Source organism: Microbacterium sp. CIAB417 (genome assembly GCF_022788845.1).
This window is the reverse complement of the sequence record NZ_JAHZUT010000007.1, coordinates 1-113,249: the sequence shown is the minus strand read 5'-3', so window position 1 is coordinate 113,249 and position 113,249 is coordinate 1. Positions and strand designations below refer to the sequence as shown.

Sequence of the window (113,249 nt, the reverse complement as noted above, 5' to 3'; positions counted from 1 at the left end):
GAGGGCGCGGGGTGCAGGCCGTGCGCGGGCAGCCCGTCGACGATCTGCTGGGCAAACGCGCGGGAGGTCGTGTACTTCCCGCCGAGCGCCGAGAGAAGACCCGCGGCACCGTGCCGCGCATGATCGACGAGATCGGATGCGCGGGATGCCCGGTATGTGTCGGTGCCCGCCGACTCGGCGAGCGGACGCAGACCGCCGTACGCGGCCGTGACGTCGTCGAGCGTCAGCGGCTCGGGCAGCTTCGCGCCGGCGTTGATCTCGGCGATGAACCGCTCGATCGCGCCCAGCGTGAGTCGCCACTGATCGACAGGGCCCGTGTACGGCGTCTCCGTGGGCCCGATGAGGCTCCGATCCCGCCAGGGCGCGACGCTGAAGTGCCCGCCGGAGGAGACCGTGAGCACCATCGTCTCGCCGAGCCGTCGGGTGACGAGGTAGATGCCCTCCGAACGCACGGCCGGTGCCGGACCGATGGCTTCGCGCAGCAGCGGGGTCTGAGCGAGGAAGTCGTGCGAGAACGAGCCGGTCGCATCGATCGTCACCGTGGCGGCGATCTCCGCCGTCTCGTCCGCGACGAGATCGTGCACCTCGGCGCCGACCACGCGCCCGGAGCGCACCAGCAGCCGGGTCGCACGGGTGTAGGTCGAGATGGTCGCGCGGTGGGATGCGGCCGCCTCCGCGAACGCGAGCGTCAGGCGTTCCGGCGAGAGCATCATCGCGTCGTAGTAGAGGATGCCGTGCCGCATCCATCCCAGGCCGCGGTCGACGAGTTCGGCTGCCGACAGCGACCGGTGCCGGGGGATGTGCGAGGCCGCATCCGAGAGCCGATTGCGATCGAACGACAGCACGTCGTACGCGGTCAGGCCGAGGTGCTCGATGAGTCCCGGCTCGGGCAGCACCATGCCGACCGGGCGGACGAGGTGCGGCGCGATGGCGAGGAGGGTGCGGCGCTCGGCGAGCGACTCGCGCACGAGACGCACCTCGAGGTTCTTGAGGTAGCGCAGGCCGCCGTGGATGAGCTTGCCGGTGGCCGCGCTCGTTGCGCCGCCGAGATCGTCCGCCTCCACGAGCGCCACCGAGAGCCCCCGACTCGCCGCCTCGTAGGCTGTCGCGACGCCGGTGATGCCGCCGCCGACGACCAGCACGTCGACCGCTCCGGTCGGGAGGGCGCGCCGCAGACTCATGCCGCCGCCAGGTCGGCGCGGATGCCGGCGATCATGCGCTCGCGCTCGGACGCGATGTCGAGCAGGCCCAGACGCAGCACGCGCGCGGCGATCTCCCATCGATCGAGGTCGGCGACGCTGACGGTGCCGGCCCGCAGGTACGACCGCAGATAGAAGCGGAGGAGGATCCGGCGCACCGCCCCGTAGACGACACGCATCGGCGCCGAGGTACCCGGGAAGAGCTCCGCCTCGCGGAACAGCAGACGCGTGAGGGCGACGTCGGCGGCGGGTTGACCGGCGACCGCGGTCTGCCAGTCGATGACGACGTTGCGCTCGGCGAGCACGAACACGTTCTGCGGGTGGAAGTCGAGGTGCAGCACCGTATCTCCCGCCGGGAGGGCGCGGATGCGGCGGGCGACGGCATCCCGTTCGGTCGGCGTGAGGGCCGCGAGCGCGGGGGTGTCGAGCTGAGCGACGGCGAGCTCGCGCACGTCGGGCAGCCGGTCGGTGCGGGCGCGGTGGACGAACAGATGCTCGGCCGCGAGCGTGCTGCCCACCTGAGGCAGGCGCAGGATATTGCGCTCTGCCACGGCCGTGAGCGGGATGCCGTCGATGCGGTCGAACACGATGCCGTGGCGTCCGTCGATCTCGACGCCGCCGTGACAGCGCACCGGGGTGATGCCGAGCTCGTACGCGAGGCGCGAGGCGGCGATCTCCTGCGCGACCTCGCCCGCGTCGATGCCGCCGAATGCGAGCTTGACGACGCGGTCGTCGCCGTCGGCGAACACCTCGGCGGACCGACCGCGGGCGATCGGCCGGGAGCCCACGGCGCTCATCGCTCGGCTCGCTGCGGCCGGCCGTATCCGCGACGAGTGGCGGCCTCGACGACCGCCCGCTGCGCGGCGGCGTCCAGCGCGCGGGGCTCGCCGATGGCGCGCGCGTGCCAGTACAGGTCGCAGATCCACTCCGTGAGCAGCGCGTTCTCGACGGCGTGGACGAGGTCGCGCCCGAGGGCGACGGCGCCGTGGTTGGCCATGAGCGCGGCGAGCCGCCCGTCGAGCGCGGCCCCGACGGCGTGCGCGAGTTCGACGCTGCCGAAGGGATGGAAGGGCGCGACCCGCAGCGCTCCGCCGAGAAGCAGCTGCTGGTAGTGCACGACCGGCACCTCGTCGAGCACGAGCGACAGGCTCGTCGCCATCGGTGCGTGGGTGTGCACCACCGCGCCGACCTGATCAGCGGGCGCATGCCGAAGCACGCCCAGATGCAGAGCCGTCTCGGATGTGGGCGCCCAGTCGCCCTCGACGACCTCGCCGTCGAGCGTGACGATCGTCACCTGTTCCGGGGTGAGCTCGCCGAGCACAGCACCGGTCGCCGTCACGGCGGCGAACTCGCCGACGCGCATGCTGACGTTGCCGGCCGTGCCGACGAGAAGGCCCGCTTCGGCCAGGGATCGGGAGGCGTCTGCCACCGCGACGCGCGCGGCGGAGATATCTGACGTCGTTGTCATGGCGCTAGCATGACCGCGAGGACAAACCAAAGTCAAGTTTGGTTTCTGAGGGAAGGATGCGGCGACCGTGGCACCTCTCGCCCCGACAGAACCGGACTGGGACCGCATCCCGCTGCAGCGCGCTCCGCGTCAGCAGCGCTCGCGCGAGAAGGTGGCGCGTGCGCTGGCGGCCGCATCCGAGCTCGTGACTCGAGAGGGCGTCGCCGCTCTCACGCTCCCGCGCGTCGCCGAGACCGCGGGGGTCAGCGTGGGCGCGCTGTACCAGTACCTTCCCGATCGCGACGCGATCGTGCGCGCACTCGTGGCGGAGTACCACGCACGACTCGAGGCGCTGTTGGAGAACGCGGTCGTCCTGACGCGTGCGAGCACGCCGCCCGCCGATCCCGTCGGCCACGTGATCGACGCCGTCGCCGAGGTCTATCGCGACCGCGACGTCGTGCGCACCCTCGGCACCGCGTCGGCCGGCGGACTCATCGACGCCGACCGCGCGGCCCACAAGCAGCGGATGGCCGAGGCCGCCGCGCGTCTGCTGAACGCCAGCGGCCTCACCCGCGACGGGACGGATGCCACGGCCCGCGCCCGCGTCGCGTTCCTCGCCGCCGACGCGGTGCTGCACGACGCCTTCGCCGCCCCGCCTGCCGCGCAGGAGCAGACCCTGCAGGAGTTGCGCCTGCTCCTGCGCCGCTACCTCCAGCCCTGACCCCCGCGGCCACCCGCAATGACTCCCCTGTCAGAGATCGAGCCACCCCCGTCGATCTGCGACAGGGGAACACAGAAGACCCCAGCTCACCTGTCGTAGAACGACGGCTGCGAGTCGATCTGTGACAGGGGAACCGGGCTCGCACGCGAGTCGGAGACGGTGCGAAGCGGAGCGGCGACGGATGCGGCGGGGTCAGCCGATGGGGCCGCGCATGTCGTCGAACCCGGCGGCGCGCGCCGAGGTGCGCACCCAGTCGAACACGATCTGGGTCTCGGTCGAGGCGACCGCGGGATCCATGCTCAGGCGCGTGGCGACGAAGTCGCGCAGCTGCTCGGGCGAGGTCGTCACGACGTGGATGAGGAAGTCGGTCTGACCGCCGAGGAAGAACAGATTGAGGACGTTTGGCAGGCGCGAGACCTTCTCGGCGTAGGTCTTGATCGCCGGACGTGCCTGCGCGCGGAGCTTGACCGCCACGATGGCCTGGAGCGGGAGCCCCAGGGCAGCGAAGTCCACGTCGGCGTGGGCCGAACCGAGGGCCCCGGACTCCCGCAGGGCGCGCACGCGGGCGTGCGTCGCCGAGGGCGACAGCCCGACCCGCGCGGCGAGCGCCGCATTGGTCTGCGACGCGTCGCGACGCAGCTCCCAGAGGATGCTCTCATCGACCGGATCCGTCCGTCGGTTCTGCGCCTGCGCCACGTTCCACCTCGTATCCAGCCGGAGATTCTCCGCAATTCCGCGCCAGCAGAGAATTCTCTTCGGCACCTAGTGATTCTGACACGGTTTTCTTCTAGATTCGGCCCGCTCCAGACGAACATCCTGATACATCGACACGAAGGACGGCGCCCATGCGCATCGGAATCCCCGCCGAGGTCAAGAACCACGAGTACCGCGTCGCCGCCACCCCCGCCGGTGTGCGCGAGCTGGTGCGACACGGCCACGAGGTCATCGTGCAGAACGGTGCCGGCGTCGGCAGCTCGATCACCGACGAGGAGTTCGCCGCCGCGGGCGCGCGGCTCGTCGACGTCGCCGAGGCGTGGTCGGCGGAGCTCGTGCTCAAGGTCAAGGAACCGGTGGCCTCCGAGTACGGCTACCTGCGCGACGACCTGACGCTGTTCACCTACCTGCACCTGGCTGCCGACGAGCACCTGGTCGACGCGCTGCTGGCCGCCGGCACCACGGCGATCGCCTACGAGACCGTGCAGCTGCCCGACCGCTCCCTGCCGCTGCTGGCCCCCATGAGCGAGGTCGCCGGACGCCTGTCCGTGCTGACCGGCGGCTACCACCTCCTCGGGTCGCAGGGCGGTCGTGGCGTCCTGCTGGCCGGGGTGCCCGGCGTACGCCCCGCCAAGGTCGCGGTCATCGGCGGCGGCATCGCGGGCAGCAATGCGGTCGCGCAGGCCGTCGGGCTCGGAGCGGATGTCACCGTGCTCGACATCTCGATCCCGCGGCTGCGCCAGCTCGACGATCTGTACCGCGGTGCGGTGCGCACGGTCGCATCCAGCGCGTACGAGATCGAGCGCACGGTGCTGGATGCGGACCTCGTCATCGGCGCCGTCCTCATCCCCGGCGCGAAGGCGCCGCACCTCGTCTCGCACGACATCGTCGAACGGATGAAGACGGGCAGCGTGCTCGTGGACATCGCCATCGACCAGGGCGGCTGCTTCGAAGACTCCCACCCGACGACCCACGACGACCCGACGTTCCGCGTCGGCCCCACGATCTTCTCGTGCGTGGCCAACATGCCCGGCGCGGCGGCCGGCACCTCGACGCCCGCCCTGACCAATGCGACGCTGCCCTACGCCCTCGCCCTCGCCGACAAGGGCTGGGAGCGGGCGCTCGCCGACGACCCGGCCCTCGCGCTCGGGCTCAACACGCTCCGCGGTTCGATCGCGAACGCGGGCGTCGCCGCCGCGTTCCCCGACAAGCCCCGCACCTGACGCCGGCCGGATGCGGGGACTGCCCGCATCCGCAACGCCGCACGACTCCGCCCTGCAGGACGATCTCTCCCGTTCGTTCTGCGGGGCGGTTGGCGTATCGCCCACGCGCCGCACGTTACGGCGGCGTTTCCCGCACCTGCGAATCGCGGCCAATGCTTGCCCCGGGCACGGTGCGTGCGCTTTCATGAACCAACTTGGTCAAACGTCCAACTGCGAAGGCGCAGTGGCGGAGGAGGCTCACATGCAGGAAGCGCGACGACCCGTGGCGGTCGTGACGGGGGCGAGCTCGGGGCTCGGGCGCGGGTACGCCGAGCGCTTCGCCGCCCGCGGCCACGACCTCGTGCTCATCGCCCGCCGAGCGGATCGGCTCGAGGAGCTCGCCGCCGCGCTGCACGCGCAGCACGGCCGTGAGGTCGATGTGATCCCCGCCGACCTCACCGATCCCGCCGCCCCCGGACGGATCGCGGCCGAGCTCGCGGAGCGCTCCCTCACGACCGAGGTACTGGTGAACTGCGCCGGGTTCGGGACCGCGGGCGCCTTCGCCGGCGAGGACCCCGCGCGCATCGCTCAGGAGATCGCGGTCGATGTGACCGCACCCACACTGCTCACGCGGCTGCTGCTGCCGGACCTCCTCGCCGCCGACGGCGGCATCCTGCTCATGGTCTCCAGCACCGCCGGCCACCAGCCCACCCCGAACCTCGCCGTGTACGGCGCGTGCAAGGCGTTCCTCACCTCGCTCACCGCCTCCATCTGGGAGGAGAACCGTGGCTCCCGGATGCGGGTGCTCGCCGTCTGCCCCGGCCCGACGGCGACCGAGTTCTTCGAGGCATCCGGATCCGAGCAGTTCAAGGTGGGGCGCGTCGGCACGATCGACGAGGTGCTCGACGCGACGTTCGCCGCCCTCGACGCCCGCCGCGGCCCCGTCGTCACCGTCGGCTGGGGAAACCGCATCCAGTCGATCGGCGCCAAGCTCGCGCCGCGCCGGCTCACGCTCAGGGTGGGACGCACCGCGACCGAGCGCGCGGGAAGGAACGCCTGATGCGCCGGCTCTCGTTCGAGGAACGTCGCAGCGAACTGCTCGACGCGGCCGTCCGGGTGATCGGTCGCGAGGGACTGGCTGCGGCCACCACGCGCGCGATCGTCGCCGAGGCCGACATGCCGCTGGGGGCGTTCCACTACGTGTTCGCCTCGCGCGATGAACTGATCGCCGCGATCGTCGAGCACATCACCGAGCAGGAGCGCCTCGCAGCGTGGATGGATGCCGACACCGACGCGACGTGCGCCGAGGTGCTGGCACGAGGGCTGGACGCGTACCTGCGGCTGCTCGAGTCGGAGCCCCAGCGTGAGATGACCCTGCTCGACGTCGCCACGCACGCCATGCGGCACGATCCCGAGGCCGTTCACCGCCAGTGGGCCACCTACCGCGCCGCGGCGCGCGCCAGCCTCTCCTACGCCGCCGAACTCGCCGGCATCGCCTGGACACGTCCGCTCGACGAGCTGGCCTGGTCGCTGGCCAGCTGCCTGGACGGGCTCACCCTCTCATGGCTCAGCACGCGCGACTCGGATGCGGCCCGCCGCCACATCCGTCTGCTCGCCGATGCCTTCGCCGCCTACGCCACCCCCGTGAAGGAGACCACCGATGCTGACTGAGACCGATGCCCGCGTGCTCGCGCTCACCAACGCGCGAGCTGTGCTCGGGGCCCTGCCCCGCCTGGTCGAGCTCGTGCCCGAGGCCGGACGGATCCTCGGGACCCTGCCTGCACCGACGACGCTCTCGCTCGTCGCGCCCGGCATCCCTGTGACGCGATACCGCTTCTCGTCAGAGGGCATCGCCCCGGTCTCCGAGGGCCGGGGACCGACCCTGATGTTCCGTTCCGTCGAGCACCTCAATGCCGTCATCGCGGGCACCGCGCAGCCCATCCCACTCGCCGGCCCCGCCGGCATCCGGTTCCTGACGCGCGTGTTCACACCGCTCACGGACCTGCTCGGCGTCTACCTGAAGCCGCAGGACGAGCGCCTCGCGGATGCGGAGTTCCGCCGCCGCAGCACCCTGCTCACCCTCGAAGTGGCGGCACGCGCGATCGCGGTCGTCGGCAACGAGGACACCAGCGGGCGCTTCTCCGCCGCGCACATGCCCGACGGCGATCTCGACCTCGAGATCGGCGACGAGCTGCGCTACCGCCTCGAGGTGAAGAATCACCGCATCCGCCTCGACGACGACCAGTCCGACCCGCCGCGCGCCGCCCTCCGCTTCGCCGACCTCGACGTCGCCGGGGGCGTGATCAGCGGCCGCGACAGCGCGCTGGCCTGCGTCTGCGACGGCCGACTCGCCATGCGCGGTTTCATCCCCCTCGTCGACAACACCAGCCGCATCCTCGACCGCGTCGGCGCCTACCTCGGAGCGTGATCATGAGCACCCCCACCCTGACCCCCGTCTACAGCTACACGAAGAGCAACGAGGCGTTCGCCCGGGCCGTGAAGGTCATCCCCGGCGGTGTCCCCGGCCACCTCGGCCCGTCCGAGGGCTGCTTCATTCCCCGATCGGCATATCCACTGTTCTCCGAGCGCGCCGAGGGCACCCGGTTCTGGGACGTCGACGGCAACGAGTACATCGACTACATGTGCGGCTACGGTCCCAACGTGCTCGGCTACGGCGACGCGGATGTGGCCGCCGCCGCCCAGGCGCAGGCGCGCAAGGAGGACGTCGTCTCGCTGCCGTCGACCACCATGATCGATCTGGCGGAGCTGCTGGTGGACACCGTCGCGAGCGCCGACTGGGCGTTCTTCGCGAAGAACGGCGGCGACACCACGACGCTGGCCATCATGACCGCCCGCGCCGCAACGGGCCGCCGGCGCATCGTCTTCATCGAGGGCTACTACCACGGCGTTGCGCCCTGGACGCAGAAGCTCGACTACCCCGGGGTCCTCGACACCGACGTGCAGGGCAACATCGAGGTGCCGTGGAACGACATCGAGGCCATGCGACTGGTGTTCACCGAGCACCGCGGCGAGATCGCCGCGCTCATCGCCCAGCCGTACAAGCACGGCAACTTCTTCGACAACGCCCTGCCCGCCCAGGGGTACTGGCAGGCGGTGCGGCGACTCTGCGACGAGCACGGCGTCGTGCTGATCGTCGACGACGTGCGGGCGGGCTGGCGACTGGATCTCGCCGGCAGCGACCACTTCTACGGCTTCGAGGCGGACCTCATCTGCTTCTGCAAGGCGATCGCGAACGGCTACAACATGTCGGCGCTGTGCGGCAAGGACAGCCTGCGCGACGCCGTGTCGAGCATCACCTACACGGGCAGCTATTGGATGAGCGCGGTGCCCTTCGCCGCCGGCATCGCCACGATCGAGAAGCTCAAGGCGATCGATGGCCCCGCCCTGTTCCGCGAGCTCGGAACGACGCTGACGACCGGGCTCACCGAGGTGGCGGCCTCGCACGGCCGGACGCTCGTCGCCTCCGGCGAGCCGGCTCTGTTCTACCTGCGTCTCGCCGACGACGAGTCGCTCATGCTCCATCAGCGGTGGATCGCCGAGTGCGTGCAGCGCGGCGCTTTCTTCAGCTCCCACCACAACCACTTCATCAACGCGGCCCTCACGAGCGCCGACATCACACGGACGCTCGAGATCGCCGACGAGGCGTTCCGCGCGATCGAGGCATGACCGCGCTGCCGGCACTGCGCAGGCGTGGTGCGGCCGTCGGCGCCGCCTACGCGGCGCAGGGCCTCGGCTACGCCACGATCGTCACCGCTCTGCCGACGATCAAGGACCGCGTCGACATCGGCGACGACGCGGTCTCGATCCTCCTGCTCGCCACCTGCCTGGCCGCCGCTGTCGGATCCGTCCTCGCCGACGTGATCGCCGTGCGGGCCGGCAGCAGGCTCGCCCTCGCGTCAGGGCTCGCGGCTCAGGCGGTCGGGCTGCTCTTCGTCAGCTTCACCGCATCCCTGCCGGTGCTGATCGTCGCGATCGTGCTCTACGGGGTGGGCCTCGGCGCGGTCGATGCGTCGTCGAACATGCAGGGCTCGCTCCTGCAGCGCCACCACGAGCGCCCGGTGTTCGGTCGGCTCTACGCCGGGTACACGGGCGCTGCGATCGTGGCGACCGGGGTCACCGCGGCGGTGCTGGCCACCGGCGCCCCTGCCGGTCTGACGCTCGTCATCGCGGCCGTGGCGCAGGTGGTGATCGCCGGGTGGGGCCTCGGAGCCTTCGATCCCACGCGTGCGGCCCACGAGGTCGATGACTCCGCCGCATCCCGCCCTGCCCTGCCGCGCCGAGCGATCTGGGCGGTCGGCGCGATCGTCTTCGCGGCGTTCGTGGTGGACTCCGCCGTCGCGAGCTGGAGCACGATCTACCTCACCGACGGTCTGCGTGCCGACCCGGGCGTCACGCCCCTCGGGTACGGGGCGTACCTCGTCGCGATGCTGGCGGCGCGACTGGGCACCGACCCGCTCGTGCGACGGATCGGACGGATGCGGCTGGGCATCGCCGCGGTCGTCGTGGCCGTGGCGGGCGCCGTGCTGGTGGCGGCAGCTCCGTTTGTTCCGGCGGCGATCGTCGGCTTCGCGGCGATGGGCGTGGCGTCGGGGGCGCTCGTGCCGATCGCGTTCAGCCGTGCCGGCGAGCTGCTTCCCGAACGCAGCGACGAGGTGATCGCGCGCGTGAACCTCTTCAACTACGCGGGCGCCGTCGCCGGAGCCGTCGCGCTCGGACTCATCGCGGCCGGGCCGTCGCTCGGCCCCGCCTTCCTCGTGCCCGCCGTCATCCTCGCCGCACTCTCGCCCCTGCTGCGCACGCTCCGCCGCCACTGACCCCCGCCAGTTCGGTCTCCCACCCCTGCTCGCCTGTCACAGATCGACGCGCCGCGCTCCTTCTGTGGCAGGTGAGCGTGGAGGTTCGGTGCTTGCCTGTCACAGATCGACGCCGACGGCTCGATCTGTGACAGGCGAGCGTGGCGGGCCAACGCGGTCGGTGTCGGCGGGCGAACGCGGTCGGTGTCAGCGGGCGAGGGCGGCGCGGATGCGGGCCATCGTCTCCAGGGTGAGGCGAGTGCGCTCCTGATCCTCGGCCGCGGCGGTCCCGCCCGCCTCGACGAGCGCCACGAACCGCTCCACCTCGCCGCGCAGCGAGTGCCGCTCGTCGGGGATCTCGATGACCTCCCGGTCGCCGTCGACGGCGTGGCGCACCACGCGGCGAGGGCTGACGAGGTCGTCGATCGAGAGGGTCGCCTGCTCCCCCTCGATCTCGCTCGGACGCCCGGCATTCGTGATCTTGGAATATGAGACGTCCACGACGAGACCCGGGTAGCCGAACAGAGCGACACCCGCGCCGTCCGCACCGCTCGCGATCGGCACGTCGAGCGCCTGCACCCTCTCCGGACGACCGAACAACAGCACGGCCGCGTGCACGGGGTAGACGCCGAGATCGGCGAGGGCACCGCCGCCCATCGCGGGATCGAAGATGTTGACCCGGCGTCCGGCCAGCACGTCGTCGTAACGGGAGGAGCGCTTGCCGTAGTGCAGGGATGCGCGCCGCAGCACGCCGAGCGTCGGGAGCAGGTCGTGCACGACACCGATGCCCGGGTCGTAGGCGAGCCGCATCCCCTCCATGAGGATGAGACCGCGCGCCATCGCCTCTCGGGTGAGGGCGACCCACTCCTGTTCGGAGGAGACGGCCGGCTTCTCGACGAAGACGTGCGTGCCGGCGGCGAGCGCGGCGCGGATCTGGTGCGCGTGAACCGAGTTGGGCGAGCCGACGTACACCGCGTCGATCGCGGGGTCGGCGAGCACCGCATCCAGATCGGATGCGGCGTGCGGCGCGCCGATGCGCCGGGCGATCTCGGCAGCGCGCTCCACGTCGCGCGAGGTCGCCGTGTGCAGTGTGATGCCGTCGACCTGGGCGACGGCACGCGCGAAGGCCTCGGTGATGATGCTGGAGCCGATCGTGGCGACGTTGATCATCGCACCAGCGTAGGCGGGAGCACGAGGGCGATGACGCTCAGGCGAGCGCAAGCGCGCGGTGCACGGACGCGACGGCGCTGGATCCCTCGCCGACCGCTGCAGCCACCCGCTTCATGGATCCGCGTCGCACGTCGCCGGCGGCGAAGAGCCGGGGCAGCGAGGTCTCGAACGGCAGCGGTTCGCGTCCCAGCTGCTGCCAGCGGGAGATCGACTGCACGGTGACGTCGGTGCCGGTGCGCAGGAAACCGTGGTCGTCGCGGTCGAGCGATCCGAGCCAGGATGTGGCGGGCTCGGCACCGATGAAGCAGAACAGCCCCCGCGCGTCGACGTCGCCGACGGTGTCGATCCGCACGCTCTCGAGCACGTCGTCGCCGTCCAGCGCCGTCACGTTCGCGGCCGTGTGGATGCGGACCCCGGGACTCTCCAGCAGCCGGTCGACGAGGTAGCTCGACATCCGCTGACGCAGATCCGTCCCGCGCACCACGAGGTGCACCGGGCAGCCGTTGCCGGAGAGGTAGAGGGCGGCTTGACCTGCGGAGTTCGCGCCGCCGACCACGACGGAGGGCGCACCTGAGATCTGGTGCAATTCGAGCGGGGTCGCGGCGTAGTAGATGCTGGATCCTTCGAACCGCGACCAGCCCTCGATGTTCAGGCGGCGGTAGGCGGCCCCCGAGGTGACGATGGCGGTGCGGGTGCGGATGAGGCGGCCGTCGGCGAGGGTGACCTCGAGCCCTTCGGGCACCTCGGCGATCGCGACGGCTTCGCACGGGGCGTAGACGCGCACCCCGAACTTGAGCGCCTGCAGCGTGGCCTGCCCGATGAGCTGTCCGCCGCTCACCCCGAACGGGAAGCCCAGGAAGTTCTCGATGCGAGAGGTCGCGGCGGCCTGACCGCCCGGCGCGACAGCGTCGAGCAGGACCGTGTTCAGCCCCTCCGACGCGCCATAGATCGCGGCGGCGAGACCGGCAGGACCGCCGCCGATCACGACAAGGTCCACCGCCGCATCCGTCTCGGCCTGGTAGCTGAGCCCCAGCCGGTCCGCGACGACGCCCGGCGTCGCCCGGGCGATCGGCTCCCCCTGCAGGTAGGCGATCGGCAGATCCTCGACCCGCACGCCGTGCTGCGTGGCGTGCACGCCCAGGTCGTCCGCATCCACCTCGACGGCCGTGTGCACGAGGTCGAGCCGCTCGGCGAAGCGGTCGAGGGCGAGGAACTCGCGCGATCCGCGCAGACCGACGAACTTGAGCGTGAGGGCGGCGGGGCCGGTCCGTAAGGACTCCCGTCTGTCCCAGAGGGCGTGCAGGATCAGATCGCAGAGCTCGTCGTCCTCCGCCATCAGCCGGCGCAGCTGCGCGCGCGGCACGCGCAGGATGCGACCGGGCTCGGCCACACGCGCGGAGAGGAAGGCCCCCTGCCCGTTGAGCAGGCTCAGCTCCCCCGCGAACGTGCGCGCACCCATGCGGGTGAGCACCACCTCGTCGACCCAGCCCAGCCCATCGCGGATGATCTCAATCTCGGCGGTGTCGACGAGGATCATGTCGTAGTCGTGATCGCCGGAGCGGAACACGTAGTCTCCGGCGGCGACCTCCTCGGGCGTGCCGTACGAGCACAGCCGCTCCCACTGGGCGTCGGTCAGGTCGGAAGGACGAGTCGGCGCGGCGACGGTCTCGTGGCTCATACGCGGGATTTTCCTCGCCGGCCGCCTCCGCCACAACTCGGCCGGCGCGTCACCCGCGCTCGGGGCCCATGAGCGGGCGCAGCGCCCGCGTGAGGGCGGCGATGTCGGCACGATCCGACCCCGCCAGCACCTCGGCCTCCCGCCTCACGAGCTCCGTCATGGCTGCGTCGACGACCCTGATGCCCTCCTCGGTCAGCAGGATGTAGACGCTCCGTCCGTCGGACGGGTTCCGCTTTCGCAGCACGAGCCCCCGCGTCGACAGATTCGCCAGCCGATGCGACATCGTCGCGCTCGTGATCATGGTCCGCTCGATCAGCTGCGCGGGGCTCAGCCGGTGCGGCGGATCGGCCCGGCGCAACGCGGCAAGCACGTCGAACTCCCATGAGGCGAGGCCCGCCGTCGCGAATGCGGCCGCCCGCAGGCGATCCAGGCGGATGGCCGCACGCCGCAGTCTCGACATCACATCGAGCGGGGTGAGGTCGATGTCGGGCAGGCGCCTGCCCCACGCGTCGATCAGCAGATCGACCTCGTCGTCTCGACGGTCATCGCTCACACGACGACGGTAGCGTGCGCGAGCACCGCTCAGGCGGATACCGCATGCCGCACGGCGGGTGCGAGGATCGAAGCGGCGACCCACCGGCGGACGGAGCACCCCATGACCTCGTACAACGACCACGTGATCGCCGAGTTCCGGCGGCACGGGGGTCGGGTGGAGAACTTCGGCGACGCCCTCATCCTGCTGCACCACATCGGCGCCCGGAGCGGCCTCGAGCGCATCTCCCCCCTCATGGCGCTGCCGGACGGAAACGATGCCTGGCTGATCGCCGCGTCGAAGGCGGGAGCACCGGACAACCCGGCCTGGTTCCACAATCTCCGCGCACATCCCGACGTGACGATCGAGACGCCGTCGGGCGAAGTGCCGGTCACAGCGCGGGTGCTGGAGCCGCCGGAGAGGGATGCGGCGTGGCAGCGCTTCCTCGAGGCGAGCCCCGGCTTCGGCGACTACGAGCGTCGCACGACGCGCACCATCCCGGTCGTCCGTCTGGAACGCCGATGACTCATCAGAGGGGAGTCGACGTCCCCGACGCGCGCGGACGCACGGGTCTCGACCGCGCAGGGCTCGATCTGGACGGCAATCCCCGGGTGCGGGTGCGCGAGGTGCGCGTGCTCACCTCGAACTGGTTCGTGACGCGCACGACGACCTTCGACTTCCAACATTCGGACGGCACGTGGACCACCGAGCACCGGGAGACGTACGACCGCGGCGACGGAGCCTGCATCCTGCTCTACGACGCCGAGGCGCGCACCGTGCTGCTGACGCGTCAGTTCCGCTACCCGGTCTACGTCAACCGGCATCCCGACGGCATGCTCATCGAGGCCGCCGCAGGCCTGCTCGACGACGACGCTCCCGAGGCCGCCATCCGACGGGAGGCCGAGGAGGAGACCGGGCGTCCGGTCGGCGACGTGGAGCATGTCTTCGACGTCTACATGAGCCCCGGCTCGGTCACCGAACGGCTGCATTTCTTCGCCGCGCCCTACCGCCGCGGTGATGTGGTGTCGGGCGCACGGGCGGGACTCGCGGACGAGGGCGAGGACATCGAAGTGCTCGAGCTCGGCTTCGACGACGCTCTCGAACGCATCGGCGTCGACATCGTCGACGCGAAGACGATCATGCTCCTGCAATGGGCGGCGCTGCGCGGCCCGTTCTCACCGGCCCGGAGCGCCCGACCGTGACGACGCGGCTGCTGCTGCTCTCCGACACGCACATCCCGGCGCGTGGGCGCGCCCTCCCGGATGCGGTGCGTCGGCTCGCGGACGAGGCCGATCTGATTGTGCACGCCGGCGACTGGGTGGTCGCGTCCGTCCTGGACGACCTCGCGCAGCACGGCGAGGTCGTCGGCGTCTACGGCAACAACGACGGAGCCGACCTCCGAGCGCGACTGCCGCTTGTGGCGCACCGTCGGATCGAGGGTGCGCGCGTGAGCGTGGTGCACGAGACGGGGGACGCACGTTCCCGGGAGCGTCGGATGGATGCGGCGTACCCCGGGACCGATCTGCTCGTGTTCGGGCACAGCCACATCCCGTGGGACACTCTCACGCCCGGAGGGATGCGCCTGCTGAATCCGGGCTCACCGACCGACCGGCGCCGTCAGCCGCACCACACCTGCATGACCGTCACGATCGACGACACGGACATCCAGGCGACGCTCGTCGAGCTCTGATCTGCGCACTCACCGCTCGTCTTCCGGCGGAGCAGCGACCAGATCGAGGGCGGCTCGCCCGCGGTGCGCTCGGGAATGACGGGCTCGGTCTCCGGATGCTCGGCGATGTACCGCCGCGCATCTTCGAGCGACATCACCCGGTCGGTGACCTGGTCGCCATTGCGCCCCGACCTGTAGCAGGCCGGAGAGAACGTCACGGACGCCTCCAAGTAAGCCGGAACGCACGTGCCCCGCGGCCCTCGGTCGCGGGGCACCTGCGCGCGGAGATACCACTGCCGCTCTTCGACTGCGACGATCGATGGGTGCCCGCCCCCGCTTCCCCCGCGCGCTCGCGGATCGTCTTCGCTCCGGACAGCTTCAAAGGCTCGATCGATGCGACGAGCGCCGCCAGTGCCCTGGCCGAAGGATGGCGGAGCGTCCGCGCCCACGATGAGCTGCTGCTGCGTCCGATGGCGGACGGCGGCGAAGGCACGCTGGATGCGTTCGCCGCCGCCATCCCGGACGCGCGGCGCATGCCCGTCGCCGTCACCGGGCCGACCGGGCGACCGATCTGCTCCTCCTGGCTGATGCTGCCGGGCGATCCGCCCCGCACCGCCGTGGTCGAGCTGGCGTGCACCTCGGGCATCGAGCTCGTCGGCGCCGACGAGACGGTCGACCCGCTGGCCACGCACACGCTCGGGTTCGGCGAAGCCATTCGCGCTGCGCTCGCGGCGGGAGCCACCCGCCTACTGCTCGGCATCGGTGGCAGCGTCTCCAGTGACGGCGGGGCCGGGGTGCTGACCGCGCTGGGTGCGGTCGTCCGCGATGCTCAGGGCCGCCCCGTCCCCTCCGGCGCAGCCGGACTCGCGCGCGCCGCATCCTTCGATGCGACACAGCTCATCCCTCCGCCGGCGGACGGCGTCCTCGTGCTCTCCGACGTGCGCGCGCCGCTGCTCGGACGCGATGGTGCCGCTCACGTGTTCGGCCCCCAGAAGGGAGCCGATCCTGGACAGGTCGAAGAGATCGAGGCCGCGCTGACGCGGTGGGCACGGATCGTCGGCGTGGCCCCGGAGGTCCCGGGAGCGGGCGCGGCCGGTGGATGCGGCTTCGGCCTGCTGGTCTGGGGTGCACAGCTCGCTTCGGGCGCGGACACGGTCGCCGAGAGGATCGGACTCGACACCGCTCTCGTGGATGCGGGGCGGGTGATCACGGGCGAGGGGTCCTACGACTCTCAGTCGCTGCTGGGCAAGGCGCCCGGTGTGGTCCGCACCTATGCCGAGGCCCGGGGCGTGCCGGTGAGCGTCGTCGCGGGCCGCTTCGGCGTGCCCGCCGGGGTAGATGACCTCTCGCTGGTCGAAATGGCCGGCTCACCCGCGGCGGCGCTGGCGGATCCGCGACGATGGCTCCGCGAGGCGGGCGCCCGGCTCGCGCGCACGCACTCGGGCCGCGATAGCGTGTAGGGACGGTACAGCGAGGCGAGGAGTGCATGATGAGCCTTCGCGCGCGACTGCGTCGGCGGGTCGAGCAGGACCTTCGCAGCGCCAGGGTGCTCATCGACGGCGACGCAGAGGCTCTCATCACCGGCATCCGGCGCGTCATCGGACCAGACCAGCTCGTGCTGCCCGGCGTCGGCGACCGCCTCGCTGACCTCGGCGTCGTCATCATCGACCGCAAGGCGCACGGTTCGACCCTGCACCGTGCGCAGGAGTTCTTCTCCCGTATCGACGCACAGCTCGTCGAGGACGCGCCGCGGATCTGCCTCATCGTCGGCGGCGCGAACTCGGTGGCGCCGCGCACCCTGGCACGTCTGCTGAGCGCCGAGGTCGTCCATCAGATCGTGGTCAGCACCGCACCCTCCCTGGCGACCACGCGTGACCGGGCCGACCGCCGACGCCTGCGCGCGCTGGGGTGGCTCGGAATCGACATCCTGCGGCTCGGTCGCGTCTAGGCGGCGCCGCGCCAACCGCAAGGAATGCGCAAGATTTGCGCAAGATCCGCAATTCCCGCTGAAGATTAGGGCCGTTCCAGCCGAATTCCCCACGACGCCGTCCACAGCTGAGACCGCTCTCGTAGCGTAGCTCCGGCAGCATTCCGCTGCTCTCGGTGAGCGCCCCGTCACCCGAAGGCGTGGGCGCTCACCGCTCCCTCGGCAGGAGACAAGATGGGGAAGACTCCTGCGCTTCCGAGCGCACGCAAGCGGCAGTGGGGATCTGAACGACGCCGCGCGCCGCTGCCTACCCTCCACCCGCGTCCCTCGGCCGCGAAGATCGTCTGGGCGCGCGTCGCCATCGCGATCACGGTCGCCGGCTGGGCCGCATACATGCTCACCACCGCGCTGCGACAGATCTTCGCCTACGACGGCGAGAACATCTGGCCCACCGTCGAGGCCTGCATCTACGCCCTCGTCATCACGGCGCTGAGCTTCTCGGCGCTCATGTTCCTCGTGCAGCGGGAGGCCGCGCTCAGACGGTTCCGCGATCACGAGCGAGTTCCGCGCGCGGAGCTCGACCGCCACTTCGACGACGAGCACGGCGAGGGGATGACGGTCCTCATCCCCTCGTATGCCGAGGAGCCCTCGGTCATCCGCAAGACCATGTGGTCGGCGGCGTTGCAGGAGTATCCCTCGCTGCGAGTCGTGCTGCTGCTCGATGACCCCCCGTTCCCCACGGATCCGCACACGCTCGCCCGCCTGGAGGCGACGCGCCAGATCGCCCTGGGAATCGCGGAGGACCTGGCCGAACCCTCGTACCGCTTCATAGAAGCGCTGTTCGACTTCGAGCAACGCGCCGCGACGAGCGGCGTCGGCGAGGCGGAGATCCTCTCCCTGCGTGACGAGTATCGCTACGCGGTCGCCTGGCTGAACGACATGGCGGACTCCGAACCGCACGAGGACCACGTCGACACCTTCTTCATCGACCAGGTGGTCCGCGGGCTCGCCGACGACCTGGATCTCACCGCATCCGCGCTCGAGTCCGCGGCCGAATCCGGCACCGAGCTCTCGCACCAGCGACTGCACGAGCTGCACCGACGCCTGGTGTGGATCTTCTCGGTGGATGTGGGCACGTTCGAGCGCAAGCGCTACGCCTCGCTGTCCAGCGAGGCGAACAAGGCGATGAACCTCAACGCCTACATCGGCCTGATGGGCGGTCGCTACCGGTTCGTGGAAGGCCCGGGCCGAAAGACCGCGCTGCGCCTGGTCGCCGGTGCCGGGCAGGAGGCGGATCTGGTCATCCCCAATTCGGACTACCTGCTCACCCTCGACGCGGACTCGCTCCTGCTGCGCGACTACTGCCTACGTCTGGTCTACTTCCTCGAGCAGCCCGGCAACGAGCGCGTCGCCGTCACGCAGACGCCGTACTCCTCCTTCCGCGGCGCCCCGACGCGCATCGAACGTCTGGCGGGCGCGACGACCGACATCCAGCACATCCTCCACCAGGGCATGTCGGGCTACGACGCCACCTTCTGGGTCGGCGCCAACGCCGTGATCCGCATGGAGGCGATGGACGACATCATGCAGATCGACAAGGTCGACGGTTTCGAGGTGCGTCGCTACGTGCAGGACCGCACGGTGATCGAGGACACGGAGTCCTCGGTAGACCTCGCCGATCACAACTGGACGCTCGTGAACTACCCCGAGCGACTCAGCTACTCGGCCACACCGCCCGACTTCGGCTCCCTCGTGGTGCAGCGCCGACGCTGGGCGAACGGCGGCCTGCTCATCCTGCCGACGTTCCTGCGTCAGGTGCGCGCCCGCCGACGCAGTTCGCGGCCGGTGCGCCTGGGCGAGTGGATGATCCGCGTGAACTACATGGCCTCGCTCGCGTGGGCCAGCTTCGCACTGCTTTTCCTGCTGACCTTCCCGTTCGACAGCGACCTGCTGAGCCCGCTCGTCCTGGTCGCGGCAGCACCGTACTTCCTCTGCCAAGCGAGCGATCTGAAGTACTCCGGCTACCGGTACCTCGACATCCTTCGCATCTACGGCTTCAATCTGATTCTGCTTCCGGTCAACCTCGCCGGCGTGCTGAAGTCGATCGAGCAAGGCCTGACCGGACGCAAGATCCCGTTCGCCCGCACCCCGAAGGTGCGCGAGCGGACCGCGACGACCCTGCTCTATGTCCTGGCACCCTGGGCGATCGTCGCGTTCTCGATCTTCACCGCCTGGTGGAGCTTCAACGCACAGAACTGGGGCACGTTCTTCTTCGGCACCCTCAACGCGGTCTGCGCCCTCTGGGCGTGCATCGAGAACATCGGCGTGCGCAACTCGCTCGTGGATGTCTGGATGGGGCTGACCAACTGGATGTGGGTTCCCGTGTCCGCTGAGCCTGCGGGTCGTGCCGCCCCGGGTGAGCCCGGCTTCGATTGGGAGGACGCCCTGTTCCACGGCTACCCCGCAGCCGGCGTTCCGGTCCGTCGCGCGGCTCGCCCCGCCGCATCCGTCCCGGCCCAGGCGGCACCGTCGCGCGCGCTCGAAGCGAGAAGTGCGTCGGGCCCCGGCGCATGAACGCGCGCGTCGCCTACACCGCACCGCCCGCTCCCGGCCCGTATGACGGCAAACGCCTGTCACCCTGGCGGATAGCGCTCGGGGTGCTCATCCTCGTCGCCATCGTCGCCGGTTCGCTCTTCGGCTACCGCCTGCTGGTCGTGGACCAGGTGCGTGCGGTCACGGGGGCTGCCTGGTTCGCGCCGTACGTCGACGTCACCACCACGCCGTTCTTCGCGTTCGAGAAGCCCGAGAACGATGCCGACCGGGACGTCGTCCTCTCGTTCGTGGTGGCCGCCGCGGCGGATTCGTGCACGCCGTCCTGGGGCGGTTACTACGACCTCGATGAAGCGGCTCGCGATGTGGATCTCGATCGCCGCATCGCACGGCTGCGCGAGAGCGGCGGCGATGTCGTCCTCTCCTTCGGCGGAGCGTCCGGCACCGAGCTCGCAGGTGCGTGCACCGACGAAGAGGCTCTCGGACAGGCGTATCGAAGCGTCATCGACCGCTACGACGTCTCGACGATCGATCTCGATATCGAAGGGGCGAACCTCGAGGACCCGGTGTCGGGTCTGCGACGGGCTGTCGCGATCGCCGACCTGCAGCGCGAGCGACGGGCGGCGGGCGACGAGCTCGCCGTGTGGCTCACGCTGCCGGTCGCACCCGACGGGCTGACCGCTCCCGCGCGCAGGGCCATCGCGCAGATGCTGGAGTCCGGCGTGGATCTGACCGGGGTGAACGTCATGACGATGGACTACGGCGTGGATCGCGGCACGCAGACCATGGCCGAGACCGCCATCGATGCGCTCCGCGCCACGCACACGCAGCTCGGCGCGCTCTACGAGGACGCCGGGACGCCGCTGACCGCCCCGACGCTCTGGGGCAAGCTGGCCGCGACGCCCATGATCGGCCAGAACGACGTGGCCGGTGAGGTCTTCACCCTCGACGACGCGGCGGCGCTGAACGCCTTCGCGCAGCAGCAGCGGATGTCACGGCTGTCGATGTGGTCGCTGAACCGTGACCGCACCTGCGGCACGAACTACGCCGACACCTCGGTCGTCTCCAACGACTGCAGCGGCATCGATCAGCAGGACGCGACGTTCGCCGAGACCCTCCAGCCGGGGTTCGAGGCGGCGCCCGACGAGTCGGCGGGGCGCCGCACGACGCCGGAGCCGGTTCCCTCCACGACGGACGATCCGGCGACGAGTCCGTATCCGATCTGGACCGAGACCAACACGTACCTGTCGGGTGCGAAGGTGGTCTGGCGGCAGAACGTCTACGAGGCGAAGTGGTGGACGCGCGGCGACGATCCGGACAATCCGCTGGCGGATGCGGATTCCTGGCCGTGGCGTCTGATCGGTCCCGTGCTACCCGGAGAGACCCCCTACCCGCAGCCCACGCTGCCGGCGGGCACCTACCCGGACTGGGACCCTGCGGCGACGTACACCGAAGGTCAGCGCGTGATGTTCCAGCAGGTCCCTTACGAGGCCAAGTACTGGACGCGCGGCGACAGTCCCGCAGCCCAGGCCACGGATGCGGACGGCTCACCGTGGCAGCCGCTGACGATCGCACAGCTCGAGCAGATCATCCAGGGCGGCCCCTGACGCGCTGTCGCGTCAACCCCCGCCGGCGAGGACGCAAGAGGACGTAGCGTGCCGGCATCCGCTGGATCCGATCGAGAGGAGACCACGATGTCGAACAACACCTTCCCGCCCCCGGTGCCGCTCCCCGGGGACGGCGAGTCGGACCAAGAGCCGACGCGCGAGGTGGACGGCGAAGAGGTGCTGGACGAGGACCTCGACGACGACCAGGTCGACAGCGCCGACGCCGACCGCATCGCCTCCCAGGAGGGCGACGCGAGCTGAGCCGGAGCCCGGGGTGCCCGCCGCGGACGGCGCGGGGAGCCTGGGCTCCGCCGCCGCCATCAGTCCGCGTGCTCCGGCGGCCAGACGACGGAGAACCGCTCGAACACGATCTCGTCGTCCTCCGACCAGACGGCGCCGCGCGCGGCACTGACCCGCTCCCAGTACCGGCGGTGCTCGCGCTGCCAGCTCTCGAGCGAGCCGTCATCCTCGCCCTCGTCTCTGGCGAAGGATGCGTCGGCGCTGGTGAAGGGACCGAGGCGCAGCTCGGTGCTGCGGATCACGATGCGCGGAGCGCCCGTGCTGTCGCAGGCGATCCAGTGCGAGCCGATGCGAGGAACCGCGTCACCGCGCGCCAGGAAGTCCGCGACGAGCTCGGCGGTGGCGCGCTTGCGTCCCGACAGGACGATGTCGAGGAGCTCGTCGGCCAGACGCGCCGAGTCGCCGAAGTGCTCGACGGTGTACTCGGGTGAGGCGCTGACGGCCTCGGGGTGGGCGGCGCGGTACTCCTCCCACATCCGTTCGGCGGCGGCGACATCTCGGGTGAGGGCGATCGAGGAACGGGAGGATTCGGACATCCGTCGATTCTCCCAGCTCGGTGAAACGGGCAGTGCCCCGGGGCGACGAACGTCACCCCGGGGCACTGCCTGCTCATCCGTTACAGCTCGGAGCGGCGCGCCCGCGCGCGCAGCCGGAGCATCGCCAGGATGCCGAGGCCGAGCATCGCGGCGCCGAACAGCGACGCGGACATCATCGGCGTCGTGTCCTGACCCGTCGCGGCCAGCGCACCCGCGGCAGCACGTACGGTGACGGGCAGCTCAGCGAGGATGCGGTCGCCATCGCGCAGTTGGATGTGGTGCTCCCCCGGCGTGATGTCCGCGGGGATCGTCACGGTCGCACGGAGCGCGCCGTCGGTCACATCGACCGTGGCGAGCGCGCGATACGTGCTCGCGATGCCGATCTCCACATTCGCGACATCGAGTCCCTGCGCCGTCACCGTCACCGACTCACCCGCACGCACATCCGTACGCGACAGAACCGCGGTCACGTCGGAGTCGCCGGGCTCACCGGGCTCACCCGGGTTGCCGGGCTCACCGGGCTCACCCGGCTCACCGGGCTCACCAGGCTCACCCGGGTTACCGGGCTCGGTTCCCTGTTCAGCCATGAAGGTCCAGTTGTCGACCTCCATGAGCTTCGAGTCCGTGCCGCCCTCGGGCTCCGCGAAGACGAAGAACACATCGTGCTCCCCGGTCGCGCCGGTGACGTCAGCCTTCACGGTGGTCCACTCGCCCACGGTTCCCTCGACGGCGATCTCGCCGACGACGGGGCCGTCGACCTCGTCGAGCCGGACCTGGATCGACGCGCCCTCCACGAGCGGCTTGACGCGGGCCGAGACCGAGGCGGCCCCGTCACCGAAGTCGACCCCCGAGATTCCGGCGAAGTCGCCGTCGTCGATGGAGCTCAGCGCCATGTTGCCGCTGCCGTTGTGCTCGGGGAACTCGACCGACGCCGCATCCGTCGCGACCGTTTTCAGCCCGAGCTGCCATGCCAGCGTCTCTGCCTCGAAGGTGCGGTACGGGTCGAACGCCTCGACCTGCTCGACGCCTGCGCGGGTTCCCTGGACGGGCTTGATGGTGCCGTCCGCGTTGAACTCGAGCTTGTCGATGTGCACCGAGCGGTAGCCCTGGGTCGATCCCGGGGTTCCGAGCGCCGCAGCCCACGCCGCGCCTCGCGTCTGAGCGTGGTACGTGAAGTACGTCTCGCCCTTGAACGTGAACATGTCGGAGTGGTTGTTGCCGCCGTTACCCGCGCCGAAGAAGTTCGACTGGTTCTGGAAGGCGACACCCGCGTACTTGGACGCCGGCAGGTTCATCGGGTCGTCGGTCATCATGTAGGCGATCGCTCCGGTGGGTGGGTAGACCCCCTCCTGCGGACGCACCTGGAAGTTCGACGAGTACGAGTAGTAGTACGTGTCGCCGCGCTTGAACATGCTCGAGGCCTCGAACATGCCGGGGCCGTCGATCTCCACAGGGTCGCCGTCGAGCGTCACCATGTCGTCCTTCAGCTTCACGACGCGCGTCGACTTCGGGTTCTGCGGACCCTGGACGTTGCTGCCCGAGCCGATCTGCGAGTTGCCGCCGAAGTACAGGTACGCCTGTCCGTCGTCGTCGATGAAGACCTCGGGGTCGAACAGCCACATCCCCGCGGGGAATCCACCACCGGCGATGTACTCGGGCGAGACGGTGTCGGGGATGATCTTCTTGCCGACCGGGTCGGTCCAGGGCCCGAGGGGCGATCCACCCACGACGACGGCCGTGCCGGTACCGCTGTCGCAGAAGTAGAGGTAGACCTTGCCGTCCTTCTCGATCGCCGCCGGAGCCCACGAGTTGCGCGCCCAGGGAGCTGCGCCGCCCTCACGAGCGATCGGAACCGCGCCGTGGTCGACCCAGTTGACCATGTCGGAGGTCGACATGACGTTCAGACGCGTGATCGCACCGTAGCCATTGGACTGCGTCGGCAGACCGTTGGCGTCCTTGGTGTTCGCCTCGTACTGCTGGGTGTCATCCGTCGAATAGATGTAAAGGCGGCCGTTGTAGATCAGGTGGTGCGGGTCGGCGCCGAACTTGTGGCCGACGAGCGGGTTGTGGTCGCCGACGGGCTTGGTCTGCACCTCTTCCAGGCTTCCGTAGGTCGGGGTCGCCGGGGCGTCCGCAACCTTGATGAGCGACACGTCGTCGATCTGGAAGTCCTGCAGCGCACTCGATCCCCACGGCGTCTCCACGAACAGCCAGTCCGCGGAAGCGTGGTTGGCCCCTGCCGTGAACTCCTTGGAGAGGGTGCCCCACTCGCCGCGCGTGTAGGTCTGACCGTTGTCGACGCAGCCGTTGAAGTTGCTCGGGCAGAACGTGAAGTTGAACTGCTGGGTCGGCTCACCCTCGGTGTACTTCAGCTTGCCGCCGAGGCGGTAGGTGGCGCCGGCTTCGAGCTTGCCCGTCACCGAGGCGAAGGGACCCGACTGGGTGTTGGTGCGGCCCGTGACCTTGAGGGAGTGCGCGCCGCTGGCCGCGTCATCGCTCAGGGCGAGCGTGCCGGAGCGAACCGCTGTCCATCCCGTGAACCCGTCCACGAACCGGCCATCGGGAAGCAGGTTACCGGCGACGGCCGGCGGCTCGGTCACCACGGGGGCGCCGGGGTCGGTGCCGCCTGCCGCGGTCAGGGAGACATCGTCGATGACGAAGCTCTGCACGTTCGTGTTCCACGGCGTCTCGACGAACATGATGTCGTAGGTGGAGATCGCCGGGGTGAAGGTCTTCTCCAGGACCTTCCACTGACCCGCCGTGACCGTGGCGCTGGTCACGACATCGCACTGACTGCGCGAGCTCGTGCACAGCACGACGTTGAAGTTCTGGGTGGCCGCGCCCGCGTCGAACTTCACCGCGAGCGACAGATCGTAGCTCTTCGCAGAGTCCAGGAGGCCGGTGACGGTGGCGGTCGGGCCGGACTGGAACGTGGTGCGACCGCTGATGGCGAGCGACTTGCTCCCCGACTTCGCGTCGCTGCTCTCGGCGAGCGTCCCGCCGAGGGGCGCGGTCCAGCCGCTGATCCCGGCTTCGAACGTGCCGTTCGCGATCAGCGGGGTGGATGCCGCGTGGGCCGCGGGAATCGCGACCGCTGAGGACAGCGCGAGCGCGCCGATTCCCAGCAGCGCGCCGAGTGTCCGTGGCCCGCGTGCGAGTGCACGGTGAGGGGTGCGTAGGGGTGGTCTCACGTCTTGTCTCCTTTGAGTTCGAGTGCCACCAGCGCCTCATCTGCGAAAGCGCCGCTCCCGTCGATCAGTCGCCGGCCTCACCGGCCACGAACCCGGTTCCAACGCAGGGAGCCACCTCGCTCACTGCACCCTGTCCGCGCACGGGAGGCCGCGGGACGCCGTCACCTTCGCACGCAGGCTTGTCGCCGCTGCGAGGGGCCGACTCACCCTGCGTCGTCGGCGTCTGGTCGGCGGCGAGAACGCGAGGATGGGGAACCGTTCGTGATGTTACCGGTACCATTAGCGCTAACACAATGGCCTCGCATAACAAACTTTCAGTTTCGAACGATTTTCGACGGCCTGCCCCTCCGGCACGGCAGCCTCAAAACGCCTGCGCTCGCAAGCCGCGGCGCACCGCCGGGGCGCTGCAACCGCCGCTGGGCTGATCCTCGTCAGCGACGGGGCGCGGTCGTCGGGTCGGCGAGGATCGGCGCGAAGGCGAGCTCGGCGGGCCCGATGAGCATGAGTCGCGAGCGCAGCCGGGAACGCTCGAGGCGGACGACGCGCCCCTCCGCGCCCAACGGATGCAGGCGCACCGCCGCCGACAGCCGCTCCCTGCTGACGGAGAGCAGCGAGCCCAGGTAGCCCGAGAGCACCACGAGCTCGGGGCTGAAGGCGTTGACGAAGTTGGTCAGAGCGATCGAGAGCACGTCGACCTGCCGGGCGACCTCCGCCATGACCTTCGGGTCGCGTGCGACCCCCAGTTCGACATCCAACTCGTCCTCGTCGAGTCGTCGGCGTCCCAGCAGCGGTTCGATGAGGCTGAGATCCACCTCCGCCTCCAGGCATCCCCGCCGACCGCAGACACACTTGATGCCGCCGGGGTTGACGACCGTGTGACCAAGCTCGCCGGCATACCCGGACGTGCCCCGCAGCAGCGTGCCGTCCATGATCACGCCGCCACCGATCCCGCGCAGCGAGCCGCCGAGGTAGAGCAGATTGCGCACCCCGCGCGCGACGCCGAACCGCGTCTCCACCAGCGCACCGATGCTGGCGTCGTTGCCCGCCGTGACGTGCATACCGAGCTTGTCGGACATCCGGGCCGCGATGGGTTCGTGCCGCCACTGCAGGGTCGGTGCCACGAGCACCGATCCGCGGGCATCCACCAGGCCCGGCACCGCGAGCCCCACACCGACCACGCGGTAGTGCCGATCGATGTCGGCTCGCATCACGTTGATGAGATCGACGGCGAGCTGCACGAAACGGCGCGGGCTGACGGGGCGGGCGGTGTCGTGATGGAGGCGGGCGTGCACCGTGCCGCCGAGTCCGATGAGTGCGACCGTGACGCCGTCCGCATCCACACCGACGCTGATCGCCGAGACCGCGTCGTCGACCTGCAACTCAGAGATGGGCCGGCCCGCCTTGCCGGTCGAGGGGACCGCCGGCAGCTCCCGCACGAGAGCCGCATCCATCAGCTCCGAGACCAGGCCCGTGATCGTGGAGCGGTTGAGCCCCGTCTGGGCACTGAGCTGCGCGCGCGAGAGGGTGCCGTTCAGCCGAAGCTCCGAGAGCACAGCCACGAGGTTCTGCCGGCGGACCGCGTCATTCGTGGTTCCACCCCCCGCGGAGCCCGCGGGGGGTGGAAGATCAGGCCCCGTCGCGACGGTCACCGCAGTCACCCGGCAATTCTGGCACGGCGTCCGGCGGCTGCCCGGCGCGGGGCGCGGCGCTCACGCGCCGCCGCTGCGTCGCTTGTTGAAGATGTCGAACGCGACCGCCAGCAGCAGCACGATGCCCTTGATCGCCATCTGCCATGCCGCATCCACGCTGAGGATCGACAGACCCATGTTGAGCACGCCCATCACGAGACCACCGATCACGGCGCCGACGACCGTGCCGATACCGCCCTGGACCGCCGCCCCGCCGATGAAGACGGCGGCGATCGCATCCAGCTCGTAGTTCTGACCGGCAGAGGCGACCGCGCTGCCGGCACGGGCCGTACTCACCACGGCCGCGAGGCCCGCGAGCACACCCATGTTGACGAAGATGAAGAAGTTGACCCACCTCGTCTTCACACCGCTCATGACGGCGGCGAACAGGTTGCCGCCCATCGCGTAGATGTGCCGGCCGAACACCGTGCGGTTGAGCACGAACGTGTAGGCGAGCACGAGCACCGCGAGGATGATGAGGACGATCGGCGTTCCGTTGTAGGTGGCGAGCGTCCATGCCGTCGCCATGATCGCCACGACCGCGACGGCGTTCTTCAGCCAGAACGACCACGCGACCTCCCGCGGCAGCTCCATCCGGCGCAGCGTGGCGCGCGTGCGCAGCTGCTGGGCCACGAGTGCGACCGACGCCAGCAGGCCGAGCACGAGGGTGAGCGCGTCGCGGTCGGCGACGTAGCCGAACACGGGCGGCAGCCACCCGGCGCCGATCGAGGTGAACCCGTCGGGGAGTCCGCTGATCGTGCCGCCGGTGAGCAGCACCAGCGTGAGTCCGCGGAACAGGAGCATGCCGGCCAGGGTCACGATGAACGCCGGTATCCCGACGAAGGCCACCCAGAACCCCTGCCATGCACCGACGACCGCCCCGACGACGAGGGAGAGGATGACAGCCGCCCACCACGGCAGTCCCCAGTTGTTCATGGAGATCGCCGCGATGGCACCCACCATCGCCACGACCGAGCCCACGGACAGATCGATGTGACCGGCGATGATCACCATCACCATGCCGATCGCGAGGATCAGGACGTAGGCGTTCTGCTGGATGAGGTTATTGACGTTGCCGGGCATCAGGAGGCGGCCACCTGTCATCACCTGGAACAGCACGATGATGATGACGAGGGCGGCCAGGATGCCGTACTGACGGAAGTTGATCCGGGCGAGCAGACCCCGCCTCTTCTTCGGCGGGGTGTCCACCGTCTGCGTCGACGCAGTAGCCATGTCAGTTCCTTCCGGCGGTCATGTGCCGCATGAGCGTTTCCTGGGTCGCATCGGCACGGTCGACCTCTGCCGTGATGCGCCCTTCGGAGATGGTGTAGATGCGGTCGGAGAGCCCGATCACCTCGGGAAGCTCCGAGGAGATGACGATGACCGCCTTCCCCTGCGCCGCGAGTTCGTTGATGATGCCGTAGATCTCGTACTTGGCCCCCACGTCGATGCCGCGGGTGGGTTCGTCGAGGATGAGCACGTCGGGTCCCGTGAACATCCACTTCGAGAGCACGACCTTCTGCTGATTGCCACCGGACAGCCGGCCCGTGATCGCGGCGACGCTGGGCGCCTTGATGTTCATCTTGTAGCGGTACGAGTCGGCGACCTTGTACTCGCGGTAGCGGTCCACGACGCCGAGCCGCGCCAGCCGCGCGAGCGCGGATGCGGAGACGTTCACCTGGATGTCGCCGATGAGGTTCAGGCCGTACTTCTTGCGGTCCTCCGTCGCATAGGCGATGCCGTGGCGGATCGCCGCATCCACTGTCCGCACGTCGATCCGCTCGCCGTTCTTGTAGACCTCACCGGAGATCCCGGTGCCGTACATGCGACCGAAGACGCTCATCGCGAGCTCGGTACGCCCGGCTCCCATGAGACCGGCGAAGCCGACGATCTCCCCCGCGCGCACCATGAAGGATGCGTCGTCGATCACCACACGCTCGGTGTCGACGGGGTGGTGCACGGTCCAGTGCTCGACGCGGAACAGCTCCTCGCCGATGTCGGGCTCGCGCGGCGGGAACAGGCTGTTGAGGTCGCGGCCGACCATGGCGCGGATGATGCGTCCCTCGTCCGTCTCCGGATCGTCACGGCGCATGGTCTCGATCGTGCGGCCGTCGCGGATGATGGTGATGCGGTCGGCGATGCGCAGCACCTCCTTCAGCTTGTGGCTGATGATGATGCAGGTGATCCCCTGCGCCCGCAGCTGGTCGATGAGATCCAGCAGATGGGCGGAGTCGTCGTCGTTGAGCGCCGCGGTGGGCTCATCCAGGATGAGCAGCTTCACCTCTTTGGCCAGCGCCTTCGCGATCTCCACCAGCTGCTGCTTGCCCACGCCGAGCTCGAAGATCTTGGTCGCCGGGTTCTCCTTGAGTCCCACCCGCGCGAGCAGGGCTGCTGCTTCCCGGTTCGTGGCGTTCCAGTCGATGACGCCCCGCCGCGACTTCTCGTTGCCGAGAAAGATGTTCTCGGCGATCGAGAGGTACGGACTCAGCGCGAGCTCCTGGTGGATGATGACGATGCCGGCGGCTTCACTGTCATTGATCGAGCGGAACGCGACCTGCTGCCCGGAGAGGGTGATCGTGCCCTCGAAGCTGCCCGCCGGGTAGACGCCGCTGAGCACCTTCATGAGCGTCGACTTGCCCGCGCCGTTCTCGCCGCAGATCGCGTGCACCTCGCCGGGGTAGACGTCGATCGAGACGTCGGAGAGCGCCGGCACGCCGTTGAAGGACTTGGAGATCCCCGCCATGCGCAGGATCGGTTCGGTCATGGTGTGTCCCTTCGCCGCCCGCGGGCGACGCTCGAGCGGCGGGGCGGGTGAGACCCGCCCCGCCGCGTGGATGGATCAGAGACCGACGTCGGAGGCCTTGAGGAAGCCGGAGTCGATGAGCTTCGACTGCACGTCGTCCTTCGTGACCACCTCGGGCGTCAGCAGGAACGACGGCACGACCTTCTTGCCGTTGTCGTAGGTCTTGGTGTCGTTGACCTCGACCTCCTTGCCCTGCGTGATCTCCTGGATCATCGTGAACACGCGGTCACCGAGTGCGCGCGTGTCCTTCCAGACCGTCATGGCCTGCAGGCCGTCGAGGATGGCCTTGACGTTCGCCTTGTCCGCATCCTGCCCGGTGATGATCGGGTAGTCCGCACCCGCGGTGTAGCCCGCGGACTTCAGCGACGCCTCGATGCCGATCGCGAGGCTGTCGTTGGGCGAGAGCACGACGTTGACCTTCTTGCCGTCGCCGTAGAACGACGAGAGGCGGTTGTCCATCTCGGCCTGCGCCTTGTCGGACGCCCAGCCCTGGATACCGATCGACGCCCAGGCGTCGTCGTTCGCGGGAGCCTTGCCGCTGGGAACGACCAGCTGCCCCTTGTCGACGTAGGGCTTCAGGACGTCCCAGGCGCCGGCGAAGAAGAACTTCGCGTTGTTGTCGTCGGGGCTGCCGGCGAAGGGCTCGAGGTTGAACGGCCCCTTGCCGTCCGCAAGGCCGAGCTGGCTCTCGATGTACTGGCCTTGGAGGGTGCCGACCTTGTAGTTGTCGAACGTGGCGTAGTAGTCGACGTTCTCGCTGCCGTTGATGAGGCGGTCGTAGGCGATGACGGTGGCGTCCTGCGCCTTCGCCTCCTCGAGCACCGGGCCGAGCGTGGAGCCGTCGATGGCGGCGATCACGAGGATCTTCGCGCCGCCGGCGAGCTGGTTCTGGATCTGGCTGATCTGCTGGTCGGTCTTGTTGTCGGCGTACTGCAGGTCGACGGTGCAGCCAGCGTCCTTCAGCTTGGCCTGCAGCTGCTCACCGTCGTTGATCCAGCGCTCGAGGCTGCGGGTGGGCATCGCGATGCCGACATTGCAGTCGGTCGAGGCAGCGGCGCCGGACGGGTCGTCGCCGCCGCGCGTCGACGAACACGCGGCGAGGCTGATGGCGAGGGCGCCGACCGCCACGGCCGCAAGGAGCTTGTTCTTCATGTGCTGTGCGTTTCCTCTCTGAATCGCAAGGCCGATAGCGGCGCGCCCGCACTGTCGCTGCGGCGGGCTCGGGGCTTCGTCGTCCCGGCTGATGACCGTCGGAATTATGACGGCTCCGTAAAATTAACCACCCCAGCCGATTTTGTCTAGAGGCACAACATAATCCGCTGGAAGCGATCCCCACGGAGCGGAAGACACGACCGGGCGCGAGCGAGCATCCCTTCGTCGAGCGAGCACCCGATGATGTACTCACTCGACGAACGGGTGCTCTCCCGGCGCAGGCGGGCGCCGGGCGCCTAGGCCCTGCGCACCGCGCGCGTCCAGCCCTTCCTTCGAGACCGGCCAGCAGCCAGGGTGGACAACGTGGACATCACGGATGACGTCGGCGCCTGGGTTGCGCAACAGCGGTGGTACGCCGGAAAGAGCCACGATCCGCGCTTCCGCGTGCTGGATGCCCAGCCCGCGCCGGCCGCCACCCGCTACCTACTGATGGACGACGCCGGCACGCTGCCCGCGCTGTACCACGTACCCGTCGGGGTCGTCTCGCACGCGGACGAGGCCGACGACGTCATCGGGCGAACGGTCGACGGACTCCTCGTGGATGCGGCGCGCCAGAGCGCTTTCGCGATCGGCACCCTCGAGGCGATGGGCGTCGATGTGAGCCGCGTGACGGGGTCACGAGTCCTGGCGATCGAGCAGTCCAACACCTCGATCATCTTCGACGAGGACGGACAGCCGTCGATCATCATGAAGCTCTTCCGCACGCTCCACCACGGGGAGAACCCCGACGTCACCGTGCAGCGCGTCCTGAGCGCCGCGGGGTCGCCGTACGTCCCCCGGTTCTTCGGGAGCCTCGACGCCGAGTGGCCGGATGTGGGGCGCGAATCCGGCGTCGCGCGCGGCACGCTCGCGTTCGCGCAGGAGTTCCTGCGCGGGGTCCGCGACGGCTGGTCGGTGGCGCTGGAGGCGGCGCGGGAGCGGCGCGACTTCACCGAGGCCGCGCACGATCTGGGGACCGCCGTCGCCGGGGTCCACGGCGCCCTCGGCGCGACTCTCGGCGCATCCGCCCCCGACCCCGACGCGGTCGCCGCCGTCGGCGTCGCCTGGCGGCGGCGACTTCGGATCGCGGCGGCAGAGGTTCCCGCGGTCGCCGACCGCCTTCCGGCGATCGAGGCCGTCTACCGCTCCGCACTCGAGCGGACATGGCCCCACCTGCAACGTATCCACGGGGATCTGCACCTCGGTCAGGTGCTCGCCGTCCCGCACGGCGGCTGGCGCCTCGTCGACTTCGAGGGGGAGCCGCTGCGCCCGATGACCGAGCGGGCGATCCCCGATCTCCCGCCGCGTGACGTGGCGGGGATGCTGCGCTCGTTCGACTACGCAGGAGCGGTCGGCAAGGCCCCGGATGCGGCGGCGTGGTCCGCCGCCTGCCGCAGCGCCTTCCTCCAGGCGTATGCGAGCGCACCGGGTGCGGTCGCGCTCGATCCCGTGCTTCTTCGAGCCCTCGTGCTCGACAAGGCCGTCTACGAGTCGGTCTACGAGGCGCGCAACCGGCCGGACTGGCTTCCGGTTCCGCTCGCCGGCATCGATCAGGCGCTGACCGACTGAGTCAGTCGGACTCCGGCTCCGGCTCGGGTGCACGGAGCATCAGGAACCGCGCACCGTACGCGGGCAGCGACACCGGGAAGCTCTGCAGATCGTCGACGCGGCCCACGTCCTCGCCCGTGGCGGCGTCGGTCACGTCGCTCTGCGGCAGGAGGTGCTCGGAGCGCACCGTCCCGACGATCGGCTCGGCGGAGAAGTTCAGCACGGTCACCTGCATCGGCGCGTCGGCCGCCGCATCGCCGTTGTCGAGCCGGTGCACGAGAACGAGCATCGCCGCGTGGGCCACCTCCGGCACATCCACCTGGGTCGCCGTCGCGATGCCGGACTCCCGACGCAGGTCCAGGATGCCGGCGAGTCGGCTCGCGAAGGAGGCGGGGTCGTCGAGCTGGGCGGGTAACGGCCCGTACAGCGCGCGACCACGCGGCATCCCCGCCGCCGACCGTGTGGCGGCGGGGTCGGCATCGAGCAGGTCATGCGCGCCGCGCTCGATCCAGCGTGTGTCGCCGGCAGAGATGAGGTCGGCGACCTCGGCAGCCGGGACGGTCAGCATCCCCACCAGGTCCCACCCGGAGAGCGCGAAGACGCCGGGCTGCCACGCGTTGTACGCGCACAGGAGCAGGTGCGCGTCGCGGATGACGGGCACGTGCTCGTCGCGCACCCCGTCGAGGCTCTCGATGTCCTGCGTCGCCGCGATCAGTGACGCCGTGGTGCAGGCGATCCCGTTCTGCGTGAAGACGCGGTTGTAGTCCGCGGTCGCCGTCAGGCGCTCGGTCAGCTCGGCGCGCACGAGCTCCGCCAGCTCACCGCCCGAGACCTCGTGGCCGCGGAATCGGTAGAGATCGTCGGCGTGACGGGTCGCCCAGTGGACGAGCTCGTAGGTGAGCTCGTCGTGGTTCTGTAGCCCGTGGACGAGCTGCACCGGCGCCACTCCGAGCTCGAGCGAAGACGTGAGGGCGAGGCGCAGGAACTCGGTCTGCCCGGTGGCCAGGGCGTGGTGGTAGCCCGGGCGCCCGATGAAGTCGTACGAGAGGTCCGCGCCGACCGCCCCCGTGTCGCGGATGTCCTCGATCGTCAGGTTCAGCTCCTGGAAGGTGAAGCCGCCGACCTTTCGCACCATGCCCGCGATGATGTGGTTCGCCGCGTGCGAGAGGGGGTGGCCTTCCGACCACGCCGGCAGCCCTTCGGCGCTCTTCTCTACGCCGAGGAACCCGTTGGCATCCAGACGCAGCGCGCTCGTGCCGAGCTCTCCCAGGGAGTGGAGGGCGTCGCCGATCACCAGCCGCATCCCGGCGAAGGTCGGATCCAGCCAGTTGATCGAGGGCTGTCCCTGCTTGAAGTAGTGCAGATACACCCAGCGTCGGGTGGCGCCGTCGGGGCCGATCACGGGCGCGGTGGCGCTCCAGTTGGTCTCCTTCACCCCCGGCGTGTAGAAGATCACCCGCTGCAGCGCCCCGATGATGTACCCGCGCTCGGCGAGTTCGTGCTCGGTGGCCGGGTCCAGGTTCACGCTGTCGACGCCGTCGGGCACCTCCGGGAGCAGCGACCAGTCCTCCCGCGGGATCTCGACCATGTGGTAGATGCCCGGGTAGTCCTTGAAGCCCATCTCCGCCAGGCGGAAGTCGGCCCCTTTGCCGGTGTGTCCGGGAACGATGTCGTCGATCACGCTTCCGCCGTACGCGTCGGCGACGTCGCAGAGGGTGCGGAACTCGTCCTCGGTTCCGAAAGCGGGGTCGATCGCCGTGCTGATGCGGTCGAAGTGCCCGTCGACGCTGGGGGTCTCCCCCCATCCCGCGATGCCGCCGGCGCGCTTGACGGGGCCGGTGTGGATCGCCGTGACCCCGATGCGTTCGAAGACCGCCCACAGCTCCTCGTCGCCGAGAGCCGCGAGGAAGGACTGCCCTGGTCGGGTGATGAGCGAGATCGGATACGCCGTGAACCACACGTCGCTCGTGGCGATCGCCCGGCGCGCGTCGGGGCGGGCGTAAGGATTGCGCCACATCGCGGGCTGGCCGGACAGCTGCCGCGCCAGGACGTCCGCGTCCTTGAGCATCGACTGCCGCACGAGCCACTCGACGTAGGACGGGTTCGTGCCGTTGGCGGTGCGCGGGTCGGTGCGGATGCGGCGCACACTGCCGCCGCGGAACTGGTCCCGCGGGCGGAGTCGCCGCGGACGCGCCGGGTACCGCTGTTCGTCGTAGCTGATCTCGGGTGCCTCGAGCTCGCCCTCCCCGGCCTCCGCGGCCATCCTGGGCAGGTCGATGGGGCCGGTGTAGAGGTCTTCGGGCCGGTGGTCGTCGCGCGCCATTCCTCCACGGTAGAGATTCCGCCCGCTCGCCACGAGCACTGGCGCGTATCGCGCAGAACATCTATGGATGCGCGCCCGCGGTCCGGTTCGGCGAGTTGCGTCGCACCTGCACATTCGCGCCACTTCTCCGCATCCGCCACAGTCATTCACTGATGCACCTGCGCAAGAGTGTGGCCGACTGACCCCGGACCGGCCGACCGATCTCCAGATCACGGTGAGGTCGATCGCGGGCGCGGCGATCCTGTCCGAAACCTGTCCAGCGTCCCGTCGCGGAGCCGGCGCGAAGATCTCTAGCCTGTCATCATGTCTCGCTTCGACCTTCCTCTCGATGAACTCCGCGATTACCGGCCGGAGGTGCGCGTCCCCGCGGATTTCGACGACTTCTGGCGGACCACCATCGCCGACGCACGCCGCGCGGGCGGTGAGGTCGTCTGCGAGGAGCACGAGACACCGCTGACCGCGTTCCGCGTCTACGACGTGCGCTTTCCCGGCTTCGCTGGAGAACCCATCGCCGGCTGGTTCCTGCTTCCGCGCGAGGCCTCGGCCCCCCTGCCGGTCGTCGTCGAGTACAACGGCTACGGCGGTGGACGCGGCCTCCCGTTCGAACGTCTCGGCTGGGCAGCGGCCGGATACGCCTACTTCTTCATGGACACGCGGGGACAGGGCGGGATGTGGGGCAGCGGCGGAATCACCCCCGACCCGCACGGGTCGGGGCCGGCGTCGACCGGCGTGATGACGCGAGGCATCGAGAGCCCTGAAGATCACTACTATCGACGCGTCTTCACGGATGCGGTGCGTGCCGTCGATGCCGTGCGCACGCTCCCCGGCGTCGATCCGACCCGCGTCGCCGTCGCGGGCGGGAGCCAGGGCGGCGGAATCGCATTGGCCGCCGCCGGGCTGAGCGACGGGCTGATCGCCGCGCTGCCGGACGTCCCCTTCCTCTGCCACTTCGAACGATCCGTGGGCATGACCGATCGCGACCCCTATCAGGAGGTCGTGCGCTACCTGTCGGTGTATCGCGGCGCCGAAGACCGCGTCTTCGAGACGCTCTCGTACTTCGACGGCGTCAACATGGCCGCCCGCGCCACCGCCCCCGCCCTGTTCTCCGTCGGGCTGCTCGATCCGATCTGTCCGCCGTCGACCGTGTTCGCGGCGTTCAACCACTACGGCGGCGAGAAGGAGATCGAGGTCTACGCGCACAACGAGCACGAGGGCGGTCAGGCCTATCAGTGGCTCGCGCAGACGCGGTTCCTCGCGGCGCGTGTCTGACACGAGTCCCCGCGACGCCGGTCACCCCGCGGACGCGGAAGCGGTTCTCGCCGCCGGAGTGCGCCGCACGCAGCCGCTGCGCTCGCTGCTGCGCCTGCTGCATCCGCATCGCACACGCCTCGGCTTCGCGATGGCGGCGTTCGTGATCAAGGACAGCCCCACCTGGGTGCTCCCGCCCGTGACCGCCGCGATCATCGACATCGTCGTGATCGGAGGCCCGCTGTGGCGCATCGGAGTGTGGGCGGGGGCGGCGCTGCTGCTGCTCGCTCTCAACTATCCCTTCGCGATGGTCATGGTGCGCATCACGAGCGCCGCGACGCGGTCGCTCGCCTACACCGTGCGCACGGGGCTGGCCGCCCGGCTTCAGCGGTTCTCGCTGGGCGTGCACAACCGCCACAGCGCCGCCGTCGTGCAGACCAAGATCATCCGTGATGTCGAGAACATCGAGCTCATGCTCGCGCAGGTCTTCCCGACCGTTCTGTCCGCGGTCGCGACCGTGCTCGGCGCGATCATCGTCACCGCCGTCCAGGTGCCGCAGTTCGTGGCGGTCTTCGTCGTCGCCATCCCCGTCGCCGCGGGGCTGATCGTCTACATCCGCCGCCGGGCCGCTCACCGCAACGAGGACTTCCGTCGCGAGGTGGAGCGCCTCTCCGCGCAGGTCAACGAGATGGCCGTCCTGCTCCCGATCACCCGTGGTCACGGCCTGGAGGATGTCGCCACCACACGCGTGGCCGACCGTGCCGAGTCGGTGCGCCGAGCGGGTGCGCAGCTCGATGTCCTCAACGGCCGATTCGGCGCGATCTCGTGGCTCACGTATCAGGTGCTCGCGCTGCTCTGCCTGGTCGCGGCGTCCTCGCTCGCCGTCACCGGCGTGCTCCCCATCACCGCGGGCGATGTCGTGCTGCTGAGCACGTACTTCACGATCCTCACGAACGCCGTCGTCATGCTGATGAACGTGGCGCCCGTGCTGAGCCGGGGCATGGATGCGATGCGCTCGATCGCCGACGTCGCCGAAGAACTGGACATCGAAGACAACTCGGGCAAGGCCGACCCCGGACGCCTGAGGGGTGCGATCGAGCTGCAGGACGTCGTCGTGCGCTACCCGGACGCCGCGCTCCCCGCCCTCGACCGCGTCCGGCTGCGCATCGAGCCCGGCGAGACGATCGCGTTCGTGGGGGCATCCGGCTCGGGCAAGTCGACGCTGCTGAACGTCATACTCGGCTTCGTCACACCGACCTCCGGCACGATCCTGCTCGACGGACAAGACCTGTCCACGCTCGATCTGCGAGCGGTTCGCCGTTCCTACTCGATCGTTCCTCAGGAGACGGTCCTGCTGGCCGGCACGGTACGGCAGAACGTCGCCTACGGCCTCCGCGAATCCTCCGACGAGCGCATCCTGGCGGCGCTGGCCGACGCGAACGCGCTGGACATCATCGAGCAGTCTCCCGACGGACTCGACACCCGGGTCGGCGAGCGAGGCTCACGCCTGTCCGGAGGACAGCGACAGCGTCTCGCGATCGCGCGGGCCCTCATCCGCGACCCCTCGATCCTGATCCTCGACGAAGCCACGAGCGCCCTCGACCCGGTCTCCGAACGGCACGTCTCCGACGCCCTCGAGCGCGCACGCCGCGGCCGCACGACGCTCATCGTGGCTCATCGACTCACGACGGTCCGGGGCGCCGATCGCATCGTGGTGGTGGACGCCGGACGCATCGTGGAGATCGGGAGCCATGAGGAGCTGCTGCGCGTCGGGGGCGCCTACGCGCGGCTGGCCTCAGGGAGCGACTGAGCCGATCACGGGGCGCTCCCCCGTGCCGCGCTCGATGATCCAGGTGGGCATGTCGATCTGCCGGCTGAAGGCCGTCGGGTCCTGGATCCGCTCGAGGGCGAGCTCGGCCGATGCGCGCCCCAGCGCCACGGGATCGTACGAGACGACGCTCACGCCCATGAGATCCGCGGTGTCGAAGTCGTCGAACCCGACCAGCGCCGTGCGGTCGTCACCGCGGGCGCGCAGTGCCCGGAGAGCACCGATCGTCATCCTGTTGTTTCCCGCCACGATGGCCGTCGGCGGCTCGGCGCGATCGAGCAGAGCTCCCACCAGTCGCTCCGAGGGAACGGACATGTCGTCTTCGAGGAGCTCCCACGCACCCTGCGCGGGGATGCCGGCGGCGCTCAGAGCCGCCCGGTAACCCGCTACGCGCTCCTGCTGGGAGTAGACGGATGCGGGATTGCACACGTAGGCGATGCGCCGATGCCCGTGCGCGACGAGTCTTCGCGTCGCCTCTTCGACGCCCGTCCGGTTGGCGAGGACGACCGCGTCGGCGACCAGGTTGCGTGCGGGGCGATCGACGGCGACCACCGGGGTGCCCAGCTGTCGTTCGCCCTCGAGATACGACTGGTCAGAGGCGACCGGCACGAGCAGGAGCGCGTCGATGCGGTGGGACAACAGGGTGTCGGCGGTGCGGGCCTCACCCTCCTCCGTGTCATCGGTCGTTGCGAGGATCAGCCCGTAGCCGTGCTCGTTGAGGTGCTTCTCGATGCCGGAGGCGACCTTGTAGTAGAAGGGGTTGCCCAGCTCCCCGATCATGAGTCCGACGGTGCGCGTGCGGCCCCCTCGCCGCAGTCCCCGAGCCAGCGCGTTCGGGCGGAAGCGCAGCCGCTTCGCGGCAGCCAGGACGCGCTCCGCTGTCTCGGGCGCCACGAGCTCACGCTGCGTGAATACCCGCGACACCGTTTTCGAGCTCACGTTGGCGAGCCGCGCGACGTCGTCCGCCGTCGCTCTCTGCTGGGTCATCCTCGCCCCCTTTCGTGGTCAGTGTAGCGCGGAGACGCTCTCATGTCGTCGAAGGACATTGGAGCGACATTCGCATGCGGATGGTCGGGACGTGCTCTCGAGAAATCCCAGGTCAAGGGGTATTCAATCTCCGTCTGCAGTAGTTGGACAGTCGAAGACAACGTTGACATTCATCCCTTGTCAACGTCGGACATTCCGGCTTAAGTTGGCGCTGCGCCCCCGCACCCACGGCGGCGCAGCGCCCGACCCACGGGTGCTCCAGATCAACGGTGAATCTGCAGAGGAAGACACTCATGGCAAAGAAGCTCATCGCGGGCGCTGCCTTCACGGTGGTGGCCGCACTGGCTCTGACGGGCTGCTCCGGCGGCGCGGCGGACGACGCGAACAACAAGATCGACGGCGATGTGAAGGGCGAGGTCAAGTTCGTGACCTGGCGCACCGACCTCATCCAGGACGGAACCTTCGACAAGTACGCGGAGGAGTTCCACGCGAAATACCCCGACGCCACCGTCACGTTCGAGGGCATCACCGACTACGAGGGCGAGCTGCGCACCCGCCTGAGCACCGAGAACTACGGCGATGTCCTCGGCATCCCGAACAGCGTGCAGCCCGACCAGTTCGCCGACTACTTCGAGCCGCTGGGGCAGACCTCCGATCTGGCGAGCACGTATCGCTTCCTCGCTCCGAAGAGCTACGACGGCACCCAGTACGGCCTCGCACTGGGCGGCAACGCCAATGGGCTGGTCTACAACACCAGCGTGTTCAAGGAGGCCGGGATCACCGAGCTCCCGAAGTCCGAAGACGAGTTCCTGGCCGACCTGAAGCAGATCGCGGCCAAGACCGACGCGACGCCTCTCTACACCAACTACAAGGACGGCTGGCCGCTGAGCCAGTGGACCGGCGATGTCGGCGCGATCACGGGCAACCCGGACGCTCTGAACGAGATGACGACGCAGGACGCCCCGTGGACGGAGGGCACCGACATCTACGCGATCGACTCGCTGATCTTCGATGCGACCTCCGCCGGCCTCATCGAAGCCGACCCGCTGACGTCCAACTGGGAGCAGTCCAAGGTGGACTTCGCCGCCGGCAAGATCGCGACGATGGCGCTCGGCTCGTGGGCGATCTCGCAGCTGCAGGCAGCGGCGACCGACAACGGCGAGAGCGCGGACACCGTCGGCTACATGACGTTCCCGGCCTCCGCGGACGGCACCCAGTACGCCGTCGTCGGCGGCGACTACAACCTCGGGATCAACATCCACTCCAAGGTCAAGGCGGCCGCCAAGGCATGGATCGACTTCCTGCTCGAGGATTCCGGCTTCACGTCGGATCAGGGCATGGTCTCGGCGCTGCTGGCAGACCCGCTCCCGGACAACCTCGCAGGCCTGACCGACAACGGCGTGCAGTTGCTCGAGCTGAACGCCGCCCCCGCGGGCGAGGAGTCGCTGCTGACGAACATCGCCGACAAGGCGCAGATCGATCTGTACGGCAACATCTATCGCCAGAAGCTCGTCGACATCGCCCGCGGCGCGGCCAGCGGCGACAAGCAGTCCTACTTCGACGAACTCAACGCCGCCTGGGCCGACGCTCGGGCCTCGGTGGGATAACGACCCCTCGCGTGCACCGGGACGACCCGTCCCGGTGCACGCCGGTCAGGAGCATCTCATGTCCTTCAGTGCAGCATCCCCTGAGAGCGCTGACGCCACCCGCGCCGTCGTGACGGCCGAGCGTGCGACCGGTCGTCGCCGGCGTCGCCGCCGGCCCACCGCCCCCGCGGGCGGCCCCGCGGGCCGCAGCATCCTCGCGAAGCTCACACCGTATCTGTTCATCGCCGCCGCCGTCGGTCTGCTCCTGCTGCTGACGTACCTGCCGGCCGCCAACATGCTGTGGTACAGCGTCACGGACTGGGACGGCATCGACAAGCAGAAGAACTTCGTCGGCCTGGCGAACTACATCGACGTCTTCACCGATCCCCGGATCTTCAGCGTCTTCTTCGTCAGCCTCTACTACTTCGCCGGCGCCTTCGTGCAGATGGCGATCGCCCTCTACTTCGCCGCGCTGCTGTCGACGCGCACGCGTTTCGCGAACCTCTTCCGCGGCATCCTCTTCTTCCCCTACCTGATCAACGGCGTCGCCATCGGCTTCGTCTTCCTGTACCTCTTCCAGCCCGGAGGCACGCTCGACACGGCGCTGTCGTGGTTCGGGATGACGGATCCCCCGCAGTGGCTCGGCGACCCCAACGTCGCGAACTTCTCCCTCGCCGGCACCAGCGTGTGGCGCTACACCGGCATGAACTTCGTCCTGTTCCTCGGGGCGATCCAGTCGATCCCGCAGGACCAGTACGAGGCGGCCGACATCGACGGCGCAAACGCCTGGCAGCAGTTCTGGGCGCTCACCTTCCCCGGCATCCGTCGCATCATCGGCCTGAGCTTCATCCTCGCCGTCGCCGGCAGCCTCTCGGTGTTCGAGATCCCGTTCATCATGACCGGCGGCGCCAACGGCACCTCCACATTCGTCATCCAGACCCTGCAGACGGCGTTCACCTACCGGCAGGTGGGGCTCGCCTCGGCCATGGCCATCGTGCTCCTGCTCATCGTGCTGGCCGTGACGTGGATCCAGCGGCGGATCTTCCCCGACGAGAAAGTTGACCTGACATGACCACCAAGCTCCGCAGCACAGCGCGCGTGCGCGCGGGCCGGACGGCGGCCGGAACCGTCAAGTACGGATCCCTCCTGATCGCGGTCGCGCTCACCGTGCTGCCCCTGTCGGTCGTTCTCATCGCCAGCCTCAAGACGCAGCAGGAGTTCGGCGCGAGCGGCCCCTTCGACGCCCCCGGCAACTGGTTCAACTTCGAGAACTACGTCACCGCGTTCCAACAGGGCAACATGGTGCAGGGCTTCATCAACACGACGATCGTGCTGGTGATCTCGCTCGCCGGAACGATCCTGATCGGAACGATGGCGGCCTACGCCCTCGATCGGTTCCACTTCCGCGGCAAGACGCTCGTGGTGGGTCTCTTCCTCGTCGCGACGCTCATCCCCGGGGTCACGAGCCAGGTGGCCACCTTCCAGATCATCAACGGGCTCGGCCTCTACGACTCGATGGGCGCGCTGGTGCTGCTGTTCATGGGCACCGACATCATCTCGATCTACATCTTCATCCAGTTCATGCAGTCGATCCCGACCTCCCTCGACGAGGCCGCCATGATCGACGGCGCGAACCGGTGGACCATCTACTGGAGAGTGATCCTTCCCCTGCTCAAGCCCGCCATCGCCACGGTCGTGATCATCAAGGGGATCGCCATCTACAACGAGTTCTACCTGCCCTTCCTCTATCTGCCTTCGCAGGGACTCATCTCGACGTCGCTGTTCCGCTTCAAGGGCCCGTTCGGCGCGCACTGGGAGATCATCGCCGCCGGGACCATCCTCGTCATCGTCCCCACCCTCCTCGCGTTCCTGCTGTTGCAGCGCTGGATCTACAAGGGCCTCACATCAGGAGCCGTCAAATGACCTCGACCCCCCTCGTCCGCCGTCCGCTCACCCAGGACTGGACGCTCACTCCGGGCGCCGGACCTGTGCCCGCAGCGATCGAGGGCCGCACCATCACCGCCACCGTGCCCGGATGCGTGCACGTCGATCTGCTCGCCGCGCAGCTCATCCCCGACCCGTACCTGGACGACAACGAATCGCTGCTCGCGTGGATCGGTCGCGTCGATTGGACGTATCGCACGCGCTTCACATGGTCCCGCGGCGACAGGGACCGTCACGACCTGGTCTTCGACGGCCTCGACACGGTCGCCCGGGTCGAGCTCAACGGCACGACGCTGATCGAGACGGCGAATCAGCACCGCAGCTACCGCCTGCCTGTGGACGGCCTCCTCGTCGAGGGCGAGAACGACCTGGTCGTGCGCTTCACGGCGCCGGTTCCCTACGCCAACGCACAGAGCCTGGCACTGGGCGTACGCCCCCGCCCCTACCCGCTGCCCTACGAGGCCATCCGGAAGTCCGCCTGCAACTTCGGTTGGGACTGGGGCATCGCGACCTTCACGAGCGGCATCTGGCGCGAGGTGCGCCTGGAGTCGTGGACGAGCGCACGACTCGATCGCGTGCTCGTGGATGCGACCCCCGACGGCGACGGCGGGGTCGTGACCGCCCGCGTGCAGATCGAACGCGCGGATGCCGGCGCGCCGCTGGCGGTACGCCTCACCGTGGGCGGCGAGAGCGCGACCGTTCCGATCTCCGCAGGCGAAGCGACGGTGCGCGTCGCACTCGACCGGGTCGAGCGCTGGTGGCCCATCGGCTACGGCGCCCAGCCGCTCAGCGACGTCGCCGTCGAGCTCGTCCACGCCGGCGGCGTGATCGACCGCACCGAGCGGCGCGTCGGTTTCCGCACCGTGCGTTGGGACACGACAGCGGACGCCGAAGGCACCCCGTTCACGCTCGTCGTCAACGACCAGCCGGTGTTCGTGAAGGGTGTGAACTGGATTCCCGACGACGCGCTCCCCGTTCGCGTCGATCGCGCACGGTACCGCCGCCGACTCGAGCAGGCCGTGGAGGCGAACCTCAACCTCATCCGGGTATGGGGCGGTGGAATCTACGAGAACGACGACTTCTACGAGCTGTGCGACGAGCTGGGACTGCTGACCTGGCAGGACTTCCTGTTCGCCTGCGCCGCCTACCCCGAGGAGGAGCCGCTGCGCTCCGAGATCGAGGCGGAGGCGTACGAGAACGTGGCACGGCTGGCCCACCACGCCTCGCTCGTTCTGCTGACCGGCAACAACGAGAATCTGTGGGGGTTCGAGGACTGGGACTGGAAGCGCCGGCTCGATGGCAAGACCTGGGGCGCCTACTACTACTACGAGCTCTTCCCCCGCGTCATCGCGGAGATCGCCGCCCACGTGCCGTACGCGCCCGGCAGCCCTTTCAGCCCGGGCGGCCAACACCCCAACGCCGAAGAGCACGGGACCATGCACCTCTGGGAGCAGTGGAACCGGCAGGACTGGCTGACCTACCGCGATCACCGACCCCGGTTCGTGGCGGAGTTCGGCTGGCAGGGACCGCCCGCGTGGTCGACGCTGGTCCGCTCGATCAGCGACGCCCCGCTGACCCCGGAGTCGCCGGGCATGATCGTGCACCAGAAGGCGATGGAAGGGAACGTCAAGCTGACCACGGGACTCGTGCCCCACTTCAGGGTTCCGGAAGACATGGAGAGCTGGCACTGGGCGATGCAGCTCAACCAGGCCATCGCCGTGCGCACCGCGCTCGATCACTTCCGCTCGTGGGCGCCCCACACGATGGGCGCGATCGTCTGGCAGCTCAACGACTGCTGGCCGGTCACCTCCTGGGCGGCGATCGACGGCGACGAGCGCCCCAAGCCGCTGTTCTATGCGCTCCGACAGTCGTTCGCACCGCGGGTGATCACGGTGCAGCCGCGTGAGTCGGGACTGGCGGCGGTGCTCGGCAACGACACGGATGCCGCGTGGGAGGGACACCTGCGCGTGCGGCGGCTCGGGCTGGACGGCACCGTGCACGCCGAGGAGACCCTACCGCTGAGCGTCGCACCCCGCGCGAGCGCCACGGTGCCGCTGCCCGCATCCGTCGCCGTCGCCGCGGATGCGGCGTCCGAGCTCCTCGCGGCGGACGCGCACGACGCGCGCGGATTCTGGTTCTTCGCCGAGGCACGCGACAGCTCCCTCACCGCGGCGCAGTTCGATCTCTCGGTCACGGCTGTCCCCGGAGGCTCGGAGGTGACCGTCACCGCGCGGTCGCTCATCCGCGATCTGACGTTCCTCGTCGACAAGCTCGACCCCGCAGCCCATGCGGAAGAGGGTTTGCTGACGCTCCTGCCGGGTGAGACCGCGACCGTTCGCATCAGGCATCGCGGTGCGCTCGACGCCGAGGCGTTCGCCGCGCCCGCCGTCGCGCGCAGCGCGAACCAGCTGGTGACCTCGTGAACGGGCTGCAGGAACCCGTCTGCGGAATGACCTGGGGGTGGGTGGGCACCCGCGGCCAGTGGGCGACGCCGGAGGCCACCGCATCCATGCGGGCGATGGCCGACAGCGGCGTCACCTGGACCACGCTCGCCTACGCGGCCTACCAGGACACGCCCTTCTCCACCGACGTCCCCTTCGATCGCGAGCCGACCGTCACGGATGACGAGATCGTTCACGCGATCCGCCAGGCCCACGCGCTCGGTCTCCGCGTGTGCCTGAAGCCCGTGGTGAACGTCGCCGACGGTACGTGGCGCGCGCACATCGGCTTCTTCGACTGGGACGTGCCGGGCGAGCCCAGCTGGTCCGAGTGGTTCGCCTCCTACCGGCGCTTCATCCTCCACGCGGCACGCCTCGCGCAGCAGGAGCGTTGCGCGATGCTCTGCATCGGCTGCGAGATGGTGCGCGCCGACGGTCAGGAGGCCCACTGGCGGACTCTCATCGCCGACGTGCGCGCCGTGTACGACGGCCTGATCACCTACAACTGCGACAAGTACCAGGAGGACCACGTCACCTGGTGGGACGCGGTCGATGTCATCTCGTCGAGCGGGTACTACCCGATCGACCGGTGGGATGCAGAGCTCGACCGGATCGGGAAGGTCGTCGCCGACAGCGGCAAGCCCTTCCTCTTCATGGAGGCCGGCTGCCCGAGCCGCACGGGCTCTGCCGATCTCCCGAACGACTGGGCCCTGCCCGGCGAGCCGTCGGGGGCCGAACAGCTGCGCTACTACGAGGCGATGTTCACGGCCATCCGCGCGCGGGAGTGGGTGCAGGGTCTCATGCTCTGGGACTGGCCCGCCCACCTGTACGACGCGTACGAAGCGGCGCACAATGACGACTACTGCCCCTATGGGAAGCCCGCACTCGGGTACATGAGCGCGGCATTCCGCGAATGGCGAGAGGAACCTTCCCGATGACAACCCCGCCCGCCGTGGTCGCCATCGACGCGGGTCAGACCGGCATGAAGGTGCGGCTCGACCGCCCGGGAAGCGCCCCGATCGACGAGGTGTTCCCCGGCATCCGCACGCACGAACCTCTTCTTCCCCAGCTCGCCGCTGTCGCGCGCACGGTGGCGCGCGAGCACGACGTCCGCGTCGACGTCCTCGCCGCCGGCGTGTCCGGGCTCACCGACGCGGAGGCCGATGCTGCCGCCCTGCGCACCGTGCTGGAGGATCAGCATCCCTCCCGCGTGCTGCTCGCCCACGATTCGGTCACGTCGTATCTCGGAGCGCTGGGCGATCACACGGGGGCCGTGGTCGCCGCCGGCACCGGCGTGGTCACCCTGGGTGTCGGTCGCCAGCGCGTCGCCCGCGTCGACGGCTGGGGCAACATCATGGGTGATGCGGGCAGCGGCTACTGGCTCGGACGCGAAGCGCTGGATGCGGTGATGCGTGCGCACGACGGCCGCGGAGCGCAGACCGCTCTGACCGCGGCCGTGCGCAGCATCTGGCCCGACCTGGAGAGCGCCTACATCGCGCTGCAGGTCGCGGACGACCGTGTGGCCCAGATCGCCGCCCTCGCGAAGTCGGTCGCGGCGCTCGCGGAGTCGGATTTCGTCGCCGCGGACATCTGCCATCGCGGAGCCGGCGAACTCGCTCTGTCGGTGTCGACGGCCATCGAGCGCGTGCGGGAGGCGGACGACGATCGGCCGGCGGTCTGTGCGATCGGCGGCGTGTTCCGCGCCCCCATCATCCGGACGGCGTTCGAGCACGCGCTGCACACACGTCAGCCCGATGCCGTGCTCCAGCCCGCACGCGGGCAAGGCGTGGACGGCACGGCGGAACTCGCGCGGCTGCATGAGGGTCACGCGCTGCTGGGTTACGTGTCCGTCGCCTGACCCCCGCGCAGGATCGCGCGTGGTGCAGCGAAGCATCGCGCGCGATCCGGCCCGGCCGCCCCCTCCCCGTTCAGGAGAGAACCACCGCGCGACTCGGGCGCGACCGTCGGCGCGCCGACCGACCGACCAACCGGTCGTGGGCGGGCTGCTCGACACCGCGATGGAGGACGAGGGCGAGGCCGAGCGCGATCGCCAGCGCGATGGCCGCCCCGACGGCCGCTACCGCATCCGTCCGCTCGGACGGGAGGAACCGCATCACGCTCTGCAGGATCAGCAGATGCACGATGTAGAACGCGAAGGAGGCGGCGCCGAGCTTCTGCATGACACGGGAGGAGAGCCCCGTCGCCCTGCGCTCGATGTCGGCGCTGGCGAGAGCGACGATGAGCAGAACGAAGCCGACACACGTCGCCGATCCGGCACCCAACGGTGTCTCGCCCAGCAGCGACGCGGATGCGTAGCCCCCGAGAGCGGTGCGCACGGATCAGCACCGGGAAGCAGAGGTAGAAGAACGCCTCGCACGCGAGCGACCAGGCGACGGGGTTACCCGCCTGCCACCAGTCCGCCCGCCACGGATTGACCAGGAGCACGTTGGACAGGAGCGCCAGCGGGTCGGACGTGCGGACTAGGAAGCAGCGGCGGCGCGCGGGTGCCGAGTGGTCAACCGGAGTATCGGAGCCACCCGTCTGCTGACCTCCTACCCCGATCTGCCCAGCAGCCTGTCACGCCTGCAAGCGGACGGGCTGTCGATCCCCGGGGTCCACCGGGTCATCCTGACCGACATCATCAATGACATCCAGGCGGTTCCGCACGAGTACCGCGCCGCGGAGATCCTCGCGGGGATCCGTTGCTTCGCCGACGAGGCGCGGGCCGCCGGCGTGCTGACCACGGTCGCCACGCTCACCCCCTACGGCGGGTTCGACCGTTGGGACCCCACCGGAGAACAGACCCGCGTCGAGGTGAACGCGGCGCTGCGCGCGGCGGAGGTCACGGGTGTCAATGTCGTCGACTTCGACGCCGTGCTCGCCGATCCCGCTCACCCCAGCCGCATCCTGCCCGCCTTCGACTCCGGCGATCACCTGCATCCGAACGATGCCGGGCAGTCGGCCCTGGCGGATCTCGTCGCGGGCTCCGCCGCCCTCTGCTGACCTCGGCTCGGCGGGCGTGCCCGAGAGCTCAGTCCGCGGGCACGAGATCGAAGCGCTGCGACGTACCGCGCGGCGTCGGAACCGGAACCTCGCTCGGCGCCGGTTCCGGCACGACGTAGAGCCCCGCGGGGCCGTTCGCGGTATACGCGAGTGCTTCCAGCCACGCCCGATTGAGAGCCGGTTCGCGCGTACCGAAGAACTTGAACTGCAGGTTCGCATTCGGGTGGAGCCAGACGGAGGTCCGCCCGCTTCCGAGGCTCACGTCTTCCTTCCACGTCAACGCGAACGACTCGTTGCGACGCAGCTTGGTGAAGATCACCTGCTGGAGATGAGCCAGGGTGCGATCCTCGAACTCCGCCTTCGTGTACTGGTCGTAGATCAGTTTTCCCATGATGGGCTCCTGCCTGCCCCAGCGGAGTGAGCGACGATCAGCCGTTCGACAGTGGTCCAGACCTGAGAAATCGACACGCTCCGGGCGCGGTTGACCAGCAACGATCCTCCGGAGGATGGCGATGCGCAACCCTAGGGGATCGGATTACGTCAGCAGCGAAACGGCTCCGATACCTCCCAGTCCGGCCCCATGGCGATCAGCACGTCCGCCATGGCCTCGGCCCAGTTGTCGGCGTCGACCTCGACACCGTGGCCGTAGCGATCCCCGGCGATCGGCACGATCAACTGAACAGGGACGACGAAGAGCATCCCTCGTTCCTACCCGTACGCGTTTCACACCCTCCACCGCCTTGACGACCGGCGCCGAGGCGCGTAAGCCCGCTCACCGAAGAGCGCGCCACTGCTCCTGCGGATGACCAGCGCGACCAGCGCAGCGTCGAGCAGGATCGGGGTCATCGCTCCTCATCCCTCTCTCTGCTCGTGGCGACGGATACGCCATCCTCACATGCGAACCCTCGATTCATCGGGGGTGTTCATGGCGGTGACGGTGGGATTTGAACCCGCCATGGACGACATTTCTGGATGGACCTGGGGCCAGATTCCGCGTCATTCCGCGGGCAGCAAGCTTTCACGACAGCCCCGGCAGGAGGGTGAGCTTTCAGCAGCTTTTCCCGTTTCTTACCCGCCTCACCATGCACCAAACGAAGTCGTTTGGATCCATGGCGCCTTGGAAGGGCAGATCACCCGGATCCTCGGCACCGGCGCAGGCTGACTCGCTGGACAGATGGCTCTTCTCCTCTCAACAGATGTCGGAGCGCTCCCAATCCCTCTCGTAGTTGCCTTGATCACGCTCCCCGGTCCACCACGCGGGAAGCAGAGAGTGCCGCCAGGGTTCTGCGCCCGGCGGCCCGAACCTGGAGGCTAGAGATGGCATTTGTGACGACGGCAGACGGAGCCGAGATCTTCTACAAGGACTGGGGCAACAAGGACGCCCAGCCGATCATGTTCCACCACGGATGGCCGCTGTCCTCTGACGACTGGGACGCGCAGCTGCTCTACTTCCTCGACAAGGGCTACCGCGTCGTCGCCAGCGACCGCCGCGGCCACGGCCGCTCCTCGCAGATCGGCACCGGCCACGACATGGACCACTACGCCAGCGACGCGAACGCCGTCGTCGAGCACCTCGACCTGCGCAACGCCATCCACATCGGCCACTCCACCGGTGGCGGCCAGGTCGCGCGCTACGTCGCCCAGTACGGACAGCCCCAGGGCCGCGTCGCGAAGGCCGTTCTCGTCTCGTCCGTGCCGCCCATCATGCTCCAGAGCGACACGAACCCCGAGGGAACCCCCATCGAGGTCCTCGACGGCTTCCGCAGCGCCCTCGCCGCGAACCGCGCCGAGTTCTTCGAGGCTGTCGCCTCCGGCCCGTTCTACGGCTTCAACCGCGATGGCGTCACGCTGTCCCAGCCGGTCGTCGACAACTGGTGGCGACAGGGCATGACCGGCAGCGCCCTCGCCCACTACGAGGGCATCAAGGCGTTCTCGGAGACCGACCAGACCGAGGACCTCAAGGCCATCACCGTCCCCGTTCTCGTCCTTCAGGGCGACGACGACCAGGTCGTGCCCTACAAGGCCGCATCGATCAAGCAGGCCGAGCTCCTCCAGAACTCCACCCTGAAGATCTACGAGGGCTACCCCCACGGCATGCTCACCACGCACGCCGACGTCATCAACCCCGACATCCTCGCCTTCATCCAGCAGTAATCATCGCGGTGCGGCAACGAACAGGTGGGTGGGCCTCGACTTCCGAGGCCCACCCACCTGCCGTTGTGCATCGAGTGAGGACTCGTTCCCCTTTAGCCGCCTCGTGTCGAACCGCGTCTCGACATCACGACGAGCGCCGATGATCCCCGTCTCAGTACTTGTTGAGTGACAGCTTCTTCCCTCTTCTTCGCCCAAGGAATCATCCATGAATGCCACCGCCGCTGACCGCACAAATCCTCCGTTGAGAAGTACTGACACCTGGCCGGTGCGACTGGGCGCGGAAGCCGCGGGGACCGCGATCCTCGTCTTCGCTGTGGCTGGCGCCGCTATCTTCAATGCGTCCTTCGACAGCGGGACGGGCGACCTCAACGGAGGATTCGTCGCCGTTGCCTTGGCGCTCGGGTTCAGCGTGCTCATCGGTTCGTACGCGTTCGGCCGGTTCTCCGGTGGTCACTTCAACCCTGCAGTGACGGTCGGAGCGGCCATTGCTGGCCGCTTCGACTGGCGCCGTGTCGCGGGATACGTCGCGGCGCAGATCATCGGCGGTATCGTCGGCGCCTCCGCGATCTGGCTCATCGCTGCAGGCGCCCCGGACGGCTTCGCTGCATCCGCTCAGAAGTCCGGGTTCGCCTCCACCGGCTGGGGTCCGCTCTCCCCCGGCGGGTTCGACCTCGCCTCTGCTTTCATCGTCGAGGTTCTTGCCACCGCGATCCTCGTCACGGTCGTCCTCTGTGTGAACGACCGCGCTCATGGGGGCATCGCTATCGGGCTCACGTTGACGCTCGTCGCCATCGTCGCCATCCCCGTGTCCAACGGTTCGTTCAACCCGGCTCGTTCCATCGCGACGGCCGTCTACGGCGGCCCCGTCGCTCTGGAGCAGTTGTGGATGTCCGTGGTCGCGCCGCTTCTGGGCGCTTTCATCGCCGGCGCTGTCGCTGCGGGAGTCGCACGTAGTCGTCGCCGCATCCGGCGCACCGAGAACGCACCCGTGCCGCCGTCGGCCGCTGTTATCGGCTGAGCATCGGCCTCTGAGTCTGGGCGGCACCCCACGTAGGGTGCCGCCCAGACTGCTTTATCGGGCCGCGACAGCTTCCGCGTTCGTGACGCGTACGTCGGCCTTAGCTGAGGGCGACGGAGTCGCGGCCCGGGGCAGGACGAGCACCATGACGACGATTCCGCATGCGGCGATGGCTGCGAAGGCTACCCAGCCACGGTCCTCGAAAGCGACCGTGAGCTCGGCGTCCGGCTGTGCGGCGATGATGGCGCCGGCGATGGCGACACCGAGCGCGGATCCCACCTGCTTTGCTGTCGAGATGAGGCTTGCGGCGACTCCAGCTTGATCATCGGGAAGGTCCGAGATCGCGGTGTCGTTGACGGGCGCGTTGAGCATCCGTACCCGACGCCGAACAGCGCGTAGGGAAGGAGGAGCCAGGCGACGGACGGGAGCTGCATCGCGCCGATGATGAGCAGTGGCCCGGCGGCGAGGCCGATGCCTGCGATGAGAAGTGGCCGGCGTCCGCCGAAGCGGGTGAACAATCGTCCCGACAGTGGCGCGGCGATGACGGTCGCAACCGCCAGTGGCAAGGTCAGAAGACCCGCCTCGGATGCGGCGAGCCCGCGTGCTTCTTGCAGGTAGAGCGTGTTCGCGAACAGGAACGCGCCGAATGCGAGGAAGCCCAGTATTGCGATGCTGAACGCGACGCTGAAGCGTCGCTGTCGAAACAGTGCGAGCGGGATGAGTGGTTCTGCCCGTCGGCCTTCATATGCGATCAGTGCGACCAGGCTCACGACCGCAGCTGTGGCGGCAGCGATCACTAGCGGCGAGGTATATCCCAGGCGGGGTGTCTCGATGATGGCGAAGACGAGGGTTCCCATCAACGCGACGGCGAGGACCTGCCCGATGGGATCCAGGGCGCGGGGTTTCGCGGCGCGCGATTCCGGAACCAGGACGAGAGTGAGGACGGCGACGGCGATGCCGGTGGGGACGTTAATCCAGAAGATGGCTCGCCAGCCGATGGAGTCGATGAGGAACCCACCGAGCAAGGGACCGGCCGCGATACCCACACCGCTGACGGCCGCCCAGATACCGATCGCGCGAGCACGCTCGGCGGGCCGGGTGAAGATGTTCGTCACAATCGCCAGGGCGACGGGCGTCATGGCTGAACCCCCGACTGCCTGCAGCATCCGAAAGACGATCAGCCAGGTGTCCGTGGGGGCGATACTGCACAGGAGCGAGCCGGCAGTGAAAATGATCACGCCGACGGCGAAGACCTTCTTTCGCCCCAGCCGGTCCGCGAGCGACCCGGACAACAGCAAGAGAGCCGCAAGCACGAGCAGGTACGCATCGACCGTCCACTGAAGGTTCGCAACGCTCGAGTGAAGCTCCCGGGCGATGGAGGGAAGCGCGACGTTGACGATGGTCCCGTCGAGGGAGACGAGGAACAGGCTCCCGCACAGGCTCGCCAGGAGCAGATATCGGCGTCGGTTAGTCATCAGGGAGCGTGCCTTTCGAAGACGTCGAACGAGTGCGGTGGAGGCGTCCGACGTGGATGGTGAGCGCGAAGGTCGCGGTGATCACGGCGAGGACCGGGAGCGCGGCGCCGTACACGGTGTCGAGATGGAGCAGGACCGCGCCGGCGAGAGCTCCCGCGACGAGCGCGAGGATGACCCCGATGCGGATGCCCGCTTGTTGCGGTTTACATTCCGCGGCGTCCGCCATGAGGTTGGTGAGGGTTCCGGTCACGTAGGTGGTCGTGACGCCTGAGGCGGTGTCGATACGGCGTGCCACAGACGTCTGGCACGCCATCGCCACCGTCGACAGCGATACGAGAGCAACGCCCATGACCCCGACGCCCGTTGCGCCGAACGCCCATAAGAGCAGAACGGTTGTCTGCGCGACGCCCGAGATGGCGAGGAGGACCACGGGTCGCCATGCGCGTCCCGGTGCGGCGTAGCGCGTCGCGAGGAACACGGTCGCCGCGAACACGAGGATCGCGGCGATGATGCCGGCTATCGCGGTGCCGTAATCCGGGCGGTTGATGAGCCCCGCGAGGATCAGGTTGCCGGTCATGTTGGCGGTGAACACGCCGTTGAGCTGCAGGAAGGCGAAAGCGTCGGTGGCGCCGGCGGCGAATGCGAGCACGACGGAGATGACGGCGGTGGGTGAGGACGGGTTCGGTGGGGGCCTGTGTCTCATGCGATAAGACCGGGTGGCCGGAGGGGCTTCTGGCCCGCCTCCGACCACCCGGGGTCGATGGCGAGGTTCAGCGCAGGGGCGTGATGCCCTGCGCTGCACGCGGGAAGGTGGCGAGCACGGCGGGGTCGATGTTGAGGTGCGCAGACACCAGCTGGGGCGGCACGTGCGCCAGCCAGTTCGCGAGACTGATCTCCTCGTATCGGTCGGTACGGAACACCTCGAGGAACTGCAGCACGTCGTCGCCCGTGTTCTCGATGTAGTGGCCGAGGTTCTTCTTGACCACGCCGACGTCGCCGGGACGGAAGTCGGTGGTGTTCGCGTGCGGACCGGTGTTGAACACCGTCATGCGCGCCGACCCGCGCAGGTAGTACTGCCACTCGTCGGCGTTGGGGTGCCAGTGCAGTTCGCGCATCGAGCCGGGTTCGACGGTGACGAGCGCGGCCGCGACGGTGTTCGAGTAGGCGTAGTTGGTCGAGTCGGCGATCTGGATGCTGCCGCCCGAGTTCTGGTACCGCGGCGTGGAACGCGACAGGCGGAAGATGACCGGCTCCATGCCCCACTCGACGCCGGCCGCCTCCTGATCGACATCGAGTGCGGGCGGCTCGTCGCCGGGGAAGATCCACAGGTTGTGCAGGGGGATGTCGGAGAACACGTGCTGCGCGACACCGAAGTTCTTCGCGAGCACCTCCGGCGGAGTGTGCGCGAACCAGTCGGTGAGCAGCAGCGTGTTCGACTCGGACTGCTCACCGTCGTCGAACGCGAGCACGAACTCCGCTCCGTCGGGCCCGAGTCCCTGCAGCGAGTGAGGCGTGCCGGCAGGGAAGAACCACAGATCGCCTTCCTCCACGTCTTCGACGGCAGGAAGCCCGGATCGGCTCAGGGTCGTGACGCGCGCCTTACCTCGCGTCATGACGGCCCATTCGGCGGTCTGGTGCCAGTGCAGCTCGCGGATGCCGCCGGGCTCCAGGTACATGTTGACCCCGGCGATCTCGTCGGAGATGTGGAAGTCCTTGCTCGTCACCTCCCGCGCCCAGCCACCGCGCTGCACCCGACGAGGAGAGATGTTGAACGAGGACCAGAAGAACGGCTGCGTCGAGATGTCGGTGGCCGGCGCGTCGATCTGGTTCGGGAACTGCGCCGCGAGCTCCGCGTTCTGCGGTCCCGTCATCACCGTGCTCTGCGGACGGTCGAGCGTGTTCACCTCACCCTCGGGCGGGAGGTCCGGATTACCGAACGTCGGCTCCTCGTGATGCGGTGCTACGCCATCAGATGCGCTCATCTTCTCCTCCTTCGATACTCGTCATGACGTTGCTGTCAGGTTGTCGTGCTCCGCGCGGAACGCCTGTCTCCCGGTGACGAACTCCGCCTCGACGACGGATGCCATCGTCACCGGCGAGGATTCAGCCGATCTCAGCGGCCGCATCCTGGATCGCACGCGCGATCTCCGCCGGGTGCGTGTGCATGAGAAGGTGTGGGCCCGGCAGTTCGACCACCCACCGCACGTTCGCCCGCGCCAGCGTCCACCGGACAGCATCCGGGTTCAGGGTGCGGTCGGAGGCCGACACGATGCCCCACGTAGGCGTCGTACGCCACGCTGCACTGGGCGCCGGCTCCGTCAGCGCCGCGGTCGTCAGCGGCCGCTGGATGACAGCGAGAACGCCCGCCTCGTCGGCGGGCACACCGAGCGCGGTAACGAACGGGAACTCGTCCGCCGCGACGGAGATCTCCTCCCGGTCGCTGCCGGCGACATCGACGTAGGTCACGCGTTCGAAGAACGGGACGGCTTCGGCGTCGGGGAACCGCGCGTGGACATCGCTCAGGGACTCGCCCTCATCCAGTGCGTAGCCGGAGACGAACATGATGCCGCGTACATTGCGCGCTCCGCCGGCGACGCCCGCGACGGCCGCGCCGTACGAGTGACCCACCAGCAGCACATCACCGGGAATCCGTTCGACGAACGCGCGCACGTAGGCGGCATCCTCGGCGAGACTCCGGTTCGTCAGCGCGGGAACGCGGACCGTCACGCCCGCTCCCTGCAGGTACAAGACCACCGGAGACCAGCTCGCCCCGTCGGTGAATGCTCCATGGAGGAGAACGACTGTCGGTGTGTTGCTCATTACCGCCTCGTTTCTTCGCTTGCGCGTTCCCTTGACGCTACGGACAGGTCCGGCTGCACCCCTCCGACAGCCTGTCGTCTCTTCTTCAAGCGGATGTCGAATGCCTCAGTCCAAGAAGCCGGCCACGACCTTGCTGAACGCGTCAGGGTTCTGCAGGAAGGGGAAGTGCGAGCTCGCGACGTCGCGAGTGAACACGTGCACGTGCCCGTTCGGCAGGAGCGCAGCGACGTGGCGCTGAGAGTCGGGGGCGACGTGGCTCCCGTCGCAGCCGATGACCAGGGCCGGTACGTCGATGCGCGGCAGCACATCTCGCCAGTCCTGCGCACCGTGATCGAACAGCAGGGGCACCGCCGCGTGTCGAGGAGTCCGCGCGATCTCCTCGGCGACGAATTGCCACAGATCGTCGTCGACGGGCCCGGAGAACATGCTGCGGACGAATCCGCGCAGGACGGCGCCGGTCTCATCGTTGTGGATGCCGTCGGCGAGGGCGACGAGTCCGTCGACGGGGAGGATGCTGCCAGCCTCTTGCTGCTCGGGTTCTGTCATCCACGGAACGGCGACGACCGCTGCGGGCTGGTCCACGAGAACGAGCTTCCGGATGCTGCCTGTGCCGAACAGCTCCGAGTAGGACCAGAGGACGGAGGCGCCCATCGACCATCCGAGCAGGTCGGCGCGCGTCACACCCCGTGCGGCGAGGACGTCGCGCAGGTCGGCGGCTAGTCGGGCGATGCGGTACCCCCGAGTGGGCTTGTCGGAGACGCCGTGGCCTCGCATGTCGAACGTGACGATGCGGCGCCCCGGGCGCATCCGCTCGATCAAGGGGCCGAACATCGCACTGGTCTGGCCCCATCCGTGCAGAAGCACGAGGGGGACTCCGGCACCGCCCGTGTCAAGGTACGCGAGGGATACGCCGTCGTTGGTGTGGAGGGTGCCGCGTTCGACGGGCATCAGATTCGTCCGGCGCTCTGCCAGAAGTGGTTGAGCTTCAGTCCGATGTGAAGGGCACTTCGCCGAAGCCCGTCATCCAGCGCGTCCTTCACGATCTGCGGCATGTTGTCGAGCCGGTAGTACAGCGTCGTTCGGTGGATGTGGAGTTTGTCGCAGACGGCCCTCACGTGGCCCGCGTTGTCCAGGTAGGTCTCCACCGTCTCGCGCCGCATCGGGTCAATGTCCACCGCGAGCGCATGGGCAGCCGGGGAGTAACGCGCGAGGCGGGTGGGGTCGGCGGCGATATCCGCGATCATCAGCCACGGAGCAATCGCTTCGGCCTCGGCGATACCCTCCAGCTCGGGGAGGATCTCCGCTACGGTCGCGGCAGCCGCTGCGCGCTCTGCGGCCGGAGCCGCATCGTCCTCGTCATGTCCGAAACCCGCGGTTCCCACGGCACGCAGCAGCACACCAGCTCGCCGCGCTTCCTCCGCGATGAACGTCCAGTCGCCGTCTCCCGCACCAGCCTCGACGAGGAACATCAGTGCGGAGCCCTGCTCCCCGAGGAACCGGAGACGTCGTCGATGGCTGTTCTCCAACGCTCGTCCGAGCGCAGCACGCTGAACGACCCCCGTGTCGTATCCGACCGCGACCGCGCAGATCAGCGTCTCGTTGCCTCGACGCACGCCGTAGATCCGCGCAGCCTTGGACAGCGCATCTCGACGCGTCAACGGATCGGACGCGAGGAGAGCCTTGAACACCGAGTCCCGGTCCGTTGCTCCTGCGGGCTGGTCAGCGCTCGCGATCAACGGACGCGCGACATCGACGGCCGCATCGATGGCGCGGAAATCACCCTCAGTCAACGGCGGCAGCCCACCCGTGATGAGCCACAGGATGGCGAGCGGCTGATCAGCCTCCCAGATCGGAATGGCGAGCCGTTCGCGCGCCCCGAACTCCTTCAGATCGACGGCCATCGGGCGTCGCGCCTGAGTGATCCGGAGCGACTCCAGGTGAGCACGCTCCCGAGGCGGCGTCACCCGTTGCAGCAAGGCACGCGCACGAACCTCATCGATCTCGTCCCCCTGCGCACTGGCGGCGAGAGGCGTGAACCGCAGATCGTTGATCACAACTGACCGGCCGATACGCTCCGCCAGCTCATCCACGACATCCTGCAAGTTCATGGCACGTCCTTCGCACGGCGGCTGATCGTGGAGCGACCCGTAGACGCGCTCCCCCGCATTGCCAGAACCTACGCAGACGCCTTCGACTGCACATCACCCGCAACTCACGCAAGCCTCCCCTGTTTCCTACACGAGTGGGTAGATTCCGCATCGATCCGTGGCTCGGACGCCGCTGGGTGGTACAGCTAGGACCATGTTCGTGCCCTGCGGATGGGTTGACGTATGCGGAAAATAGTGATGTGAGTACGCGCAGCAGACGAGGGAGAGTGCCCGACCGTTCGCGTCTTGCGGGACGCGGCGGGGACGCTCCGCGCAGCCCACTTCGGGGACGCGAGCAGGAGATGCTGCAGCTCACTACAGCCATCGACTCGGTGATCTCCGACGGCTCTGGTGTGACGTTGCTGCGCGCGAGCGCCGGCATGGGCAAGACAACGATGCTCGCGTCAGCTCTCGAACAGGCGCAGCGCCACCAGTGGCGGACCCTGGTGGTCGCCCCCGACGTGGCATCGCGCAGTGTTCCTCTCGCTGCTCTTCTCGACGCCGTAGCGGGGGAACAGTTCGGCGTCGACGTCGCCGAGCTGGAGCGGACGCTGGGCAGCAGCGAAGCGCCCTACTGGTTCACCCGCGCGTTCTCGGAAGCCATTCAGAGGTCCGCGATGGATGAGCCGATGCTCATCGTCGTCGACGACCTTCAGTGGCTCGATGCGGCATCTGCGGCGGTTCTCGCATCGCTCGTTCAGGGGCTGGAAGGCGAGCAGATCGCATGGTTGTTCGCGACGAGAACCGGGGCGCCCTCCGCGGCGCACCTCCGACTGATTCGCCTCGCCGAGGCACACCATAGCGTCATCGATTTGGGACCGCTGAGTCACGAAGCAGCAGTTGCGGTTGCAAGCGACCTTCTCGGTTCACCGCCCGGCCCGATGCTCGAGAACAGTCTCGAACGCACATCTCGCATCCCCTTGCTCATCGTCGAAATGATGCGGGGCTTGCGCGATGAGGATCTGCTCGTGCAGCATGGGGCGGCAATCGAGTCATCCGGAGACCACGTCCCGAGTCGATTCGGCGCATCCTCACGCGAACGGCTCACCCACCTGACCGACACGGCGCTGAGGTTCCTGCAAATCGCGAGTCTCATCGGTCGACGATTCCGCCTCGTCGACGTTCTCGACGTCCTCGGGATGACCACCAGAGACTCGGCAGACGTGGTCGAGGAGCTAGTGCAAAGCGAAGTGCTCGCAGACGTGGGCGACCACCTCGAGTTCGTGCACGACACTCTCCGTGAAGGAGCGGAGGCGACGCTGACCCCCTCGCTCAAGCGGGGACTCGCCCGCGAAGTTGTCCGGGTCCGCCTGGCTGCAGGTGACCCCGTCGGCGCCATCGCTTCTACGCTCATCGACGCGGCCGAGCCCGGCGACGAACAATCCTTCACGCTCCTCCACGACGCAGCCCTATCACTGGCAGCACTGGATGCGGCAGAGGCCGCCCGCCTCGCAACGGAGGCGGTGCGTCTCGCCCGCGACGTTCCGCGATTCGCGGCGCCCGCCGCGGAGCTTGTGCCTCTGCTGTGGGCTGGTGGCTTCGCCGAACAGGCAGAGCGGAGCATCGAGGTACTGACTCCGTACCTGCGACACGAGGAAAGGGCACAGACGCTGCTCTCACTCGCGCGTCAGCAGACGGCGTCCTCGTTCGAGACGGCCATCCGAACGGTCGACTCCGCCCTCACGATCCCCGGCATCACCCGCTCCACGCGCACGGAGCTTCTCGCGGTGCGCGCCTTGAACGCCGCCAACAAAGCCGACCCGGTCGAACTACGCGACACGCTAGCGATGGCGCGAGAGGTCGCGGACCCGGACGTCGACTTCCTTGCACTGGCGACCATCGATGCGACGGAGTCCGTGTTCGAGTTCAACAACGGCCGTTGGACCTCCGCCCTCGCCCTCATCGAACAAGCGCTATCCAACATCGAACGCGCCGGACTGCGCCCGAACCTGTGGGCACCGGAAGGACTGTGGCTCGCTTTCCTCCGCAACTCGATGGGACACCCAGAGGCGGCACTCGCGCTGACGGATGCGGGGCGCTCAGAAGCGTCGTCTTCCCGCAACGCGCCCGTCGAGGCGTACTGGCAGATGGTGCGAAGCCGCGCCCTGTTCGACCTCGGCCGTCTGGACGACGCACGCCTGCAAGCAGAGGCCGTGTTGATCCTCGCGGAGGAGCTCGGACTGGAGGACTTCGCGCAAGCAACTGCCGGGATCGTGCTGGCCAAGATCGCCGTCCACACCGGAGACCGCGCGCTGGCGGCATCCATCGCACCCGTGATCAGACGGCTGGCCGACGGCGCGGGCGTCACCCGAGCCGGACGCTGGACGCTCGCCTACATCGCGATGGATGAGGGACGCACGGCGGACGCGTTCGAGCTGAGCGCCCTCGCGCGATCATCTCTCGCCGACCCCATTCCCCCGATGACGACACCGGTGGATTTCGCCGACGACCTCGTCCTTATGGAGATCCTGCTCGCCGCTGACGACACGGCCGGCCTGACCCTCCTCGAGGAGGTCGTCACACGCCGCGCGGCGATGAACCCGACGGAGTTGCTCCCGGCCGCTGTTCGGGATGCCGTTCTCGGACGCCTCCGACACGATCCGTCGCTGCTCGCCGCGGCGCGCGCAGCGCTTCACCAGGTCGACCGCCCGCTGGTGCGTGCACGAGTCCGGGAGATGTCGGCCATCATCGACGATGGCGACGCCGTCGCGCACCTCGAGGAGGCGCTGAGTATCTACGAGGCTGCCGGCGCGACACGAGATGCCAGTCGCGTGCTTCAAGGCCTCCGCTCCCGCGGCGTCCAGCGCAGGTTCGCGCAGAATGAACGGTCCGAGTTGTTGTCGGCGCGTGAGACCCAGGTGCTGGAGAAGCTCGTGGACGGGGCCACTACTCAACAGATCGCGGACGCTCTCTTCGTCTCCTCGCACACCGTCGTGTCACACATCCGTCACATCTACTCGAAGCTCGGCGTCAACACGCGCAAGGGGCTGGTCCAGCAGTACGCGGACGCCCCCCTGAGACTTAAGAGTGGACCTGGTGCCACTCGCTGATACGGAATCCGTCGAGACGGAAGCTCGCGAAGCCGTAAATGTCCGCTGCATCGCGCGCAGGCAACCGCATCCGCAGGACTTGCTCCGCCAGGACTCGCTCTCCCGAGACGGCGACCGTGATGAGCGATGTCTGCCATTCCTCGAACGTGTCGCGGATGCTGCGGATCATCTCCGTGACAGCGTTTCGCCCCGACACCTCCTGACGCGGTGAGGGCTTGTACTTCACGTTCTCAGCGAGAAACGGCAGCAACTCGTGCGTCTCGCCCTCATTGAGGATCGTGACGAAGTCGCGCACGATCAACTCGCGTTCGAGCAGCTCAATGCCGGCCAGGGCCACCTTGCGGGTGTCATCCATCGCGTCCTCCTGACGTGCTAGATGCGAAGCTACGGAGGGATGAGGCTCAGCGCCTTGGACGACGGTCGGAACCCGCATCAACACTCCGCGTACGTTCCCGGTCGGGCTCGTCATTCGATGAGTCCTCATTCGGCGATGATCCATGTCGTTCACGCATGCTCGGGCATGCGTCAGCGGCGGAAACACTCGACACCTACGCGGACCTGTTCGACGACGATCTCGACGGCGTCGCGCACGCCGTCGACGCAGCTCGCCACGCCGCCGTCATCCGGTGGCAGGAGTCGGAACCAAGCCGGGGCAAACAGCTGCCGCCGCAGCTCCCAGCGCACCCCGGAGGCCCATCCATCGGATGAAGCCGTCTCGAACGGTTTTTCTCGTTTTTTGCTCACGAGCCGCCCCAAGACAAGGAAGAAGCCCCGCGATCCCTGTAAACACAAGGGATCGCGGGGCTTCTCAGCTGGCGGTGACGGTGGGATTTGAACCCACGGTAGGGGGTTACCCTACACAACTTTTCGAGAGTTGCACCTTCGGCCGCTCGGACACGTCACCGCCGACCAGCTTACGTCACGCCGGGCCGAGCCGCCAATCCGCCCCGGCCAGCACCTGTCACCCATCCTGCGTGTCTCACTTATGCACGCGACAGGCACCGCCAGCGTGAATAACCGAGACACGCATGCGGTGGCCCGCCGACCATCACCGCCCGAACGCTCCCGGAGCAGCACCCCCATCTCCACGTGTCTCACTTGTGCACGCTCATCGAGTCCCTCGCGTGCACAAGTGAGACACGGATGGCAGGGGGGGCGCAACCCGCGCGATAGCCGCGTTCAGCGCGCGAGGGCAGCGACTCCCGCGATCAGCTCGACCGCACGGGCGGGCTCGTCGATCCCGGCGGCGAAGACATAGGTCGCCGCGAAGCCCGCATCCGACAGCGCATCGACGCGGGTCGCGACCTCGTCCGACGTCGAGGTCGGGTTGATCGCGATCATCGCGGTCTTCTCGATCTCGTCGTAGTCGCGGCCGACGGTGTCACAATGCGCGCGCAGCACGTCAAGCTTGTGGGTCGGCACCTCCGCCATGGCCGACAGGTTGCAGGCATCGGCATACTGCGCGACGAGCTTGAGGGTCTTCTTCTCTCCCCCGCCGCCGATCATCAGATACGGCTTGGTCACGTTCTGCGGCGAGTTCAGGGTGCGCTCTAGCTGCCAGATCGCTCCCTCGTAGGGCTCTTCGGAGTCCGACCACATCTGCAGGCAGATCTGGATCGTCTCCTCGAGCTCACGGAAACGCTGCGCGACGGGCGGGAACGCGATGCCGAGTCCCTTGCACTCCTCCTCGTTCCACGCGGCGCCGATGCCGAGCCCGACCCGGCCGCCGGAGAGCACGTTCAGCGTGGTGATCTGCTTGGCGAGCAGCGACGGATGCCGGTAGATCACACCCGTGACGAGGGTGTGCAGCAGCGCCTTCTCGGTGTGAGCGGCGATGAAGCCGAGCGTGGCGTACGCCTCGAGCATCTCGTGCTCGACCGGACCGATGCCCGGCAGCTGCCAGAAGTGGTCCATCACGGTGATGCGCTGGATGCCGGCTGCCTCTGCGTTGCGCACGTGGGCGGCGAGCGCGGGGCCGAGCTGGGCGGGACCGCTCTTCCAGGTGAAGTCCGCGATGTGGATGCCGAATTCCATGGGCCCGTCCCGTCCGGACGGATGCCGCATCCGCCCTCCGCCGATCAGGGTACGACCGCGGCAGCACCCCGGGGGCGGATGCGGGTGAACTCATCGGAACATGATCGCAACGCGTCACAGCCGCCACCTCGACGCGCCGGGTATTCTCCGGGCGAACATAACCGCGCGCGGCACCCCCGGCGCCTGCCAGACTGGGGACATGTCTGCCATCGAGAACTCTAAGCTCACCGTCGTCGGCGCTGGCAGCGTCGGCTCCAGCGTCGCGTACGCCGCCCTCATCCGCGGCTCCGCACGCCACGTCGCCCTCTACGACATCGCGACGGAGAAGGCCGAGGCCGAGGTGCTCGATCTCGCGCACGGCACGCAGTTCACCGGCACGAGCGACATCATCGGCGGCAGTGACCTCTCGGTCGTCGAGGGCTCACACGTCGTCGTCATCACCGCCGGCGCCAAGCAGCGTCCGGGTCAGACGCGCATCGAGCTCGCCGGCACGAACGCCAACATCATCAAGTCGATGATGCCGCAGCTGCTCGAGGTCGCGCCCAACGCGATCTACGTCATCGTGACGAACCCGTGCGACGTGCTCACCGTGCTCGCCCAGGAGGCCACGGGCCTGCCCGTCGAGCGCATCTTCGCCTCCGGCACCGTGCTCGACACCTCGCGTCTGCGCTGGAAGCTCGCGCAGCGCGCCGGCGTCTCGCCCTCGAGCGTGCACGCCTACATCATCGGCGAGCACGGCGACACCGAGTTCCCGCTGTGGTCCAGCGCATCCATCGGTACCGTGCCGATCCTCGACTGGCAGACGCCGACGCACGACCGTGTGACGGTCGACGAGCTCGACGAGATCGCGGTCGACGTGCGTGACGCCGCCTACAAGGTGATCCAGGGCAAGGGCGCGACCAACTACGCGATCGGCCTGTCGAGCGCCCGCATCGTGGAGGCGATCCTGCAGGACGAGCACGCGGTCATGCCGGTGTCGACCGTGCTGCACGGCTACCACGGCATCGACGGCGTCGCCCTCTCCGTGCCCTCGATCGTGAGCGCGTCGGGCGCGGTGCCGATCCCCGAGACGGCGTTTAGCCCGAACGAGCTGGGGCTGCTCCGACGCTCGGCCGACGCGCTGCGCGAGGTCGCCGCATCCCTGCGCTGATCGCATGATCGAGCTGGCGAACGCCACCTGGACCGAGGTCCGCGACTTCCTCGCATCCGGAACGCGCATCGCGGTGCTCCCCTTCGGCGCGCTCGAGCAGCACGGTCCGCATCTGCCACTGTCGACCGACACGCTGCAGGCGGATGCGGTCGCCCGCCGCCTCGCCGGCGCGCTGGATGCGGCGCTCCTGCCGTCCGTGGCCTACGGCAACACGTGGAGCAACGACGCACTGCCGGGCACCGTCTCGATCAGCGCCGACACGGTCACTGCCCTGTGCGCGGACATCGCCGCATCCCTTGATCGCGCCGGCTACGCGCTGCTCGTGGTGGTCAACGGCGACTTCGGCAACCGCCTGCCGCTGCAGCGGGCGGCCGAGCGCGCCGCCGCGACCGGACAGCGGATGCCGGTGGTCGTGCTCGACTACCCCGGACTGGTGGAGATCGGGGACGCCGTGAAGGAGTCGCCCTGGGCGGCGCCGGGCCTCTGCCACGCCGATGAGCTCGAGACGTCGATGGTGCTGGCTGTCGCCCCTGCCCTCGTGCATGCCGAGCGGTACTCCGCCGCCTACCCGAAGCTGCCCGCGGACTTCGGGCTGCGTCAGATGCCGCTCGCGCCCCTGTCACCGACCGGGGTGTTCGGCGACCCGCGCCCCGCGACCGCGCAGAAGGGCGAGCGGATCCTCGCGCACGTGGCCGCGGAGAGCGAGCGCATCGTCCGTCAGGTGCTCGCCGCCCTCGACCCCGCCTGAGGTAGTAACCAGGACCCGGGCTTCCCTCGGGCTCGGCGCCGAAGCTTCCGCTGTCCGCTCCCCCTCCCGCATCCGTGTCTCACTTATGCACGCTCCCGAGCCCGTGAGCGTGCACGTTTGAGACACCGAGGGCGGCCCGTCATGTCCGTGTCTCACTTGTGCACGCTGCGGGGCGGTTCAGCGTACACAACTGAGACACACACCGCCCCACACGCCACCGCCTCGCATCCGTGTCTCACTTATGCACGCTCCCGAGCCCGTGAGCGTGCACGTTTGAGACACGCACCGCCCGAGAACCACCGCCTCGCACCCGTGTCTCACTCATGCGCGTTCCAGGGTGCTCGGACGTGCACGTTTGAGACACCGAGGGTGGGCCCCCATGTCCGTGTCTCAGTTGTGCACGACGCGGGCCCTCTCGACGTGAACAAGTGAGACACGCAGGGCAGCGCGCCCACGAGCATGCGCCGGCCCCCGCTCACACCCCACGCCCGCACGCCCCACAAAATGCGCGCAACAGGGCACCCGCACCACGCACCCGCACCCGGGCGGCGGTCAGTCGGCGGCGGCGCCGGGGATCGCGCCGATCAGCTCGCGCGTGTAGGGGTCGGCCGGGGCATCGAAGATGCGCTCGGCCGTCGCCTGCTCCAGGATGCGGCCGCCGCGCATCACGGCGACGCGGTCGGAGATCTGGCGGATCACCCCGAGGTCGTGCGAGATGAAGAGGTAGGTCAGGCCGTGCTCGGCCTGCAGGTCGACGAGCAGCTGCAGCACCTGCTCCTGCACCGAGACGTCGAGAGCGGAGACCGGCTCGTCGAGCACGATGAGCTCCGGACGCAGGGCGATGGCGCGGGCGATCGCGACGCGCTGACGCTGGCCGCCCGAGAGCTGAGCGGGACGCCGGGTGAGCAGGTCGTTCGACAGACGCACCTGCCCGAGCAGGTCGCGCACGATCGAGCTGCGCTCGGCACGAGGCACACCGAAGGCCTGCAACGGCTCCGCGATCAGCTTCGCCACGCTCATACGCGGATCGAGCGAGCCGAACGGATTCTGATAGACGACCTGGATGCGCCGGCGCAGCTCCCGCAGCGCCGACCCCCGCAGGTCGGTAATGTCCTCGCCGTCGAAACGGATCTCGCCCTCGTCGCTCGGGATGATCCTGGCGACCATGCGCGCCGTCGTGCTCTTTCCCGAGCCGGACTCGCCGACGAGAGAGAAGGTCGTCCCGCGGGCGACCGAGAAGTCCACCGCCTCGACGGCGCGGATGCCGCGGGCACCGCCGTAGGTCTTGCCGAGGCCCGAGACCTGCAGCAGCGGCGCGCCCGTGTCGGGGACGACGCGGTCCACCACGCTCGCCGACGGGACCAGTCGTCGCGCGTTGAGGCCGGGCGCTGCGGCGACCAGACGCCGCGTGTACGGATGCGAGGGGTCGGCCAGCACGAGCTCCGCCGGACCGCTTTCGACGATCTCGCCCTTCTCCACCACGACGATGCGATCGGCGCGGTCGGCGGCGACCGCCAGATCGTGGGTCACGAGCAGCACGGCGGTGCCGTGCGCCTCGGCGAGGGCCTGCATCCGATCGAGCACGTGACGCTGCACGGTCGCATCCAGCGCGCTGGTCGGCTCGTCCGCGATCACGAGCGCGGGCTCGCACGCCCACGCGATGCCGATGAGGATGCGCTGGCGGAGGCCGCCCGAGAGCTCGTGCGGGTACTGCCCCGCTCGCAGCTCGGCCTCGGGCACGCCCACCTCGGTGATGATCTCGACGGCGCGGCGGGCCGCATCCGCCCGCGACAGGCCGCGGTGGCGGCGCAGCGTCTCGGCGATCTGCTCGCCCACGCGCATCAGGGGGTTCAGGCTATGGGACGGGTCCTGCGGCACGAAGCCGATCCGTCCGCCCCGGATGCGGCGCAGCGCCGACGCCGATGCCGTGGTGATCTCGGTGCCGTCGAAGACGATCGACCCGCCGCGCACGTGCGCCTCGGCGGGTAGGAGCTTCACGAGCGCGTGGGCGATCGTGCTCTTGCCGGACCCCGACTCGCCGACGACCGCGACGATCTCGCCCGGGTTCACCTCGAGGTCGATGCCGCGCAGGGCGCTGTGGGCACGGCGACCTGTGCCGTAGTCGACGCGCAGATCCGTGACGCGCAGCAGAGGAGCGGTCATCGGTCACCTCCGATGAAGCGGGCGACGCGGTTGACGGAGAGGACGACCGCGAGGATGACGGCGCCGGGCATCAGGCTCAGCCAGGGCGCGATGGCGACGAAGTCGCGCCCTGCCGACACGAGCGCGCCCCATTCGGGCGCCGGCGGCTGGGCGCCGAATCCGAGGAAGCTCAACGCCGACACCGACAGGATGGCGAGGGCGAGCTCGAGCGAGGCCATCGCGATGATGGGCCGCGCCGCGTTCGGCATGACGTGACGCACCAAGATCGCGGGGCCGCGGGCGCCGAGCGTGCGCGCGGCCTCGACGTACTCCTCGCTGCGCACGCGCAGCACCTGCGAGCGCATCACGCGGGCGAAGGATCCCGCCGTGCCGAGTCCGACGCCGAGGGCGATCGAGAGCGGGCCGAAGCCGAGCGAGGCGACGACGATGAGCGCGAGCAGGATGCCGGGGATCGCGATGAGCACGTCGACGAAGCGCATGACCACGAAGTCGAGCGGCCCGCCGACGTAGCCGCAGACGAGACCGACGATCGAGCCGATCAGCACACCCGCGACGACGGCGAGCACAGCGGAGGACAGCGAGAGCTGCGCGCCATAGATCACCCGCGAGAACACGTCGCGCGCGAGATGGTCGGTGCCGAACAGGTGCTCCGCGCTCGGCGGCTCGAGCCGGGCGGTGCCCACCGAGTCGTACGGATCGTACGGGGCGAGCAGCTGCGGGGCGACGACCGCGACGAGCGTCAGCAGCAGCAGCAGGAGAGAGAGCAGAAGGCCGGGTCTGCGCAGGATGCTCATCGCGCACCCGCCTTTCGTCCGACGAGGCGCGTTCGGGTACGCGGGTCGATCACGCCGTAGAGGCCGTCGACGATGAGGGTCACGATGGCGTACACGGTCGCCACGACCACCACCACACCCAGGACCACGTTCACGTCGCGGGCGAGCACGGCGTCGACGGTGAGCCGGCCGATGCCGTCGCGGGAGAAGACGGTCTCGACCACGGCGGTGCCGCCGGCGAGGTAGCCGATCTGCAGGCCGATGATCGTGATGGAGGGCAGCAGGGCGTTGCGCAGCACGTGCCGCACCACGACCGTGCGCTGCGCGAGGCCCTTCGCGTTCGCCGTGAAGACGAAGGGGCTGGCGCCCGCGTCGAATACCGCGGCCGAGAAGACCTGGAAGAAGATGGCTCCGGTCGGCAGTGCCAGGGTGATGCCCGGCAGCACGACGCTCACGAAGCCGTTCGTCCCGGATGCGGGGAACCACCCGAGGCCGAACGAGAACACGCTGATGAGCACGAGGCCCGACAGGAACGCCGGGATCGCGATGCCCAGCGGCGGGATCTGGGTGACGAACGCCCGCATCCACGCGGGCCGGGCGACGTAGGCCCAGACGGTGAAGGCGAGGGCCGCGACGAAGCCCACCACGAGGGCGAACACGGCCACCGCGGCGGTGTTCGGGAACGCCCGGCCGATCATCTCCACGACGGGCTGTCCTGTCGCGATCGAGATGCCGAGGTCGCCGCGGAAGAGGGCGAGGAAGTTGACGATGTACTGCTGCCAGACCGGCCCGTCCAGCCCGTAGCGCTCGCGGAGCGCCGCGAGCTGGGCGGGGTCGGTCGTGGTGGCGTCGCCGCCGCGCAGCGAGAGCGCGGCGAGGACGGGGTCCCCGGGCAGCGCGTGGATCAGCAGGAAGGCGACGGTGTAGGTCGCCCAGATCACGAAGAGGCACTGCACGATCTTCGGGATCAGGAAGCGGGCGATCGCCTGTGCCCGCCCTCCCGCTGGGGCCACGCGCTGCTCGGGGATGGTCATCAGTTCGAGACCACCGCGGCGTCGTAGAGGTGCAGACGCGAGGCCGAGTCGAAGGTGATGCCCTCGACGCCGGCGCGCGAGCCGTGCAGCTGCACGGTCTCCAGCGTCGGGATCACGTACGCGCGCTCGGCGACGATCTGCTGGATCTCGTCGACGAGCTTCTGACGGGCGTTGACGTCGGCGGTCTGCGCCTGCTCCTGCAGCAGACCCTCGAGCTCGGCGTCGTCGACGATGCCCCAACGAGCGGGGGATGCGGTCGACAGCAGGGTACGCAGCGCGTCGGGGTCGGTGCGCGTCAGGCCTGCGCCGAGGGCGTCGTAGTCGCCCGAGGCGATGGCACCGAAGAAGTCACCCGAGGAGACCATCTTCAGCTGCATGTCGATGCCGATCTCCTTCAGCTGGATCTGCGCCGCCTCGAGCACGTCCTGCGCGTAGAACGCCGTGACCGTGAAGGTGAGCGGCTGGCCGTCCTTCGCGTAGATGCCGTCGGAGCCGAGCGTCCACCCGTCGTCCTCGAGCAGCTTCTTGGCCGCATCCGCGTCGAACGCGAGGGTGTCGCCGAGATCGATGTAGCCGGGCGTCGAGGAGGTCAGCACGCTCGTGGGCGCCTTGCCGCTCATGGAGCCGGCGAGCACGTTGATCTTGTCGCGATCGAGGCCCTTGGTGACCGCCTGGCGCACCGCCTCGTCGGCGAGCACGCCGCGCGAGGTGTTGACGACGAGCGAGTTGGGAACGCCCGGGTTCGCCTTGGCGTAGAGGTGGTACTTGTCGCCGGCGAAGCGCGCCTCATCCACGTAGGGCACGTCCTGGATGACGTCGTACTCGCCGGACTCGAGACCGCCGGTGCGCACCGAGGGCTCGGTGATGATCGGGAAGGTGACCGAGTCGAGGTAGGCCTCGCCCTCGTGACCGCGCAGCGTCGACGCCCAGTCGTAGCCGTCGCGCTTGACGATCTTCACGGCGTCGTTGGGCACGTACGAGTCGAGCACGAACGGACCGGTGCCGACGACGGCCTGGCAGCGCGCCTCCGCGGTCTCGGCGACCGTGGCGGGCGAGAGGATGCCGAGCGACATCGTGGTGGCGCCCTGCTGGAACTGCACGTTGGGAGCCGAGAAGTTCACCGTGAACTCGGTGTCGCTCTTCACATCGGTGCCCGCGTATCCGGCGAGGTAGCCGTTGGCGAGGGATGCCGAGGCTCCGAGCGCCTTGATCGCGTCGAAGTTCGCGGCGACCGCCTCGGAGGTCAGCGGGGTGCCGTCGCTGAAGGTGACGCCGTCGCGCAGCGTGAAGGTGTAGGACGTGAGGTCGTCCGCGACCGACCAGTCGCTCGCCAGCCACGGCACGATCTCACCGGTGTCGGGGTTCTGGTCGAGCAGGGAGTCGGTCAGCTGGCGGCCGACGATGAGCGAGGTGGTCACCGACGTCTGCTGCGGGTCGAGGCAGGTCGGGTCTTCCTTGAGCGCGAAGACGATGTCCTGCGGCAGGTCGGCGGCGGGGGTCGCGGAGTCGGCGGCGGGCGCCGAAGCGGCGCAGCCGGCGAGGGTCGCGACGGCGAGCCCTGCGAGAAGCGGGAGGGCGACGCGTCGGGCGCCGCCGGATCGGATGAGGGTCACGGGATCTCCTTGATGCGGGGAAGGGGTCGGGTGGTGCATAGGGGGAGGTCAGAGGGGCAGCGTGCCGGCAACGAGCTCGCCGCGCGCGACGACCGCCACGAGGTTCTCGGGGCGCAGGGTCTCGATGTCCTGCCACGGCTTGCCGCGCACCACGAGGAAGTCGGCCCCGAGGCCCGCCTTGAGGCGTCCCGTCGTGCCGGTCAGACGCACCGCATCCGCAGCATCCGAGGTGCCCGCGACGAGCGCGCGCTCGGAGCTCCACGAGAACGCGGTCTTCATGAGACGGAGCTCCTCGAGCTGGTCGCCGAAGCGCACCATGACGCCGTTCGCGTCAGTGCCGAGCACGAAGCGCACGCCGGCCGCAGCCGCACCCGTGAAGTTGGCGTCGCGCTCGATCACCACGGCGCGCGCCTTCTCGGCCGCCTCGTCGCTGACCGGGATGCGGCGATCGGCGATCGCATCGTTGATGAGCAGAGTGGGCGCGACCGGCACGTTGCGCTCGATCAGGGTCTCCCAGTGGCGCTCCTCGATGCCGGTGCCGTGCTCGAGCGAGTCGACCTCGAACCGCAGGGCGATGTCCACGCCCTCCGCGCTGTGCGTGTGGGCGGCCACGAGCATGCCGAGGGCGTGCGCCTCGTCGACGGTCGCGGCGATCTCCGCATCCGTCTGGTTGCGCCAGCCGACCTTGTCGCCCATCGAGAGCACGCCACCGCTCGTGTAGATCTTGATGCCGTCCGCACCGGCGCGCGCCCACTGGCGTACGAGCTTGCGGCACTCGTCGGGCGAGTCGGCCACCGGCGGGCGGTGCGGGTAGTGGGGCGGTGTGAAGAGGTCGCCGTGACCGGCGGTCATCCCGACGGGGCCGTGCACGAGCAGGCGGGGACCGGGGATGAGGCCGGCCTCCAGCGCACGGGCGACGGCGTACTGCACCTCGCTGCCGGAGAGGTCTCGCAGGGTCGTGACGCCCGCGGCAGCGGCTCGTCGGGCGTGCGCGGCGACGTGGAGGGAACGCTCGGCGGCCGGGGTGATGAGGGGCCACGTGAGCCAATCGGCGCCGGGGGTCGCGGATGCGTCGAGGTGCACGTGCGTGTCGATCAGCCCGGGGATGAGGCTGTACTCGGTCGCGCCCGCTGCGCTTTCTACGGCCGTGATGCGCCCGTCCTGCCAGGACAGACGCGCCGCGCCGCGGTCGCGTTCGCCGTCCCAGACGTGGAGGACGGGGGTGGTGACAGGCGAAGACACGGCGATCTCCCGGGGGGCGAGGAGGGCAAGAGGGGACGGGGCGGGCGACGCTGACCGATCGTCACGATACCGAGGAACATGGCCGACAAATCGACAAGTGTTGACATACGGCGGAATATTTACCGAAGCGAAACACGAGCAACACGCAGGAAATCGCCGTCGGAGATGATCTGAGCAAGAGATCCCGCGCCGTGGGAACGCTCACTTATCGACAAGCCGCCCGACAGGAGCTTTCATGCAGACCGCCGAGATCCAGACCGGGCGTCGTGTCGTCGTGGTCCTCGAACCCGGGGACGAGATCCTCACCTCACTCGCCGACGCCTGCCGTCGGCACGGCATCGCTCAGGCGGCGATCTCGACCTTCAGCGGCGCGTTCCGCACCGTGCGCCTCATCGCGGCCGAGACACCGGTCGCGGATCCCGAAGCGCCCATGCCGACCGCCGTCGACGTGCCCTACACCGAGGGACTCGGCTCGGGCACGATCACAACCGCATCCGATGGCGCCCTCGTCGTCCACGTGCACGTGGCGGTCGGGGTGAAGGACGACGCCGCCCGCGCCTACGCCGGACACCTGCTCTCGGGCGAGACGCACTACGTCGTCGAGGTGGTGCTGGACGAGATCCTCTCCCCCACGCTCGAGCGGCGTCCGCATCCGGGATCCGCGGGAATTCCGATCCTGCGACTCGCGACCGCGACTACGCCATGATGATCTCAGCCGTGCTCGCGACCAGGAGGGTCCCGCTGTGACGTATCTGCCGCTGCCTCGCCCGCTCGGCGATCGCGCCCATCTGCGCGTTCTGCACGGACTGCTGCGATTCGTGCGCGAGGCCGCCGCCAGCCGCACTCCCCTGCCGGGCGAGCTGGAGCTGACCGCGCGCCTCGAGTGCACGCGGCAGCAGCTGCGCAACGCGATGGCCAGCCTCGAGGCGCAGGGCATCGTCCGCCGGCGACAGGGTTCGGTGACCACCGTGGATCCGATCGCGCTGCGGTTGAGCGTGCGGCTGGAGGAGCAGTTCGAGCACACCGACCTGCTGGACCGCCTCGGCTACCAGTCGGAGGTCGAGACGCTCTCCAGCGGCACGAGGACCCTCGGTCCTGATGTGGGTGCGCTCATGGAGTTGGCGGCCGAGATGCCCGCACTCGCCGTGCGCAAGCGCTGGCGGGCCGACGGCGTCGTGGCGATGATCGCCGACGATCTGCTGCCGCTCGACGGCGCGGAGCGCACCTTCGACCCCGACGAGTCCGTCTTCACCGCCGCGGCGAAGGTCTGGGGCGAACCCGTGATCTGGGAGGTGTCGACGCCGGGCGTGACGACCCTCCACGGCGAACTCGCCGCGCTGTTCGAGCGGGCGGAGGGCTCGCCGGTGATGACCTCCGAGATCGTGGGGATCGGCGCGAGCGGGCGGCGGCTCATGCACAGCTTCGAGTACCACGCGCCCGACATCGTGTCGTATTCGCTCGTGCGCACCGTCCGCCCGCCCTGGGGCGGCGCCTGAGCCCGGCATCCGCGCCCGCATCCGCACGTTCCGGCCGCGGTCACCGTACGGACGCTTCCCGAGACCGTTCGCCTGTCACAGATCGCGCCTTCCGCGTCGATCTGTGACAGGCGAGCGAGGGAGCTGCGTGCTCACCTGTCACAGGCGGCGCTTCGCGGCTCGATCTGTGGCAGGGGAGGCAGCCGGGGTCACCCAAGCGGGCGCGAGCCCGGGCAGGGGAGAACCGGACGGGAGGCGGCGGGACACGGCGGGAGGGCGAGCGGGTCCACCGCCGCCGCGGGGCTCAGACCCAGAAGCCGACGTGCGCCTTCGCGGCCTCGTCCTCGAGCAGCGGGCCGACGACCTCGATCTCGCGCTGACCGCGGGCGAACACCTCGCGACAGGGCAGTGAGAACGTCGGGTTCTCGGGGTGGTCGCCCGTGAGCTCGAGCAGGCGGTGCTCGCTGAGCGCGTAGACCACACGGTCGATACCGCACCAGTAGGCGGCGCCGGAGCACATCGCACACGGCTCAGCGCTCGTGAACAGGGTCGAGCCCTTCATCCCGTCCGCGCCCAGCACCCGGAACGCCGCAGCGACCGCCTGCAGCTCGGCGTGCTGAGTGGGATCGCCCTCCGGCGGCAGCGAGTTGTTGCCGCACGAGGAGACGACCTCGCCCGCGGCGCTCACGACGATCGAGCCGAACGGATGCGTGCCGTGCGCGACCGCGTCTTCGGCGACCCGGATGCTCTGGCGCAGATGGGCGAGGTCGGCCTCTGTCAGTGGATGCGTCACGAATCTCTCCTTGTGAACAAGTGCTACGAACCGACTTTCACCGTAGCGGCCGAATCCGCCAAAATCCGGGGTGAGCATTACGCGGGTGTTACAAGTCGCGAACGAGATTCGCTCCACTTGTCGACAAGTCGCGCGAAGCGGATAGCGTGCCGCTGTACCTCCCACCCGCATCCGAAAGGGACCCATGTCGCAGAACCACGTCGCACGCATCGACGAGACGGTGATCCGCGCGCTGCCCAAGGCCGAGGTGCACGTGCACCTCGAGGGCACGTTCTCGCTGCTCGACATGCTGACGCTGGCGAAGGAGAACGACGTCGCCCTGCCCGGGCCCGCCGCAACGCTCTTCGACATCTCCACGCACGACGCCTTCGCCGCCCCCGAGGTCACCACCGGCGGCGGTGCAGGAGCGGGCTCAGCCGGACTCAGCGGCTTCCTCCGGTTCCTGGACTGGCAGTGCGGGCTGGTACGCACCCCGTCGCAGGCGGCCCGTGTGGCGTACGCGTTCGCCGTACGTCAGAGTGCGTCGGGCATCCGCTACAGCGACGTCATCGTCAACCCGACGCACTGGAACGCGTGGCGCGGCCGCGAGCTCGACCTGCTCGACGCGTTCGGTGCCGGTTTCGACGAGGCGGAGCAGGACGGCCTCTGCCAGGTGGGCGTCGCCTACTCCCTGCTGCGCAACCAGTCCGGTGCCGAGGCGGAGCGTCTGGTCGGCGAGCTCGTCGCCGCCAGACCGCGTCGCGTGATCGCCCTGTCCGTCGACGGCGACGAGAAGGTCACCGGCCGCACAGGCGAGAAGTTCCGCGGCGCGTTCGCGCTGGCCGCATCCGCGGGTCTGCACCGCACCGTGCACGCCGGGGAGTCGAGCGGGCCCGAGGGCGTGTGGGATGCGGTCGAACTGCTGCAGGCGGAGCGCATCGACCACGGCGTGCGGTCCATCGAGGATCCGGCCCTCATCGACCGGCTCATCACCGACGGCATCAGCCTCGGCGTGTGCCCGCGCTCGAACCTCACGCTCGGCATCTACCCCGACTGGGACTCCCACCCTCTTCCGCGTCTGCTCGACGCGGGCGTCTCGGTCACTCTGAACACGGACGACCCGGCTCCGCTGGGCACCACGCTCGAGGCAGACTGGGCGGTGGCGGCCGAGCAGTTCGGCTTCGACTACGCCGATCTGGTCGGCTTCGCCGCGCGCTCGATCGACGCGTCGTTCGCCGACGTCGACACGAAGAGCCGGCTGCACGCCGAGCTCGCGGCCGTGAGCGAGGTCGCCCCGGTATGAGCGGTCGCCGTCGCCTGTTGCTCCTGGCCGCCGCGTGCGGCGCAGGAGCCGTCGTCGTGGCGACGGCACTGACGGGCGCCGCCCTGGTCCGCTCCGACGACACCGTCGAGCTCGCACCCCTCGTCGCCGGGTGGAACGCGCACTGGCAGGTCACCGGAACGAAGTCCGAGCCGCTGTACACCGAACGCATCGACGTGCGCCGCGACGACGACGCGTTCGAGGCGCGCATCGAGGTCATCGGTCAGGGCGACACCGCCCTCGGAACGCAGCTCAGCGCCGTCTCGGTGGATGCGGCCGGCACGATCGCCTGGACCGAGGGCTGCACCAAGAGCGCGGCGGACTGCGCCGACGACCCGCAGCTGCGCGGCTTCCTCGCGACGGCCGCGCTCGTCTCCCTGGACCGCCAGGGCCGTCTGCCCGCCACCGGGACGGCCCGCACACTGCACGGCACCCCGGTCGTCTGTGTGGCGGATGCCGCGCTGCACCCGGATGCGGCCGCCGCCGACGTCCGGCTCGACCCGTGCTTCGACCGCGCCACCGGAGCCGTGCTCGCGCACTGGTCGCCCGACAGCGCGGCCTTCGTGGGAGCCACCCTCGCTCCCGGCTTTACCGTCTCGACCACCTGACCCCCACCACCCGAACCCGCCACACCCACCCGAAAGGACACCGCAATGCGTCTTCGCCCCCTCCTCGCCGCGGCCGTCGCCGCGACGGCCGCGCTCGCACTCGCCGGTTGCTCCGGTACCGCCGACGCCACATCGTCCTCCGCCGCATCCGACCACGTGATCCGCGTCGGCGCCCTCACCCCCGGCAACGCGAACGACGGCGCCTTCAACCAGGCGCTGGCCGACGCCCTCGCCAAGCTCCAGGACGAAGGCCTCATCACGTACGAGCTGCGCGAGCAGATGGCCGACCCTGCCACCAGCGAACCGGTCGTGGCCGACTTCGCCAGCCAGGGCTTCGACCTGGTCATCGGGCACGGCATCGAGCTCGGCGACGCGATCTTCTCCGTCGCCAAGGACTTCCCCGACACCCACTTCACCGCCTCGGGCGGCGCTGACATCCTCGACAAGTACACCGACAACGTCGAGACCTGGACCTACAGCACACCCGAGGTGGGATACCTCTCCGGTTACATCGCGGGTCTCACCCAGGCATCGCCGATCGGACGCGTGGAGAGCCTGGAGCTGGACTTCGTGAAGGCGACGGACTCCTTCTTCCAGCAGGGAGCCCTCGCGGCCAACCCGTCGGCCGAGCTGCTCCCGGTCGTCTACGCCGGAAGCTTCGACGACGCCGAGGCCGCCGCATCCGCGACCACGGGTCTCATCGGCCAGGGCGCGAAGCTCGTCTACACGACCGGCGACGGCATCGCCGCCGGTGTCGGTGCCGCGGCGTCCAAGGCGGGCGTCCTCTCGGTGGGCGTCTCCCCCGCCGCCGGTGCCGAGGCGCTCAAGACCAACGTGTCCACGGTCGATCTCGACATGTACCCGATCGTCAAGGCCTGGGTCGAAGAGGTCGCCGACGAGAAGTTCGGCGGCAAGGGCGTCACCTCGACCCTCGAGAACGGCGGCCTGACCTACCAGGAGATCAACAGCGTCGACGGTGCCGTGCCGGCCGACGTCGCTTCGAAGGTCGACGAGCTGATCGCGGGTCTCAAAGACGGAAGTGTCACCATCTCCTGATGACCACCCCCACCCCCGGGACCGACCGGGCGCTCGTCGCCCGGTCGGTCTCCAAGAGCTTCGGCGCCGTCCACGCCCTGGACGCCGTCGACTTCGCCGTGCGCGCCGGGACCGTGCACGCGCTCGTCGGCGAGAACGGCGCAGGCAAGTCGACGCTCGCCAAGATCCTCGCCGGCATCGAGTCGGCGGATGCGGGCACGATGACGCTCGATGAGACCTCCTACGCCCCCCGCGACCGCGCCGCCGGCAAGGCGCGCGGAGTGAACATGGTCCCCCAGCAGCTGAGCCTGGTGGGCGAGTTGAGTCTCGTGGAGAACCTCCTGCTCGTCGGCTCGAGGCGCATCACCCGTCGCGGCGCCGCGCGGGCGGTCCTCGCCGACACCCTCGAGCGCGCCGGTGTGAGCGTCGAGCTCGACGTTCCGACCGCCAGACTGAGCCAGGCGCACCGCCAGCTCGGCGAGATCGTCGTCGCCCTCGCCGAGGGCGCGACGACCCTCATCCTGGATGAGCCCACCGCCAGCCTCGGCCCCCGCGAAGTGGGGGGCCTGTTCGAGCATCTGCGCACGCTCTGCGGTCTGGGTACCGCGATCGTTCTCATCACGCACCGCCTCGAGGAGGTGCGTGCGGTCGCCGACGAGGTGACCGTCCTCTCGCACGGACGCCGCGTGCACCACGGCCCCGCGCGCGGTCTCTCCGCCGCCGAGGTCGCGAGGCTCATGGTCGGCGACCTCGAAGAGCCCGCCCCGCGCGCGCACCGGATCCCGGGTGAGACGGTGCTGGCGGTGCACGGCGTCCGCGCCTCGTCCGAGACGGATGCGGCGCTGGCGGATGTGTCACTCGAGCTTCGCGCAGGAGAGATCGTCGGCATCGCGGGCGTCGCCGGCAGCGGACAGAACACGCTCATCGACGTGCTCGCAGGGCTGCGGGCACCGACATCCGGATCCCTCGTGTTCGCGGGTCGCACGGCGCCCTCCGCCGTCGAGCTGCTGCGCGGGGGCGTGGCGTGGATCCCCGAGGAGCGCAGCGACGCGCTCGTTCCCGCACTCTCGCTCGGCGACACGCTGGGACTCTACGAGGCGGCGCGCGGCGCCGGCACCGACCGCCGCGCCCGCGGCGCGGCCCGGGCTTCGGCCGGCGAGCGCCTCACCGCGTTCGATGTGCGCCCCGCCGTCGCGACGCTCGCCGCCGGCGGCCTGTCCGGCGGCAACCAGCAGAAGCTTCTGGCCGCGCGCGAGCTCGGTCATGTCTGGCCCGGGGGCGCGCCGCGCGTCGTCCTCGCCTACGGCCCGACCCAGGGGCTGGACCTGCGGGCGGCTCAGGCCATCCGCGACCGGCTCGTCCAGGCTGCCGAGGCGGGGGCGGCCGTCGCCGTCGCCTCGCACGATCTCGACGAGATCCGCGGTCTCGCCGACCGCATCGTCGTCGTCTTCGACGGACGCATCGTCGCAGACCTGCCCGCGCAGGCGGCGACGACCGCGCGCATCGGCGCCGCGATGGCAGGAATCGACCCCGTGGAGGAACCCTCATGACCGACTTCACCGACCTGCTGCCGACGACCGAGGAGCTCGTACACCTACGCGCCGTCGCGGCGGGGCACGCGGCGCCCGACCTGATCGTGCGTGGTGGACTCGTGCAGTCCCCCGGAACCGAGGAGTGGCTCGAGCGTGACGTGCTCATCGCGGGGCGGCACATCGCGACGCTGACGCCCTGGAACCACATCCCGACGGTGGGCACCGAGATCGACGCACGCGGATGCCACGTCGTGCCGGGCTTCATCGACACCCACCTGCACGTCGAGTACACGAACCTGACGCCCGGCGAGCTCGCCCGTCTCTCGGTCGCCCGCGGCACCACCACCGTGCTCACCGACCCGAACGGCGCGGCGAACGTCTGGGGAGCGCGCGGGATGGATCTGGCGTTGTCCACCACGACGCCACTGCACGTGTTCCAGCAGGTCTCACCGACCACCCCGACCTCGTTCGCGCTCGAGCGCGGCGGCGCCGTCATCGAAGAAGGGGTCGTCCGCGCGCGCCTGCACGACGACAACACCGCGACGCTCGGCGAATCCAACCCGTTCGACTACGGCGAGCTCTCCACCGGCCGGTTCCGCGAGGCGCTCGTGGCCGGTCGCCGGCTCACCGGTCACACGGCGGCGCAGACCCACGAGTCGCTCTGGGGCTACCTGGCGGCCGGCATCAGCGACGACCACAACGCCTCGACCGTCGACGAGGTGCTGGAGCGCACGCGCCTCGGCGCGATGATCACGGTCATGGGATCGTCGCTGGCCGACAACACCGTTCCCCTCTTCGCCGACCTCGACGCGATCGAGCCGGCGCTGCGCCACCTGGCCTTCTGCGCCGACGACAAGCACGCGCTCGACCTGCACACGCAGGGCCACATCGACCACCATGTGCGCCAGGCGATCCGTTTCGGCATCGATCCGCAGCTCGCGTACCGCATGGCGACGACGCAGCCCGCGCACTACTACCGCCTCGACCAGGCGCTCGGCCTGCTCGCCCCCTCCCGTCTCGCGGACCTGCAGGTCATCCGGAATCTCGCCGACGTGCGGCCGGAGGTCGTCGTCGTCGCCGGACGTGTCGTCGCCGAGGACGGCGTGGCCCTCTTCGAGAACACCGACGTGCTGCCCGACTGGGCGCGCGACACCGTGCACCTGCCGGAGCAGCTCCCGGCGGATCTGCTCACCGTCGCGGCCCCCGAGGGCGCCTCGCGTGTGCGGGTGCGTGCGATGGAGATGTACGACGGCTACTTCAAGCGGGAGTTCACCGCATCCCTTCCGGTCGTGGACGGCCAGGTCGTGTCGGACCCCTCGCAGGACGTGCTGAAGATCGCGGTCGTCGACCGCCACCACGGCGAGGCGCTCGCGGGCCACGGGTTCGTGAAGGGCTTCGGCCTCGGCCGCGGCGCGATCGCGATCACGATGAACTGCCCGAACATGAACATCGCGGTCGTGGGCGCCGATGACGACGACATGCGTCTCGCTGTCGCCGAGCTCGGGCGCATGGGCGGCGGGTTCGTGACGGTCGCCGACGGCGAAGTCCTCGCCCGCGTCGCACTGCCCGTGGGCGGCATGATGAGCGACGCCCCGTTCGAAGAGACCGCCGCGGCCCTCGCGGCCGGGCATGCGGCGACCCACGAGCTGGGCTGCACGATCGCCTCGCCGTACATCATCCTTTCGTTCGTGGGGCTGTACGTGGTCCCCGACCTCGGCCTGACCGAACTCGGCCTGATCGACGCGGCGACGCAGCAGTTCGTCGACGTGCTCGTCCCGGGACCCGTCGACGCCTGCGGCCACGACCCCGAGGAGCACGCGTGATCCGTTCCTCCCGGATGCGGTCCGTCGCCCTCACCGGCGGTGTGGTCGCCGTGGTCGTTCTGGTGGCGATCGCACTCATCCTCTTCGCCGGCGCCGACCCGCTCACGGGGCTGCGCGGGCTGGTGGAGGGCGTCTCCAGCTCGCCGTACCGCGTGGGCGAGCTGCTCGTGGGAGCGGCTCCCGTGGCGATCGTCGCGCTGACGCTGATCCCCGCGCTCCGGGCCGGCGTGTTCTCGGTCGGCGCCGAGGGCCAGGTCACGATGGGCGCGATCTTCGCGACCGCCGCCATCCTGTGGGTGCGCGATGTGACGGCGGATGCAGCCCCCGCCATCCTCTACGCGCTGGTCGGGTTCGTCGCCGGCGCCGTCGGCGGGGCGGCCTTCGCTCTGGTGCCCGCCTGGCTCGCCGTGCGCTGGCGGGTCAACGTGATCCTCTCGACCCTGCTCCTGAACTACGTGGCCACGGGCTTCCTCGGTTGGACGCTGCGCACGTGGCTCGCCAGCGGCGAGGCGACGGCGACACCGCAGAGCGAGCGCCTGCCCGAGGCGGCGGCCCTTCCCGCCCTCATCCCCGGCACCCGCGCGCACGTCGGCATCCTGCTCGTCGTGGTGGCCGTGGTGCTGTTCGAGTGGTGGCGCCGCTCACGGCAGGCCACCCGGGTCGCCGTCTTCGCGGAACGTCCCGCCCTCGCGCTGCGCCTGGGTGCGACCAGGCAGCGCACCCTCTACGGCACCATGCTCGTCTCCGGCGCCGGTGCCGGTGTCGTCGGATGGCTGCAGATCGCGGGCGTCAACGAGCGTCTGCTCGGCTCGGTCTCGGGCGGCGTCGGGTTCTCCGGGCTCGCCGTGGCCCTGCTCGGCGGCCTGCTTCCCGCCGGCATCGCCGTCGCGGCCGTCTTCTTCTCCGCCCTCACTGTCGGCGCGGTCGGGATGCAGTCGGCGACCGGAACGATCCCGTCATCCATCGCGGAGGTCATCAAGGGCGTGCTGCTGCTGGGCGTCGCGGTGATCGCCGCGTCGCGGCCGGGGCTGGTCGCTCCCGCGCATCCGGGACCGGCTCCGGCGCCCGACGACGGCGCGTTCTCCGCCGAGGAGATCACGGATGCGGCGGCCGCATCCGGCGAACCCGTCGTCGAGGCCGGGACCGCTGCCGAGGAGGGCACCCGATGACCATCGCACTCTGGGCGTCGATCCTCGCCGGCGCCATCGCCCTGGCCGCGCCCCTCGTGATCGCGGGGATCGGCGAGGGCTTCGTCGAACGCGCGGGACGACTCAACCTCGGCATCGAGGGCATGATGATCCTCGGCGCGTTCACCGCCATCTACGTCGGCAGCTCGTTCGGCCCCTGGCTCGGCCTCGTCGCCGGCGCGGTCGTCGGCATCGCCCTGGCGCTGCTCATGAACGTGCTGGTCTACACGCTCAAGGCGAACGAGATCGTCGTCGGCCTCGCGATCACCATGCTGGGCCTAGGGCTCTCGACCTACCTGTTCCAGCTCTGGATCCCCGCCGGCCGCACGAACGTGAGCGTTCCGACGATCTCGTCGATCGATCTGGGCCTGCTCACCGACATCCCGCTCATCGGACCGGCATTGTTCGGACAGAGCCCCCTCGTGTACGCGACGCTCGTGCTGCTGGCTGCGGCCTGGCTCGTCATGCGCTTCACCCGCTTCGGCCTGCAGGTGCGTGCCACCGGCTCCGACCCCGCATCCGCGGCCCTGCGCGGCGTACGCCCGCGAAGCGTCGGGGCACGGGCACTGCTCATCGGCGGCGCGACGGCCGGCCTCGCCGGCGCCGTGATCGCCGTCGGGGCGATCGGCTCGTTCACGCCCAACATGACGGCGGGACGCGGCTACATCGTGCTCGCGATCGTCATCATGGGCCGGATGAACCCGATCGGAATCGCGCTGGGCGCGCTGCTGTTCGGCTTCCTCCAGAGCTTCTCATTGCTCTCGCAGTCGACCAGCATCCAGCTTCCCAGCGAGCTCTACACGGCGCTGCCGTACCTTGTCACCCTCGTCGTGCTCGTGCTCACCTCCCGCGCCCAACTGCGCCGTCAGCTGTCCCACCTTCGCCTGTCCTGACCTGAAAGGACCCGTCCATGCTCACCCGCCCGTCCCCCGTCGCCCCTCCCGCCGACGAGCAGCACTGGGTCGACACCGCCCGCGAACTCGCCACCGGCTTCGCCGCGACCGTCGCCGCCGACGATGCCGAAGCGCGCCTGCCTATCGAGCACCTGCGCGCTCTTTCGGCGTCGGGGCTGGATGTCGCGTTCCTGCCGCGCGAGCACGGCGGCGAGGCGCTGTCGTACGCGACGCTCGGCGCGGTCGTGCAGACGCTCGCCGCGGCCCACCCGGCCGTGGCCACCGTGTGGCTCATGCACCTCGGAGCGGCGCACGCCCTCGTGACTCTCTCCTCCGACGAACAGGCCGCCTTCTTCGCCGCAGAGCTGAAGGCCGGCAAGCGTTTCGCGAACGCCCTGAGCGAGCCAGCCGGGGGCAACCACTTCCTGGCATCCCAGCAGGATGCGGATGCGGTCGGCGAGGACTGGTCGCTGACCGGCCGCAAACTGTTCGTCTCGGGTTCCGAGGCGGCCGATCACCTGTTCCTGAACGCCCGGATCGACGGAGCCCCCGCCTTCTTCGGCGTCACCGTCGACGACACCGTCTCGTTCCCGGCGATCGAGGAGACGATGGGGATGCGGGCGACACGCAGCCGCACGATCCTCTTCGACGGCACGCCCCTGCTGCGCTCCCGGCTGACCGGGCCGCCGGCCCCCGACTACGCGAACCTCATCACGGTCGGCTTCGCGTTCCTCTCGCTCGGCATCGCCGCATCCGCGATCGACGCGATCGCGGTGACCGCGGGCAAGGTGCGCGGCGGCGCGAGCCTCGCCGATGCCACGTGGGTCCGCCAGGAGACCGGCATGGCGTGGGCAGAGCTCACCGCCGCGACGCTCATGGCCGAGCGCACGGCGTGGCTCGCCGATCAGCGCTCCCCCGAGGCGATGCCCGCGGCGACCGAGACGAAGATGCTGGCCAACGAGGTCGCCAAGCGCACGGCCGCCCTCGCGGTCCGCATCGGCGGCGGCGGCGGGTTCCTCGTCTCCTCCCCCATCCAGCGCATCTTCCGTGACGCGCAGGCGGGCGCGCTCATGGCCTACTCCGTTCCGTTCAGCTCCGAGCTCGTCGGAGGCTGGGTGCTGAGCGGGTGAGACCCCCGGGCGCTGCCTTCGCTCGGCGAAGCGGCGCCCGGGTCGGGGTGCGTGGCGGCGATGTTCCGCCCGAGGCACGCCGAGGACCCCCCTCCTCGGCGTTCCCGGCGGCCGTCGCCACGCATCCTTATGTTCGGCGTCCGGCCGTCTCGTCGTGAGCCCGGCCATGGATACGCTGGAATGATGAGCCTCATCGATCCCCGCGAGAAGGAAGCCCGCCGAAACGAGAAGTACCGGGGGAGCACGACGGCTCTGATCGCGACGCTCGTGTTCGGTGTCGCCTCGCTGGCGACCACGGCCCTCATCGGATTCGGCATCGGCGGCTTCGTCGATCAGTTCCGCGTGATGAGTCTCAACAGCGTCTTCAGCACGTGGGACACCGCCATCCCCGTCTGGCTGCGCGGCTGGTCACTGCCGATCGGCATCGTCGCCACGATCATCATGGTCGGCGGCTACAGCACCTGGAATCACCGCTACTCCGGACGCACCGACGGCTACGCGTTCCTCGGTCCTCTGCCCATCGTGCTGACCGGCCTCACCCTCGGCTCCTGGTACGCCACCACGCTGTGGACGAGCCCGGACGCGGTGGGCATCGCCGTCGACCCGACCTTCGGGCAGAACGAGAGCTGGGATGCGGGCGCGTGGATCATGTACGCCGCGCAGTGGTGGCTGCCGGGCATCTTCGCCCTTCTGACCCTGGTGACGCTGCTCGGTCGTCTGGGCGCCCAGAAGCGCCGCCGCCTCAACAACGAACTCGCCACGCAGCTGCTCCAGAGCGGTGCGACGGTCGAGGCAGAGATCACCGACGCCCCGCTTCGCGAGCCGAACTCCTCCCGGATGATGGCGGAGGTCACGCTGCGCTTCGAGGACGCCGAGGGCACGAGCCGCTGGGTGAAGTCCATCGTCGTCGTGCCGACGAAGCAGTTCCCCACCACCGGCTCGCACCGCCCTCTGCTCTTCGACCCGGCGGATGCGGGCAACGTCCAGCGCATCCTCTTCTCGCCGACCGGTGGAACCAAGCCCGGCGACTTCGTCTCCGTCTCCGCGGCCGACTGACCCGGCCCCCGCCCGGGGATGTCGGATGCGGCGCGTAGCCTGAGACCATGGCCACCCGTCGCCCCGCTCCCGCGCCCTTCCGCTGCACCGAATGCGGGTGGACGACGGCGAAGTGGGCCGGTCGCTGCGGCGAATGCCAGCAGTGGGGAACCGTCGTCGAGGCGGCGCAGCCGACCGGGGTGATGCGCTCGCTCACGCCCGTGAGCCCCACCGCGGCGCGCGCCGCCCGTCCGATCACCGAGCTCACCACCGCGGAGTCACCGCGGCGTGCGAGCGGGGTGGCCGAGTTCGACCGGGTGCTGGGCGGCGGCATCGTGCCGGGGGCTGCGATCCTGCTCTCCGGAGAGCCCGGCGTGGGCAAGTCGACCCTGCTGCTCGAGGTCGCGGCGCGCGCGGCGCGCGACGGACACCGGGTGCTCTACGTGAGCGCGGAGGAGTCGACCGCGCAGGTGCGACTGCGGGCCGAGCGCACGGGTGCGCTGCACGACGAGCTGTACCTCGCGAGCGAGACCGACCTCGCCACCCTCATCGGCCACATCGACGACGTCGAGCCGTCGTTGCTCATCGTCGACAGCGTGCAGACGGTCTCCTCCTCGCTCAGCGAGGGGCTCGCCGGTCATCCCAGCCAGGTGCGCGAGGTCGCGGCGACCCTCATCCGCATCGCGAAGGAGCGCGCCCTGCCGGTGCTCATCGTCGGCCACGTCACGAAAGACGGCTCGATCGCCGGCCCCCGCCTGCTCGAACACCTCGTCGATGTGGTCTGCCACTTCGAGGGCGACCGGCAGACCTCGCTGCGGTTCGTCCGGGCGCTCAAGAACCGCTTCGGCCCCACCGACGAGGTCGGCTGCTTCGAGATGACCGGAGACGGCATCAGCGAGGTCCCGGATCCCTCGGGCCTCTTCCTCAGCAAGGGTGCCCCGGTCAGCGGCACGTGCGTCACGGTCGCCCTCGAGGGCCGCCGCGCGCTGCCGGTCGAGATCCAGGCGCTCGTCGTGGCCGCATCCGGACCCAACCCGCGCCGCGTCGTGAACGGCGTCGAATCGTCACGGGTGGCGATGATCCTCGCCGTGCTCGAGCGCCGCACCGGACTGCGGGTCGGCGAGCGCGACATCTACGTCTCGACCGTCGGCGGCTTGAAGATCACCGAGCCCGCCACCGACCTGGCGATCGCCCTCGCCATCGCCAGTGCCGCGACCGACCGCCCCGTGGGGCACCAGGTGGCCGCGATCGGCGAGCTGAGTCTCACCGGCGAGGTGCGTCCGGTGGCCCAGCTCTCCCAGCGCCGCACCGAGGCCGGCCGCCTCGGCTACACGACGGTCATCGACTCCGGCGCGAAGGACCTGCTCTCCGCCCTCGGTCGGGTGCATATCCCCACCCCCGCCGCCTCGAACCGCTGACCCCGGCTCGGCTCCGCGCTTCGTGGCCGGGTGGGCGCCTCGTCCGCGGCTCCCCGCCCCCGCCCCGTGGGGGCACGCGTTCCCCTCTGCCGAACTGCGTCGCAGGTGCGCAACTGCCACACTTTTCCGCATCCGCTACAGAGGTTCACTGGCGCATCTGCGCAGAAGTGTGGCGCTCGCGGGGCCGCGAATCGGTGCGGCGCTCGCGGGCCAGGACCTTACCGCGCCTGGTGACGCGCGAAGGCCCCGCCGGCTCAGACCTCGAGTGCGGCCAGCAGGTCTCCGGGAGTCGCCTGCAGCGGATGCGGTCCCGCGATGTCGAAGAACACGGTCGTGATCTCCTCGCGGTGCGCGCTCAAGAAGCTCCGCAGCCAGTCGGGCCCCTGCAACCCGACCGTGGGCGGCAGTGTCTCGGGCTTGTGCGCGGCATCGCTGAACAGGAGCAGCGCGACCTGTCCCGTGTTGGGGTCTCGGTAGGTCCACACCTCGCCGGCATCCAGCGGGTTGTCGCTCTCACCGGTGCGCATGAGGGGGACGACCGTGGGCCCGTGCCGCAGCGCGAACGCCACGGCAGCCATGTCCTGCGTCTGCAGCGCATCGGTCAGCGCGGTGTTGCGGAACTCTAGCGGCGGCTGCTGCTTCTTCCCGCGCTTCTGCTTACCGGCCATCTCCCCAGCGTATCCGCCGCGTCGTCAGCGAAGCGGCATCCGCAGGCACACGAGGCGCTCCCTCGTCTCCCAGGATGCGACCTCGACGAACCCGCGGCTCCGGTAGAGCCCGAGGGCGTCACGACGCCAGTCCCACACCGAGAGTCGAAGGGATGCGGCCCCCGCCGCCGTCGCGCGTCGCACCGCTTCGGCGATCAGCGCCCCGCCCGCTCCGGCGCCGCGCGCGGCGGGGTCGACCCACAGTCGCTTGATCTCCGCATCCGCTCCCGCGATGCGCAGGATCACCATCCCGATGGCACGGTCGTCGGCCTCGGCCAGCAGGACATCCGAGCCCGGGAAGGCCGGCGCAGCGATCTCCGCGGCGTAGGCAGGAGCGAGCGGCCCGAACTCCTGCAGATCGTGCGCAACCTTCTCCGCCTCGGTGTGCTCGTGGTACGTGCGCAGGAGTTCGGACACCGCCGCGGCGTCGCCGGCGGAGGCGATGCGGACCACGGCACGACTCACCTCCCCATTCCACACCCGCCGGCACGGGAGAATGGACGGATGACCTGGAGCCTGCGTCCGAGCACCCCTGACGACGCGGCGTGGATCGCGGAGCTTCGCGCGGAGGTCATGCGGCCCGATCTCGAACGGCTCGACCGGTACGACCCGCTGTACGTGCGCCAGCGCTTCCTGAAGGCGTTCGACCCGGCTCTCACCCGCGTGATCGTGGTCGACGGAGAGGATGCGGGCAGCATCGCCGTGCGGCCCGCATCCGACGGCGTCTGGGTCGAGCACTTCTATCTCGCCACCGCCCACCAGGGTCGCGGAATCGGTTCCCGGGTGCTCTCGCTCGTGCTCGAAGAGCGCGCCGGCGAGGCACCGCTGCGGCTCAACGTGCTGCAGGGGTCGCCCGCCCGGCGCCTGTATGAGCGGCACGGCTTCGTGCTCTACCACGAAGACGAGATCGACGCATTCCTGCAACGGGAGCCGACCACGCCGCTAGCGTGACCGCATGCACCGCGATCGCATCATCGGCATCGTCGCCGCTGCCATCGGCCTCATCCTGGCGACCCTCTTCATGATCTGGGATCTCAACGGCGCGCCGTCGTGGCTGCACTACGTCTCTTGGATCGCCGGAGGCCTCAGTGGATGGGGGCTCGTGGTGGCCATCACGGCCGGCAAGCGCGGCATGAGGCCGTGAGCGTCAGCGCACCCGGTTGGCGGCGAGGAAGCCGGCCAACGCCTCCTCTGTCTCGCTGAGCGTGCGGATGCGGCCCGCCACCCGTTCGCGCATCTCTGCCACCCGGCCGAGCAGCTCCGCGTCACCGTGCGACTTCTCTCCCGTGGCGCAGGGAAGGACGGCCCGAACGTCGTCGCGCGTGAACCCGAGCTCGAACATGGCGTGGATCGTGGCGACCATCGGCACTGCCCGGTCCGAGTAGTGGCGGTAGCCGTTGTCGCCGCGCTGCGGACTGATGAGGCCCAGCTTCTCGTAGTGCCGGATCGAGCGCGCGCTGACGCCGCTCCGATCGCTCAACTCCCCGATGATCACGCGCGCCTCCCCCGACTTGACCTTGACACGATGTCAAAGCATATCGTGTCGAACGGCCCCGAGAGCGGGCCGGAGAGGCGGAGTTCATGTCGGAGCAGATCGAGGTCGACGGGCGGATGCGGACCTTCACCGTCGTCGGGGAACGGAGCGCAGGACAGGCCCTGATTCTCGTCTTTCACGGATCCAGGCAGTCGGGTGAGATCCATCGCTCGTTCACGGGCGGCGCGTACGACGCACTGGCCGACAAGGGTGCGCTCGTCGCCTACCTCGACGGCTACCGCGGCAACTGGAACGACGCGCGCCGCGAGAGCCGGTTCCCCGCGCGGCTCGCCGGAATCGACGATGTCACCTTCACGCGTGCCGTGATCGCCCGCCTCCACGAGACGCACGGCATCGACGAGAACCGTGTGTACGCGATCGGATACTCCAACGGCGGCCAGATGGTCATGCGCCTGCTTCACGAGGACGCGTCCCCGCTCGCCGGCGGCGCCATCGTCGCCGCCACACTGCCCGAACCCGACAGCTTCCTGCTGCCCCAGGTCGTTCCCGCGCCGCATCCGGTGCCGGTTCTCCTCGTGCACGGCACCGCGGATCCCGTGGTCCCCTACGCGGGCGGACGGATGCGGCGATGGGCGCAGCTCGTGTTCCGCGTCGGCGGCTCGTCCCTCTCCGCGCCCGAGACCGCCGCATACTTCGCCCGCCGCAACGGCATCACCTCGCCCCCGACGACACGGACGGATGTGGCACCCCATCCCGACGGCACGCGCGTCGAGCGCACCGACTGGCGCGAAGCGAGCCACCCGCCCGTCACGTTCGTCACCGTGCACGGCGGCGGCCACACCGTTCCCGGACCCCAGCCCGGGCCGCGCCTGATCGGCCGCACGGCCACGAGCATCTCGCTCGCCGACCTCGCCGCCGAGACGTTCGGGCTGGGCGGTTAGTTCAGCAGGAACTGCGCCGACTGTGCGGAGGGGATGCCGCCGATCGACACGGCCAGGTGGTACGAGGCCCCGCCGCCCGGCGCCTTGGGCCGGTTCGCGTTCTGGCAGGTGTCGACCGCGGACCTCGTCCGATCCCACGTGATGGGGGTCGCGCTCGTCACTTCCTGGCCCGCCGCGAGGGTCACGACCATGTCGCTGGGCTCGCTCTGGCAGTCGGTCGAGCGCCACCAGGTGTCTTCTCCTGAGGTGATCGTGAAGGTCTGGCTCGTCGTGCCGACGTTGATCGTGCAATCCGCGCCGGACGTGTTCTTCAGTCGGATTGAGAGCTGCGGATTCTGATCGGCGGCGTAGGTGGACTGGTTCGTCAACGCCTCCACGCTCACGTCCTTGTTCGTGCACGTGGGGATGCCGGCATCCGCAGCGTCGCCGGCGGCCGTCGCCTCGTCCGTCGGCGCATCGGTCGCCGGCGGATCGGTTGCGGCCGGCGTCGAGGAGTTCGAAGTCGGAGCGGGGGTGGATGCGGGCGTCGCGGGCGCGGCGGCGGAGTTCCACGGCTGAGCGATGAACAGCCACACCAGACCGACCACGACCAGCAGACCGATCAGCGCGACGAGGCGGCGACGGCGGTACACGGCCTTCGACGGGCGACGACGCGGGGTGGGAGAGCTCACGCATCCAGGCTACGTCGCACCCGGCGCCGCGCCCTGGCGGCTCTCCGCGCGCGAACCTCAGAGCTGCTTGAGCATCCTCGTGTTGCCGAGGGTGTTGGGCTTCACGTGCGCGAGGTCGAGGAACTCCGCGATGCCCTCGTCGGGGCTGCGCACCAGCTGCGAGTAGACGTCCGGGTCGACGACGTGTTCGCCGATCGGCGCGAAGCCGCGCCGCGTGAAGAAGTCGACCTCGAACGTGAGGCAGAACAGTCGCGAGAGCCCGAGCGTGCGCGCCTGCTCCTCGAGACCTTCCACGAGCGCCCGCCCGACACCGCGGTGCAGCCAGGCGTCGTCGACGATCAGCGTGCGGATCTCACCCAGGTCATCCCACATCACGTGGAGGGCGCCGCATCCGATGAGCTCGCCGTTCGCATCCTCCGCGACCAGGAACTGCTGCACCGCCTCGTAGAGCACGACGATGTCCTTGCCGAGCAGGATGCGGCGCTGCACGTACGGTTCCAGCATCCGGTGGATCGCACGCACATCTGCCGTCCGCGCCGGCCGCACGGTGAACTCGCTCACGGTGCAACCCTACGCCGGGATGCGGCACGAACGCCGAAGGGCCGGATGCGGTGTGCATCCGGCCCTTCGTGCGTGGGGTGTCAGCTTCCGGCGACGATGTCCGGCGTGGCCGAGATCTCACCGGCGACACTGGCGCCCAGCGCGACCTTCTCGCCGCGCGGAGCGATGTCGAACGTGAACCGGCCGCCCTCGGCGTCGACCTTCACGTGGTCGCCCGCGTTGAGCTCGCCGTGGAGGATCTTCTCGCTGAGCTGGTCCTCGACCTCGCGCTGCATCGCACGGCGCAGCGGACGCGCACCGAGCGTCGGGTCGAACCCGATCTCGATGAGGCGGTCCTTGGCTGCATCCGACAGCTCCACCGTGAGGTCGCGGTCGAGCAGACGCTCGGCGAGACGCTTGGTGAACAGACCCACGATCTGGCGCAGTTCCGTCTTGTTCAGCTGCGGGAAGACGATGACGTCGTCGACGCGGTTGAGGAACTCGGGCTTGAAGTGACGCTTCAGCTCCTCGTCGACCTTGCCCTTCATCCGCTCGTAGGTCGTCTGCGCGTTGCCCTCGACCTGGAACCCGACCGGGCCGCCGGCGATGGCCTGCGAACCGAGGTTGGTGGTCATGATGATGACCGTGTTCTTGAAGTCGACGACGCGGCCCTGACCGTCGGTCAGACGACCCTCCTCGAGGATCTGCAGCAGCGAGTTGAAGATGTCGGGGTGCGCCTTCTCGATCTCGTCGAACAGCACCACGGAGAACGGCTTGCGACGCACCTTCTCGGTGAGCTGGCCGCCCTCTTCGAAGCCGACGAACCCGGGAGGGGCACCGAATAGCCGCGACACGGTGTGCTTCTCACCGAACTCGCTCATGTCGAGCGAGATGAGCGCACCCTCGTCGTCGAACAGGAACTCCGCGAGGGCCTTGGCGAGCTCGGTCTTTCCGACACCCGTGGGGCCGGCGAAGATGAACGAGCCGCTGGGACGCTTCGGGTCCTTGAGGCCGGCGCGCTGACGACGGATCGTGCGGCTGAGGGCCGCGATCGCCTCTTCCTGGCCGATGACGCGCTGGTGCAGCGCCTTCTCCATGAAGACGAGGCGGCTGGTCTCCTCCTCGGTCAGCTTGAACACCGGGATGCCCGTGGCCTGGGCCAGCACCTCGGCGATCAGGCCCTCGTCGACGACCGCGGTGGTCGCGACGTCGCCGTTCTTCCACTGCTTCTCCAGGCGCAGCCGCTCAGCCAGCAGCGACTTCTCCTCGTCGCGCAGGGACGCGGCCTTCTCGAAGTCCTGCTCCTCGGATGCGGCTTCCTTCTGCTCGCGCACCTTGGCGATCTTCTCGTCGAACTCGCGCAGCTCCGGCGGGCTCGAGAGGATCGACAGACGCAGGCGGGCGCCGGCCTCGTCGATCAGGTCGATCGCCTTGTCGGGCAGGAAGCGGTCCGAGATGTACCGGTCGGCGAGGTTCGCGGCGGCGACGATCGCACCGTCCGTGATCTGCACCTTGTGGTGGGCCTCGTAGCGGTCGCGCAGCCCCTTCAGGATGTTGATCGCGTGAGGCAGGCTCGGCTCCGCGACCTGGATCGGCTGGAAGCGGCGCTCGAGGGCCGCATCCTTCTCGAAGTGCTTGCGGTACTCGTCGAGGGTCGTCGCGCCGATCGTCTGCAGCTCGCCGCGGGCGAGCAGCGGCTTCAGGATGGATGCGGCGTCGATCGCGCCCTCGGCGGCACCCGCACCCACGAGGGTGTGGATCTCGTCGATGAAGACGATGATGTCGCCACGGGTGCGGATCTCCTTGGTGACCTTCTTCAGGCGCTCCTCGAAGTCGCCGCGGTAGCGGGAGCCGGCGATGAGCGAGCCGAGATCGAGCGAGTAGACCTGCTTGTCCTTCAGCGTCTCGGGCACGTCGCCCTTCACGATCGCCTGCGCGAGCCCCTCGACGACGGCCGTCTTGCCGACGCCGGGCTCACCGATGAGGACCGGGTTGTTCTTGGAGCGGCGCGAGAGGATCTGCATCACGCGCTCGATCTCCTTCTCGCGCCCGATGACCGGGTCGAGCTTGTTGTCGCGCGCGGCCTGGGTGAGGTTGCGGCCGAACTGGTCGAGCACGGCCGAGCCGCCCTGCGCACCGGTCGTGGCCTGCTCGCCGGCGCCGGTGGCGACGCCCGCGGGCTCCTTGCCCTGGTAGCCGCTCAGCAGCTGGATGACCTGCTGGCGCACCTTGTTGAGGTCGGCGCCGAGCTTGACGAGCACCTGGGCTGCGACGCCTTCGCCCTCGCGGATGAGGCCGAGCAGGATGTGCTCGGTGCCGATGTAGTTGTGGCCCAGCTGCAGCGCCTCGCGCAGGCTCAGCTCGAGAACCTTCTTGGCGCGCGGTGTGAAGGGAATGTGGCCGGTCGGCTGCTGCTGACCCTGGCCGATGATGTCCTGGACCTGCTCGCGCACGGCGTCGAGCGAGATGCCCAGACTCTCGAGCGCCTTGGCGGCGACGCCCTCGCCCTCATGAATGAGACCGAGCAGGATGTGCTCGGTACCGATGTAGTTGTGGTTGAGCATCTTCGCCTCTTCCTGGGCGAGCACAACCACGCGACGGGCTCGGTCGGTGAATCTCTCGAACATCGCGGCTACTCCTCCGGCGCCAGATGACGCCAACATCGGGCGCACCCTCCGGCGCGCTGTACATCGAGGCTAACCAGAGCACGGATGCGGCAAGCCCGTGTTCGCCGTGGGCGCACCGCATCCGACGCTTGCGGTCGCATCCGCCATGCCATATCGTTTTTCGATAACAACGATATTCGATATGCCAGGGAGGATCTCATGACCACCCCCACTCAAGCCCGCGTGCTTCGCGGCAGCGACATCGCCGCGATGTGGATCTTCGTCGGCGCAGGTATCGCCGTCGTCGGCATCACGCTGTTCTTCGCGATCGAGCGGATCGTCGACGCACTGAGCGGCAAGGCGCTTCCCGTGGAGGCGCTGTTTTCCGACACCACGGTCACCGCTCCGATCGGCCCGGACGGCGCGATGCGCGACGTCGTGCTCGAACGCGGGTGGATCACCCCGAACAGCCTCTCGGTCGCCGGCACGGGCGCGCTGGTGATCCAGCAGCTCGTGCTCGCCGCATCCGTCACCGCGGTCGTCGTGTGCCTGCTGCTGGTGACGCTGTCGGTCATGCGGGGGCGCGTGTTCAACGGTCGCAACACCGTGCTCGTCGTGGCCGCGGGCGCGTCGGGTCTCGCTGGGCTGTTCGGAGTCCCGTTCTTCGGCAACATGGTCGCCAACGATGCCTTCCGCGACATCTCGCAGGGCACGTTCGACAATCCCGTCATGAGCGTGGACTTGCCACCGGTCATCCTCGCCGCCTTCATCGTCGCGATGGCCAGCACCGTGTTCACGGTCGGCGACCGGCTGCAGCGCGACACCGAGGGCCTGGTATGAGCCCCGCCGAGGACGACGGCCCGAGCGGTGTGCACTGCCGACTCGACGAGCTGCTGACCGAGCGCGGGATGACCCTGGCGGAGCTGTCCCGCGTGGTGGGCGTGTCGGTGGTGAACCTGTCGGTGCTGAAGAACGACCGGGCCCGCGCCATCCGGTACTCGACGCTGTCGGCGATCTGCCGCGCCCTCGACTGCGAGATCGGCGACCTCCTCGTCCGCCAGGACTGACCCTGCCCCGGGGTGCTCCCACCAGATCATTCCCCTGTCACAGATCGACCCCTACGCGGAGATCTGTGACAGGGGAACAGCGCTTCCACCTGCTCGCCTGTCACAGATCGCGCAATCGCCGTCGATCTGTGACAGGCGAGCACGATGTCCGCGACGCGAACGACGTCACCATCGAGACGCGAGCGCTCTACGCACGCGCAACATGAGGCGCCCCGGCTGCTCGAAGACGTCCTGCTTGGTCGCCCGGATGACGAGCCAGCCGGCCGCGGCCAGCCGCTCATAGCGCTCGATATCCCACGCCCACTGGCGCGAATCACGCAGATGATGCTCACCCTCGTACTCGAACGCGATCCGACGCTCCGGATAGGCGAGGTCGACACAGGCGACGTACTCGCCGTCGGCGAACACATCGACATTCAGTTGCGGTTCTGGCAGGCCGGCATCCACGATCGTGAGTCGCAGCCAGGTCTCCGGCCGCGATCCCGACCTTGCCCGCATGCGCGGCAGCGCCTCGCGCAGGCGCGCCACACCCACCCTCCGTCCCGCATCCACGGCCCGGCTCAGCTCAGGGAAAGACGCCAGCGGCTCCACGCGCCAGTCGCGGAGCACCGCGTCACCGACGGCCACGACGTCGTAGGGATGCGGCAGTGATGCGGCCAGCATCGCCCAGGTCGTCGCTGGGGAGGTGAGACGCAGGCCAGTTTCGCGATGCAGGACCACCGAGGTGAGATCGGGAACCGCTTGATGCCCGGCCACGCCGCGCCCCCGCGGAGGGCGCCTCGGAGCCAGCACCCCCACGTGCACCTCATCTTCCCGAAGCAGGCGAGGCGGCAACGGTAGCCCGAGGAGAACCGCCGCCGTGACGTGAGTGAAGAACTCATGTGCGCCCATGTGAGGCGAGAAATCCAAGGCTCGTGCGATCTGGCGAGCCTCGTGGACGCCAAGAAGGCCGCCGCGCCACTCCGCAGGCAGTTCACGCTCCCTCGCCCGCACCCCGTGGAACGGTCGCAGCAGATCGGACGCACGTAGCGTCGACTCCGAAACGCCGAGCTTCCGTGCGGCACCCACACGGAAGGCGGGTCCGAGATCGTAGGGGATGCGTCCAGACACGGCTCCACACTGGATGCGCGCCGGATCGCGGGCACATCATCCCCAGGTCGCCACGCCGAGGCGAGCACGTGTGGAGGAACGCACGCGCGCCGCGCGGTGCTCACGCCGCCCCGAGGTTCCCCTGTCACAGATCGAGCCGAAACGATCCGTTTGGGACAGGCGAGCATCAGAACCAGCCGCTCGCCTGTCACAGACCAAGCCGATGTCCTCGATCTGTGACAGGCGAAGCAATCGCCGAGGGACCCGAAACGCCACCATTAGGGGGAGACGGGCAACACGCATCCCTCGAGAACCCCGCGGCAGGCGCGAGGCACCACATCACGCGGTCCGGGACACCGCACCACCCCGGCCCGGAGCCGCCCCGGGGCCGGGGCCGCGGCCGGCGAGGTCAGAGGACGGGGACGCGGGTGTTGTCGAACGTGTCGCCGACGAGCACGAGCTCGATGCCGGGGCCTTCGGCCACATCCTCGGCGACGCCGAGAAGCGCGCGGGGGGCCATGTCCATCGTGCAGGCGCGATCCGCGGACGGGGTCTGGAACGTCACCGTGATCTCGGTGTCCGCCGTCTTCTCGATCGTGTCCACGACGGGCGCGCAGGAGGAGGAGCCCCATGTCACGAGCGCGAATCCGCCCGAGGTGAGCCAGCCCGCGCTCGGCATGAAGTCGGTCTGCGACCCGGGCCCCGCGAGCCCCTCCGCACCGGGCAGCTCGATACTGCCGGATGCGTTGCCGAAGGCCACGTCCACGCGCGTCGCCTGCGCGGGATCGACGCCCGCAGGCACTCCCACGAGCGTGACGCGCTGAGCGATGTCGGCGGTGCAGGGTCGGTCGGCGTCGGTGGCAGGGTCGGCCAGCGTCACCGAGACGACGCCGTCGGCGAGAACGGCCTCCTCGGCGACCGGCACGCAGGTGGAGCTGCCCTCGGTCACGAGCGCGATCATCCGGCCACCGTCGACCCACCCCGCATTCAGCTGCAGGTCGGCGACGGCCGACTCGCCGGGCGCGGGTTCGCCGACGCATCCGGCGAGCATGCCGGCGGCGATCAGCAACGAGCCGGTGACGGTGAGCAGGGTCCTGGTGCGGCGCATGACGGCTCCCCCTCGGAGATCTGCGGATGCGGCCGCGACGCGGCCTCCTGGCTCTCATCCTGTCCGAGTGGCCTGCGCATCACCGGAAAGACCGGTAACGGCCCGGTCACGATCGCCGCTACTGCAGGGCGGACGTCAACCGGGCGAGGTTGTCGAGCACCGTCGAGCGCAGGGGCTGGCGCAGCCACTCCTCGAGGGTGAGCTCGGTGCTGAGGTTGCGGTAGTGGTCCTCGACCTGCCGCATCTCGTCCACGAACTCCTCGCCCCGCACGAGCATCGAGATCTCCATGTTGAGACCGAACGAGCGCATGTCCATGTTGCTCGATCCGATGACGGCGACCTCGTCGTCGATCGTCATGGCCTTGGTGTGCAGGATGTAGGGCTTGCGGTACATCCAGATGCGCACGCCCGCGCGCAGCAGCACCTCGTAGTAGCTGCGCTGAGCGTGGTAGACCATCGCCTGGTCGCCCTCTTCGGAGACGAAGAGCTCGACCTCGACACCGCGGTGGCAGGCGGTCGTGATGGCGTTGAGGATGGACTCGTCCGGCACGAAGTACGGGCTGACGAGGATGATCCGCTCCTCCGCGGCGTACATGAGCCCGAGGAAGAGGCGCAGGTTGTTCTCGAACTCGAATCCCGGACCGCTCGGCACGATCTGACAATCGAGATCACCGGTGGCCTGGCGCAGGTCGAACTCGTCGACCTCCTCCGTCAGCAGTTCGTCGGTCTCGCTGTACCAGTCGGACAGGAAGACGGCGTTGACGCTGCCGACGACGGGCCCCTCGAGGCGAACCATGAGGTCGACCCAGTGCAGACCGCGGCGGATGTTCTTGCGCAGGTTGTACGTCGAATCGGTGACGTTCTGCGAACCCATGAAGGCGATGTCACCGTCGATGACGAGGAGCTTGCGGTGATTGCGCAGGTCGGGACGCTGATACTTGCCGCGCAGCGGCTGCACGGGCAGCATCAGATGCCACTGGGCCCCCATCGCGTCGAGGCGCTTCAGCGTGCGCCGGTAGAACGGCTTGCCCCGGTTGGCCCAGTGATCCAGCAGCACGCGTACGGTGACGCCCCGCTCGCGGACCTCCTCGAGCGCGCGGAAAAAGTTGTCGGTCGCGGCATCCGACTGAAGGATGTAGAACTCGACGTGCACGTAACGCCGGGCGCTGCGGATGGCGTCGGCCATCGCGTCGAGGCTCTCCTGATAGTCGGCGATCAGGTGCGCCTCGTTGTCACCGGAGAGCGGCATGGCCCCGAGGTTCGTGTTCAGCCGCACGAGCGAGGTGAACCAACCCGGCGCGCCGGGACGCAGCGTGCCGTGATCGAGTCCCGCCGTGGCCTGCTGGATGTACTCGTTGATCGCGCGCTGCTTCCGCCGGCGCTTGCGCGGCAGCCGCGGCGTGCCGATCACCAGGAACAGCACGACCCCGATCACGGGGATGAAGTAGATCGCGAGCAACCAGGCCATGGCCGCCGTGGGGCGTCGATTACGGGGGACGATGATGATCGCGGCGATGCGGATCACGACGTCGAAGACGAAGACGGCGATCAGCCACCACGATCCGAGATCGATGTCGATGTTGATCATGCCGTCTCCCCCGCCCGCATCCTGCTCAGCGTAGTGGCAGGGCGCAGGATGGCCGCGTGGTGGACGCTCAGTGGTCGGAGGCGACCGGGGGCAGACCGCGCTTCGCGCGCTCCTCGGCCTCGATCTGCGAATACACGCGACGCTCGGTGCGGTCCATGCGCAGGATCGAACGCACGATGAAGAAGAACGTCGCCGTCACGACGATGGTCGGCAGAATCGACCACAGCGCCGCGACCCAGATGTTCTCCACGCCTCCATCGTACGCGACGGCTTCTCCACACCGGCCGGGTCCCGGCGCGGCGGCCTGTGTGTTCGGCTCCGGCCGGCCGCGAGAGCGCAGCCTCGACCCATGACAACGATCATCAAGGCCCGGGATGCGGCCGACTTCCTCTCTCTCGTTCCACGGCTGCTCGGCTACGAGCCGCGACGCAGCGTGGTGCTGATCCCCTTCAGCGCGGGGCGCACCGGCGGCGGACTGCGCGTCGATCTACCGCACGCGGCGGCCGACACGGATGCGGTGGCCTCGACACTCATCGGCTTCGCCTGCCGAGTCGAGCACACCGACGCCTACGCCGTGCTCGTGTATGACGACGCCGATGCCGTGACGCACGCGGAGCTCGTCGCAGCCTTGGAGGTCAGGGCGCAGGCGTGCGGGCTGCGACGCATCGACGCGCTGCACATCTCGTCCGGGCGCTGGCGCTCCTACCTGGATCCCGCACTCGGCGGGACGATCGCGGGAGATCCGGATGCGGGCACGAACCGCCCCGCCGCCGACCAGGGCGCCGGAGCCTCGCTGCCGCACGTCGACTTCGCGCGGAGCGAGAGGGTCGGCCGGGCGCTGACGGAATGCGCCCGCGCGCTGGAGTGGGTGCTGAACGGGTCGCGCCCGGCGGACGCCCGCATCCATCCCGATGCTCTCGTCGCATCGCTCGCTCTGGAGGATCTGCCCGCCTTCTTCGAGTCCTGGATCCCGTCGCACGGCGCGGTGCCGCCGCCGGGCGACGGGACGGACGCAGAGCACGTCGACGTGCAGGATCTCGCGCTGCTGATCTGGTGCCTCGCGCGTCCCGCGCTCCGCGACATCGCGCTGGCGACATGGGTGCGCGGAGTCGACGGCGGGGACGCCGCCCTCACCGCCCAGCAGGAGTGGGAGGCCGGTGTCGCGTACCCGGACGAGCTGGGCGCGTGGATGATGGGCGAGGGTCCCCGCCCCGACGTCGATCGCCTCACGGGGGCCCTCGAGGTCTGCCGGCTCGCGGCCGCATCCGCTCCCGCCGCGTATCGACCCGGGATCCTGGCGGCGAGCGCCTGGCTTTCCTGGGCTCTCGGGCGCTCCACCCACGCCGCGCGCTACTGCGAACAGGCACTCGCGATCGACGCGGAGCACGGCCTGTCGCTCATCGTGTTGTCGATGGTCGACGCGGGCCATCTGCCCGATTGGGCGTTCCGGGCTCAGCCCGGCTGACTCACTTGACGAGCGGGAAGAGGATGGTCTCGCGGATACCGAGGCCGATGACGGCCATCAGCAGTCGGTCGATGCCCATGCCCATGCCGCCCATGGGCGGCATGCCGTGCTCCATCGCCCGCAGGAACTCCTCGTCGATGCGCATGGCCTCGTCGTCGCCGCGCGCGGCGAGCTTCGCCTGCTCGACGAAGCGCTCGCGCTGGATGACCGGGTCGATGAGCTCGGAGTACCCGGTGGCGAGCTCGAAGCCGCGCACGTAGAGGTCCCACTTCTCCACGACACCGGGGATTGAGCGGTGCTCGCGCACGAGCGGGCTGGTGTCGAGCGGGAAGTCCATGACGAACGTCGGGCGCACCAGGTGCGTCTTGACGAAGTGCTCCCACAGCTCTTCGACGTACTTGCCGTGGGTCGCGTGCGGCGGCTCGTCGACGCCGGCGGCCTCGGCGATGCGGGCGAGCTCGGCGACGGGCGTCTGCGGGGTGATGGGCTCGGCGTCGATCTCGGATGCGGCGAGCGCCTCGTTGAGCGAGTCGTACATCGAGATGCGGTCCCAATTGCCGCCGAGGTCGTACTCGGTGCCGTCGGCCCAGGTCACGACGTGGCCCGCCTCCGGACGCCCGGCGAGACGGTTCGTGGCCGCGGCGGCGTTCTGGATGAGTTCCTGAGTAAGGTCGGCGATGCCGTTGTAGTCGCTGTACGACTCATAGGCCTCGAGCATCGCGAACTCGGGGCTGTGGGTCGAGTCGGCGCCCTCGTTGCGGAAGTTGCGGTTGATCTCGAACACCCGATCGAGCCCGCCGACGACGGCGCGCTTGAGGAAGAGCTCAGGGGCGATGCGCAGGTACAGCTCGGTGTCGAAGGCGTTGGAGTGCGTCACGAACGGACGCGCCGACGCGCCACCGTGCTGCACCTGCAACATGGGCGTCTCGACCTCGATGAAGTCGTGTCCGGCGAAGGTCTCGCGCAGGCTCGCGTTGACCGCGGCGCGGGTGCGCACGGTCGTCCGCGCCTGGTCGCGCACGATGAGATCGAGGAAGCGCGAGCGTACGCGCGTCTCCTCGTTCAGCTCGGAGTGGAGGTTCGGCAGCGGCAGCAGCGCCTTCGAGGCGATCTGCCAGTCGTCCACCATGATGGACAGTTCGCCGCGGCGGCTGGAGATGACCTGGCCGCGCACGAACACGTGGTCGCCGAGGTCGACGAGCTCCTTCCAGCGCTGGAGTGACTCCTCGCCGACGGCGGCGAGCGAGACCATGGCCTGGATGCGGCTGCCGTCACCCGACTGCAACGACGCGAAGCAGAGCTTGCCGGTGTTGCGGCTGAAGACGACGCGACCGGCGACGCCGGCGATGACGCCGGTCTCCTCGCCCGCCTCGAGGGCGGCGAAGCGCTCGCGCAGCGCGGGGATCGTGTCGGTCACCGCGACCGAGACCGGATAGGCGCCGCCGGCCGCATCCGTCCGCTCTGCGATGAGTCGCTCGCGCTTGGCCAGGCGCACCGCCTTCTGCTCGAAGACGTCCTCTTCGGGGGTCTCGGCGGGCGCGGCATTCTCGGGCTGAGAGGTCATCGTGGGGGCTCCTCGGAAGTCGCCGTCAAGTCTATCCGGGGCGTCTGCGGTGCCCGGTTGCCCGCGGAGGGCTCAGCGCACGAAGATCTCGGCGTTGTCGACGAACCGGTGACCGCCGACGGTCGCCGCGATCAGGGCCAGCGCGGGCCCCTGATGGCCCTCGTCGACGGGCAGGAAGGTGGCCGGATCGACGACGTTGAGGTACTCGAGCCGGATGCGGGACTCCCCCATGAGCGCGCTCTGCGCCGCCGCGATGCACGCGTCGACGTCGCGGTCGGCGTTGGATGCCGCGGCCTCGAGCGCCCGCGGCAGCAGCGCCGCCGCAGCGCGGTCGGCGGCGTCGAGGGTCGCGAGCCGCGTCGAGATCGGCACACCGTCGTCGCTGCGCACCGTCTCCGCCTCGACGATCTCGACGTCGAAGAAGAGGTCGCGCACCATCCGGCGCACGAGGAACACGCGTTGGCGGTCGCGCTCGCCGTAGACGGCGACGTCGGGCCGCACCAGGTTCAGCAGCTGCGCCTCGACCGTCAGCAGTCCGTCGAAGTAGAACGGGCGCACCCGACCCTCGTAGCGCAGGCCGAGATCTCCCGCGCTCACCTTGGTCGTGGCCTTGCCGGCGGGCAGCAGCTCGTCCGCATCCGGAGCGAACACGAGGTCGACGCCGAGGCGCTCGAGCAGCGCGGCATCCGCGTCGGGCGTGCGCGGATAGGCCTCGTACTCGGCGTGCGTGGCGAAGCGCAGCGGGTTCACGAAGGAGGAGACGACCACGATTCCGGCGCTCTCGCGCGCGGTGCGGATGAGGTCTGTGTGGCCGTCGTGCAGCGCACCGATCGTCGAGACGAGTGCGACACGCGTGCCCTGGGGAGCCGCGGCTCTGGCCTCTGCCAGTCGGGTGCGCAGCTCCGCGATGGTGCGGATCATCCGTCGATCGTATCGCCCACGGGTCCGCGCGGATCCGCGCGTGTCAGGGCATGGTCGACCGTCGAGCGCACGAGGGCCGAGAGGTACCCGCCCGGGTTCTCGACGCCGATACCCGCGAGCAGCCCCGTCGCCTGCTGCACGATCACGCGGGAGAACTCCGTCGCGGTCGCGATCGCCTCCGCATAGGCGGGACGGTCGGCCTCGGCGATGACCACGGGCTCGCAGCCGATCTCGACGGCGAGTGCCTGCGCGATCGGCAGCACCGCCGCGGGCGCCGTGACGGCGGCGTAGGAGGCGGCGAGCTGGCGCAGGTCGATCGTGGTGCCCGTGAAGGTGATGGCCGGATGCACCGCCAGGCCGATCGCGCCCAGTCGCTGGGCAGGTGCCAGCACCTCGGTGCCGTACCCCGGGTCGGTGTGCAGCACGAGCTGCCCCGGCTGCCAGCCACCGAGCTCGGCAAGACCTGCGACGAGGGAGGGGAGCTCGTCGTGCGGGACGGCAAGCACCACGAGCTCGCTGCGCCGAAGGATCTCGGCCGCATCCAGCACCGGCACTCCGGGCAGGATCGCCTCCACGCGGTCCTGATCGCTGCCCGCGGTGATGCCGATGAGTGCATGCCCCGCCCCGCCGAGAGCGGCCGCCATGATGGGGCCCACCCGACCCGCACCGATCACTCCGACGCCCAGACGGCCGTCACGCCTCATCCGTTCTCCTCCTCGTCTCGTTCCTCGCCGCGCGCGAGGGTCGCGGTGTCCTCGATGAACCACCGGTGCGATCTGTCGCTGCGGGCCGCCGTCACCGCTCGGCGCGCCACATCTTCGAACATCCGGCGCGCGGCCTCGACATCGATGCCGCCGAGGCTGGTGTCGACCGCTCCGGCCACGGTGTGCGCACGGGCCGAGGCCACGCGCAACGCGCGGTCGATGGGCCCCTGCTGCAGCGCGATGGACTGCAGCCTGGCGAGCGGTACCACGACGAGCGAACGCCAGAATCTGCCGCGCCGCAGAAACAGCGCCGCATCCGTGAGCGCGAAGCCGTTGCGTCGCCACGACACGGGGCGCAGGATGCGGGCGCGGCGCGGCGTGGTCGTGAAGGCGGCGTCGCCGTCGGCGCCGAGCAGACCGCGGTCGAACAGGAGCGCGCGTTCGGCGTCGTCGAGCCAGGGCAGCAGCAACGCGACGACCCGCTCCGCATCCTCCCGGGTGCCGACCGGCAGCACGCGGGTGAACGCCTCCGCCGCCTCCTGGCCCGCGCGCGAGCCGGACAGCCGGTTGACCGTGATCGTCCACCATCCCGCGGGGCGCCAGAGGATCGGCTGGTGCACACGCACGGCGTGCACGCGGCCCGGAGGGAGGATCTCGGTGACGGTCGTGAGGATGCCGAACACGATGCGCACGCCGTGGTCGGTCGGCGCGATCGCGTAGCGGAGGGCCCGCACCGTTCCCCGGCCGACGTAGGTCGCGAACCCGATCATCGTGGGGAGGATGGCGAACACGAGCCACCCGGGCCCCGTCACCGCCCAGACGACGAGCGCGATCATGACCGCCAACACCACCACGGTCGAGTCGCGCAGGAGCATGGATCCGATGACCCGCCCAGCCGGGATACGGACGACGGATGCGGGTTCCACCTCGGGCTCGTCGGTTCCCGCCACGAGCGAGTCCATCGCCTGCGAGGCGGTCTGCACGGCCGCCGAGCGCCACGACGCCGCCGCGCCGGCACCGCTTGCACGGCTCTCGCCGAGCGTGCGGCCGGAGGCGAGACGCAGGATGTCGGCGCGCACCTGCTCCGCGTTCGAGGTCGAGAGGTACTCGAGGCGCACGTTCGCGTCGAGGCCGGCACCGACGACCTCGAGCTTGGCGAGACCGAGCAGGCGCGCCACGAGAGGTCGCGTGAGGTTCACGCCCTGCACACGGTCGAGAGGTGCCCGACGGTTGGTGCGGAAGACGACACCGGAGCGCACCTCGACGTCGTCGCCCGTGATGCGGAAGGTGTGGAAGCGCCACGACATCCAGAACACGAGGATGAGGGCGACGACCACGAGCAGCACCACGCCCAGCGCGAGCAGCACCAGGTCGTGACCGAGCACGTAGTCCACCGGGTCGCCGGGAACCGGGCCCGAGAACCCGGGGGCCAGCCAGGGGGCGAAGATCTCGATCAGCCGGTCGCGCAGGTTGGCCACGACGAAGCCGAGCACGACAACGAGGAACAGTCCGCCGCGAAGCAGCGGGGTCAGCGGGTGCAGCCGATGCCACTCGCCGTCGCTCAGCGCGGAACGGCCCGCATCCGGTTCGGTCACAGTCCCGTCCGCCGGGATTCCGCGACGGCGATGAGCACGTCGCGCAGCTTCTCGGCCGCGTCCTGCGTGAGCCCCGGGATCACGACGGCGGATGCGGCGGCCGCGGTCACGAGCTTGAGCTGCGCGATGCCGAACGCCCGATCGAGCGGGCCGTGCGTGATGTCGACGAGCTGCATACGGCCGTAGGGGACGGCGACGACGCGCTGGAAGAGGATGCCGCGGCGCAGCACGAGGTCGTTCTCGCGCAGCCGGTAGCCGAACGAGCGGATCTGACGCGGAGTCAGGATGAGGGTGACGGCCAGCACGACCAGCAGCACGCCCGCGGGGATCCACACCCAGCCGGTGCCGGTGACCGCCGCGATGATCGGCGCCGCGACCGCTACGAGCACGAGCGCCGCGGTGAGCGAGATCAGCTGCACGGTCCGGTAGGCGCGGGCGAGCTGGTGCCAAGACCCGTCGCGCACGAAGAGTCCCTCCCGACGGGACTCGAGCAGTTCGTCGAAGGTGCCCGCATCCAGAACGGCCTCGTCAGAGGTGGGAGAGGGTGTCGCCTCCGGGGCTCCCGGCGTCGGGTTCGTCATCGTCGTCCTTCCGGATCGTGCACAGACTCTCGGCCACCAAAGCGGCCGCGACGAGGAAGACGCAGGCCACGATCGTCGCGATCAGGGTGCTGAACGAGCCTACCGAGGGGATCACGGGCCGCGTCAGCAGGAAGACGGAGAGCCCGATCGCGATGCCGCCCATGGCCGCCCCGACGATGCTCGCGGCTTTGGCGAGCATCGCGATGCGCACGGCGCGGAACGGATCGAGCGGGCCGGCCGAGCGTCCGCGCGTCGCGCGCCGCACCCCGATGCCCAGCACCAACACGAGGGCGCCGAGCAGCGCCAACAGGATCGGCAGTGTGAGAACGGGGGTGAACGTCGCCTGACCGGATGCGGTCAGCACCTGGTCGATGAGGAACCCGACGCCGGCGCCGAGCACGACGGCGATCGCGAGGGACGCGGGCGAGGTGCGTTTCATGAGAGGGCCTCGAGAAGGTCGGCGACGCGGCCGACGCCTGGGAGCACCGCAGCGGCGTCGAGGGCGAGCCAGGGCCGCAGGACGAAGTCGCGCTCGGCGGCCCGCGGATGCGGCAGCGCGAGCGTCGGCGTCGTCGAGCGCACGTCGCCGTAGGCGATGAGGTCGAGATCGAGCGTGCGATCGCCCCATCGCTCGCGGCGACGCCGGCCGTGGTCGGCCTCGATGCGGTGGAGGAACTCCAGCAGCACGGACGGGGCGAGCCGGGTGTCCACCAGGGCGACGGTGTTCAGGTAGCGGGGTGCGTCGGGGTCGGGGCCTTCGGGGCGGATCGCGACGGTCTCCATGACGGGGGCGACACGCACGTTCGCCGTCAGCGGCAGCCTCGCGAGATCGGCCGCTGCCTCGTCGAGCAGCGCGCCGCGGTCGCCGAGGTTGGAGCCCAGCGCGATCACGGCGGTGACGGATGCGGCATCGACCGGCGTCGACGCGCCGTCGAACCCCTGTGCGAGCCGGCGGTTCATCGCTCGCCCCGGGCGCGCACGATCGTCACGGCTGCATCGGCGAAGGGGACCGTGATGGGCGCCTGCGGCTTGTGCACCGTGACCGTGACCTCGTCGACGAGCGGGCGCGCCAGCACGACGGCGGCGATGCGTGCGGCGAGCGTCTCGATGAGATCGACCGGTTCGCCGGTGACGACGGCCACAACCTCTTCGGCGATTTCGCCGTAGTGCACCGTGTCGGCGACATCATCGCTCACGGCTGCCGGGGCGAGGTCGAGGCGCATCGTGACATCGACGACGAACTCCTGCCCGTCGCGCTTCTCATCGGGGTAGACGCCGTGGAAGCCGAGGGCGCGCAGGCCCGTGAGGGTGATCGTGTCGCGGCTCATCCTGCTCCTCCCGAACGCCACGCCTCCGCGATCGCGAGGGCGTCGGCGGTGGCCTGCACATCGTGCACGCGCACTCCCCATACCCCGGCGTGAGCGGACAGTGCACTCGTGACGGCGGTGGCCCGGTCGCGGCGGGCGAGGTCGTCCGTGCCGAGCGCCTCGCCGAGGAATCGCTTGCGGCTCGTGCCCACGAGCACGCGCGGACCGATCCCGACCACCTGAGGCAGCGCCCGCAGCATCTCCCAGTTCTGCGCGCCGCGCTTGGCGAAACCGACGCCGGGATCGAGCACCAGACGAGAGGGCGGGATGCGGGCGGATGCGGCGGCCTCCATCCGGGCGATGAGCTCTCCGGTCACCTCGCGAGCGAGGTCGCGATACTGCGCCGGGGCGTACATGTCGTCGGAGTGCCCTCGCCAATGGCCGAGCACGATGTCGACGTTCGCGTCCGCGGCCACATCCAGGATCGAGGGATCGGACAGTCCACCTGACACGTCGTTGATGACGCGAGCGCCCGCGGCCACCGCGGCGGCGGCGGTCGCGGCGTTCATCGTGTCGACGCTGACCGTGACCCCGGCCTCGGTGAGAGCGTGGACGACCGGCAGGATGCGCTCCTGCTCGACCTCGACGCCGACGCGCTCCGCGCCGGGCCGGGTGGACTCGCCGCCCACGTCGATGATCTGGGCGCCCTCGCCGACCAGGCGCAGCGCGTGGCGCACCGCCTCCTCGTGCGCGAGAAAACGGCCTCCGTCGCTGAAGGAGTCGGGCGTCACGTTGACGATCCCCATGATGAGACAGCTCACGAGGCTCCTCCTGCGATCAGCGCGATGAGTTCGGCACGGGCCGCGGGCTCGGCGAACTCGCCGCGTGCGGCGATGGTCACCGTGGTCGCGTCGACCTGGCGTCCACCGCGCATCGTGACGCACTCGTGCGACGCATCCAGCACGACGAGCACCCCGCGCGCATCCAACCCGTGGGCGATCGCGTCAGCGATCTGCTCGCCCAGCCGTTCCTGCACCTGCGGGCGAGAGGCAAGGATGTCGACGACCCGCGGCAGCGCCCCGAGCCCGACCACGCGCTCGGCGGGCAGGTAGGCGAGGTGCGCCCTGCCCGCGAAGGGCAGGAGGTGGTGCTCGCACACCGAGCGGAAGCGCACGTCGCGCAGCACGACCGGTCCCGAGGGGAGCGTCTCCGGCGCCGGTCCCTGCGCCACCGAGATGGTGTGTGAGAGCGGCTCGGATGCGTCCTCTCCGACGCCGGCGAAGAAGTCGGCGTACAGCTCTGCCACGCGGTGCGGGGTCTGCTTCAACCCGGGGCGGTCGGGATCCTCCCCGATCGCCTCGAGCAGCTGGCGGACGAGGTCCGCGACGCGAGGGCGGTCGACGGCCACGACGGCCTTACGCGGTCGCGGGGCGAGCCTGACCCGACGGACGCTGACGCGGCGTCGCGGGGGCAGCCGCCGCATCCGCCTCCTGGGCCGCGGCCACACCGACCTGCGGCGCACGCGCCGGCACGTCGACGGGAGGCAGCGGCGAGACCGGGCGCTCGGAGCTGGACAGCCACTGCGGACGCGGGGGCAGCCGCTTCACGTCCGAGAAGATCTCGGCGAGCTCGATGTGATCCAGCGTCTCCTTCTCCAGCAGCGCCAGCGCAAGCTTGTCGAGGATGTCGCGGTTCTCGTTGATGACCTGGTACGCCTCGTTGTGCGCCTGCTCGATGAGAGCCCGCACCTGCACGTCGACGCGCTCGGCCACCCGCTCGCTGAAGTCACGACCGTGACCCATGTCGCGACCCATGAAGACCTCACCCGAGGATCCGCCGAGCTTGACCGGGCCCACGTCCGTGGTCATGCCGTACTCGGTGACCATCTTGCGGGCGATGTTGGTGGCCTTCTCGATGTCGTTCGAGGCACCGGTGGTGGGGTCGTGGAAGACGATCTCCTCGGCCACGCGACCACCCATCGCGTAGGTCAGCTGGTCCTGCAGCTCGTTGCGGGTGACGGAGTACTTGTCGTCGACCGGCAGCACCATCGTGTAGCCGAGCGCCTTGCCGCGCGGGAGGATCGTGACCTTCGTGACCGGGTCGGTGTGGTTCATCGCCGCCGCCGCGAGCGCGTGTCCGCCCTCGTGGTACGCCGTGATGAGCTTCTCCTTGTCCTTCATCACCCGCGTGCGACGCTGCGGACCGGCGATCACGCGGTCGATCGCCTCGTCGAGGGCGCGGTTGTCGATGAGCTGGGCGTCGGAGCGCGCCGTGAGCAGAGCGGCCTCGTTGAGCACGTTGGCGAGGTCGGCACCGGTGAAGCCGGGCGTCTTGCGGGCGACGACCTCGAGGTCGACCGAGTCGGCCAGCGGCTTGCCGCGGCCGTGCACCTCGAGGATCTGCTTGCGGCCCTTGAGGTCGGGGGCGTCGACGCCGATCTGGCGGTCGAAGCGGCCCGGGCGGAGCAGCGCCGGGTCGAGGATGTCGGGACGGTTCGTCGCAGCGATGACGATGACGTTCGCCTTGGGGTCGAAGCCGTCCATCTCGACGAGCATCTGGTTCAGGGTCTGCTCGCGCTCGTCATGACCGCCGCCGAGACCGGCACCGCGGTGACGACCGACGGCGTCGATCTCGTCGATGAAGATGATCGCCGGGGCGCTTTCCTTGGCCTGGTTGAACAGGTCGCGCACGCGGCTGGCGCCGACGCCGACGAACATCTCGACGAAGTCGGAACCCGAGATCGAGTAGAAGGGCACCCCAGCCTCGCCGGCGACGGCTCGCGCGAGCAGGGTCTTACCCGTTCCGGGAGGGCCGTACAGCAGCACGCCCTTCGGGATGCGTGCACCCAGCGCCTGGAACTTGGTGGGGTCCTTCAGGAAGTCCTTGATCTCCTGCATCTCTTCGATGGCCTCGTCGGAGCCGGCCACATCCTGGAAGGTGACGGTCGGGGACTCCTTGGTCACGAGTTTCGCGCGGGACTTGCCGAACTGCATGACCTTGCTGCCGCCACCCTGGGCGGACGAGATGAGGAACCAGAAGATGATGCCGAGCAGCAGGATCGGCAGCAGGAGCGAGATGAGCCCGTCGAACCAAGTGGCACGGGGGACGACGTCGTTGTACCCGTCGGACGGCTTGGCAGCGTCGATGGCCTTGACCACTTCGTCCGCTCGGGCACCGACGTAGTAGAACTGCACGTCGTTCGCACCCTCGTAGGGCGCCGAGAGCTTCAGGTCGACGCGCTGGTCACCGTCGGTGTTGGTCACCTCGGTGACCGTCGAGCCGCTGAGCAGTTCGAGGCCCTGCTGGGTCGTGATCTGCTTCGCCGCGCCCAGGCTCGAGATGAGCGAGAAACCAACGATGAGGAACAGCCCGATCACCAGAACGTACAGGAGCGGGTTGCGCGTGATCTTCTTGAAGTCCATTTCGCGGGGAGACCCCGGCCCTTTCGTCGACAGACCGCCTCCCGGCGGTCGTTTCAGGGTAGCGCGGGCTCACTATGCCGGGTCTGTGCATTCGCCCACGGCGTACAGGGCGCGCGGCCCCTCGATCAGCTGTAGACGTGGGGGGCGAGCACCGCGACGTCGCGCAGATTGCGGTAGCGCTCGGCGTAGTCGAGGCCGTAGCCGACGACGAACTCGTTGGGGATCTCGAACCCGACGTAGCGGCAGTCGACCTGCACCTTGGCGGCCTCGGGCTTGCGGAACAGCGCGAAGACCTCGACGGATGCGGCGCCGCGGGCGGCGAAGTTCTCCAGCAGCCAGCTGAGGGTCAGCCCCGAGTCGATGATGTCCTCGACGATGAGCACGTGCTTGTCGTGGATGTCGGTGTCGAGGTCTTTGCGGATCTGCACCACACCGCTCGATCGCGTACCGGTTCCGTAGGACGAGACGGCCATCCAGTCCATCGGCACGAGGCTCGGCAGTGCGCGGGAGAAGTCGGCCATGACCATGATCGCGCCCTTGAGAACGCCCACGAGCACGAGGTCCTTGCCCTCGTAGTCGGCGGCCACCTGGGCCGCGATCTCCTCGAGCTTGGCGAGGATCTGCTCCTCGGTGGCAAGAACGGTCGTGAGGTCGTCTGCGATGTCCGCTGCGCGCATGCGTCGAGTCTAGGCGGCGGCACCGCCGGCGTCCTGTGCGCGGGCCGGGTCAGGTCGATGCGCTGAAGACGATCCGGCCGCCCACGCGGGCCGCGCGGCAGGCGGGCAGGTCGATGGGGCCCTGGCCGCGCCAGTCGGTGACCAGCCGCTCGACCTCCTGCGTCTGGCGGTGCGTGAGGGAGACGTGGAACTCACTGGCCACGACGTGGCGCAGGATGCGGGTGCGCAGCGCCGCCGGGTTGGCGGCCAGGGCGGCGACCGAGACGGCGATCCCGGCCTCGGCGGGCTCGACGATGTCCTCGATGGTCTCGTCGATCATCTCGGCGAAAGCCGCCACATCCGCTCGCAGCTGCTCGGCGGTGCGGGCGAGGGCTTCGGCGATGCCGGGTCCGAGCTCCCGCTCGAGCACCGGCAGCACCCGCTGACGCACCCGCACGCGGGTGAAGGCGGGGTCGTCGTTGTGCGGGTCGTGCCACGGCTCGAGCTCCGCGGCGGCGCACGCGGCGAGCGTCGTGGCACGCGAGACGCCCAGCAGGGGACGGAGCCACGTGAGACCGGCGTCGTCCTCACGTTCCGGCGCCATCCCGCCGAGGCTCGTCGCTCCCGAGCCCCGGGCGAGTCCGAGCAGCACGGTCTCGGCCTGGTCGTCGAGCGTGTGCGCGAGCAGCACCGCAGACGCGCCGAGACGCGCGGCGGCCTCCGCGAGTGCCGCGCGACGGGCATTGCGGGCAGCGGCTTCCAGTCCCTCGCCCGCCGCCGACACCTCGACGCGCGCGACTTCGGCGGCGAGCCCGAGGCCTCGGCCGAGATCGGCGGCGCGTGCGGCGACCTCATCCGATCCGTCCTGCAGTCCGTGATCGACCGTCACCGTGATCGCGCGCACGTCGAGCGCGGCCGCTTCGAAGGCGACGGCGGCGGTGAGAGCCAGGGAGTCTGCACCGCCCGAGAGTCCGATGACGACGGCCTGTCCGCGCCGGGGTTCGAGCACCGCGCGAACGGCGCGGCGCACCTCGGCGGTGGCGGGGTGGAGTCCGGGTCGCATGCCACCACGCTACTGGCGCGGGTGGCGGCGGTTCAGCCGGCACGACCCAGCCGGAAGGCGCATCCGCAACGGTTCCGCACGTCTCTAGCGAATTCTGGCTGAGTCCTGCCCGCGGAGCGCCCGAGACGGGCCGACTAGGCTGTGTGGCGAATCCGCTGAACTTCCAAAGGAGCACAGGAATGGGCGCATACGACGCCGTCATCGAGATCCCGCGCGGCAGCCGCGTGAAGTACGAGGTCGACCACGGCACGGGCCGGGTCTTCCTGGACCGCGTTCTGTTCACGCCCATGGGCTACCCCAGCAACTACGGCTTCTTCGAGAACACGCTCGGCGAGGACGGCGACCCGCTCGACGTGCTCGTGCTGCTCGACCGCGACATCTACCCCGGCGTGCTCGCGAAGGTGCGCCCGGTCGCCGTGCTGAAGATGAGCGATGAGGCCGGCGGCGACGACAAGGTCGTGGCCGTGCTGGCGAAGGACCCGCGCTGGGCCCACATCCAGGACGTCGGCGACATCGACGAGTGGACCAAGGGCGAGATCGGCCACTTCTTCGAGCACTACAAGGACCTCGAGCCGGGCAAGTGGGTCAAGGTCGACGAGTGGGCTGACGCCGCCGAGGCCGAGCGTCTCGTCGCCGAGGCGTTCGAGCGCTTCGAGGAGCACGAGGGTCGGACCAAGACGCAGGGTGAGGGCGAAGCGCCCAACTCCCTCTGAGACCGCTCAGACGAAGAGAGCGGATGCGGCACCTGCCGCATCCGCTCTCTTTCTGTCTGGGTATCGGGCTCAGAAACCGACGCCGCGCGCCGCCATGAACGGTCGGGGGTTGACCGTGCCACTGGGCGTGTAGACCTCGAAGTGGAGGTGGCAGCCGAACGAGTTGCCGGTGTTGCCGACGCCGGCGATGACCTGACCTGCGTTGACCCACTGCCCGCGCGACACGTAGATCCCGCCGTTGGAGATGTGCGCGTAGCCGGTGCCGATGCCGCCACCGTGGTCGATGCGGATGTAGTTGCCGTACCCGCCGTTGTAGCCGGCGTAAGTCACGGTGCCGGAGGACGCCGCGTAGATGTTGCCCCAGCATCCGGCGCCGAAGTCGGTGCCGTAGTGGGTGCTGCTGGCGCAGTAGCTCGGGCCGCACTGCGAGTAGCGGGGGCCGTACTCGGACGTGATGCTGCCGCCCGCGGGACGCACCCAGCCTGAACCACCGCCGCCGCCACCGCCACTGCTGCTGCTGCCGCCGCCGGGGTTGTTCTTCGCTGCCTCTTCTGCCGCACGCCGAGCGGCCTCTTCGGCGGCCTTTCGGGCTTCCTCTTCACGGCGCTTCTGCTCGGCGACACCGGCCTGGTAGTCGGCGACGGTCTTCGCAGTCGTGTCCTTGAGGGCGGCCAGCTGCGCCTGCAGCGTGCCGAGGTTCTGGTTCTGCGCGTCGAGGGCGGCCTGCGCGGCATCCGCTGCGGCCTGTGCCTCCTGCATGGCCTGCTCGGCAGCCTGCTGCAGCTTGTCGCGCTCGTCGCGGGCTGTCGTCGCCTGATCGGTCAGTGACTGTGCGGCGTTACGCGCGGAGACGGCGGAGGCGTAGACGTCCTGGTTGCGCTCGAGGAGCTTGTCCATCGTGCCGAGACGGGCGAGCAGGTCGTCGGCGCCGGCTGCGGAGCCCGCGAAAAAGAGCTGCAGCGACGTGTCATCACCACCGGCTTTGTAGAGCTGGCTGGCGACGCGACCGGCCTTGTTCGCCGCCTCCGTCGCGGCGGCGGCTTGGGCGTCGGCCTGCGACTGCAGGTTGTCGGCACGCGCAGCGGCATCGAAGTACGCCTGCTGTGCGGTGAAGTACTCCTGGGACTTCTGGTCGGCGATCGCCTGCTTCGCGGCGACATCGGCCTGCAACTGCGCGATGAGCGTTTCGATGCGCTGGATCTCGGCGCCCTTGGCGGCCTCGTTGTTCTTCGCGCGCTGCACGTCGTCCCACGAGGGGTAGCCCTCGATCGCGAACGCTTGGGGCTGGAGCGGGCCGGCCAGCGCGGCGAGCCCGACGACGCCGAGAGCCCCGGCGCCGAGAGCGACGCGGCGGGTCATCGTGGGCCAGAGGGCGCGCTTCTCTTGAGCGGTGGGGCCGCAGCCGCAGTCCTCTTCCGCTCCGGGCAGATCTTCGGCAGACACAACAGCCCCTCATTCACCGGCGCAACACCGACAACACTAACAACATCAGTCACATCCGCAACGGCTTCTTCGAGCGCAGGATGCGGGCGGTCCCGCGCCATCCTCTCCCCTGATCGACGCCCCGTCAGGCAGCGACGCGCGCGGGCGGTCGGACCCGATTTCGCATTTGGTAGAACCTCGCCTATGCTTGCTCTTCGGTAAGCGTGAGCCCGAAGGGTTCATCCGGCCCCATCGTTTAGCGGCCTAGGACGCCGCCCTTTCACGGCGGTAGCACGGGTTCGAATCCCGTTGGGGTCACACAACCGAATACAATTAAACAAGCATGGCCCTGTAGCGCAGTTGGTTAGCGTGCCGCCCTGTCACGGCGGAGGTCGCGGGTTCAAGTCCCGTCAGGGTCGCTCTGAGCGACGGGCCCTTCTCGAAGGGCCTTTCGTTTAGGACGCGGCATCGCGTCGCCTCGCGCGATACGGATGCCGCGGGGCTCTGTAGCTCAGTTGGTAGAGCGCACG

Annotated in this window: 107 protein-coding genes and 3 tRNA genes (1 of these 110 running past the window's edge); 52 read left to right on the top strand and 58 right to left on the bottom strand. The window is 69.5% G+C overall.

The genetic code is table 11. The features are described 5' to 3' along the window. The 3 genes in view from KYX17_RS25575 to KYX17_RS25565 are tightly spaced (each overlapping or abutting the next) and all read right to left on the bottom strand, a layout consistent with a single transcriptional unit that may run on beyond the window. Positions 1 to 1,181, bottom strand: the 5' portion of a protein-coding gene (locus KYX17_RS25575) for a glycerol-3-phosphate dehydrogenase/oxidase (protein WP_243231154.1). It extends 427 nt beyond the left edge of the window; only the first 1,181 of its 1,608 coding nucleotides appear in the window; the start codon lies at positions 1,179 to 1,181; the stop codon falls past the left edge of the window. Next, the gene (locus tag KYX17_RS25570; RefSeq protein ID WP_243231153.1) at positions 1,178 to 1,996 is read right to left on the bottom strand and encodes an aminoglycoside phosphotransferase family protein; all 819 of its coding nucleotides are present in this window, start codon (positions 1,994 to 1,996) and stop codon (positions 1,178 to 1,180) included. Before KYX17_RS25570 ends, KYX17_RS25575 begins: the two co-directional genes overlap by 4 nt. Continuing rightward, positions 1,993 to 2,667 carry a class II aldolase/adducin family protein gene (locus KYX17_RS25565; protein ID WP_243231152.1) on the bottom strand — a complete coding sequence of 225 codons (675 nt, stop codon included), beginning with the start codon at positions 2,665 to 2,667 and terminating at the stop codon, positions 1,993 to 1,995. The genes KYX17_RS25570 and KYX17_RS25565 overlap by 4 nt, the downstream gene beginning before the upstream one ends. A 67-nt stretch (positions 2,668 to 2,734) precedes the next feature. Here KYX17_RS25565 and KYX17_RS25560 point away from each other — a divergent pair, with 67 nt between their 5' ends. Continuing rightward, a complete protein-coding gene (locus KYX17_RS25560) occupies positions 2,735 to 3,367 on the top strand; it encodes a TetR/AcrR family transcriptional regulator (protein WP_243231151.1) in 633 nt (210 codons plus the stop codon). Between the two features lie 192 nt (positions 3,368 to 3,559). Here the strand turns inward: KYX17_RS25560 and KYX17_RS25555 are convergent, their stop codons facing one another. Further along, positions 3,560 to 4,063, bottom strand: a complete 504-nt coding sequence (locus KYX17_RS25555) for an Lrp/AsnC family transcriptional regulator (protein WP_243231149.1) — start codon at positions 4,061 to 4,063, stop codon at positions 3,560 to 3,562. Positions 4,064 to 4,212: 149 nt separating this feature from the next. Between KYX17_RS25555 and ald the strand changes: the two genes are divergently transcribed. The 6 genes from ald (at position 4,213) to KYX17_RS25525 (ending at position 10,118) form a co-directional block, all read left to right on the top strand. Then, entirely contained in the window at positions 4,213 to 5,304 is a 1,092-nt protein-coding gene (ald, locus tag KYX17_RS25550; RefSeq protein ID WP_243231148.1) for an alanine dehydrogenase, read from the top strand. Between the two features lie 241 nt (positions 5,305 to 5,545). Next, complete coding sequence (locus KYX17_RS25545) at positions 5,546 to 6,343, top strand: SDR family oxidoreductase (RefSeq protein WP_243231137.1); 798 nt, start codon at positions 5,546 to 5,548, stop codon at positions 6,341 to 6,343. Then, on the top strand, positions 6,343 to 6,954 hold the full coding sequence (locus KYX17_RS25540) for a TetR/AcrR family transcriptional regulator (RefSeq protein ID WP_243231130.1): 612 nt from the start codon (positions 6,343 to 6,345) through the stop codon (positions 6,952 to 6,954). The genes KYX17_RS25545 and KYX17_RS25540 overlap by 1 nt, the downstream gene beginning before the upstream one ends. Beyond that, on the top strand, positions 6,944 to 7,711 hold the full coding sequence (locus tag KYX17_RS25535; RefSeq protein ID WP_243231128.1) for a hypothetical protein: 768 nt from the start codon (positions 6,944 to 6,946) through the stop codon (positions 7,709 to 7,711). The genes KYX17_RS25540 and KYX17_RS25535 overlap by 11 nt, the downstream gene beginning before the upstream one ends. Positions 7,712 to 7,713: 2 nt before the next feature. Then, positions 7,714 to 8,970 (top strand): aminotransferase class III-fold pyridoxal phosphate-dependent enzyme, encoded by a 1,257-nt coding sequence (locus KYX17_RS25530; RefSeq protein ID WP_243231127.1) that lies wholly within the window; start codon positions 7,714 to 7,716, stop codon positions 8,968 to 8,970. Further along, the gene (locus KYX17_RS25525; RefSeq protein ID WP_243231123.1) at positions 8,967 to 10,118 is read left to right on the top strand and encodes an MFS transporter; all 1,152 of its coding nucleotides are present in this window, start codon (positions 8,967 to 8,969) and stop codon (positions 10,116 to 10,118) included. The genes KYX17_RS25530 and KYX17_RS25525 overlap by 4 nt, the downstream gene beginning before the upstream one ends. A gap of 186 nt (positions 10,119 to 10,304) precedes the next feature. On the opposite strand, the gene KYX17_RS25520 is transcribed toward KYX17_RS25525, so the two are convergent. The 3 genes from KYX17_RS25520 to KYX17_RS25510 are packed head-to-tail and all read right to left on the bottom strand — an operon-like array spanning position 10,305 to position 13,498. Further along, complete coding sequence (locus KYX17_RS25520) at positions 10,305 to 11,267, bottom strand: Gfo/Idh/MocA family protein (protein ID WP_243231122.1); 963 nt, start codon at positions 11,265 to 11,267, stop codon at positions 10,305 to 10,307. A 37-nt stretch (positions 11,268 to 11,304) separates the two neighbouring features. Then, positions 11,305 to 12,945 carry a cyclic nucleotide-binding domain-containing thioredoxin-disulfide reductase gene (locus KYX17_RS25515; RefSeq protein ID WP_243231113.1) on the bottom strand — a complete coding sequence of 547 codons (1,641 nt, stop codon included), beginning with the start codon at positions 12,943 to 12,945 and terminating at the stop codon, positions 11,305 to 11,307. A 49-nt stretch (positions 12,946 to 12,994) separates the two neighbouring features. Next, a complete protein-coding gene (locus KYX17_RS25510) occupies positions 12,995 to 13,498 on the bottom strand; it encodes a MarR family winged helix-turn-helix transcriptional regulator (protein WP_243231110.1) in 504 nt (167 codons plus the stop codon). Between the two features lie 102 nt (positions 13,499 to 13,600). On the opposite strand from KYX17_RS25510, the gene KYX17_RS25505 reads away from it, so the two are divergent. From KYX17_RS25505 to KYX17_RS25470, 8 genes are all read left to right on the top strand, one after another. Then, a complete protein-coding gene (locus tag KYX17_RS25505) occupies positions 13,601 to 14,002 on the top strand; it encodes a nitroreductase/quinone reductase family protein (protein ID WP_243231108.1) in 402 nt (133 codons plus the stop codon). Next, positions 13,999 to 14,679, top strand: coding sequence for an NUDIX domain-containing protein (locus tag KYX17_RS25500; RefSeq protein WP_243231106.1), 681 nt, complete (start codon positions 13,999 to 14,001; stop codon positions 14,677 to 14,679). The genes KYX17_RS25505 and KYX17_RS25500 overlap by 4 nt, the downstream gene beginning before the upstream one ends. Further along, a complete protein-coding gene (locus KYX17_RS25495; RefSeq protein ID WP_243231105.1) occupies positions 14,676 to 15,167 on the top strand; it encodes a metallophosphoesterase in 492 nt (163 codons plus the stop codon). The genes KYX17_RS25500 and KYX17_RS25495 overlap by 4 nt, the downstream gene beginning before the upstream one ends. A gap of 302 nt (positions 15,168 to 15,469) precedes the next feature. After that, positions 15,470 to 16,606, top strand: coding sequence for a glycerate kinase (locus KYX17_RS25490; protein WP_243231102.1), 1,137 nt, complete (start codon positions 15,470 to 15,472; stop codon positions 16,604 to 16,606). A 29-nt stretch (positions 16,607 to 16,635) separates the two neighbouring features. Then, entirely contained in the window at positions 16,636 to 17,094 is a 459-nt protein-coding gene (locus tag KYX17_RS25485) for a hypothetical protein (RefSeq protein ID WP_243231100.1), read from the top strand. 213 nt (positions 17,095 to 17,307) lie between these two features. Then, positions 17,308 to 19,647: a glycosyltransferase family 2 protein gene (locus KYX17_RS25480; protein WP_243231099.1), complete on the top strand. Its 2,340-nt coding sequence runs from the start codon at positions 17,308 to 17,310 to the stop codon at positions 19,645 to 19,647. After that, entirely contained in the window at positions 19,644 to 21,230 is a 1,587-nt protein-coding gene (locus KYX17_RS25475) for a chitinase (protein ID WP_243231097.1), read from the top strand. Before KYX17_RS25480 ends, KYX17_RS25475 begins: the two co-directional genes overlap by 4 nt. An 87-nt stretch (positions 21,231 to 21,317) precedes the next feature. After that, on the top strand, positions 21,318 to 21,491 hold the full coding sequence (locus tag KYX17_RS25470) for a hypothetical protein (RefSeq protein ID WP_243231095.1): 174 nt from the start codon (positions 21,318 to 21,320) through the stop codon (positions 21,489 to 21,491). A gap of 59 nt (positions 21,492 to 21,550) precedes the next feature. On the opposite strand, the gene KYX17_RS25465 is transcribed toward KYX17_RS25470, so the two are convergent. The 6 genes from KYX17_RS25465 to chvE all read right to left on the bottom strand — a co-directional run bounded on the left by KYX17_RS25465 (position 21,551) and on the right by chvE (position 30,900). Next, positions 21,551 to 22,066: an ASCH domain-containing protein gene (locus tag KYX17_RS25465; protein ID WP_243231092.1), complete on the bottom strand. Its 516-nt coding sequence runs from the start codon at positions 22,064 to 22,066 to the stop codon at positions 21,551 to 21,553. An 80-nt stretch (positions 22,067 to 22,146) separates the two neighbouring features. After that, on the bottom strand, positions 22,147 to 25,257 hold the full coding sequence (locus tag KYX17_RS25460) for a carbohydrate binding domain-containing protein (RefSeq protein WP_243231089.1): 3,111 nt from the start codon (positions 25,255 to 25,257) through the stop codon (positions 22,147 to 22,149). Positions 25,258 to 25,688: 431 nt separating this feature from the next. After that, the gene (locus KYX17_RS25455; protein WP_243231072.1) at positions 25,689 to 26,816 is read right to left on the bottom strand and encodes an ROK family protein; all 1,128 of its coding nucleotides are present in this window, start codon (positions 26,814 to 26,816) and stop codon (positions 25,689 to 25,691) included. 150 nt (positions 26,817 to 26,966) lie between these two features. Then, a complete protein-coding gene (mmsB, locus tag KYX17_RS25450) occupies positions 26,967 to 28,178 on the bottom strand; it encodes a multiple monosaccharide ABC transporter permease (protein WP_243231071.1) in 1,212 nt (403 codons plus the stop codon). Between the two features lies 1 nt (position 28,179). Beyond that, positions 28,180 to 29,709: a multiple monosaccharide ABC transporter ATP-binding protein gene (gene mmsA / locus KYX17_RS25445; protein ID WP_243231070.1), complete on the bottom strand. Its 1,530-nt coding sequence runs from the start codon at positions 29,707 to 29,709 to the stop codon at positions 28,180 to 28,182. 75 nt (positions 29,710 to 29,784) lie between these two features. Continuing rightward, a complete protein-coding gene (chvE, locus tag KYX17_RS25440; RefSeq protein WP_243231069.1) occupies positions 29,785 to 30,900 on the bottom strand; it encodes a multiple monosaccharide ABC transporter substrate-binding protein in 1,116 nt (371 codons plus the stop codon). Positions 30,901 to 31,263: 363 nt separating this feature from the next. Between chvE and KYX17_RS25435 the strand changes: the two genes are divergently transcribed. Next, positions 31,264 to 32,508, top strand: a complete 1,245-nt coding sequence (locus KYX17_RS25435; RefSeq protein WP_243231068.1) for a phosphotransferase — start codon at positions 31,264 to 31,266, stop codon at positions 32,506 to 32,508. Position 32,509: 1 nt separating this feature from the next. On the opposite strand, the gene treS is transcribed toward KYX17_RS25435, so the two are convergent. Next, positions 32,510 to 34,810, bottom strand: a complete 2,301-nt coding sequence (treS, locus tag KYX17_RS25430) for a maltose alpha-D-glucosyltransferase (RefSeq protein ID WP_243231067.1) — start codon at positions 34,808 to 34,810, stop codon at positions 32,510 to 32,512. Between the two features lie 303 nt (positions 34,811 to 35,113). Between treS and KYX17_RS25425 the strand changes: the two genes are divergently transcribed. Together KYX17_RS25425 and KYX17_RS25420 are read left to right on the top strand one after the other, a co-directional pair. Continuing rightward, positions 35,114 to 36,079: an acetylxylan esterase gene (locus KYX17_RS25425; RefSeq protein WP_137418171.1), complete on the top strand. Its 966-nt coding sequence runs from the start codon at positions 35,114 to 35,116 to the stop codon at positions 36,077 to 36,079. Next, positions 36,072 to 37,868, top strand: a complete 1,797-nt coding sequence (locus KYX17_RS25420) for an ABC transporter ATP-binding protein (protein WP_243231059.1) — start codon at positions 36,072 to 36,074, stop codon at positions 37,866 to 37,868. Before KYX17_RS25425 ends, KYX17_RS25420 begins: the two co-directional genes overlap by 8 nt. Here KYX17_RS25420 and KYX17_RS25415 read toward each other — a convergent pair. Beyond that, a complete protein-coding gene (locus KYX17_RS25415; RefSeq protein ID WP_243231057.1) occupies positions 37,854 to 38,873 on the bottom strand; it encodes a LacI family DNA-binding transcriptional regulator in 1,020 nt (339 codons plus the stop codon). The two genes, KYX17_RS25420 and KYX17_RS25415, sit on opposite strands and share 15 nt — an antisense overlap. A gap of 293 nt (positions 38,874 to 39,166) precedes the next feature. Between KYX17_RS25415 and KYX17_RS25410 the strand changes: the two genes are divergently transcribed. The 6 genes from KYX17_RS25410 to KYX17_RS25385 are packed head-to-tail and all read left to right on the top strand — an operon-like array spanning position 39,167 to position 46,699. Further along, entirely contained in the window at positions 39,167 to 40,480 is a 1,314-nt protein-coding gene (locus KYX17_RS25410) for an ABC transporter substrate-binding protein (protein ID WP_243231056.1), read from the top strand. A 58-nt stretch (positions 40,481 to 40,538) separates the two neighbouring features. Next, positions 40,539 to 41,531 carry a carbohydrate ABC transporter permease gene (locus KYX17_RS25405; protein ID WP_243231054.1) on the top strand — a complete coding sequence of 331 codons (993 nt, stop codon included), beginning with the start codon at positions 40,539 to 40,541 and terminating at the stop codon, positions 41,529 to 41,531. Further along, on the top strand, positions 41,528 to 42,382 hold the full coding sequence (locus KYX17_RS25400) for a carbohydrate ABC transporter permease (protein ID WP_243231052.1): 855 nt from the start codon (positions 41,528 to 41,530) through the stop codon (positions 42,380 to 42,382). Before KYX17_RS25405 ends, KYX17_RS25400 begins: the two co-directional genes overlap by 4 nt. Then, positions 42,379 to 44,826, top strand: coding sequence for a glycoside hydrolase family 2 protein (locus tag KYX17_RS25395; protein ID WP_243231050.1), 2,448 nt, complete (start codon positions 42,379 to 42,381; stop codon positions 44,824 to 44,826). Before KYX17_RS25400 ends, KYX17_RS25395 begins: the two co-directional genes overlap by 4 nt. A 26-nt stretch (positions 44,827 to 44,852) precedes the next feature. Further along, entirely contained in the window at positions 44,853 to 45,779 is a 927-nt protein-coding gene (locus KYX17_RS25390; protein ID WP_243231351.1) for a 1,4-beta-xylanase, read from the top strand. Beyond that, positions 45,776 to 46,699 (top strand): N-acetylglucosamine kinase, encoded by a 924-nt coding sequence (locus KYX17_RS25385; protein WP_243231048.1) that lies wholly within the window; start codon positions 45,776 to 45,778, stop codon positions 46,697 to 46,699. The genes KYX17_RS25390 and KYX17_RS25385 overlap by 4 nt, the downstream gene beginning before the upstream one ends. Before the next feature lie 70 nt (positions 46,700 to 46,769). Here KYX17_RS25385 and KYX17_RS25380 read toward each other — a convergent pair whose 3' ends face one another. After that, positions 46,770 to 47,177: a hypothetical protein gene (locus tag KYX17_RS25380; protein ID WP_243231046.1), complete on the bottom strand. Its 408-nt coding sequence runs from the start codon at positions 47,175 to 47,177 to the stop codon at positions 46,770 to 46,772. A 175-nt stretch (positions 47,178 to 47,352) separates the two neighbouring features. Between KYX17_RS25380 and KYX17_RS25375 the strand changes: the two genes are divergently transcribed. Next, entirely contained in the window at positions 47,353 to 47,844 is a 492-nt protein-coding gene (locus KYX17_RS25375; RefSeq protein WP_243231044.1) for a GDSL-type esterase/lipase family protein, read from the top strand. 28 nt (positions 47,845 to 47,872) lie between these two features. Here KYX17_RS25375 and KYX17_RS25370 read toward each other — a convergent pair whose 3' ends face one another. Both KYX17_RS25370 and KYX17_RS25365 read right to left on the bottom strand, forming a co-directional pair. Beyond that, a complete protein-coding gene (locus KYX17_RS25370; RefSeq protein ID WP_137418182.1) occupies positions 47,873 to 48,235 on the bottom strand; it encodes an ATP-dependent DNA ligase in 363 nt (120 codons plus the stop codon). 149 nt (positions 48,236 to 48,384) lie between these two features. Further along, positions 48,385 to 48,543, bottom strand: a complete 159-nt coding sequence (locus KYX17_RS25365; protein WP_243231042.1) for a hypothetical protein — start codon at positions 48,541 to 48,543, stop codon at positions 48,385 to 48,387. 196 nt (positions 48,544 to 48,739) lie between these two features. Here KYX17_RS25365 and KYX17_RS25360 point away from each other — a divergent pair, with 196 nt between their 5' ends. From KYX17_RS25360 to KYX17_RS25350, 3 genes are all read left to right on the top strand, one after another. Continuing rightward, entirely contained in the window at positions 48,740 to 49,006 is a 267-nt protein-coding gene (locus tag KYX17_RS25360) for a hypothetical protein (RefSeq protein ID WP_243231039.1), read from the top strand. A 155-nt stretch (positions 49,007 to 49,161) separates the two neighbouring features. Beyond that, positions 49,162 to 49,998, top strand: coding sequence for an alpha/beta fold hydrolase (locus KYX17_RS25355; RefSeq protein ID WP_243231037.1), 837 nt, complete (start codon positions 49,162 to 49,164; stop codon positions 49,996 to 49,998). A gap of 241 nt (positions 49,999 to 50,239) precedes the next feature. Then, positions 50,240 to 51,016, top strand: coding sequence for an aquaporin (locus KYX17_RS25350; RefSeq protein WP_243231035.1), 777 nt, complete (start codon positions 50,240 to 50,242; stop codon positions 51,014 to 51,016). A gap of 182 nt (positions 51,017 to 51,198) precedes the next feature. On the opposite strand, the gene KYX17_RS25345 is transcribed toward KYX17_RS25350, so the two are convergent. From KYX17_RS25345 to KYX17_RS25320, 6 genes are all read right to left on the bottom strand, one after another. Further along, positions 51,199 to 52,491: a DHA2 family efflux MFS transporter permease subunit gene (locus tag KYX17_RS25345; RefSeq protein WP_243231031.1), complete on the bottom strand. Its 1,293-nt coding sequence runs from the start codon at positions 52,489 to 52,491 to the stop codon at positions 51,199 to 51,201. Beyond that, positions 52,484 to 53,194 (bottom strand): DUF1275 family protein, encoded by a 711-nt coding sequence (locus tag KYX17_RS25340; protein WP_243231025.1) that lies wholly within the window; start codon positions 53,192 to 53,194, stop codon positions 52,484 to 52,486. Before KYX17_RS25340 ends, KYX17_RS25345 begins: the two co-directional genes overlap by 8 nt. A 67-nt stretch (positions 53,195 to 53,261) precedes the next feature. Beyond that, on the bottom strand, positions 53,262 to 54,473 hold the full coding sequence (locus KYX17_RS25335) for a cupin domain-containing protein (protein ID WP_243231024.1): 1,212 nt from the start codon (positions 54,471 to 54,473) through the stop codon (positions 53,262 to 53,264). Between the two features lie 121 nt (positions 54,474 to 54,594). Continuing rightward, positions 54,595 to 55,311 (bottom strand): alpha/beta fold hydrolase, encoded by a 717-nt coding sequence (locus KYX17_RS25330; protein ID WP_243231023.1) that lies wholly within the window; start codon positions 55,309 to 55,311, stop codon positions 54,595 to 54,597. 105 nt (positions 55,312 to 55,416) lie between these two features. Further along, complete coding sequence (locus KYX17_RS25325; protein WP_243231022.1) at positions 55,417 to 56,259, bottom strand: alpha/beta fold hydrolase; 843 nt, start codon at positions 56,257 to 56,259, stop codon at positions 55,417 to 55,419. Next, positions 56,259 to 57,419 carry a helix-turn-helix domain-containing protein gene (locus tag KYX17_RS25320; protein WP_243231021.1) on the bottom strand — a complete coding sequence of 387 codons (1,161 nt, stop codon included), beginning with the start codon at positions 57,417 to 57,419 and terminating at the stop codon, positions 56,259 to 56,261. Before KYX17_RS25320 ends, KYX17_RS25325 begins: the two co-directional genes overlap by 1 nt. Before the next feature lie 134 nt (positions 57,420 to 57,553). Here KYX17_RS25320 and KYX17_RS25315 point away from each other — a divergent pair, with 134 nt between their 5' ends. Next, a complete protein-coding gene (locus KYX17_RS25315; protein ID WP_308220951.1) occupies positions 57,554 to 60,508 on the top strand; it encodes an AAA family ATPase in 2,955 nt (984 codons plus the stop codon). On the opposite strand, the gene KYX17_RS25310 is transcribed toward KYX17_RS25315, so the two are convergent. The 4 genes from KYX17_RS25310 to KYX17_RS25295 all read right to left on the bottom strand — a co-directional run bounded on the left by KYX17_RS25310 (position 60,480) and on the right by KYX17_RS25295 (position 62,542). Next, positions 60,480 to 60,863, bottom strand: a complete 384-nt coding sequence (locus KYX17_RS25310) for a nuclear transport factor 2 family protein (protein WP_243231019.1) — start codon at positions 60,861 to 60,863, stop codon at positions 60,480 to 60,482. The genes KYX17_RS25315 and KYX17_RS25310 overlap by 29 nt on opposite strands. Before the next feature lie 170 nt (positions 60,864 to 61,033). After that, the gene (locus tag KYX17_RS32465) at positions 61,034 to 61,252 is read right to left on the bottom strand and encodes a hypothetical protein (RefSeq protein ID WP_374208991.1); all 219 of its coding nucleotides are present in this window, start codon (positions 61,250 to 61,252) and stop codon (positions 61,034 to 61,036) included. A 69-nt stretch (positions 61,253 to 61,321) separates the two neighbouring features. Further along, positions 61,322 to 61,412: transfer RNA gene (locus KYX17_RS25300), tRNA-Ser, on the bottom strand. Between the two features lie 275 nt (positions 61,413 to 61,687). Beyond that, on the bottom strand, positions 61,688 to 62,542 hold the full coding sequence (locus tag KYX17_RS25295; RefSeq protein WP_243231018.1) for an LLM class F420-dependent oxidoreductase: 855 nt from the start codon (positions 62,540 to 62,542) through the stop codon (positions 61,688 to 61,690). A gap of 199 nt (positions 62,543 to 62,741) precedes the next feature. Here KYX17_RS25295 and KYX17_RS25290 point away from each other — a divergent pair, with 199 nt between their 5' ends. After that, positions 62,742 to 63,692, top strand: coding sequence for an L-lactate dehydrogenase (locus tag KYX17_RS25290; protein ID WP_243231015.1), 951 nt, complete (start codon positions 62,742 to 62,744; stop codon positions 63,690 to 63,692). Between the two features lie 4 nt (positions 63,693 to 63,696). Next, positions 63,697 to 64,440: a creatininase family protein gene (locus KYX17_RS25285; RefSeq protein WP_243231013.1), complete on the top strand. Its 744-nt coding sequence runs from the start codon at positions 63,697 to 63,699 to the stop codon at positions 64,438 to 64,440. Between the two features lie 552 nt (positions 64,441 to 64,992). Here the strand turns inward: KYX17_RS25285 and KYX17_RS25280 are convergent. The 5 genes from KYX17_RS25280 to KYX17_RS25260 are packed head-to-tail and all read right to left on the bottom strand — an operon-like array spanning position 64,993 to position 71,265. After that, a complete protein-coding gene (locus KYX17_RS25280; RefSeq protein WP_243231012.1) occupies positions 64,993 to 66,603 on the bottom strand; it encodes an ABC transporter ATP-binding protein in 1,611 nt (536 codons plus the stop codon). Next, the gene (locus KYX17_RS25275; protein WP_243231011.1) at positions 66,600 to 67,397 is read right to left on the bottom strand and encodes an ABC transporter permease; all 798 of its coding nucleotides are present in this window, start codon (positions 67,395 to 67,397) and stop codon (positions 66,600 to 66,602) included. Before KYX17_RS25275 ends, KYX17_RS25280 begins: the two co-directional genes overlap by 4 nt. Next, on the bottom strand, positions 67,394 to 68,410 hold the full coding sequence (locus tag KYX17_RS25270; RefSeq protein WP_243231009.1) for an ABC transporter permease: 1,017 nt from the start codon (positions 68,408 to 68,410) through the stop codon (positions 67,394 to 67,396). The genes KYX17_RS25275 and KYX17_RS25270 overlap by 4 nt, the downstream gene beginning before the upstream one ends. Beyond that, positions 68,410 to 70,023: an ABC transporter substrate-binding protein gene (locus KYX17_RS25265; protein ID WP_243231008.1), complete on the bottom strand. Its 1,614-nt coding sequence runs from the start codon at positions 70,021 to 70,023 to the stop codon at positions 68,410 to 68,412. Before KYX17_RS25265 ends, KYX17_RS25270 begins: the two co-directional genes overlap by 1 nt. A 48-nt stretch (positions 70,024 to 70,071) precedes the next feature. Further along, complete coding sequence (locus tag KYX17_RS25260; protein WP_243231007.1) at positions 70,072 to 71,265, bottom strand: amidohydrolase family protein; 1,194 nt, start codon at positions 71,263 to 71,265, stop codon at positions 70,072 to 70,074. Between the two features lie 235 nt (positions 71,266 to 71,500). Between KYX17_RS25260 and KYX17_RS25255 the strand changes: the two genes are divergently transcribed. Further along, a complete protein-coding gene (locus KYX17_RS25255; protein ID WP_243231006.1) occupies positions 71,501 to 71,971 on the top strand; it encodes a PPC domain-containing DNA-binding protein in 471 nt (156 codons plus the stop codon). 37 nt (positions 71,972 to 72,008) lie between these two features. After that, positions 72,009 to 72,761, top strand: coding sequence for a GntR family transcriptional regulator (locus KYX17_RS25250; protein ID WP_243231005.1), 753 nt, complete (start codon positions 72,009 to 72,011; stop codon positions 72,759 to 72,761). Between the two features lie 283 nt (positions 72,762 to 73,044). Here the strand turns inward: KYX17_RS25250 and KYX17_RS25245 are convergent, their stop codons facing one another. Further along, positions 73,045 to 73,533, bottom strand: a complete 489-nt coding sequence (locus KYX17_RS25245; protein WP_243231004.1) for a nucleoside deaminase — start codon at positions 73,531 to 73,533, stop codon at positions 73,045 to 73,047. A 184-nt stretch (positions 73,534 to 73,717) separates the two neighbouring features. Between KYX17_RS25245 and add the strand changes: the two genes are divergently transcribed. From add to radA, 10 genes are all read left to right on the top strand, one after another. Next, positions 73,718 to 74,815 (top strand): adenosine deaminase, encoded by a 1,098-nt coding sequence (gene add / locus KYX17_RS25240; RefSeq protein ID WP_243231003.1) that lies wholly within the window; start codon positions 73,718 to 73,720, stop codon positions 74,813 to 74,815. After that, the gene (locus KYX17_RS25235) at positions 74,812 to 75,441 is read left to right on the top strand and encodes a hypothetical protein (protein WP_243231002.1); all 630 of its coding nucleotides are present in this window, start codon (positions 74,812 to 74,814) and stop codon (positions 75,439 to 75,441) included. Before add ends, KYX17_RS25235 begins: the two co-directional genes overlap by 4 nt. Before the next feature lie 45 nt (positions 75,442 to 75,486). Beyond that, positions 75,487 to 76,497 (top strand): BMP family protein, encoded by a 1,011-nt coding sequence (locus KYX17_RS25230; RefSeq protein ID WP_243231000.1) that lies wholly within the window; start codon positions 75,487 to 75,489, stop codon positions 76,495 to 76,497. Further along, a complete protein-coding gene (locus tag KYX17_RS25225) occupies positions 76,497 to 78,026 on the top strand; it encodes an ABC transporter ATP-binding protein (protein ID WP_243230997.1) in 1,530 nt (509 codons plus the stop codon). The genes KYX17_RS25230 and KYX17_RS25225 overlap by 1 nt, the downstream gene beginning before the upstream one ends. Then, a complete protein-coding gene (locus KYX17_RS25220; RefSeq protein ID WP_243230994.1) occupies positions 78,023 to 79,831 on the top strand; it encodes an adenine deaminase C-terminal domain-containing protein in 1,809 nt (602 codons plus the stop codon). Before KYX17_RS25225 ends, KYX17_RS25220 begins: the two co-directional genes overlap by 4 nt. Further along, complete coding sequence (locus tag KYX17_RS25215) at positions 79,828 to 81,000, top strand: ABC transporter permease (protein ID WP_243230990.1); 1,173 nt, start codon at positions 79,828 to 79,830, stop codon at positions 80,998 to 81,000. Before KYX17_RS25220 ends, KYX17_RS25215 begins: the two co-directional genes overlap by 4 nt. Next, positions 80,997 to 81,911, top strand: coding sequence for an ABC transporter permease (locus KYX17_RS25210; RefSeq protein ID WP_243230989.1), 915 nt, complete (start codon positions 80,997 to 80,999; stop codon positions 81,909 to 81,911). The genes KYX17_RS25215 and KYX17_RS25210 overlap by 4 nt, the downstream gene beginning before the upstream one ends. Positions 81,912 to 81,928: 17 nt before the next feature. After that, on the top strand, positions 81,929 to 83,041 hold the full coding sequence (locus KYX17_RS25205; protein WP_243230988.1) for an acyl-CoA dehydrogenase family protein: 1,113 nt from the start codon (positions 81,929 to 81,931) through the stop codon (positions 83,039 to 83,041). A 183-nt stretch (positions 83,042 to 83,224) separates the two neighbouring features. Then, a complete protein-coding gene (locus KYX17_RS25200; protein WP_243230987.1) occupies positions 83,225 to 84,097 on the top strand; it encodes a hypothetical protein in 873 nt (290 codons plus the stop codon). A 47-nt stretch (positions 84,098 to 84,144) separates the two neighbouring features. Then, complete coding sequence (gene radA / locus KYX17_RS25195; protein WP_243230986.1) at positions 84,145 to 85,494, top strand: DNA repair protein RadA; 1,350 nt, start codon at positions 84,145 to 84,147, stop codon at positions 85,492 to 85,494. 254 nt (positions 85,495 to 85,748) lie between these two features. On the opposite strand, the gene KYX17_RS25190 is transcribed toward radA, so the two are convergent. After that, positions 85,749 to 86,162 (bottom strand): dehydrogenase, encoded by a 414-nt coding sequence (locus KYX17_RS25190; RefSeq protein ID WP_243230979.1) that lies wholly within the window; start codon positions 86,160 to 86,162, stop codon positions 85,749 to 85,751. Between the two features lie 24 nt (positions 86,163 to 86,186). Next, positions 86,187 to 86,666, bottom strand: coding sequence for a GNAT family N-acetyltransferase (locus KYX17_RS25185; RefSeq protein WP_243230978.1), 480 nt, complete (start codon positions 86,664 to 86,666; stop codon positions 86,187 to 86,189). A 39-nt stretch (positions 86,667 to 86,705) separates the two neighbouring features. Between KYX17_RS25185 and KYX17_RS25180 the strand changes: the two genes are divergently transcribed. Beyond that, a complete protein-coding gene (locus KYX17_RS25180) occupies positions 86,706 to 87,152 on the top strand; it encodes a GNAT family N-acetyltransferase (protein ID WP_243230973.1) in 447 nt (148 codons plus the stop codon). Positions 87,153 to 87,156: 4 nt separating this feature from the next. Then, the gene (locus KYX17_RS25175; protein WP_243230971.1) at positions 87,157 to 87,345 is read left to right on the top strand and encodes a hypothetical protein; all 189 of its coding nucleotides are present in this window, start codon (positions 87,157 to 87,159) and stop codon (positions 87,343 to 87,345) included. Between the two features lie 3 nt (positions 87,346 to 87,348). On the opposite strand, the gene KYX17_RS25170 is transcribed toward KYX17_RS25175, so the two are convergent. Then, a complete protein-coding gene (locus KYX17_RS25170) occupies positions 87,349 to 87,696 on the bottom strand; it encodes a MerR family transcriptional regulator (RefSeq protein ID WP_243230969.1) in 348 nt (115 codons plus the stop codon). Positions 87,697 to 87,782: 86 nt separating this feature from the next. Here KYX17_RS25170 and KYX17_RS25165 point away from each other — a divergent pair, with 86 nt between their 5' ends. Next, positions 87,783 to 88,637: a PHB depolymerase family esterase gene (locus tag KYX17_RS25165; RefSeq protein ID WP_243230967.1), complete on the top strand. Its 855-nt coding sequence runs from the start codon at positions 87,783 to 87,785 to the stop codon at positions 88,635 to 88,637. On the opposite strand, the gene KYX17_RS25160 is transcribed toward KYX17_RS25165, so the two are convergent. The 3 genes from KYX17_RS25160 to KYX17_RS25150 all read right to left on the bottom strand — a co-directional run bounded on the left by KYX17_RS25160 (position 88,634) and on the right by KYX17_RS25150 (position 92,475). Then, positions 88,634 to 89,308 carry a hypothetical protein gene (locus KYX17_RS25160; RefSeq protein WP_243230964.1) on the bottom strand — a complete coding sequence of 225 codons (675 nt, stop codon included), beginning with the start codon at positions 89,306 to 89,308 and terminating at the stop codon, positions 88,634 to 88,636. The genes KYX17_RS25165 and KYX17_RS25160 overlap by 4 nt on opposite strands. A gap of 57 nt (positions 89,309 to 89,365) precedes the next feature. Continuing rightward, a complete protein-coding gene (locus KYX17_RS25155) occupies positions 89,366 to 89,869 on the bottom strand; it encodes an amino-acid N-acetyltransferase (protein ID WP_243230962.1) in 504 nt (167 codons plus the stop codon). 80 nt (positions 89,870 to 89,949) lie between these two features. Further along, complete coding sequence (locus KYX17_RS25150; protein ID WP_243230960.1) at positions 89,950 to 92,475, bottom strand: ATP-dependent Clp protease ATP-binding subunit; 2,526 nt, start codon at positions 92,473 to 92,475, stop codon at positions 89,950 to 89,952. A 198-nt stretch (positions 92,476 to 92,673) separates the two neighbouring features. On the opposite strand from KYX17_RS25150, the gene KYX17_RS25145 reads away from it, so the two are divergent. Beyond that, the gene (locus KYX17_RS25145) at positions 92,674 to 93,294 is read left to right on the top strand and encodes a hypothetical protein (RefSeq protein ID WP_243230959.1); all 621 of its coding nucleotides are present in this window, start codon (positions 92,674 to 92,676) and stop codon (positions 93,292 to 93,294) included. Beyond that, positions 93,291 to 93,521: a helix-turn-helix transcriptional regulator gene (locus KYX17_RS25140; RefSeq protein WP_243230958.1), complete on the top strand. Its 231-nt coding sequence runs from the start codon at positions 93,291 to 93,293 to the stop codon at positions 93,519 to 93,521. Before KYX17_RS25145 ends, KYX17_RS25140 begins: the two co-directional genes overlap by 4 nt. A 165-nt stretch (positions 93,522 to 93,686) precedes the next feature. Here the strand turns inward: KYX17_RS25140 and KYX17_RS25135 are convergent, their stop codons facing one another. The 4 genes from KYX17_RS25135 to KYX17_RS25120 form a co-directional block, all read right to left on the bottom strand. Further along, entirely contained in the window at positions 93,687 to 94,184 is a 498-nt protein-coding gene (locus tag KYX17_RS25135; protein ID WP_243230957.1) for an endonuclease domain-containing protein, read from the bottom strand. An 835-nt stretch (positions 94,185 to 95,019) separates the two neighbouring features. Further along, positions 95,020 to 95,718: a hypothetical protein gene (locus tag KYX17_RS25130; RefSeq protein WP_243230956.1), complete on the bottom strand. Its 699-nt coding sequence runs from the start codon at positions 95,716 to 95,718 to the stop codon at positions 95,020 to 95,022. Positions 95,719 to 95,836: 118 nt separating this feature from the next. Then, the gene (cls, locus tag KYX17_RS25125; protein WP_243230955.1) at positions 95,837 to 97,306 is read right to left on the bottom strand and encodes a cardiolipin synthase; all 1,470 of its coding nucleotides are present in this window, start codon (positions 97,304 to 97,306) and stop codon (positions 95,837 to 95,839) included. A gap of 67 nt (positions 97,307 to 97,373) precedes the next feature. Beyond that, positions 97,374 to 97,556: a hypothetical protein gene (locus KYX17_RS25120; protein ID WP_243230952.1), complete on the bottom strand. Its 183-nt coding sequence runs from the start codon at positions 97,554 to 97,556 to the stop codon at positions 97,374 to 97,376. A 99-nt stretch (positions 97,557 to 97,655) separates the two neighbouring features. On the opposite strand from KYX17_RS25120, the gene KYX17_RS25115 reads away from it, so the two are divergent. Continuing rightward, complete coding sequence (locus KYX17_RS25115) at positions 97,656 to 98,771, top strand: DUF4192 family protein (protein ID WP_243230951.1); 1,116 nt, start codon at positions 97,656 to 97,658, stop codon at positions 98,769 to 98,771. Position 98,772: 1 nt separating this feature from the next. Here the strand turns inward: KYX17_RS25115 and lysS are convergent, their stop codons facing one another. From lysS to tilS, 13 genes are all read right to left on the bottom strand, one after another. Further along, positions 98,773 to 100,335, bottom strand: a complete 1,563-nt coding sequence (gene lysS / locus KYX17_RS25110; RefSeq protein ID WP_243230950.1) for a lysine--tRNA ligase — start codon at positions 100,333 to 100,335, stop codon at positions 98,773 to 98,775. A 72-nt stretch (positions 100,336 to 100,407) separates the two neighbouring features. Beyond that, entirely contained in the window at positions 100,408 to 101,256 is an 849-nt protein-coding gene (gene panC / locus KYX17_RS25105; RefSeq protein ID WP_243230949.1) for a pantoate--beta-alanine ligase, read from the bottom strand. Continuing rightward, on the bottom strand, positions 101,253 to 101,960 hold the full coding sequence (locus KYX17_RS25100) for a Rossmann-like and DUF2520 domain-containing protein (RefSeq protein ID WP_243230946.1): 708 nt from the start codon (positions 101,958 to 101,960) through the stop codon (positions 101,253 to 101,255). Before KYX17_RS25100 ends, panC begins: the two co-directional genes overlap by 4 nt. Next, positions 101,957 to 103,555, bottom strand: a complete 1,599-nt coding sequence (locus KYX17_RS25095; RefSeq protein ID WP_243230945.1) for a PH domain-containing protein — start codon at positions 103,553 to 103,555, stop codon at positions 101,957 to 101,959. Before KYX17_RS25095 ends, KYX17_RS25100 begins: the two co-directional genes overlap by 4 nt. Then, positions 103,552 to 104,136, bottom strand: a complete 585-nt coding sequence (locus KYX17_RS25090; RefSeq protein WP_243230943.1) for a PH domain-containing protein — start codon at positions 104,134 to 104,136, stop codon at positions 103,552 to 103,554. Before KYX17_RS25090 ends, KYX17_RS25095 begins: the two co-directional genes overlap by 4 nt. Beyond that, positions 104,084 to 104,575, bottom strand: a complete 492-nt coding sequence (locus KYX17_RS25085) for a DUF3180 domain-containing protein (RefSeq protein ID WP_243230937.1) — start codon at positions 104,573 to 104,575, stop codon at positions 104,084 to 104,086. The genes KYX17_RS25090 and KYX17_RS25085 overlap by 53 nt, the downstream gene beginning before the upstream one ends. Next, positions 104,572 to 105,096, bottom strand: coding sequence for a 2-amino-4-hydroxy-6-hydroxymethyldihydropteridine diphosphokinase (gene folK, locus KYX17_RS25080; protein ID WP_243230935.1), 525 nt, complete (start codon positions 105,094 to 105,096; stop codon positions 104,572 to 104,574). The genes KYX17_RS25085 and folK overlap by 4 nt, the downstream gene beginning before the upstream one ends. Further along, positions 105,093 to 105,464 (bottom strand): dihydroneopterin aldolase, encoded by a 372-nt coding sequence (gene folB, locus KYX17_RS25075; protein WP_243230933.1) that lies wholly within the window; start codon positions 105,462 to 105,464, stop codon positions 105,093 to 105,095. Before folB ends, folK begins: the two co-directional genes overlap by 4 nt. Beyond that, positions 105,461 to 106,249, bottom strand: coding sequence for a dihydropteroate synthase (folP, locus tag KYX17_RS25070; protein WP_243231350.1), 789 nt, complete (start codon positions 106,247 to 106,249; stop codon positions 105,461 to 105,463). Before folP ends, folB begins: the two co-directional genes overlap by 4 nt. An 11-nt stretch (positions 106,250 to 106,260) precedes the next feature. Continuing rightward, positions 106,261 to 106,851 (bottom strand): GTP cyclohydrolase I, encoded by a 591-nt coding sequence (gene folE, locus KYX17_RS25065; protein WP_243230930.1) that lies wholly within the window; start codon positions 106,849 to 106,851, stop codon positions 106,261 to 106,263. 7 nt (positions 106,852 to 106,858) lie between these two features. Continuing rightward, positions 106,859 to 108,865 (bottom strand): ATP-dependent zinc metalloprotease FtsH, encoded by a 2,007-nt coding sequence (gene ftsH / locus KYX17_RS25060; RefSeq protein WP_243230928.1) that lies wholly within the window; start codon positions 108,863 to 108,865, stop codon positions 106,859 to 106,861. 125 nt (positions 108,866 to 108,990) lie between these two features. Further along, entirely contained in the window at positions 108,991 to 109,542 is a 552-nt protein-coding gene (hpt, locus tag KYX17_RS25055; RefSeq protein WP_243230918.1) for a hypoxanthine phosphoribosyltransferase, read from the bottom strand. Between the two features lie 49 nt (positions 109,543 to 109,591). Continuing rightward, a complete protein-coding gene (gene tilS, locus KYX17_RS25050; RefSeq protein ID WP_243230916.1) occupies positions 109,592 to 110,584 on the bottom strand; it encodes a tRNA lysidine(34) synthetase TilS in 993 nt (330 codons plus the stop codon). A 179-nt stretch (positions 110,585 to 110,763) separates the two neighbouring features. Here tilS and KYX17_RS25045 point away from each other — a divergent pair, with 179 nt between their 5' ends. Next, complete coding sequence (locus KYX17_RS25045) at positions 110,764 to 111,297, top strand: inorganic diphosphatase (RefSeq protein WP_243230914.1); 534 nt, start codon at positions 110,764 to 110,766, stop codon at positions 111,295 to 111,297. A gap of 69 nt (positions 111,298 to 111,366) precedes the next feature. Here the strand turns inward: KYX17_RS25045 and KYX17_RS25040 are convergent, their stop codons facing one another. Continuing rightward, entirely contained in the window at positions 111,367 to 112,740 is a 1,374-nt protein-coding gene (locus KYX17_RS25040) for a peptidoglycan DD-metalloendopeptidase family protein (protein ID WP_243230911.1), read from the bottom strand. A 224-nt stretch (positions 112,741 to 112,964) separates the two neighbouring features. Between KYX17_RS25040 and KYX17_RS25035 the strand changes: the two genes are divergently transcribed. Then, a tRNA-Glu gene (locus tag KYX17_RS25035) sits at positions 112,965 to 113,037 on the top strand. 27 nt (positions 113,038 to 113,064) lie between these two features. Then, positions 113,065 to 113,138, top strand: a tRNA-Asp gene (locus tag KYX17_RS25030). Positions 113,139 to 113,249: the final 111 nt, after the last annotated feature.

Excerpts from the sequence above, each read along its gene's own strand:
- KYX17_RS25225 (WP_243230997.1), top strand. The coding sequence starts at position 76,497 with ATGACCACCCCCACCCCCGGGACCGACCGGGCGCTCGTCGCCCGGTCG.
- KYX17_RS25395 (WP_243231050.1), top strand. The coding sequence starts at position 42,379 with ATGACCTCGACCCCCCTCGTCCGCCGTCCGCTCACCCAGGACTGGACG.
- KYX17_RS25220 (WP_243230994.1), top strand. The coding sequence starts at position 78,023 with ATGACCGACTTCACCGACCTGCTGCCGACGACCGAGGAGCTCGTACAC.
- KYX17_RS25210 (WP_243230989.1), top strand. The coding sequence starts at position 80,997 with ATGACCATCGCACTCTGGGCGTCGATCCTCGCCGGCGCCATCGCCCTG.
- lysS (WP_243230950.1), bottom strand. The coding sequence starts at position 100,335 with ATGACCTCTCAGCCCGAGAATGCCGCGCCCGCCGAGACCCCCGAAGAG.
- KYX17_RS25400 (WP_243231052.1), top strand. The coding sequence starts at position 41,528 with ATGACCACCAAGCTCCGCAGCACAGCGCGCGTGCGCGCGGGCCGGACG.
- KYX17_RS25515 (WP_243231113.1), bottom strand. The coding sequence starts at position 12,945 with ATGAGCCACGAGACCGTCGCCGCGCCGACTCGTCCTTCCGACCTGACC.
- KYX17_RS25235 (WP_243231002.1), top strand. The coding sequence starts at position 74,812 with ATGAGCGGTCGCCGTCGCCTGTTGCTCCTGGCCGCCGCGTGCGGCGCA.
- KYX17_RS25135 (WP_243230957.1), bottom strand. The coding sequence starts at position 94,184 with ATGCTGGCCGCATCACTGCCGCATCCCTACGACGTCGTGGCCGTCGGT.
- KYX17_RS25505 (WP_243231108.1), top strand. The coding sequence starts at position 13,601 with ATGACCTCGTACAACGACCACGTGATCGCCGAGTTCCGGCGGCACGGG.
- KYX17_RS25335 (WP_243231024.1), bottom strand. The coding sequence starts at position 54,473 with ATGAGCGCATCTGATGGCGTAGCACCGCATCACGAGGAGCCGACGTTC.
- KYX17_RS25275 (WP_243231011.1), bottom strand. The coding sequence starts at position 67,397 with ATGAGCATCCTGCGCAGACCCGGCCTTCTGCTCTCTCTCCTGCTGCTG.
- KYX17_RS25405 (WP_243231054.1), top strand. The coding sequence starts at position 40,539 with ATGTCCTTCAGTGCAGCATCCCCTGAGAGCGCTGACGCCACCCGCGCC.
- KYX17_RS25355 (WP_243231037.1), top strand. The coding sequence starts at position 49,162 with ATGGCATTTGTGACGACGGCAGACGGAGCCGAGATCTTCTACAAGGAC.
- KYX17_RS25325 (WP_243231022.1), bottom strand. The coding sequence starts at position 56,259 with ATGCCCGTCGAACGCGGCACCCTCCACACCAACGACGGCGTATCCCTC.
- KYX17_RS25360 (WP_243231039.1), top strand. The coding sequence starts at position 48,740 with ATGCGAACCCTCGATTCATCGGGGGTGTTCATGGCGGTGACGGTGGGA.
- KYX17_RS25145 (WP_243230959.1), top strand. The coding sequence starts at position 92,674 with ATGACCACCCCCACTCAAGCCCGCGTGCTTCGCGGCAGCGACATCGCC.
- mmsB (WP_243231071.1), bottom strand. The coding sequence starts at position 28,178 with ATGGCTACTGCGTCGACGCAGACGGTGGACACCCCGCCGAAGAAGAGG.
- KYX17_RS25320 (WP_243231021.1), bottom strand. The coding sequence starts at position 57,419 with ATGAACTTGCAGGATGTCGTGGATGAGCTGGCGGAGCGTATCGGCCGG.
- panC (WP_243230949.1), bottom strand. The coding sequence starts at position 101,256 with ATGATCCGCACCATCGCGGAGCTGCGCACCCGACTGGCAGAGGCCAGA.
- KYX17_RS25570 (WP_243231153.1), bottom strand. The coding sequence starts at position 1,996 with ATGAGCGCCGTGGGCTCCCGGCCGATCGCCCGCGGTCGGTCCGCCGAG.
- tilS (WP_243230916.1), bottom strand. The coding sequence starts at position 110,584 with ATGCGACCCGGACTCCACCCCGCCACCGCCGAGGTGCGCCGCGCCGTT.
- KYX17_RS25500 (WP_243231106.1), top strand. The coding sequence starts at position 13,999 with ATGACTCATCAGAGGGGAGTCGACGTCCCCGACGCGCGCGGACGCACG.
- treS (WP_243231067.1), bottom strand. The coding sequence starts at position 34,810 with ATGGCGCGCGACGACCACCGGCCCGAAGACCTCTACACCGGCCCCATC.
- hpt (WP_243230918.1), bottom strand. The coding sequence starts at position 109,542 with ATGCGCGCAGCGGACATCGCAGACGACCTCACGACCGTTCTTGCCACC.
- KYX17_RS25165 (WP_243230967.1), top strand. The coding sequence starts at position 87,783 with ATGTCGGAGCAGATCGAGGTCGACGGGCGGATGCGGACCTTCACCGTC.
- KYX17_RS25410 (WP_243231056.1), top strand. The coding sequence starts at position 39,167 with ATGGCAAAGAAGCTCATCGCGGGCGCTGCCTTCACGGTGGTGGCCGCA.
- KYX17_RS25285 (WP_243231013.1), top strand. The coding sequence starts at position 63,697 with ATGATCGAGCTGGCGAACGCCACCTGGACCGAGGTCCGCGACTTCCTC.
- KYX17_RS25530 (WP_243231127.1), top strand. The coding sequence starts at position 7,714 with ATGAGCACCCCCACCCTGACCCCCGTCTACAGCTACACGAAGAGCAAC.
- KYX17_RS25295 (WP_243231018.1), bottom strand. The coding sequence starts at position 62,542 with ATGGAATTCGGCATCCACATCGCGGACTTCACCTGGAAGAGCGGTCCC.
- radA (WP_243230986.1), top strand. The coding sequence starts at position 84,145 with ATGGCCACCCGTCGCCCCGCTCCCGCGCCCTTCCGCTGCACCGAATGC.
- folB (WP_243230933.1), bottom strand. The coding sequence starts at position 105,464 with ATGAGCCGCGACACGATCACCCTCACGGGCCTGCGCGCCCTCGGCTTC.
- KYX17_RS25390 (WP_243231351.1), top strand. The coding sequence starts at position 44,853 with ATGACCTGGGGGTGGGTGGGCACCCGCGGCCAGTGGGCGACGCCGGAG.
- KYX17_RS25470 (WP_243231095.1), top strand. The coding sequence starts at position 21,318 with ATGTCGAACAACACCTTCCCGCCCCCGGTGCCGCTCCCCGGGGACGGC.
- KYX17_RS25090 (WP_243230943.1), bottom strand. The coding sequence starts at position 104,136 with ATGACGAACCCGACGCCGGGAGCCCCGGAGGCGACACCCTCTCCCACC.
- KYX17_RS25345 (WP_243231031.1), bottom strand. The coding sequence starts at position 52,491 with ATGACTAACCGACGCCGATATCTGCTCCTGGCGAGCCTGTGCGGGAGC.
- KYX17_RS25280 (WP_243231012.1), bottom strand. The coding sequence starts at position 66,603 with ATGACCGCTCCTCTGCTGCGCGTCACGGATCTGCGCGTCGACTACGGC.
- add (WP_243231003.1), top strand. The coding sequence starts at position 73,718 with ATGTCGCAGAACCACGTCGCACGCATCGACGAGACGGTGATCCGCGCG.
- folP (WP_243231350.1), bottom strand. The coding sequence starts at position 106,249 with ATGGGGATCGTCAACGTGACGCCCGACTCCTTCAGCGACGGAGGCCGT.
- KYX17_RS25200 (WP_243230987.1), top strand. The coding sequence starts at position 83,225 with ATGAGCCTCATCGATCCCCGCGAGAAGGAAGCCCGCCGAAACGAGAAG.
- KYX17_RS25290 (WP_243231015.1), top strand. The coding sequence starts at position 62,742 with ATGTCTGCCATCGAGAACTCTAAGCTCACCGTCGTCGGCGCTGGCAGC.
- KYX17_RS25485 (WP_243231100.1), top strand. The coding sequence starts at position 16,636 with ATGAGCCTTCGCGCGCGACTGCGTCGGCGGGTCGAGCAGGACCTTCGC.
- mmsA (WP_243231070.1), bottom strand. The coding sequence starts at position 29,709 with ATGACCGAACCGATCCTGCGCATGGCGGGGATCTCCAAGTCCTTCAAC.
- KYX17_RS25370 (WP_137418182.1), bottom strand. The coding sequence starts at position 48,235 with ATGGGAAAACTGATCTACGACCAGTACACGAAGGCGGAGTTCGAGGAT.
- KYX17_RS25365 (WP_243231042.1), bottom strand. The coding sequence starts at position 48,543 with ATGCTCTTCGTCGTCCCTGTTCAGTTGATCGTGCCGATCGCCGGGGAT.
- KYX17_RS25140 (WP_243230958.1), top strand. The coding sequence starts at position 93,291 with ATGAGCCCCGCCGAGGACGACGGCCCGAGCGGTGTGCACTGCCGACTC.
- KYX17_RS25230 (WP_243231000.1), top strand. The coding sequence starts at position 75,487 with ATGCGTCTTCGCCCCCTCCTCGCCGCGGCCGTCGCCGCGACGGCCGCG.
- KYX17_RS25175 (WP_243230971.1), top strand. The coding sequence starts at position 87,157 with ATGCACCGCGATCGCATCATCGGCATCGTCGCCGCTGCCATCGGCCTC.
- ftsH (WP_243230928.1), bottom strand. The coding sequence starts at position 108,865 with ATGGACTTCAAGAAGATCACGCGCAACCCGCTCCTGTACGTTCTGGTG.
- KYX17_RS25465 (WP_243231092.1), bottom strand. The coding sequence starts at position 22,066 with ATGTCCGAATCCTCCCGTTCCTCGATCGCCCTCACCCGAGATGTCGCC.
- KYX17_RS25255 (WP_243231006.1), top strand. The coding sequence starts at position 71,501 with ATGCAGACCGCCGAGATCCAGACCGGGCGTCGTGTCGTCGTGGTCCTC.
- chvE (WP_243231069.1), bottom strand. The coding sequence starts at position 30,900 with ATGAAGAACAAGCTCCTTGCGGCCGTGGCGGTCGGCGCCCTCGCCATC.
- KYX17_RS25205 (WP_243230988.1), top strand. The coding sequence starts at position 81,929 with ATGCTCACCCGCCCGTCCCCCGTCGCCCCTCCCGCCGACGAGCAGCAC.
- KYX17_RS25190 (WP_243230979.1), bottom strand. The coding sequence starts at position 86,162 with ATGGCCGGTAAGCAGAAGCGCGGGAAGAAGCAGCAGCCGCCGCTAGAG.
- KYX17_RS25270 (WP_243231009.1), bottom strand. The coding sequence starts at position 68,410 with ATGACCATCCCCGAGCAGCGCGTGGCCCCAGCGGGAGGGCGGGCACAG.
- cls (WP_243230955.1), bottom strand. The coding sequence starts at position 97,306 with ATGATCAACATCGACATCGATCTCGGATCGTGGTGGCTGATCGCCGTC.
- KYX17_RS25330 (WP_243231023.1), bottom strand. The coding sequence starts at position 55,311 with ATGAGCAACACACCGACAGTCGTTCTCCTCCATGGAGCATTCACCGAC.
- KYX17_RS25520 (WP_243231122.1), bottom strand. The coding sequence starts at position 11,267 with ATGATCAACGTCGCCACGATCGGCTCCAGCATCATCACCGAGGCCTTC.
- KYX17_RS25340 (WP_243231025.1), bottom strand. The coding sequence starts at position 53,194 with ATGAGACACAGGCCCCCACCGAACCCGTCCTCACCCACCGCCGTCATC.
- KYX17_RS25545 (WP_243231137.1), top strand. The coding sequence starts at position 5,546 with ATGCAGGAAGCGCGACGACCCGTGGCGGTCGTGACGGGGGCGAGCTCG.
- KYX17_RS25085 (WP_243230937.1), bottom strand. The coding sequence starts at position 104,575 with ATGAAACGCACCTCGCCCGCGTCCCTCGCGATCGCCGTCGTGCTCGGC.
- KYX17_RS25115 (WP_243230951.1), top strand. The coding sequence starts at position 97,656 with ATGACAACGATCATCAAGGCCCGGGATGCGGCCGACTTCCTCTCTCTC.
- folK (WP_243230935.1), bottom strand. The coding sequence starts at position 105,096 with ATGAACCGCCGGCTCGCACAGGGGTTCGACGGCGCGTCGACGCCGGTC.
- KYX17_RS25540 (WP_243231130.1), top strand. The coding sequence starts at position 6,343 with ATGCGCCGGCTCTCGTTCGAGGAACGTCGCAGCGAACTGCTCGACGCG.
- KYX17_RS25480 (WP_243231099.1), top strand. The coding sequence starts at position 17,308 with ATGGGGAAGACTCCTGCGCTTCCGAGCGCACGCAAGCGGCAGTGGGGA.
- KYX17_RS25045 (WP_243230914.1), top strand. The coding sequence starts at position 110,764 with ATGGGCGCATACGACGCCGTCATCGAGATCCCGCGCGGCAGCCGCGTG.
- KYX17_RS25385 (WP_243231048.1), top strand. The coding sequence starts at position 45,776 with ATGACAACCCCGCCCGCCGTGGTCGCCATCGACGCGGGTCAGACCGGC.
- KYX17_RS25130 (WP_243230956.1), bottom strand. The coding sequence starts at position 95,718 with ATGCGCCGCACCAGGACCCTGCTCACCGTCACCGGCTCGTTGCTGATC.
- ald (WP_243231148.1), top strand. The coding sequence starts at position 4,213 with ATGCGCATCGGAATCCCCGCCGAGGTCAAGAACCACGAGTACCGCGTC.
- KYX17_RS25535 (WP_243231128.1), top strand. The coding sequence starts at position 6,944 with ATGCTGACTGAGACCGATGCCCGCGTGCTCGCGCTCACCAACGCGCGA.
- KYX17_RS25525 (WP_243231123.1), top strand. The coding sequence starts at position 8,967 with ATGACCGCGCTGCCGGCACTGCGCAGGCGTGGTGCGGCCGTCGGCGCC.
- KYX17_RS25100 (WP_243230946.1), bottom strand. The coding sequence starts at position 101,960 with ATGAGGCGTGACGGCCGTCTGGGCGTCGGAGTGATCGGTGCGGGTCGG.
- KYX17_RS25425 (WP_137418171.1), top strand. The coding sequence starts at position 35,114 with ATGTCTCGCTTCGACCTTCCTCTCGATGAACTCCGCGATTACCGGCCG.
- KYX17_RS25475 (WP_243231097.1), top strand. The coding sequence starts at position 19,644 with ATGAACGCGCGCGTCGCCTACACCGCACCGCCCGCTCCCGGCCCGTAT.
- KYX17_RS25150 (WP_243230960.1), bottom strand. The coding sequence starts at position 92,475 with ATGTTCGAGAGATTCACCGACCGAGCCCGTCGCGTGGTTGTGCTCGCC.
- KYX17_RS25415 (WP_243231057.1), bottom strand. The coding sequence starts at position 38,873 with ATGACCCAGCAGAGAGCGACGGCGGACGACGTCGCGCGGCTCGCCAAC.
- KYX17_RS25565 (WP_243231152.1), bottom strand. The coding sequence starts at position 2,667 with ATGACAACGACGTCAGATATCTCCGCCGCGCGCGTCGCGGTGGCAGAC.
- KYX17_RS25310 (WP_243231019.1), bottom strand. The coding sequence starts at position 60,863 with ATGGATGACACCCGCAAGGTGGCCCTGGCCGGCATTGAGCTGCTCGAA.
- KYX17_RS25180 (WP_243230973.1), top strand. The coding sequence starts at position 86,706 with ATGACCTGGAGCCTGCGTCCGAGCACCCCTGACGACGCGGCGTGGATC.